The 115,343-nt window shown below is 29.5% G+C and carries 99 protein-coding genes, 1 tRNA gene and 1 pseudogene (2 of these 101 cut by a window edge); 37 read left to right on the top strand and 64 right to left on the bottom strand.

Annotation, left to right across the window (positions count from 1 at the left end; all coding sequences use genetic code 11):
* From L8V82_RS02655 to ileS, 9 genes are all read right to left on the bottom strand, one after another.
* Window positions 1–2,429, bottom strand: the 5' portion of a protein-coding gene (locus tag L8V82_RS02655; protein ID WP_263723910.1) for a restriction endonuclease subunit S. 1,438 nt of this gene lie to the left of the window's left edge; only the first 2,429 of its 3,867 coding nucleotides appear in the window; the start codon lies at window positions 2,427–2,429; the stop codon falls past the left edge of the window.
* 8 nt (window positions 2,430–2,437) lie between these two features.
* Window positions 2,438–4,636: an endonuclease MutS2 gene (locus L8V82_RS02650; RefSeq protein ID WP_263723909.1), complete on the bottom strand. Its 2,199-nt coding sequence runs from the start codon at window positions 4,634–4,636 to the stop codon at window positions 2,438–2,440.
* On the bottom strand, window positions 4,636–4,983 hold the full coding sequence (locus L8V82_RS02645) for a hypothetical protein (protein WP_214100544.1): 348 nt from the start codon (window positions 4,981–4,983) through the stop codon (window positions 4,636–4,638). Before L8V82_RS02645 ends, L8V82_RS02650 begins: the two co-directional genes overlap by 1 nt.
* Window positions 4,976–6,268, bottom strand: coding sequence for a UDP-N-acetylmuramate--L-alanine ligase (gene murC, locus L8V82_RS02640; protein WP_263723908.1), 1,293 nt, complete (start codon window positions 6,266–6,268; stop codon window positions 4,976–4,978). Before murC ends, L8V82_RS02645 begins: the two co-directional genes overlap by 8 nt.
* 709 nt (window positions 6,269–6,977) lie before the next feature.
* Window positions 6,978–7,766: a carbon-nitrogen hydrolase family protein gene (locus L8V82_RS02635; RefSeq protein WP_263723907.1), complete on the bottom strand. Its 789-nt coding sequence runs from the start codon at window positions 7,764–7,766 to the stop codon at window positions 6,978–6,980.
* Window positions 7,759–7,932: an exodeoxyribonuclease VII small subunit gene (gene xseB / locus L8V82_RS02630; protein WP_039628709.1), complete on the bottom strand. Its 174-nt coding sequence runs from the start codon at window positions 7,930–7,932 to the stop codon at window positions 7,759–7,761. The genes L8V82_RS02635 and xseB overlap by 8 nt, the downstream gene beginning before the upstream one ends.
* Entirely contained in the window at window positions 7,932–9,383 is a 1,452-nt protein-coding gene (guaB, locus tag L8V82_RS02625; RefSeq protein ID WP_263664221.1) for an IMP dehydrogenase, read from the bottom strand. Before guaB ends, xseB begins: the two co-directional genes overlap by 1 nt.
* A 10-nt stretch (window positions 9,384–9,393) precedes the next feature.
* Complete coding sequence (gatA, locus tag L8V82_RS02620) at window positions 9,394–10,758, bottom strand: Asp-tRNA(Asn)/Glu-tRNA(Gln) amidotransferase subunit GatA (RefSeq protein WP_263723906.1); 1,365 nt, start codon at window positions 10,756–10,758, stop codon at window positions 9,394–9,396.
* 99 nt (window positions 10,759–10,857) lie between these two features.
* Window positions 10,858–13,623: an isoleucine--tRNA ligase gene (ileS, locus tag L8V82_RS02615; RefSeq protein ID WP_263723905.1), complete on the bottom strand. Its 2,766-nt coding sequence runs from the start codon at window positions 13,621–13,623 to the stop codon at window positions 10,858–10,860.
* 100 nt (window positions 13,624–13,723) lie between these two features.
* On the opposite strand from ileS, the gene L8V82_RS02610 reads away from it, so the two are divergent.
* Window positions 13,724–14,815, top strand: coding sequence for a CinA family protein (locus tag L8V82_RS02610; protein ID WP_263723904.1), 1,092 nt, complete (start codon window positions 13,724–13,726; stop codon window positions 14,813–14,815).
* Window positions 14,816–14,831: 16 nt separating this feature from the next.
* Here L8V82_RS02610 and L8V82_RS02605 read toward each other — a convergent pair whose 3' ends face one another.
* From L8V82_RS02605 to L8V82_RS02555, 11 genes are all read right to left on the bottom strand, one after another.
* Entirely contained in the window at window positions 14,832–16,628 is a 1,797-nt protein-coding gene (locus L8V82_RS02605; protein WP_263723903.1) for a ShlB/FhaC/HecB family hemolysin secretion/activation protein, read from the bottom strand.
* Between the two features lie 150 nt (window positions 16,629–16,778).
* Window positions 16,779–19,862, bottom strand: coding sequence for a filamentous hemagglutinin N-terminal domain-containing protein (locus tag L8V82_RS02600; protein ID WP_263723902.1), 3,084 nt, complete (start codon window positions 19,860–19,862; stop codon window positions 16,779–16,781).
* 24 nt (window positions 19,863–19,886) lie between these two features.
* The gene (locus tag L8V82_RS02595; protein ID WP_263723901.1) at window positions 19,887–22,211 is read right to left on the bottom strand and encodes a hypothetical protein; all 2,325 of its coding nucleotides are present in this window, start codon (window positions 22,209–22,211) and stop codon (window positions 19,887–19,889) included.
* A gap of 490 nt (window positions 22,212–22,701) precedes the next feature.
* Window positions 22,702–23,199, bottom strand: coding sequence for a TlpA disulfide reductase family protein (locus tag L8V82_RS02590; protein ID WP_318529460.1), 498 nt, complete (start codon window positions 23,197–23,199; stop codon window positions 22,702–22,704).
* Window positions 23,160–23,651: a TlpA family protein disulfide reductase gene (locus L8V82_RS02585; RefSeq protein WP_263723899.1), complete on the bottom strand. Its 492-nt coding sequence runs from the start codon at window positions 23,649–23,651 to the stop codon at window positions 23,160–23,162. The genes L8V82_RS02590 and L8V82_RS02585 overlap by 40 nt, the downstream gene beginning before the upstream one ends.
* The gene (locus tag L8V82_RS02580; RefSeq protein ID WP_012661870.1) at window positions 23,641–24,297 is read right to left on the bottom strand and encodes an ABC transporter ATP-binding protein; all 657 of its coding nucleotides are present in this window, start codon (window positions 24,295–24,297) and stop codon (window positions 23,641–23,643) included. Before L8V82_RS02580 ends, L8V82_RS02585 begins: the two co-directional genes overlap by 11 nt.
* The gene (locus L8V82_RS02575; protein ID WP_263723898.1) at window positions 24,297–25,412 is read right to left on the bottom strand and encodes an ABC transporter permease; all 1,116 of its coding nucleotides are present in this window, start codon (window positions 25,410–25,412) and stop codon (window positions 24,297–24,299) included. The genes L8V82_RS02580 and L8V82_RS02575 overlap by 1 nt, the downstream gene beginning before the upstream one ends.
* A complete protein-coding gene (locus L8V82_RS02570; RefSeq protein WP_263723897.1) occupies window positions 25,402–26,694 on the bottom strand; it encodes an ABC transporter permease in 1,293 nt (430 codons plus the stop codon). The genes L8V82_RS02575 and L8V82_RS02570 overlap by 11 nt, the downstream gene beginning before the upstream one ends.
* Window positions 26,684–28,105, bottom strand: coding sequence for a Fe-S-containing protein (locus tag L8V82_RS02565; protein ID WP_263723896.1), 1,422 nt, complete (start codon window positions 28,103–28,105; stop codon window positions 26,684–26,686). The genes L8V82_RS02570 and L8V82_RS02565 overlap by 11 nt, the downstream gene beginning before the upstream one ends.
* Before the next feature lie 76 nt (window positions 28,106–28,181).
* Window positions 28,182–28,703: a ferrirhodotorulic acid transporter, periplasmic binding protein gene (locus L8V82_RS02560; protein ID WP_012661874.1), complete on the bottom strand. Its 522-nt coding sequence runs from the start codon at window positions 28,701–28,703 to the stop codon at window positions 28,182–28,184.
* A complete protein-coding gene (locus L8V82_RS02555; RefSeq protein ID WP_263723895.1) occupies window positions 28,700–30,751 on the bottom strand; it encodes an FTR1 family iron permease in 2,052 nt (683 codons plus the stop codon). Before L8V82_RS02555 ends, L8V82_RS02560 begins: the two co-directional genes overlap by 4 nt.
* Window positions 30,752–31,076: 325 nt before the next feature.
* On the opposite strand from L8V82_RS02555, the gene L8V82_RS02550 reads away from it, so the two are divergent.
* Window positions 31,077–32,411, top strand: a complete 1,335-nt coding sequence (locus L8V82_RS02550) for a cation:dicarboxylate symporter family transporter (RefSeq protein WP_263675259.1) — start codon at window positions 31,077–31,079, stop codon at window positions 32,409–32,411.
* Here L8V82_RS02550 and L8V82_RS02545 read toward each other — a convergent pair.
* Window positions 32,408–33,256: a D-amino acid aminotransferase gene (locus tag L8V82_RS02545; RefSeq protein WP_263723955.1), complete on the bottom strand. Its 849-nt coding sequence runs from the start codon at window positions 33,254–33,256 to the stop codon at window positions 32,408–32,410. The genes L8V82_RS02550 and L8V82_RS02545 overlap by 4 nt on opposite strands.
* 20 nt (window positions 33,257–33,276) lie before the next feature.
* Window positions 33,277–34,251 carry a glycosyl transferase family 90 gene (locus L8V82_RS02540; protein WP_263723894.1) on the bottom strand — a complete coding sequence of 325 codons (975 nt, stop codon included), beginning with the start codon at window positions 34,249–34,251 and terminating at the stop codon, window positions 33,277–33,279.
* A gap of 134 nt (window positions 34,252–34,385) precedes the next feature.
* Between L8V82_RS02540 and L8V82_RS02535 the strand changes: the two genes are divergently transcribed.
* Window positions 34,386–34,877, top strand: coding sequence for a hypothetical protein (locus L8V82_RS02535; RefSeq protein ID WP_263723893.1), 492 nt, complete (start codon window positions 34,386–34,388; stop codon window positions 34,875–34,877).
* Here L8V82_RS02535 and L8V82_RS02530 read toward each other — a convergent pair.
* Complete coding sequence (locus tag L8V82_RS02530) at window positions 34,874–35,794, bottom strand: hypothetical protein (protein WP_263723892.1); 921 nt, start codon at window positions 35,792–35,794, stop codon at window positions 34,874–34,876. The two genes, L8V82_RS02535 and L8V82_RS02530, sit on opposite strands and share 4 nt — an antisense overlap.
* 3 nt (window positions 35,795–35,797) lie before the next feature.
* Window positions 35,798–36,715 carry a 16S rRNA (cytosine(1402)-N(4))-methyltransferase RsmH gene (rsmH, locus tag L8V82_RS02525; protein ID WP_263723891.1) on the bottom strand — a complete coding sequence of 306 codons (918 nt, stop codon included), beginning with the start codon at window positions 36,713–36,715 and terminating at the stop codon, window positions 35,798–35,800.
* Window positions 36,716–36,774: 59 nt separating this feature from the next.
* Here rsmH and L8V82_RS02520 point away from each other — a divergent pair, with 59 nt between their 5' ends.
* The 5 genes from L8V82_RS02520 to L8V82_RS02500 all read left to right on the top strand — a co-directional run bounded on the left by L8V82_RS02520 (window position 36,775) and on the right by L8V82_RS02500 (window position 42,794).
* The gene (locus L8V82_RS02520; RefSeq protein ID WP_263723890.1) at window positions 36,775–37,353 is read left to right on the top strand and encodes a class II aldolase and adducin N-terminal domain-containing protein; all 579 of its coding nucleotides are present in this window, start codon (window positions 36,775–36,777) and stop codon (window positions 37,351–37,353) included.
* A gap of 82 nt (window positions 37,354–37,435) precedes the next feature.
* Window positions 37,436–38,914, top strand: a complete 1,479-nt coding sequence (locus L8V82_RS02515; protein WP_263723889.1) for a peptidylprolyl isomerase — start codon at window positions 37,436–37,438, stop codon at window positions 38,912–38,914.
* A complete protein-coding gene (gene ftsA, locus L8V82_RS02510) occupies window positions 38,911–40,290 on the top strand; it encodes a cell division protein FtsA (RefSeq protein WP_263675245.1) in 1,380 nt (459 codons plus the stop codon). The genes L8V82_RS02515 and ftsA overlap by 4 nt, the downstream gene beginning before the upstream one ends.
* 11 nt (window positions 40,291–40,301) lie before the next feature.
* Complete coding sequence (gene ftsZ / locus L8V82_RS02505) at window positions 40,302–41,408, top strand: cell division protein FtsZ (protein ID WP_039626779.1); 1,107 nt, start codon at window positions 40,302–40,304, stop codon at window positions 41,406–41,408.
* 21 nt (window positions 41,409–41,429) lie between these two features.
* Window positions 41,430–42,794 carry a nicotinate phosphoribosyltransferase gene (locus L8V82_RS02500; protein ID WP_263723888.1) on the top strand — a complete coding sequence of 455 codons (1,365 nt, stop codon included), beginning with the start codon at window positions 41,430–41,432 and terminating at the stop codon, window positions 42,792–42,794.
* Here L8V82_RS02500 and ispG read toward each other — a convergent pair.
* The 6 genes from ispG to L8V82_RS02470 all read right to left on the bottom strand — a co-directional run bounded on the left by ispG (window position 42,791) and on the right by L8V82_RS02470 (window position 48,296).
* On the bottom strand, window positions 42,791–43,855 hold the full coding sequence (gene ispG, locus L8V82_RS02495) for a flavodoxin-dependent (E)-4-hydroxy-3-methylbut-2-enyl-diphosphate synthase (RefSeq protein ID WP_412175307.1): 1,065 nt from the start codon (window positions 43,853–43,855) through the stop codon (window positions 42,791–42,793). The two genes, L8V82_RS02500 and ispG, sit on opposite strands and share 4 nt — an antisense overlap.
* Window positions 43,856–43,910: 55 nt before the next feature.
* Window positions 43,911–45,404 carry a C69 family dipeptidase gene (locus tag L8V82_RS02490; RefSeq protein ID WP_263723887.1) on the bottom strand — a complete coding sequence of 498 codons (1,494 nt, stop codon included), beginning with the start codon at window positions 45,402–45,404 and terminating at the stop codon, window positions 43,911–43,913.
* Window positions 45,405–45,524: 120 nt separating this feature from the next.
* Window positions 45,525–47,369: a primosomal protein N' gene (locus tag L8V82_RS02485; protein WP_263723886.1), complete on the bottom strand. Its 1,845-nt coding sequence runs from the start codon at window positions 47,367–47,369 to the stop codon at window positions 45,525–45,527.
* On the bottom strand, window positions 47,366–47,836 hold the full coding sequence (locus L8V82_RS02480) for a type II secretion system protein (protein WP_263723885.1): 471 nt from the start codon (window positions 47,834–47,836) through the stop codon (window positions 47,366–47,368). The genes L8V82_RS02485 and L8V82_RS02480 overlap by 4 nt, the downstream gene beginning before the upstream one ends.
* Window positions 47,837–48,076, bottom strand: coding sequence for a hypothetical protein (locus L8V82_RS02475; protein WP_012661889.1), 240 nt, complete (start codon window positions 48,074–48,076; stop codon window positions 47,837–47,839).
* Window positions 48,063–48,296: a hypothetical protein gene (locus L8V82_RS02470; protein WP_012661890.1), complete on the bottom strand. Its 234-nt coding sequence runs from the start codon at window positions 48,294–48,296 to the stop codon at window positions 48,063–48,065. The genes L8V82_RS02475 and L8V82_RS02470 overlap by 14 nt, the downstream gene beginning before the upstream one ends.
* Window positions 48,297–48,450: 154 nt before the next feature.
* On the opposite strand from L8V82_RS02470, the gene uvrB reads away from it, so the two are divergent.
* A complete protein-coding gene (gene uvrB / locus L8V82_RS02465; RefSeq protein WP_263723884.1) occupies window positions 48,451–50,424 on the top strand; it encodes an excinuclease ABC subunit UvrB in 1,974 nt (657 codons plus the stop codon).
* A 17-nt stretch (window positions 50,425–50,441) separates the two neighbouring features.
* Here uvrB and efp read toward each other — a convergent pair whose 3' ends face one another.
* Genes efp through pheS form a run of 8 tightly spaced genes read right to left on the bottom strand, consistent with a single transcriptional unit; the run spans window position 50,442 to window position 60,286 of the window.
* Window positions 50,442–51,011, bottom strand: coding sequence for an elongation factor P (gene efp / locus L8V82_RS02460; RefSeq protein WP_039618934.1), 570 nt, complete (start codon window positions 51,009–51,011; stop codon window positions 50,442–50,444).
* Between the two features lie 60 nt (window positions 51,012–51,071).
* Window positions 51,072–52,652 (bottom strand): alpha-ketoglutarate reductase / D-3-phosphoglycerate dehydrogenase, encoded by a 1,581-nt coding sequence (locus L8V82_RS02455; RefSeq protein WP_039618935.1) that lies wholly within the window; start codon window positions 52,650–52,652, stop codon window positions 51,072–51,074.
* On the bottom strand, window positions 52,649–53,128 hold the full coding sequence (locus L8V82_RS02450; RefSeq protein ID WP_263675239.1) for a hypothetical protein: 480 nt from the start codon (window positions 53,126–53,128) through the stop codon (window positions 52,649–52,651). The genes L8V82_RS02455 and L8V82_RS02450 overlap by 4 nt, the downstream gene beginning before the upstream one ends.
* A gap of 6 nt (window positions 53,129–53,134) precedes the next feature.
* Window positions 53,135–54,802, bottom strand: a complete 1,668-nt coding sequence (locus L8V82_RS02445) for a 30S ribosomal protein S1 (protein WP_039618939.1) — start codon at window positions 54,800–54,802, stop codon at window positions 53,135–53,137.
* Between the two features lie 55 nt (window positions 54,803–54,857).
* The gene (locus L8V82_RS02440; protein ID WP_039628758.1) at window positions 54,858–55,694 is read right to left on the bottom strand and encodes a 4-hydroxy-3-methylbut-2-enyl diphosphate reductase; all 837 of its coding nucleotides are present in this window, start codon (window positions 55,692–55,694) and stop codon (window positions 54,858–54,860) included.
* The gene (gene aroA / locus L8V82_RS02435; protein WP_263723883.1) at window positions 55,684–56,970 is read right to left on the bottom strand and encodes a 3-phosphoshikimate 1-carboxyvinyltransferase; all 1,287 of its coding nucleotides are present in this window, start codon (window positions 56,968–56,970) and stop codon (window positions 55,684–55,686) included. Before aroA ends, L8V82_RS02440 begins: the two co-directional genes overlap by 11 nt.
* Window positions 56,967–59,297: a phenylalanine--tRNA ligase subunit beta gene (gene pheT, locus L8V82_RS02430; protein WP_263723882.1), complete on the bottom strand. Its 2,331-nt coding sequence runs from the start codon at window positions 59,295–59,297 to the stop codon at window positions 56,967–56,969. Before pheT ends, aroA begins: the two co-directional genes overlap by 4 nt.
* Window positions 59,294–60,286 carry a phenylalanine--tRNA ligase subunit alpha gene (pheS, locus tag L8V82_RS02425; protein WP_214115285.1) on the bottom strand — a complete coding sequence of 331 codons (993 nt, stop codon included), beginning with the start codon at window positions 60,284–60,286 and terminating at the stop codon, window positions 59,294–59,296. The genes pheT and pheS overlap by 4 nt, the downstream gene beginning before the upstream one ends.
* A gap of 84 nt (window positions 60,287–60,370) precedes the next feature.
* On the opposite strand from pheS, the gene L8V82_RS02420 reads away from it, so the two are divergent.
* Window positions 60,371–60,736: a histidine triad nucleotide-binding protein gene (locus tag L8V82_RS02420; RefSeq protein WP_263723881.1), complete on the top strand. Its 366-nt coding sequence runs from the start codon at window positions 60,371–60,373 to the stop codon at window positions 60,734–60,736.
* 17 nt (window positions 60,737–60,753) lie between these two features.
* On the opposite strand, the gene pckA is transcribed toward L8V82_RS02420, so the two are convergent.
* Genes pckA through L8V82_RS02395 form a run of 5 tightly spaced genes read right to left on the bottom strand, consistent with a single transcriptional unit; the run spans window position 60,754 to window position 68,219 of the window.
* Window positions 60,754–62,328 carry a phosphoenolpyruvate carboxykinase (ATP) gene (gene pckA, locus L8V82_RS02415; protein WP_263723880.1) on the bottom strand — a complete coding sequence of 525 codons (1,575 nt, stop codon included), beginning with the start codon at window positions 62,326–62,328 and terminating at the stop codon, window positions 60,754–60,756.
* Window positions 62,329–62,338: 10 nt separating this feature from the next.
* Entirely contained in the window at window positions 62,339–64,117 is a 1,779-nt protein-coding gene (locus tag L8V82_RS02410; RefSeq protein ID WP_263723879.1) for a biotin/lipoyl-containing protein, read from the bottom strand.
* 58 nt (window positions 64,118–64,175) lie between these two features.
* Window positions 64,176–65,510: a sodium-dependent transporter gene (locus tag L8V82_RS02405; RefSeq protein WP_263723878.1), complete on the bottom strand. Its 1,335-nt coding sequence runs from the start codon at window positions 65,508–65,510 to the stop codon at window positions 64,176–64,178.
* 9 nt (window positions 65,511–65,519) lie between these two features.
* Window positions 65,520–66,857 carry a sodium-dependent transporter gene (locus L8V82_RS02400; RefSeq protein ID WP_263723877.1) on the bottom strand — a complete coding sequence of 446 codons (1,338 nt, stop codon included), beginning with the start codon at window positions 66,855–66,857 and terminating at the stop codon, window positions 65,520–65,522.
* Window positions 66,858–66,866: 9 nt separating this feature from the next.
* The gene (locus L8V82_RS02395; RefSeq protein ID WP_263723876.1) at window positions 66,867–68,219 is read right to left on the bottom strand and encodes a sodium-dependent transporter; all 1,353 of its coding nucleotides are present in this window, start codon (window positions 68,217–68,219) and stop codon (window positions 66,867–66,869) included.
* A 194-nt stretch (window positions 68,220–68,413) separates the two neighbouring features.
* Between L8V82_RS02395 and L8V82_RS02390 the strand changes: the two genes are divergently transcribed.
* From L8V82_RS02390 to L8V82_RS07765, 5 genes and pseudogenes are all read left to right on the top strand, one after another.
* Window positions 68,414–68,737 carry a F0F1 ATP synthase subunit C gene (locus L8V82_RS02390; RefSeq protein WP_012661906.1) on the top strand — a complete coding sequence of 108 codons (324 nt, stop codon included), beginning with the start codon at window positions 68,414–68,416 and terminating at the stop codon, window positions 68,735–68,737.
* 25 nt (window positions 68,738–68,762) lie between these two features.
* A tRNA-Leu gene (locus L8V82_RS02385) sits at window positions 68,763–68,848 on the top strand.
* Window positions 68,849–68,866: 18 nt separating this feature from the next.
* On the top strand, window positions 68,867–69,301 hold the full coding sequence (locus tag L8V82_RS02380; protein WP_263723875.1) for a hypothetical protein: 435 nt from the start codon (window positions 68,867–68,869) through the stop codon (window positions 69,299–69,301).
* 64 nt (window positions 69,302–69,365) lie between these two features.
* Window positions 69,366–70,133 (top strand): annotated as a pseudogene (locus L8V82_RS07770) (PAS domain-containing protein); the annotation flags it as partial.
* Window positions 70,113–70,661, top strand: a complete 549-nt coding sequence (locus L8V82_RS07765) for a methyl-accepting chemotaxis protein (RefSeq protein WP_391527395.1) — start codon at window positions 70,113–70,115, stop codon at window positions 70,659–70,661. The pseudogene L8V82_RS07770 and the gene L8V82_RS07765, both read left to right, overlap by 21 nt.
* An 11-nt stretch (window positions 70,662–70,672) precedes the next feature.
* Here the strand turns inward: L8V82_RS07765 and L8V82_RS02370 are convergent, their stop codons facing one another.
* The 8 genes from L8V82_RS02370 to L8V82_RS02335 all read right to left on the bottom strand — a co-directional run bounded on the left by L8V82_RS02370 (window position 70,673) and on the right by L8V82_RS02335 (window position 79,278).
* Window positions 70,673–71,836 carry a metal-dependent hydrolase gene (locus L8V82_RS02370; protein WP_263723873.1) on the bottom strand — a complete coding sequence of 388 codons (1,164 nt, stop codon included), beginning with the start codon at window positions 71,834–71,836 and terminating at the stop codon, window positions 70,673–70,675.
* Window positions 71,833–72,735, bottom strand: coding sequence for an NAD(P)H-dependent glycerol-3-phosphate dehydrogenase (locus L8V82_RS02365; RefSeq protein WP_263723872.1), 903 nt, complete (start codon window positions 72,733–72,735; stop codon window positions 71,833–71,835). The genes L8V82_RS02370 and L8V82_RS02365 overlap by 4 nt, the downstream gene beginning before the upstream one ends.
* Before the next feature lie 2 nt (window positions 72,736–72,737).
* Window positions 72,738–74,156 carry an Asp-tRNA(Asn)/Glu-tRNA(Gln) amidotransferase subunit GatB gene (gene gatB, locus L8V82_RS02360; protein WP_263723871.1) on the bottom strand — a complete coding sequence of 473 codons (1,419 nt, stop codon included), beginning with the start codon at window positions 74,154–74,156 and terminating at the stop codon, window positions 72,738–72,740.
* 123 nt (window positions 74,157–74,279) lie between these two features.
* Window positions 74,280–74,960: a F0F1 ATP synthase subunit A gene (locus L8V82_RS02355; RefSeq protein WP_039668715.1), complete on the bottom strand. Its 681-nt coding sequence runs from the start codon at window positions 74,958–74,960 to the stop codon at window positions 74,280–74,282.
* A 63-nt stretch (window positions 74,961–75,023) separates the two neighbouring features.
* Window positions 75,024–76,532, bottom strand: a complete 1,509-nt coding sequence (locus L8V82_RS02350) for a phytoene desaturase family protein (protein ID WP_263723870.1) — start codon at window positions 76,530–76,532, stop codon at window positions 75,024–75,026.
* The gene (radA, locus tag L8V82_RS02345) at window positions 76,523–77,863 is read right to left on the bottom strand and encodes a DNA repair protein RadA (RefSeq protein ID WP_257938838.1); all 1,341 of its coding nucleotides are present in this window, start codon (window positions 77,861–77,863) and stop codon (window positions 76,523–76,525) included. Before radA ends, L8V82_RS02350 begins: the two co-directional genes overlap by 10 nt.
* 3 nt (window positions 77,864–77,866) lie before the next feature.
* Window positions 77,867–78,733, bottom strand: coding sequence for a signal recognition particle-docking protein FtsY (gene ftsY / locus L8V82_RS02340; protein ID WP_263723869.1), 867 nt, complete (start codon window positions 78,731–78,733; stop codon window positions 77,867–77,869).
* Window positions 78,733–79,278, bottom strand: a complete 546-nt coding sequence (locus tag L8V82_RS02335) for a TlpA family protein disulfide reductase (RefSeq protein ID WP_263723868.1) — start codon at window positions 79,276–79,278, stop codon at window positions 78,733–78,735. The genes ftsY and L8V82_RS02335 overlap by 1 nt, the downstream gene beginning before the upstream one ends.
* Window positions 79,279–79,345: 67 nt before the next feature.
* Between L8V82_RS02335 and L8V82_RS02330 the strand changes: the two genes are divergently transcribed.
* Genes L8V82_RS02330 through L8V82_RS02315 form a run of 4 tightly spaced genes read left to right on the top strand, consistent with a single transcriptional unit; the run spans window position 79,346 to window position 83,277 of the window.
* Window positions 79,346–79,975 carry a 5-formyltetrahydrofolate cyclo-ligase gene (locus tag L8V82_RS02330; protein ID WP_214124961.1) on the top strand — a complete coding sequence of 210 codons (630 nt, stop codon included), beginning with the start codon at window positions 79,346–79,348 and terminating at the stop codon, window positions 79,973–79,975.
* The gene (gene rny, locus L8V82_RS02325; RefSeq protein ID WP_263723867.1) at window positions 79,899–81,452 is read left to right on the top strand and encodes a ribonuclease Y; all 1,554 of its coding nucleotides are present in this window, start codon (window positions 79,899–79,901) and stop codon (window positions 81,450–81,452) included. The genes L8V82_RS02330 and rny overlap by 77 nt, the downstream gene beginning before the upstream one ends.
* 8 nt (window positions 81,453–81,460) lie before the next feature.
* The gene (locus L8V82_RS02320) at window positions 81,461–82,024 is read left to right on the top strand and encodes a DedA family protein (RefSeq protein WP_263723866.1); all 564 of its coding nucleotides are present in this window, start codon (window positions 81,461–81,463) and stop codon (window positions 82,022–82,024) included.
* Window positions 82,021–83,277, top strand: a complete 1,257-nt coding sequence (locus L8V82_RS02315) for a ComEC/Rec2 family competence protein (protein ID WP_263723865.1) — start codon at window positions 82,021–82,023, stop codon at window positions 83,275–83,277. Before L8V82_RS02320 ends, L8V82_RS02315 begins: the two co-directional genes overlap by 4 nt.
* On the opposite strand, the gene L8V82_RS02310 is transcribed toward L8V82_RS02315, so the two are convergent.
* Genes L8V82_RS02310 through L8V82_RS02300 form a run of 3 tightly spaced genes read right to left on the bottom strand, consistent with a single transcriptional unit; the run spans window position 83,224 to window position 86,128 of the window.
* The gene (locus L8V82_RS02310) at window positions 83,224–84,036 is read right to left on the bottom strand and encodes a YihY/virulence factor BrkB family protein (protein ID WP_087685400.1); all 813 of its coding nucleotides are present in this window, start codon (window positions 84,034–84,036) and stop codon (window positions 83,224–83,226) included. The genes L8V82_RS02315 and L8V82_RS02310 overlap by 54 nt on opposite strands.
* Window positions 84,036–85,418, bottom strand: coding sequence for an FAD-linked oxidase C-terminal domain-containing protein (locus L8V82_RS02305; protein ID WP_263723864.1), 1,383 nt, complete (start codon window positions 85,416–85,418; stop codon window positions 84,036–84,038). Before L8V82_RS02305 ends, L8V82_RS02310 begins: the two co-directional genes overlap by 1 nt.
* Complete coding sequence (locus tag L8V82_RS02300) at window positions 85,418–86,128, bottom strand: plasminogen-binding N-terminal domain-containing protein (RefSeq protein ID WP_412175310.1); 711 nt, start codon at window positions 86,126–86,128, stop codon at window positions 85,418–85,420. Before L8V82_RS02300 ends, L8V82_RS02305 begins: the two co-directional genes overlap by 1 nt.
* Window positions 86,129–86,254: 126 nt before the next feature.
* On the opposite strand from L8V82_RS02300, the gene L8V82_RS02295 reads away from it, so the two are divergent.
* From L8V82_RS02295 to tpx, 3 genes are read left to right on the top strand one after another with little or no spacing between them, the layout of a single operon-like run.
* A complete protein-coding gene (locus L8V82_RS02295) occupies window positions 86,255–87,412 on the top strand; it encodes a peptidoglycan DD-metalloendopeptidase family protein (RefSeq protein WP_263723862.1) in 1,158 nt (385 codons plus the stop codon).
* Between the two features lies 1 nt (window position 87,413).
* Window positions 87,414–88,757 carry a magnesium transporter gene (gene mgtE / locus L8V82_RS02290; protein ID WP_263723861.1) on the top strand — a complete coding sequence of 448 codons (1,344 nt, stop codon included), beginning with the start codon at window positions 87,414–87,416 and terminating at the stop codon, window positions 88,755–88,757.
* A gap of 12 nt (window positions 88,758–88,769) precedes the next feature.
* Window positions 88,770–89,288, top strand: coding sequence for a thiol peroxidase (tpx, locus tag L8V82_RS02285; protein WP_263723860.1), 519 nt, complete (start codon window positions 88,770–88,772; stop codon window positions 89,286–89,288).
* On the opposite strand, the gene L8V82_RS02280 is transcribed toward tpx, so the two are convergent.
* From L8V82_RS02280 to waaF, 4 genes are all read right to left on the bottom strand, one after another.
* Window positions 89,285–90,670, bottom strand: a complete 1,386-nt coding sequence (locus L8V82_RS02280; protein ID WP_087699265.1) for a replicative DNA helicase — start codon at window positions 90,668–90,670, stop codon at window positions 89,285–89,287. The two genes, tpx and L8V82_RS02280, sit on opposite strands and share 4 nt — an antisense overlap.
* Window positions 90,671–90,682: 12 nt before the next feature.
* Window positions 90,683–91,585 carry a cysteine synthase A gene (cysK, locus tag L8V82_RS02275; RefSeq protein ID WP_263723859.1) on the bottom strand — a complete coding sequence of 301 codons (903 nt, stop codon included), beginning with the start codon at window positions 91,583–91,585 and terminating at the stop codon, window positions 90,683–90,685.
* 95 nt (window positions 91,586–91,680) lie between these two features.
* On the bottom strand, window positions 91,681–91,983 hold the full coding sequence (locus tag L8V82_RS02270) for an HU family DNA-binding protein (RefSeq protein WP_039619003.1): 303 nt from the start codon (window positions 91,981–91,983) through the stop codon (window positions 91,681–91,683).
* Between the two features lie 92 nt (window positions 91,984–92,075).
* Window positions 92,076–92,990, bottom strand: a complete 915-nt coding sequence (gene waaF / locus L8V82_RS02265) for a lipopolysaccharide heptosyltransferase II (protein WP_263723858.1) — start codon at window positions 92,988–92,990, stop codon at window positions 92,076–92,078.
* 52 nt (window positions 92,991–93,042) lie between these two features.
* Between waaF and L8V82_RS02260 the strand changes: the two genes are divergently transcribed.
* Together L8V82_RS02260 and L8V82_RS02255 are read left to right on the top strand one after the other, a co-directional pair.
* Window positions 93,043–93,858, top strand: a complete 816-nt coding sequence (locus L8V82_RS02260) for a glycosyltransferase family 2 protein (RefSeq protein WP_263723857.1) — start codon at window positions 93,043–93,045, stop codon at window positions 93,856–93,858.
* Window positions 93,846–94,574, top strand: coding sequence for a glycosyltransferase family 25 protein (locus L8V82_RS02255; protein ID WP_263689680.1), 729 nt, complete (start codon window positions 93,846–93,848; stop codon window positions 94,572–94,574). Before L8V82_RS02260 ends, L8V82_RS02255 begins: the two co-directional genes overlap by 13 nt.
* 2 nt (window positions 94,575–94,576) lie before the next feature.
* Here the strand turns inward: L8V82_RS02255 and L8V82_RS02250 are convergent, their stop codons facing one another.
* Together L8V82_RS02250 and L8V82_RS02245 are read right to left on the bottom strand one after the other, a co-directional pair.
* On the bottom strand, window positions 94,577–95,650 hold the full coding sequence (locus tag L8V82_RS02250) for a hypothetical protein (protein ID WP_412175309.1): 1,074 nt from the start codon (window positions 95,648–95,650) through the stop codon (window positions 94,577–94,579).
* Complete coding sequence (locus tag L8V82_RS02245) at window positions 95,644–97,029, bottom strand: hypothetical protein (RefSeq protein WP_263689682.1); 1,386 nt, start codon at window positions 97,027–97,029, stop codon at window positions 95,644–95,646. Before L8V82_RS02245 ends, L8V82_RS02250 begins: the two co-directional genes overlap by 7 nt.
* 66 nt (window positions 97,030–97,095) lie before the next feature.
* Here L8V82_RS02245 and L8V82_RS02240 point away from each other — a divergent pair, with 66 nt between their 5' ends.
* Together L8V82_RS02240 and L8V82_RS02235 are read left to right on the top strand one after the other, a co-directional pair.
* Complete coding sequence (locus L8V82_RS02240) at window positions 97,096–98,055, top strand: glycosyltransferase family 2 protein (RefSeq protein ID WP_263723855.1); 960 nt, start codon at window positions 97,096–97,098, stop codon at window positions 98,053–98,055.
* Window positions 98,036–99,241, top strand: coding sequence for a glycosyltransferase family 8 protein (locus tag L8V82_RS02235; RefSeq protein ID WP_263723854.1), 1,206 nt, complete (start codon window positions 98,036–98,038; stop codon window positions 99,239–99,241). The genes L8V82_RS02240 and L8V82_RS02235 overlap by 20 nt, the downstream gene beginning before the upstream one ends.
* On the opposite strand, the gene L8V82_RS02230 is transcribed toward L8V82_RS02235, so the two are convergent.
* From L8V82_RS02230 to waaC, 4 genes are read right to left on the bottom strand one after another with little or no spacing between them, the layout of a single operon-like run.
* Window positions 99,230–100,285 (bottom strand): glycosyltransferase family 4 protein, encoded by a 1,056-nt coding sequence (locus L8V82_RS02230; protein WP_263723853.1) that lies wholly within the window; start codon window positions 100,283–100,285, stop codon window positions 99,230–99,232. The two genes, L8V82_RS02235 and L8V82_RS02230, sit on opposite strands and share 12 nt — an antisense overlap.
* Entirely contained in the window at window positions 100,282–101,829 is a 1,548-nt protein-coding gene (locus tag L8V82_RS02225; RefSeq protein ID WP_263723852.1) for a glycosyltransferase family 2 protein, read from the bottom strand. The genes L8V82_RS02230 and L8V82_RS02225 overlap by 4 nt, the downstream gene beginning before the upstream one ends.
* A gap of 8 nt (window positions 101,830–101,837) precedes the next feature.
* Complete coding sequence (locus L8V82_RS02220; RefSeq protein ID WP_263723851.1) at window positions 101,838–102,710, bottom strand: lipid A biosynthesis lauroyl acyltransferase; 873 nt, start codon at window positions 102,708–102,710, stop codon at window positions 101,838–101,840.
* Window positions 102,707–103,726: a lipopolysaccharide heptosyltransferase I gene (gene waaC / locus L8V82_RS02215; RefSeq protein ID WP_263723850.1), complete on the bottom strand. Its 1,020-nt coding sequence runs from the start codon at window positions 103,724–103,726 to the stop codon at window positions 102,707–102,709. Before waaC ends, L8V82_RS02220 begins: the two co-directional genes overlap by 4 nt.
* Before the next feature lie 66 nt (window positions 103,727–103,792).
* On the opposite strand from waaC, the gene L8V82_RS02210 reads away from it, so the two are divergent.
* The 11 genes in view from L8V82_RS02210 to pglF are tightly spaced (at most 58 nt apart) and all read left to right on the top strand, a layout consistent with a single transcriptional unit that may run on beyond the window.
* Complete coding sequence (locus L8V82_RS02210) at window positions 103,793–104,572, top strand: 3'-5' exonuclease (protein WP_214118359.1); 780 nt, start codon at window positions 103,793–103,795, stop codon at window positions 104,570–104,572.
* Between the two features lie 58 nt (window positions 104,573–104,630).
* Entirely contained in the window at window positions 104,631–105,617 is a 987-nt protein-coding gene (gene galE / locus L8V82_RS02205; protein WP_263723849.1) for a UDP-glucose 4-epimerase GalE, read from the top strand.
* Window positions 105,611–107,305, top strand: coding sequence for an ABC transporter ATP-binding protein (locus L8V82_RS02200; protein ID WP_263723848.1), 1,695 nt, complete (start codon window positions 105,611–105,613; stop codon window positions 107,303–107,305). Before galE ends, L8V82_RS02200 begins: the two co-directional genes overlap by 7 nt.
* Entirely contained in the window at window positions 107,302–108,366 is a 1,065-nt protein-coding gene (locus L8V82_RS02195) for a glycosyltransferase (protein WP_263723847.1), read from the top strand. Before L8V82_RS02200 ends, L8V82_RS02195 begins: the two co-directional genes overlap by 4 nt.
* Before the next feature lies 1 nt (window position 108,367).
* Window positions 108,368–109,468 (top strand): glycosyltransferase, encoded by a 1,101-nt coding sequence (locus tag L8V82_RS02190; RefSeq protein WP_263723846.1) that lies wholly within the window; start codon window positions 108,368–108,370, stop codon window positions 109,466–109,468.
* A 1-nt stretch (window position 109,469) separates the two neighbouring features.
* Window positions 109,470–111,608 (top strand): STT3 domain-containing protein, encoded by a 2,139-nt coding sequence (locus L8V82_RS02185; RefSeq protein ID WP_263723845.1) that lies wholly within the window; start codon window positions 109,470–109,472, stop codon window positions 111,606–111,608.
* The gene (gene pglA / locus L8V82_RS02180; RefSeq protein ID WP_263723844.1) at window positions 111,605–112,732 is read left to right on the top strand and encodes a N,N'-diacetylbacillosaminyl-diphospho-undecaprenol alpha-1,3-N-acetylgalactosaminyltransferase; all 1,128 of its coding nucleotides are present in this window, start codon (window positions 111,605–111,607) and stop codon (window positions 112,730–112,732) included. The genes L8V82_RS02185 and pglA overlap by 4 nt, the downstream gene beginning before the upstream one ends.
* Window positions 112,725–113,327, top strand: a complete 603-nt coding sequence (gene pglC, locus L8V82_RS02175) for an undecaprenyl phosphate N,N'-diacetylbacillosamine 1-phosphate transferase (RefSeq protein WP_263723843.1) — start codon at window positions 112,725–112,727, stop codon at window positions 113,325–113,327. Before pglA ends, pglC begins: the two co-directional genes overlap by 8 nt.
* Window positions 113,314–113,910 (top strand): UDP-N-acetylbacillosamine N-acetyltransferase, encoded by a 597-nt coding sequence (pglD, locus tag L8V82_RS02170; RefSeq protein WP_263723842.1) that lies wholly within the window; start codon window positions 113,314–113,316, stop codon window positions 113,908–113,910. The genes pglC and pglD overlap by 14 nt, the downstream gene beginning before the upstream one ends.
* The gene (pglE, locus tag L8V82_RS02165; RefSeq protein WP_263723841.1) at window positions 113,907–115,067 is read left to right on the top strand and encodes a UDP-N-acetylbacillosamine transaminase; all 1,161 of its coding nucleotides are present in this window, start codon (window positions 113,907–113,909) and stop codon (window positions 115,065–115,067) included. Before pglD ends, pglE begins: the two co-directional genes overlap by 4 nt.
* 1 nt (window position 115,068) lies before the next feature.
* Window positions 115,069–115,343, top strand: partial view of a UDP-N-acetylglucosamine 4,6-dehydratase (configuration-retaining) gene (gene pglF / locus L8V82_RS02160; protein WP_263675116.1) — the beginning only. It continues 1,489 nt past the right edge of the window; 275 of the gene's 1,764 nt are visible here — the first part of the coding sequence; its start codon is at window positions 115,069–115,071; the stop codon falls past the right edge of the window.

Genomic DNA, 115,343 nt, shown 5'->3' with positions numbered 1-115,343 from the left:
AATTCTTTTAAACCTTCATCGCCTTTTCTATTGCTCCACTCATAGCCTAAAAATTTCTTTTGTTCTTTTATATCACCTGGGGATTTTATGATTAAAACTTCTTGATTAAGACTTAAACAAAAATAAAGCAATTTATCCTTTTCTATTGCTTGAGTATAAGCTAAAAATGTTTTATCTTCTAAATCTTGCTTATTTTTACTCTCTTTATAAATTTTAGATTCTTTAAGTTTTTTATAATCGCTTGTTTGCTCAAATGCATTGCGATAATCTTTAAAGGCTTCTAGCTCTGCAAGTTTAGAATCTAAGCTGCCATTTAAAAAATTTTCATAAAGCTCTTTATCAAATTTTCTAAAGTCACAATACACATTTAGATAATTTTGATAAAAATTTTCATTGTCTTTTAAATTTTCAGCTTCTATGCGTTCTTTAATCAAACTATAATCTTGAGAAATAAGATGATTTTCTTGTTTAAAAGTTTCTTTTTTGCGTAAAAATAAAATAATCGTATTTGTCCCTGTTGCACCAAATGTTTGATTACCAAGCTCCACAATGGCAATAAAATCAAAATTTTGAAATAATATTTCTCTTGTGTTTTTATAAATAGAACCCTTATTTAAAATAGGACTTGGCAAGATAATAGCAGCTTTTGCATTATCTTTTAAAATTTGATTTGCTCGCTCTATAAAAAAGCATTCGATAGCATTATTTGTTTCTATATTTATATCACCATTAAAAAGTTTATAGGTATTTTTAGATTTATTACTTAAAGTTTCTAAAAATCCTTTTACAGCATAAGGCGGATTTGCTATGAGCAAATCAAAACTATTTGATTCTATTTGTGGTTTTGCCTTTTCACCTTCTAGATTGCTTATATTTGCTAGCTCAAAAGAAGCAAGTGCATCTGCATATAAAATATTAATTTCATTTTGCCCATACATTGCACTTGATACCTTAGAAACCTTACTTAAGCGATACTCTTTTTCAATACCATAAATATTTTTATAATGTTCTTTAAGCTCATCTTCTGTTAGATAACGCTTAAGCTCGTTAGCATAGGTGTTTAAAAAATGTCCAGCACCACAAGCATAATCAATCACCCTTAAAGCTTTAGAGTTTTTGCTTAACATTTCTTGAAGCGGTAAAGAATACATAATAAATTCGCAAATTTGAATAGGAGTGAAAAACTGCCCTTCATCTTGCTTCATACCTTTTTGCAAAAAAAGTTCAAAAAGATTGCCTAAAAATTGATTGGTAGAATTTTGAGTAAGTTTATAATTTGCAAAAAGCTCTACTATTTCTTTTAATACAAGTGCATTTTTTAAGAATAATTCTTTATTATGCACTTCTAAAAATGCAAAATCATTATTTGAATAAAATTTTAATTCTTTAATGTAATTTTGCATTACTTCTTTTAATGTTTTTATCTTTAATTGTTTAAAGTCTTTTTCTATATCTTCATTAGATACAAAGGTAATTTTTTCTCCTAAAAATTCCCTCATAGCTTCTTTATAAAGCCACATTAATCTATCTTGCATATTTGCATAAGTATCCGCCATTACGCCAAAATATCCAAATTTGAGATTGTCTTTATTAAAAGTTTCATCATAAATTTTACAAAGAAAAATATTTACAAGCTTATCAAAGGCGTTTTCCTTGCCTGATATATTATGCTTGCGTAAAATTTTTGCAAATTCATGATATTTACCTTCTTCTTTAAGTTCTTTAAGATTATCAAAAGTTGGAGTTATTTCTAAGATTTTATAAGCATTAACATTTACTTCAAAAATGCCTTGCTCAAAATATTGCAATTCATAACTTTCTTTCCAAGTTTTAAAAAGTTCTATATTGTTATTAGCTTTTTTATAAGAATTTTGCAATTCTTTTTCTTTTAGATATTCTTCGTTGTCAAAAGCTTGTATGATGTAGTTTTTGTATTCTAGTTTATCAATAAAATCACTTGTATAAAGACAAAGGTATTTTACGCCTTTTTCTTGCTGAAGATAAGAAAAAAGTTGCCCTCCATCTTCTTGCATTTTATTCCATTCTTTTGCAAACTCACCATTTTTAAAATCCGTCGTTTTACATTCAATCATCAAATAAGGATTGTCTTCATTATCCTTTACTAAAATATCAGCTTTGCCGCTTTTTGCTTCTCTGCCTAATTTCCATTTTGGTTCTAATTCTAAATGTTCAGCCTTATAACCTTTTTCCAAAAGTCTATGTACGCATTCAAAAACTACAAAATTTTCAGGGCGTGAAAAATTAGAAGTAGATGTATCATGAATTTTGATTTCTTTTGGATAATTAATACTTTGATTTTTATAGTCTACTATAAGTGTATAATTATTGATTGTTTTTATATAATTTTCATTTTCATTTTTAAAACCTAAACTTTCTAAAACTTTTTTTAAATTATCTTTTGTAATCATTTATATCCTTATAGCTTAACCACCTTAGCACCAAAACCACCTTGATTAATCGGAGCGTCATTAAAGCTTTTTACACTCTTGTGAGCTTTTAAAAACTCTTTTACCGCAAAAGCTAATTTTCCTGTGCCTATACCATGATAAACTATCACCTCATCAAAACCTACTATCAAGGCATCAGAGATAAATTTATCTAATCTTTCAAGTGCCTCATCACTTCTTAAGCCGTGTAAATCTAAAGTCATATTTAAAGCACTTGGGCGGGTTATATTGACACTTGATTTTACCTTTTGTGTAGGAGTTTGATTGCTTTTTTTAAGAAGCTTTAAAGGCACACGCAAACTTAAACCATCGCTTTGAATCATCGCATCATTTTTTGAAATTGCAGTGATTTTGCCTTTGATTTTTTCATATTTTACAAAATCCCCCACCCTAAGCTCTTCATTTTGTTCCATACTTGGTAAAACAATGCTTTTTTTAAGCTCATTAGCTTTGTTTAAACTTCTTTGTTTTTCTTTAATATCTTTTAGATTTATTGTTTTTTTAGCTTCTTCTATGGCTTTGTGATATTTAAACTCTAAACTAGAAACAAGCTTTTTAAATTCTTGCTCGTTTTTTTCTTTTTGATCTTTGAGTGAAAGTAAAATTTCATCCACTTTGGCTTCTTTTTTCTCAAGTTCTTCATTTTTCTTACGCAAAGAAAGTTCAAGATTGATATTTTTACTTACCATTTCTTCTAAATTTTCTTTATCTTCGCCATATAGCTTTTTAGCATTTTGCACTAAATTTGCACTTATACCATATCTTAAAGCCGTTTCAAATGCATAAGATTTACCTATGGTGCCTTTTAAAAACTCATATTTTGGGCGTGATAGTTCCTCATCATACAAAGCAGCGATGAGTTCTACTTGTGAATTTTTCGCCAAAAGCATAGCAAGGCGTTTGTGGTGGGTTGTAATGATGATTTTATTATCTTGCTCTAAAAGCTTAGAAATAAGCTCAGTATATAAACACGCAGCTTCTTCAAAATCTGTCCCAAGCTCTATCTCATCAACTCCTAATAAAACATTTTTCTTACCTAAAAGCTTAGAAAAATGCAACATTCTTCCTGCAAAAGTAGAAATATCATTTTTTACATTTTGCGGATCTTCTAAAATCGCATCAAATTCTTTGAAATTTCCTATTTGGCTTTTTTGTGCGTTAATTTTCATAGGAAGCAAATGCTTTGCAAGTAAAGCTGCACTTAAAATTCCTTTTAAAAGCATAGATTTACCACCTGCATTTACACCTGTGATGATTAAAACTTTTTTATTAAACTCTATATTAACGCTTTTTGCATTTTTTAAAGCCGGATGTGCGAAGTTATATAAGCTTAAATTATTAGAACTATCAGCTAAAACAAACTCATAATCATGTTTTTTAGCCATCAAAACTCTAGCACTATAATGATCAAATAAATCAAAAGCATTATTAATAAATTTCAAAAACATCAAATTTTTATAAAAAACCAAGCTGATTTTTTTAGCATACTCATAAAAAATTTCTTCTTTGGCATCTTTGATTTCATCTATTTGACTTTGGATTTTTTCTACACTCAAAGGCACCGCATAAAATCCACCACCACTACTTCTACCTATGATTTTTGCTTTTAAGACATGATTAAACCCACCACGTAAAAGCAAAGCTTCCATACCATTGATAAGATGAATTTGCGTATCAATTAAATAAGCACTAAGATTTTTAGTATAAGTGAGTTTTTTAAACTCAGCTACCAAGCTTTCTTTTTTTATTTTTAAAGCTAAATTTAAATTAATAAGTCTTTCATCGACACTTTCTTTAATCTCACCCTTTTCATCAAAATATTCAAAAAGCTCTAAAATAGCCTGTGGAATTTCTATTTTTAAAAGCCACTCTTTTAAACTTTCTTCAAATTTTAAGCCCTTTAAGTATCTAAAATACATACAGATTTTAATAAATTCAAAGCTTTGACTTAAATGTAAAATTCCTTGCTTGCTAAGATGAGTTAAAGCACTATTTAGCCCTTCTATCATAGGTGGAGGATTAAAATCAATCAGCGAAAGCTCATTGATCCTTTTATAATGAAGCTTGCTATCACCTTGTAAAAAAATTTCTTTATCTCTTGCAAAAAGTCCTCTAAAGTCTTCTATATAGCCATCTAAATCTAGCTTTTTAAAAAATTGCCCTTGCATTATTTATCTACCTTGCAATCTTTTATATCAAAAACATAGGCTTTAAATTGTTTATTTTTGCCATTTGAAATAAAACTTTGTGTTCCATGCTCGAAGTTAAAATACTCTTTGGTGACATTAATATCTTTACAAATTAGACTTTGTCCTTGTAAAAACGCATTGAGTGTTTCTTTTTTTAAAACACCACTTCTTGTAGCACTTAGCTCAAATTTAATCGCAAAAGCAATCATTAAAATCAACACTAAAATCAAAAGATAATTACTAATCTTGCCTATTTTTTTACGCAAAAAAATGAAAAAAAGCAAAATCGCAAAAAAAGCTAAGATATATAAAAAAATCTTAAACATACTTTCCCCTGAGCTTTGTGCTGATATCTCCCGCACCAAAGCCAATTACCAAACCATTTTCAATCAACTCATCATCAAGATAAATAGCATTTTCTTCTCTTTTAATTTCTTTTATAAATTTAGCTTTTGGAAAGTATTTTTGCATATTAATTTCTATTTTAGCTTCCCCTGCTGCATACACAGGTAAAATATAAAGCTCATCAACATTTGCTAAAACCTCGCTAAAATACTCTATATTTGCACTTAAACGTGTATAACGATGAGGCTCAAAAATAGCTATGATTTTTTCATATCCAGCTAGCCTTGCATACTCACTTGCTGCTTTAAGTGTTGTTTTGATTTCTGTTGGATGGTGTCCATAATCATCAATCAAAGCCATATTTTCATTTGCAAACAAAATATCAAATCTTTTTTTAATCCCTTGATATTTTAAAAGCTTAGTTTTTAGCTCTTCTATATTTATAAATTCACTCGTAGCCAAAATAGCCAAAGCAGCGTCCATCGCCACATGCTCACCCATACCAAAAACGCTAAATTCGCCTAAATCTTTAAGTGTAAAATAGGTTTTTGGCTTGAAATTTTCTACTTTCATATAAATATTTGTGATATCTTTGCTTGGGTAAAGCTTTTTTGCATTATTTAAATTTAAGCTTGACAAAAATTCATCTTCAGCATTAATCACTTGAATTTTAGACAAATGCAAAAAGTCTTCATAAGCTTTGTGTAATCTTGCAAGATCGTTTCCATAATGATCTAAATGTTCTGCTTCAACATTAGTCACTATAGCTAAATAAGGATTTGAGTTTAAAAAAGAACTATCACTCTCATCAGCTTCAAAGATGAGATTTTCGCTTTCTTTATAAAGCATATTAGTGCCACTTTCTTTTAACACTGCACCAATAATCACAGAAGCTTCTATCAAGCTTGCTAAAATGCTTGAAGTTGTGCTTTTGCCATGAGCTCCCGCAACTGCAAAAACTCTCTTGTCTTTTAAAATCATAGGCAAGGCTTCTTTTCTTGAAAGTGTTGTGATGTTTTGTTTTTTTGCGCTAATTAATTCTTCATTGTCTTCTTTGATAGCAGCTGAATACACCACTAAATCCACATCTTTGACATTGTCTTTGTGATGAGGAATTTTTATATCTATACCTTCTTTTTCTAATTCTTTTGTGATTTTACTTTCTTTGATATCAGAACCACTAATCTTAAAGCCTTGTTCTTTTAAAAATCTCGCCAAAGCTGAAATTCCAATACCACCTATACCTATAAAATGAATTTTTTGCATTCTTGCCTCAAATTTTTTTAAAATTTAAGGCAAAATTCTATCATTTATTTACTAAAAATAAAATATAAACTTTTTAATGAGTATTTGTTTTATCCTGATATAAATCACATAGCACATCAAAATATTTACATAATCTTATATAAATTATTAATACTAAAATTCCTATATATTTAATTTAGTATCAATGCAACAATATTAAAATAAAAATATTAAGTTGAAATTAATTTAAAAAAAAAATAAAATTGCAAAACATTTTATAAATAAACAAGGAGTAAATTTTGATCAATCCACTAAAAGTTTTTAGCACTATAAATCTAGTATGGCTTATAAGACATTATGCGTTTGCAGCATGTATTTTTTTGTTTTTTTATTTAACCACTCCACCGTCTAGCGACATCTCTTTTTTCATTATGTTAGGAATTAATTTTTTATTATTTCCTTTTGCATGTTTTGTATGGGAAGAGCTAAAAAACATACTGCTTGGAGATAATGTATTTTTTATTAATGCTCTTTTTTTAATCATTACAAAAATCGTTATAAAATTTTTATTATTTATGCTTGCCTTGCCAATTGGAATAATAGGATTTTTAATTCTTTGGTTTATAGTTAATAAACAAAAATAATTAAATCCAAATTTACTATATTAAATTGTTAATTCTAGCAAATTATACTTTATATTAAAAGTATAATTTGTGTTTTAAAATATAAATTATTCTTCATAATTTTTCACAAGCTTATCAAAGCCCCATAAATTTCTAGCTTCATTTGCCTTACTAACTTCTACTACAAGCATTTCTTCTTGATCGCCAAGTTGCTCTTGCACTTCGCCAAAAGCATTAATAAAAAAGCTATCTCCATAAAATTTCCACTCATTTTCTTGCTTTAAATTACCTATGCGATTAACCCTTAAAATGCTTGTTGAGTTTAAAAAGGCTCTTGTTTTTAAAAGTTCTAGCCATCTTTGATTGCTTTCAAAAGTACTAGCTGTGGGAATGATGACTAAATCTATCTTTTTTTTCATGATCATTTGCCAAAAGATATCAAAATGTGCCTCAAAGCCAAAAAGCAAAGCACATTTTAAGCCCTCATGTGTGAAAGTAAAAAGTTTAAGCTTATCAGTTTTTTTATTGTTAAAAAATTTTTCTTCATTCCAGTGTGCATAAGGCATTAAAATTTGTTGTTCGTATACTTTTACATTTTGTGGGCCTACTTTTAAGCATAGTTTTTTTAAGCCATCATTTTCAACACTTATGAAAGGTGCAATAATGTTTAATTCATACTTTTTAGTAAGTTTTATCAAGCTTGCTTTTTTGCTTTGACTTTGCTCTTTGATCATACTTTTTGGCATAGTTTTTAGCTCACTAAAAAAGCTATTTAAAACATACTCACCTAAAACCACCAAATTCGCACCACTTTCCTTAGCAGCTTTTAGATAATAATCAAGTCTTGATTCACTCAAAGCCAAAGTGGGAAATTGCAAAGCTACAACACTACTCATCTACTTGCTCGATTTCTAATTTAGCATTCTCAAGCATAGTTCTTGCTTGTTTGATACTTTTTAAACCTTCTTTATAAATTTCCACACAAGTTTTAAGATCTAAATCTTTATCGTTAAGTTTTTCCAAAGAAAGTTCGGCTTGTTTGATATGATCTTCAAATTCCATTAATTACTTACCTTATAATTTGGTGCTTCAGCAGTGATAGTTACATCATGCACATGGCTTTCTTTTAATCCTGCTGCGGTGATTTCTACAAATTCAGCTCTTTCTTGGAAAGCTTTGATATCTACTGCACCTACATAACCCATAGAAGATCTAAGTCCACCTAAAAGTTGATGAACTACACTTTTTATACTTCCTACATAAGGTACCCTACCTTCAATTCCCTCAGGTACAAGTTTATCTTGAGCTGTACCTTCTTGGAAATATCTATCTGAACTTCCTTTTTGCATAGCACCTAAGCTTCCCATACCACGATAACTCTTATATTGTCTTCCTTGGTAAGTAAATAACTCACCTGGACTCTCATCAGTTCCTGCTAAAAGTGAACCTATCATCACACTACTTGCACCTGCTGCAATAGCTTTTGCAATATCACCTGAGTATTTTATACCCCCATCAGCGATTACTGGCACGCCGTATTTACTTGCTTCTATCGCACATTCATCTATGGCTGAAATTTGAGGCACACCCACACCCGAAACAATGCGTGTAGTACAAATACTTCCAGGCCCTATACCTATCTTAACAGCGTCCGCGCCTGCTTCACATAAATCTTTAACCGCTTTAGCACTTGCAACATTTCCTACTATCACATCTACATTAAACTCAGCCTTAATTGCTTTTAATGTATCAATAATACCTTTAGAATGTCCATGCGCACTATCCATTACTATAACATCAACTTCAGCTTCCACTAAAGCCTTTACGCGATCAAGCTGACCTACACCCACGGCTGCAGCTACTCTTAATCTTCCATAGGCATCTTTATTTGAATTTGGATATTCTTTACGTTTTTTTAAATCTTTTATAGTAATCAAACCTTCTAAACGATTATTTTCATCTACGATTGGAAGTTTTTCTACTTTATTAGTAGAGAAAATCCTTTCTGCATCATCTAAAGTAGAGCCTTTTTTAGCAGTGATTAAAGGCATTTTTGTCATTACATTTTCTACTAAATTATCAAAATTAGTTTCAAATCTCAAATCACGATTAGTTAAAATTCCTATTAGGGTTTTATTTTCATCTACCACAGGAACTCCTGAAATTCTATATTCAGCCATGAGTTCTAGCGCTTCTTTAACGCTTGCTTTAGCCCCTATGTAAATAGGATCCATAATCACGCCACTTTCGCTTTTTTTAACTCTTTTTATCTCTCTAACTTGTGAAGCTATATCCATATTTTTATGGATCACCCCTATACCACCAAGTCTTGCCATCATAATAGCTGCTCTATGCTCAGTAACCGTATCCATAGCAGCTGAAATTAAAGGCATATTTAAGGTAATATTTTTTGTAAGTTTTGTTTTGATATCTACTTCTTTAGGCAAAACCTCAGAATATTGAGGAACTAGTAAAACATCTTCAAAAGTCAAAGCGCGTTTGATGATTTTCATAATTTTTCCTTTATTTATTTTTAATAATTTCTTCTAAGCTTAAAGCGCCATCTAGTAAAGTTTGTTCATCGTAAGCTTTACAGATAAGCTGCGCAGAGATATTAAGTCCATTTTCATTTTTTCCTACTGGCACGCTAATGCCACCAAGTCCTGCTAAATTCACTGAAATAGTAAATACATCTTCTAAATACATTTGAATAGGGGTTTTAACATCATTAAAGCCAAAAGCAACGCTTGGAGCAACTGGCATAAAAATCAAATCACAATCATTTAAAATTTCTTCATATTTTTGCTTGATAAATCTTCTAGCCTTTTGTGCTTTGATATAGTATGCATCATAATACCCACTACTTAAAACAAAGGTTCCTAGTAAAATTCTTCTTTTTACTTCCTCGCCAAAGCCTTCACTTCTGCTATTTACATACATTTGGCTAAGATTATCACATTTTTCGCTTCTTCTACCATATCTTACACCATCATAACGACTCAAATTTGCACTTGCTTCAGCTGCTGCTATGATATAATAAGCTGCAACATCAAATGTAGAATCCATTAAGTCTTTATAAACAATCTCATGTCCATTTGCTTTTAACATATCTATGGTTTTTAATAAGGCTTGTTTTACATCATCATTGGTTTGTTCTACATAGTTTTTAATCACAGCTATTTTTAGCTTTTTATTTGCATTTAGTTTTGGCGCAGTTGGTTCAAAAGCTATGTTTGCACTTGTGCTATCTTTTTCATCATAACCTGCAATAGCATCATATAAAATCGCAGCATCTTCAACATTTTGCGTTAAAACTCCGATTTGATCAAGGCTTGAAGAATACGCTGCTAAACCATACCTGCTAACTCTTCCATAACTTGGCTTAAACCCAACACAACCACAAAAAGCAGCAGGCTGTCTTACTGAACCACCCGTATCTGAGCCCAAACTTGCCAAAGCTATCCCCGCAGCAACTGCAGCAGCACTCCCTCCACTACTTCCACCTGGGACTTTGGTATTATCAAGTGGGTTTAAAGTCTTACCATAAAAAGAAGTCGCACTCGTACTTCCCATAGCAAACTCATCCATATTGCATCTTCCAAATGGAGCAAAATTATTTTTACGTAAATTCACAATAGCACTTGCATCATAAGGAGCCACATAGCCTTGTAAAATTTTAGAACCGCAAGTTAACTCCCAATCTTTTACACTAATATTATCTTTTATAGCTACTGGCACACCAGCACCTGAAGTGCTTAAGTCTTTATTTAAAAACTGCTCTACATAAGCACCTAAATGCTTTTGCTGATGTGCTTTTTCATTTAATTCTTTTTTTAGATTTTCTAATTCTTCATTTGAAAATTTCAAAGCTTCTTTTAAAGTTACCATTATTTATCCTTAAATTTTTTAACCAAATAAAATAAAAAAAGCGTGATCAATAAAAAGCTCAATAAAGTAATCACTACCACGCTAAAAGGTAAAGCTTGCTCAAACATTTTTTGCTTTTTCCACGCTATTACATCTTGGACATAAGCATTCTTCTTCTTTTGCTAAAAATTTCCAACATCTTGGACACTTGTGCAATGAAGAACGCACTATTTTAAAACTATGATCATCTATTTTAAACTCACTCAAAGCTTCTTTATCATCTAAGCTTTCTACCGAGCTTACCATAAACCAATCAGCTACTTCTTCAATATCTTCACTTAAAAGCTCATTTGCACTTGTTTGCAAGCTTAACTCTAGAGTTGATTTGATGATTTTATCTTTTTTTAACATATCAACAAGCTCAAAGAATTTTTCTCTTGATTTTATAAATAATTCATCTTCGATTTTATACTCATAATCAAAGCCATTTTTTAATACCAAATCAAACACATCTTTAGCATTTTCTTTAATAGCCACATTTGCATGCTCTAAAGCTTCATCTATGGTGTAAGTTAAACTTGGAGCTAAAAGCGCAAAAAGTTTTCTAGCTATTAACACCATGGCACTTTGTGCACTTACTCTCTTTGTATTATCTTTTGCATTACAATATAATCTATCTTTACACACATCTAAATATATTCCACTTAAATCCGCACTTAAGAAATTTAAAAGCACACTAAAGCCTTTTGCAAATTCATATTTTTCAAAAGCAGCTTCACATGCTTCAAAAGCAACTTTTGCACGCATTAAAATCCATTTATCTAAAAGTGTGAAATTTTTTGTTTCTAAAAATTCCATATCATTAGTATTTGCAAGTAAAAATCTTATAGTATTTCTTATCTTTCTATACTGCTCGCTTACTTGTTTTAAGATATTGTCTGAAATTTTTAAGTCCGTTGAATAATCACTAAGCATTATCCAAAGTCTTAAAATTTCTACCCCATAATTTTTAGCTACATTTTGAGGTAAAATCACATTACCCTTAGATTTACTCATTTTTTGACCCTTTTCATCTACGGTAAAGCCATGAGTAAGTATGTTTTTATATGGGGTTTTGTGATTGATAGCAGTGGAAATTAAAAGTGAGCTTTGAAACCACCCACGGTGCTGGTCACTTCCTTCAAGATACATTGAAGCTTGATATTCTCCTGCGTCGTATCTAGCTGAGTTTAACACTGCTTCCCAAGTACTACCGCTATCAAACCAAACATCTAAAATATCATAAACTTTTTCTAAATTATTTGGATCATATTTGCTATTTGGCGGTAATAAATCTTTTATTTCTAAATCCCACCACGCATCAGCTCCATTTGCTTCAAAAATTCCCACTAAATGATCTAAAATATCATCATCAAAAATTACTTCTTTGGTGTTTTTATCTCTAAAAAACGCTATAGGCACGCCCCAATCTCTTTGTCTTGATATACACCAATCAGGGCGATTTTCTATCATAGAACTAAGTCTTTTTACCCCGCTTTCTGGGTAAAATTTCACATTATTTAATTGCTCTAGTGCTAGTTCTCTTAAAGATTTTCCATCTAGTTTTTTCTCATCCATTAAGATAAACCATTGTTTTGTAGCTCTATAAATAACCGGTTTATGCGTTCTCCAGCAAAATGGATAAGAATGTGTAAATTTAGAACTTTCAAGCAAAGCTTCGCCAAGCAATTCTAAAATACGCTCATTTGCTTTAAAAATATGAAGTCCTATAAACTCATTTAGCAAATGTTCTGGTAAAAGTCCTTTAGCTCTTAGTGTTTCATCATAACACCCACCATCATCTACTGGCATAATCACTTCAATGCCATATTTTAAGCACACATAGTAATCATCCTCACCATGTCCTGGTGCAGTATGCACAAGCCCTGTTCCACCTTCCATTAAAACATGATCGCCTAAAATAAGAGTGGATTTTCTTTGATTGAGTGGATTCATAGCACTTAAATTTTCAAATTCAGAACCCAAAAGTTCTTTTTGAATTTTTCCTTGAGTGAAGTTTTTATTGATCATATTTTCAAGTAAGGCTTTAGCAAAAATATAACCTTCTTCAGTAATAACATATTTTTCATTTGGATTTAAAGATATAGCTTGATTTGCTGGTAAGGTCCAAGGTGTGGTAGTCCAAATTACCGCTTTTGCTTTTTCTACTCCTAATTTTTCAACCGAAGTTTTATCAAGCTCAAATGCTACAAAAATAGAATAATCTTCTTTATCTTCATACTCTACTTCAGCTTCTGCTAGCGCACTCTTAGCAGCCCAGCTCCAAAAAACAGGCTTGCTTCTTTCTAACAAAAGTCCTTTTTTAGCGATTTTACATAAAGCTTTGTAAATATCTGCTTCAAAAGCATTTTTCATAGTCAAGTATGGCTCATCCCAATCAGCAATCACACCCAAAGACTTAAATTCATCTCTTTGGATATTTACAAATTCTCTCGCATGCTCTCTACAAAACTCACGAATTTCTTTTTTGCTTAAACTTTGCTTTTTATCTTTAAGTTTAACTTCAACTTGCTGTTCTATCGGCAAACCATGACAATCCCAACCCGGAGTAAAACGCACTTTTTTACCTTGAAAATAATGCATTTTGATGATGATATCTTTTAAAATTTTATTTAAAGCATGGCCAATATGCAAATGTCCATTAGCATAAGGAGGTCCATCATGCAGAGTAAAACTCTCACTTACCCCTTGTCTTTTTTGTTTCATTTTTTCATAAGCATAGTTGTTTTCAAACCACTTGCTAAAACGCTTAGGCTCAAGCTCTGCTAAATTTGCACGCATTGCAAAAGTCGTGTTTGGAAGCAATAGCGTATCTTTATAATCCATATAATCCACCTTGAAAAATTTAAAAATAGTAAATTCTACTTAAAATACTTTTAATTTGCACTTATTTTTTTGTTATAATCGCAAGAAAAAAAGGAAAATCATGAAACATCTTATCATCATTATAGGTAGTGAAATTATTATTAATGAAAATTATATGCATTATATACAAGAAGAATACAAAAAGCAGTTTTTAGAGCTTCATGAGTTAAAATTTATAAACAAACCTGATAAAGAACTTCCTTTTTTACTTGAAAAACTTTCTAAAGAATATAGCTATATAACCATTTTTAGCATTAGTGAATACTATGCAACCATAGCTAAAATCATAGCAACCTTAAATGATGATGTTTTAATCTTAGAAAATGATACTTTAGTACCTTCAAAAGCTTTACGTGAAAAAAATTCCTTTTTAAGTTCTTTTGAAAAATGCTATATTAATTTATTAAACATAAATATAGAGCAAAAATTGCCTATGATTTTACAAAATCCTGAACTTGATTATGCGTATTTTTGTCTTTTAGATATAGATGAAATGAGTGCAAATATCTTACTTAGCACACTTACTACTTCTTTTGAAATTCAAACTAGCTCAAGTGCATTGTTAGATAATCTCATTTGTATTAGAGCAAGCGCTAGTCAGTATGGAAAACTAGAAGGCTTTTTAAAGGGAGTTTTTAAACTTTTTACGGGCAAAGTATTTTTAGGGAATGATCCTATTAAATTTATAGCTAAAAAACTTTTAGAAAAAAACTTAAAAATTTCCTTTGCAGAAAGTTGCACCGCAGGACTTTGTGCTTCAAAATTTGCTGAAAATTCAGGAATTTCTAGTGTATTTGAAGGTTCTTTGGTGACTTATTCTAACCGTTTGAAAAATTCTTGGCTTGGGGTGAGCAATGATACCTTAGAAAATGTTGGAGAATACTCTGATCGTTGTATTTATTTTATGCTAAAAGGGGTTTTTAAAACTACAAATTGTGATTTTGCTTTAGCGCTTAGTGGGGTAGCTGGAGAAGAAAATGATAAAAATACCAAAGCAGGCACCATCTACATAGGAGCTATGTATAAAGATGGAACCTTTTTACAAGAATGCATTCACATACAAGGCAATAGAAACTACACAAGAGAGCAAGCTAGTTTGGCTGCATATTGTTTAATGCTTAGATTAAAACCTGAAATTTTCTTTGGTGTTTAAACAAAAATGGTGTATTTCAAAAATACACCCCACCACTTAAATACAATTTCATTCTATGATCATCATCGTATTTATACTGATGAACTGCTCTTGCTGCATCAAGCTTTATATAATACTCATTAGTTTTATTATAAAGTACTTGTAAGCCTACTGCATCTAAAAAATGCTCATCTGCTAATCTACTTCCTGAATCTTTTTCATACCAAGCATAACCTATATCATAAAAAGGAGTAAAATAAAAATTAGTATTTGGTATATTTATTCTTATACCAAAGTTAGCTATTATGGTATTATCTCCATCACCTTCTCCATTATCATAAGCTCTTACTCCATAAGCTCCACCTAAAGAGGAACTCTCAGAAGAATCTAATTCAAAATTCCCTAATACCTTTTGATAGTTTATATTTAAAGTATGAGTAATGTATTCATTAATACTATAATAATTATTCACACTAGCATTGAGTTTTCTAAACCAACCAAAAGTTTTGCTACCAAATTTAAAATCACTATCATCATATACCTTACCTACACTTACCTTAGCACTATAACTTAAAGTATTATTTTCAAATCCTCTAAACAAACCTTCTAAACCCATACTACCTACATTAGAATGTTTATCGGTAGTAAAAACACCAAACAAACTAGTATCACTAAGTATCTTATGATAAATACTTGAAGTAAGATATAAAGAGGAATTAGTATTAATCCATACAGGATAAGAAAAATCTATACCAAAATTTCTAGAAGTACCATAAAATCCTGCATCTTCATATTCCTCACCTAAAGAATAAGATCCTTGAGATATGCTTGGAGTGATTTTTAAATTTCCCAAAAAGAAAGTATAACTAGCTCCATAGTTAATTTGATTTTCATTACTTGATTGTAAGTAAAAATTATAATAATCTCCCATATTAAGTATGGAATTAAATCCCATACTAATACCAGCTCTAATATCCCCTGCACTTTCAATACCATAATTATCAGCATATAATAATACATTAGCCTTAGTATCAGGAACTACTTCTATAACTACATCAGTTTCACCTACATTCTCTCCTGCTTGTAAACCTGCTAGGGTTTGTACTCCATACATTTCATTGACTTTATATACACTATCTTCTATTAACTTAGTAGAGATGATTTTACCTTTGATTCTTTCATTAAGCTTACTTTCTATAAAATAATCTTTTATAGTAGTTTTATTCTTTACTATATACTTACCTAATGTTCCTAAGGCTATGTTTATTTGTACACTATCTTCAAATTCTTGTTGGGGTACATAAGCTGTTGCTGCAGGATAACCATTGACTTGAAAATAATAAGCAATGATATTAGATATATCTTGTAAATCTTGCAAGCTAAATTTTCTAGCACTAAACTCACTAATAAGTAATTGTAAATCTTCTTCTTTAATACCTAGTTTTTCAAAGCTAGTGTTTTCATTAGTGATAACAAATTTATATTTGGTTATTACTTTTTTAGTGGTAGTGTTAGTTTGATCACTTGAGTTAGTAGAGTTAGTGTTAGAATTATTATTGGTTTGATTGTTAGTTTCCCCATTAGCTTCCTCTTCTTGATTTAGTTTTTCTTTTAATTCTTTCTTTTTTTCTTCAAAGTCTTTTTTAGCTTCTTGGCTTTTTTTATAATCATCTTTGGTTTTTAGATTTTCTTTAATGGCTTTGTTTTGAGGGAGGTTTCTATCAGGGGATAATTCTATAACCTTTTCTATATCATTTTTAGCTATGGTAATACTTCCATTATTAGCATAGACTAAAGAGCTAAGTGCTATGGTGCTAAATAAGAGTTGTTTCATGGTTGTTTGTTCCTTTTGATTTGTTTTTTTAAAATTAAGAGTTTTTATTTTTTAATATTTATTATTGATTTATCAAAATATTATTTAATACGAGTATTCATTAATATACTCATTATTATTGCTAGGATATAGCTATCCTAGCAAAGTATTTTATAATCCTCCAACCACGCATGGATTCATAGTTTTATAATTATCACTAACTATGCAGGTTTTACTTTTTTGAAGTAAAGAGGTTTCATCTACTTCTTCAGTTTCTTCTTCTTCATTTAAAGTTTCATCACCTATTAGATTAAGAGAAGCAGTTTGTTCAAAGTCAGGTAAATCTCCACCTTGAGAATTATCTATATCAGGAAATTCAGGTTTATCTACATCAGGATTTAAACTTAGCAAAAAAGGATTAAAATTAAAATTGTCATATCCTAATGTTTCGTTAATATATTTAGTATAAGTGGATTTTATATTATCATTGATATTCTTAGCATCAACATATGCATTGGAATAACTATTATAAGCATTAAGCCAATTATTAAAAGCTTGAGTGAATTTAGGATCGTTGTAGCTTAGCTTACCTTTATTGACTAAATCTAATAATCTATTAAATTCAGCTTGGGCTTTAAAATAGTCTTGCTCTCTGTCTTTAAAGATTTGCTCTAGCTCTTTGTATTTGTTATATTCAGTTATTAATTTATCCTTATTATTATTTAAATAGCTAAATAAAGCTTTATTGTTAGCTAGAGTTGTTTCACTTTGATTTTGTAAAGATATAAATAAATCTTTTGCTTCATTTGATATTCTATTTTTATCAAATGTTTCATTCTTAGTATAATAAGTCAGAAAATCTAAACTTTGCAAAATACCTCTAGCTTCATTTTCATCTTTTATATTAAAATATGTTTGAATAAAAGCTATTTTTTCACTTTCTGTGGTATTTAGATTAAATTTGCTATAAACTTCTAATAATTTTTCTAACATAGCAATATCTACCACATATCCTTTTTGAGTGATATCTTCTATGATTTGACCAATAACTTCTTTATTGAGGTCGTCTTCTTCTAAAGATACGTCAGAATGATTAGGTTTTTCTATAATATTAGCTTTAGATAAAAAATCCTTATAAACACTTTCTTGATTATTATCATTATAAGTGTGGATTTGAATTTTATCGTTAGTATTACCCCAATAGCTTTGATCAGCCGTAGCATTAGCTAAATCGTTTTTGTGATGATAGATGTGGATGTTGTTAAAAGATGCATATCTATCATCTGTCAAGTTGCCGAAAAATTTACCTATTTCATTGTCACTATTTATCATTATATCTTTATTAAAATATATGTAAATATTTTCAAATTTTGCATTAAATCGATTATCACCCTCAATAAGCCCAACAAAACCTCCAGAATAAGCTTTATGATTTGCATAATTAGTATTTACAGCGCTAATTGTTCCTATATTTTCTAAATAAATATTGGAAAATATACCTCCACCGATGTTATATGAGCTATGAATACCTATAAAGCCACCTGCAGATATATGTCCATCGGAAGGAATATATAAAGATCCATCATTTACAACTTTAATACTCTCTATATTTTTTAAAGATATATTAAAAATATGACTTGGCCCATCTACACTAGAAGCAAAACCTCCTGCTGATATTTTACCTTCAATATTTCCAATGTCATTTATTGAAACATTACTTATTAAAATTCCTGAATGCATATAATTTTCAGTTAAAATAGAACCGGCAAATCCACCAACCGAACCTTCAGATTTAATACTTCCAATATCATTTAACGAGACATCATAAACTATGGAATCACGTAATATGCCAGCAAATCCACCAGATGTTGCGGAAAAATGTCCAGTATTTGAATTGTTTATCTCATTTATTTTTTTTATGGAAATATTATAAAAATTTCCCCATCGAGAAGACCCAATAAAACCACCAACTTCGCCATTTTCTGTTGTAGCTATAATACTTCCATCCATATAATCTACATTGATATTTTTAAAAGTAGCATTTTCCGCTGAACCAAAAATGCCTACATACATTGGCTTATTATCTAATCTTGTGGTATCTATATTAATATTTTTAAGTGTAAATCCTTGCCCATCGAAAGTCTTTGTAAAAGAATTATTGTGGCCTACTATCATATTAGTAAATTCGTTAGCATCTTTTTTACCATCACCGTTTAAGTCTACCCAATAATTTGCATAGTTTTGACCACTACATACTCCATTTTTACAATTAGCCCCAAAATCTATATCATCTACCAATCTAAACTCATCAATTTCTCTAATATTATCTAAACCTTCATTCCAACCTTTAGCAAAGTGCCACCACTCTATAGCATTATCTTTTTCATTTCCCATATTACCTATAGTTAAAGCTTTTTTGAAATTAGAGTTTCCTTTATGATTTTGATAGTTTGTTATATTTATTTTATCTTTTATCTCACTGCCAAATTTATAGCCATCATTTGCAAAATTTATCATTTGTCTTTGAGTATAAATAGCATTGGCTGTTACATCTACTTTACCACTTGTAGAGTTAAATTTTGCCATATCCTTGTCTATATAAACTTCATTCCCTACTAAATGAATTTTTTCAGCTGTATTACCACTTGGATTTTTTAAAGCATCACCACTAACATTATCATTATGTTTGCCATTGATATGGCCACCATCTATACTTACCTTATTCCCTATAAGTAATACATTATTAGCATTAATATTACCCATATTTACTACATTGCCTGCTTTTTGTGGTTTAAATACCGGAGAAAAAGAAGCACCTTGTTCTTTAGTTAACTTTGCAAATTTCCACATATCATCATTACTCATCGACGAAGTCGAAGCCACAAAGCGATTAGCATTGATATTTCCTGTTTTAGTAATGATTACTCCATTAGGATTAATTAAAAAGACATTATTACCACCTGCATTTAATATACCTTCTATCATAGATTTACTAGTACCATGAGCAATGTTTAGGTAGTTTTTATCTTTACCTCCAAAGTTTACACTTTCACCTTGACCTATACTAAAACCACCACCCCATTGTATGACTGAGTTTGTTCCATTACCATTAATTTGCATATGACCATTGCCAGAAGTTATAGTCCCACTAGTCCCATGAGTAAATTTACCTCCACTAGGTAAAGCCATTAGTGGAGAAAATAACATTGATACCGTTACACCTGAAAGTATGATGTGATTTGCTAGCTTTTTCATAATTAATCCTTTTGGTATATTACTTTAGTTTAAATTCACTACTATGCTTTTTGCATCTTTACTTACACTTAGAGTGTATTTAGCTTTTTGAACTTTTGCTTTGATGTTTTTATGTAAGCTTTGATTATTTTTAGTAATAGTTTCTAATAAGCTTTGTAAGTCTTTTTGATTTAAGTGTTTATTGTTTGCATCTACAAAGCCTTTTTCACTTTGCATTAAAATAAAGCTTTTATTTTTTACATTATTGTTAGTATATACATTAATAGAACTATCTTTAGAAAGATTAATAGCTTCTTTAGCACTTAAATAAGCCTTAGTATCATCTTTTAAGATAAAGCTATAATGATCAAAGTTATTAATAGTATTTGCTTTGATACTTGTATTTAATACTAAATGATTATTAGTACCATTTTTATGCATTAGTGCTTTTGAGCTAAAATCATTTTCCATTCTAGTTTGTAAAAAGCTACCTGCTAATACTTTTATATTAGTATTATTAAAAATATTAGTATTACCACTTAAATATAAGGTATTATTATAGCTTTTATCATTTTCACTATATACACCAGAAGCACTTATAAATATAGCTTTGTTGTTTTTATACTCATCTATATTTAAATTATTTATATGAGTATAATTATCATGAGTATTCTTAGCTATACCTGCACTAATAATAGCTATACCTTCTCTTTTATCAGAAGCTGTACCTAGAGCAAATTCATCAAAGATAAAAGTATTATTAGCACTTTCAGTTTTAGCATTAATAACATAAACATTAGAACTAGCTGCACTTGAATAATCTTTAATGTTTAAAGTATTATTATTAGCATTTTCATTGGCTCTTAAAATGATTTTAGAACCTTTATCTATATTAGAAGCATTCGATAAAGATTGTACAAGATTATATTTTATAGTGTTTTTTTCTAAATTATCAGCTTCTATAATAGTAGTGAGGTTTCTACCTGATTTTACATTATCTAAAACTATACTATTAGCATTAGCACTACTTGCATAATAATCTTTATTATCCAAACTAACCTTACTTACTCCATATAAGTATAAAGGTATAGCTATGTTTGAGTTTTTAATAACAATGCTATTATTATTTGCTTTAGAGCTTAGAGTTTGTGCTGCTGTGATTTGAATTTTATCTTGATGGTTTTCAACAGTAAGTCCTTGGGTTAAATCCCCATTGATATTAATACTATTATTATTAGCTCCTTTAGTAGCTACCCCACCATAAAGATTAAACTCATTTTTACCTGTAAAATTAGAATTAATCTCAAATGGTTTTTTAAGATTAATATTAATGCTATTATCATTAGCTATACCATTATTAGTCATACCTGCATAAAAGTCTAAGAGTGCTTTTACTTCTACATTAGTATTTAATGCTAATAAGGTTTGTAAGTCTTTTATATCTATGGTGTTTTTATAAGCATTACCTTGTATGATTTTACCCCCATAGATTTCTCCTACTAAGACAGCATTATAAGCTAATGGGGTATTTTTAGTATCTACTCTTAAATCTAGTTTTAAATCATTGATTAATACACTATTATTACTTACTTCATAGCTTTGATTATTATTAACATCCACAAAAGCTCCTCCTAAGTGAGTAGCAGCTGATGTTGAATATGCTCCACTTGGACCATGTACTAATAAAGAAGCTCCATCTATAATAACCTTATTATTTTTAGCATTGCCATTATAAGTAATAGCTCCTGTTACATGAGTCATTCTCTCATCAAAGATATTATCTCCTAGCATGCTTTGTCTATAAGGGGTAGTATGAAAGTCTATCTTTACGCCTTTATTTAATATAACTGTATTATTATTAGCATTAGCATCTACACCAAAAGCACCTAAGATATAAGGAGCACCATTTAAAGGTAAGGTATAGGTGTTTTCAACACCCATATTTACATAGGCATCTTTTAAGAAGTTTAAAGTATTATTACTTACTTCACCTTTTCTAGCTATGGCTGGAGTGATTAGAAAATTATATTTATTATCTAAACCCGTAGCTTTAGGATTAATTACTTCTTTATCAGTAGGTTTTAAATAATATACTGAAGATAATTCTCCTGCTTTTAATACTAAGGTATTATTATTAGCTTTTGCATTAAAGGTATAAGCAGAAACTAAAAAAGGTATATAGCTGATTTGATTTAGGGTAGTATTAGCTGAGTTAGAACTATGAAAGCCATTAACTACAAAAATATCTTCTTTAATACTTGGAGTGAGTATGTCTTGTTTAAAATATAAATCATTCATTTTAGAATGAGTTTTATCTTTAGGATTATCATAGATTAAAGTGACATTTGAAAGGTTTTTATTAGTAGCCATTTGGCCATAGAAGTTTTTACCACTTAAGAGTTTATAGGTATCAAGATTATAATCATATACATCATTATTATTAAATTTGTGCTCTTTAATAACATAAGCATTAGAAGCTTTATCATAATTTGCTTGGGTGGCTGCCTCTAAAGAACTTAGGGAAAAAATAGTAAATAAAGAAAGTTTTAAAAGATTAGAGTTTTTATAGTTTTTTAAAGAGTTTAAAGTGTTTGAGTTAAAACGAAAATTATCGTTCCCCCCCCCCCGTGAGGTGTTTTTTGGATAAATTTATATTCATTGAGAAGTCCTTTCAAAAAATAGTTAATGTGTTATTTAATTATTATCTATTTTGTATATATTTGTAACATTTGTTACTAATATTTTAATAATATAGTCGGAATATTAATATTTTATTTATAAATTTTTCCTTAAAAATAATTTAAGATAAAAGTTATCTTAAATACTCTAAACATAACAATATTAATACTTTCAATAAAAATTATTGCAAAAATTTAATCTTATTTTCTAAAACACTTTTTGGGGTAAGTCCGATGAATTTTTCATTTATTTTACCTTTTTCATCATAAAAAACTATCACAGGCACACCATAAATTCCACCCACAGCTTTAGATAAAAATGAGCTTGCTTTGGCTTCATATAAAAGTGGCAAATCTAGCTTTTTTTCCAAAAGAATTTTTTGAGCTTCTTCTTTTGAATTAACTCCATTTAGCACCGCTAAAATAGGAAAATTTCTTTCTTTATAAAGCTCGTTTAACATAGGAATTTGTGCATTACATGCGCCACAATCTTGCGTGAAAAAAAATAAAGCATACGCTTGATTTGTATTTTGTGTTTTTAAGGTTTTTTCAAAACCATCATATTTAAAAGTATAGTTTTGATTTGAATTTAGGGTTTGAAATTCATTGTTTGAGCATGCACTAAAGAAAAAAATGCTTATTAAAGCCAAGAAGCAATAGAAGCTTTTAGTTGCGACCATGGTTTTTCTCCTATAATTTTATCTTGCACAACTCCATCTTTAATGACAAAAGTAGTTGGTACTGCAAAAACACTAAATCTTTGCCATGAGATATCTAAATCATCTTGTAAAAATATGATATTTTTATAATCATATTTTGTAGCAAATTCTTCAAAATCCTTACCCTTATCTATAGAATCAAGCGCTAGAATAGTCATTTTTTTAGGGTATTCGTTAGCTAGTTTTTCCAAAAGTGGTAAATCTTTTAAACAAGATGCACAACCTTGCTCCACAAAAGTTAAAACGATAAGATTATCAAAATCAGCTAGTTTGATTTTCTCACCTTCTAAATTTTTTGCTGCGATTTCTGGTGCTTTTAAGCCTATTTTACCACCATTTTTATTGTTGTTTTCAAAACACGCACTTAAAAAAACTAAACATAAACAAGCTAAAATTATACTTTTAATTTTCACTTTTCATCACTCCATGACTTAAAATGATAGTTCTATCAGCAAAGGTAGCTAAGTCTGGATTATGAGTGATTAAAACTATGGTTTTGCCATCTTGTTTTAATTTACAAAAAAGTTCTAGAATATTTTTTTCATTTGCCTCATCTAAATTTCCAGTTGGCTCATCTGCTAATAAAATTTCAGGATCATTTACTAAAGCTCTTGCTATGCATAGTCTTTGTTGTTCCCCGCCACTTAGTTGGCTTGGTAAATGCGTAAGTCTATGTGAAAGCCCTACTTTTTCTAGCGCCATTATAGCGTCTTTTTGCTCTATACTTGAGTGATAAAACTGAGCTAGCATAACATTTTCTAAAGCATTTAAATAAGGTATTAAATGAAATTGTTGAAAGATTAAGCCTATTTTTTCTCTTCTGATTACGCTTTTTTCTTCTTCACTTAAATTTCCAACTTCTTTATCATCTAAAAAATACTCCCCGCTACTTTGAGTATCCATCAAAGAAAGTATATTTAAAAGCGTTGATTTACCTGAACCTGATGGACCCATGATAGCTAGCCATTCACCTTGCTTTACTTCTAGGTTGATATTTTGCAAAGCTTTAACTTCATTAAAATTACGATTTAAATTTGAAATTTTTATAATATTTTTCATCACTCACCCTTTAAATTTTCACAAACATTGATTTTTAAAGCTTTTTTTAGCGGCAAAATACTTGCAAAAAATGCAAATACCAAAGAAACAAGCACCGCAAAAAATACCGAAAGCAACCTAAAATCTATACTTGCATTAAAAATCAAATACCCAAAAATATTTGCCAAAAAATATCCACAAAAAGCACCAAGCAAACTCGCACTTAAACTTAAAATAAATACTTCAGCTCCAAAGAGCTTGATGATTTCTTTATGCTTAGCTCCTAGTGCAAGGTGCAAGGCTATTTCTTTTTTTCTTGAAAAAATCACCGCACTAAGAGTGGTATTTACACTCAAAGAACTAATGAGTAAAATCGTTAAGCTAATCAAAGCCATTAAAGCTTTGATCTTTTCTAAAATCACTCCTTCGCTAATGGACACTGAAGCTATGACTTTAGCTTCTACATTGCCCTTGCTAAGCTCTTTTGCTTTTTGATCTAAACTTTCATAATCACCTAGCAAAATAGCTTGAGCATAATTTATCACTTCTTTAGCTGCTAACTCTTGAGCTTTTTTTAAAGAAATGATTAAAACCCCATCTTGCTCATCGTTACTTCTTAAAATAGCTTTGATTTTTACTTTGACTATTTTAGATATATTTGGATTATAAATTTGTAATTCTTGTCCTATTTTAAGCTCAAGTTGTTTAGCTAAATCAGCTCCCACAAAGGCACTATCTTCGCTAAAATCGCTCAAAGAAAAACTTCCTTTTAAAACCTCCATAAAAGGCTTGGTAAGCTTTAAATTTGCAAAATCAACCCCAACAACTACCGCACTTGAGCTTTCAAGATTATAAAAACCATATAAAAATGGGGTTAAAGCTTTTGCCTTCAAGCTTTCTTTGGCTTGATTAAATTCATCCATACTTAAAAACTCATCATCTTTTGGCGTGATGATAAAATTAGCTCCATAAGCTTTTAATTCTTTAGATAATTTTGTGTCAATATCAAAATAAATATTAAAAAATGAAGCACTAACCATAGCACCCATAAACACAGCTATAAAAATAATACAAACTCTTTTATAAGAAAAAATAAGAGATTTAAAAACCTCTTGTATAAAAAAATTATTTGCCATATAAAACCTCTGAAGTAGAAAGTTTAGAAATTCCTTTGATAGAAAACAAACATCCTAAAAATACTATAAGCACTGCAAAAAATAAACAAATTGGTAGGATAATCCAAGAAATTTCAATGGTATGTTCAAATATACTCAAGGCGATAATCTCTGACATACCTATACCAAAAGCAAAGCCCAAAACAGCCCCAACTAAAGCTACCACAACCCCTTCTAACGCAAAAATCATATAAATTTGCAAAGTGCTAGCGCCTAAAGCTTTTAAAAGCCCTATTTCACTTTTTCTTCTAAAAATATCCGCACTCATTAAAGATGATATAGCTATGGAAGCTACGATTAAACATATAATACTAACTACTGCCATTAAAGATTGAATTTTAGACACTATCAAACTTTCTGCATCTGAAATCGCACTCACTACTTTTGTGCTAGCACCTTTAAAATCTTCTGCGATTTGATAAGCAATAGAACTTACATAAGCAGTACAATACCACTGATCATACTCAAGCTGATCAAGACTATCTACATCGCGTCTTGCTTTTTGTGCTAAATCATTTTCAGGTATAGTCAAAGCCGAAACTTCTGCTTTAGCAAATAAACCTTCTTTTTTAGAAAGTTTTTGTGCTAAAAGTAAAGAAGTAATGATTTTATTTGAAAAGGCTTGAGTTAAGTCTATAATACCAACAATTTTTACTTTAAAAATTTGATCATTTTGCACAAGGATGATTTCATCATCTATTTTTAAATCATATTTTTGTGCTAAGTCTTTTCCTAGCATTATTTCATCTAAACTATCATCTTTTGGATAATTTCCTTTAATTTGACTATATTTGTATAATTCTTTAATACCTGCATAAAAATCATCATCATCTTGAACCTTTATAGCCTTATCAAAATAAGTTCCCACTAAAGAGATATTTTCATAATTTGCATTTGGAGTTTGAATTTTTACCTGGGTATCTAAAAATGGCGCAAAGGCATTGATATTATTTCTCCAAAAAATTTCTTTTATAGTATGAAGCTTATTTTCTTCTAAAAAATTTTGATTTTTCAAAGGCTCATAGATTTTATTACCCACTTCTACACTTAAACTTGTACCTTTAGGTAAAACTAAAATGTTTGACCCATAACTTCTTAATTCTTTTGTAATTTCATTACCTATACCCAAAGTAAGATTTAACATAGTAGCCATAAGTAAAGTAGCTAAAAAAATGGTTAGTAAAGCTAGAGATTTTTGAATTTTATTTTGAAAAATGGAATTTTTTACAATCTTAACTTGCATAGTCATTTCCTAATAAATTATGAATTCTATATTTTGAAGTCTTATTCATATCGATGTATTCTAAAGGATCGTTTTTAAACTCTTCATAATTTTTTTCATTAGCAAAAAAATATGTTCTACCTTTATAAACGTAAGATCTTGGCGCTTTTAAATTAATAAGCTCAGTATTATCAATAGGATCATAAACTTTCTTTTCTACTACTTGAGTGAAAAAATTCACCCCATCTAAAATTTCTGAAAAAGGTATAATAACCTTACCATTTTCAAATTTATACTTCATAGGGATAGGATTACACCCACCTGCCTTACCTACACTTGGTAAGAAAATTCTAACATTACATGAGATACAAATTAATTCTCCACCTTTTTTAACATACCCCATATCCCCACATATACTACAAGCATCAAAAACAGCTACTGGCGAGTCTTTATCTTCTCTTTTGTTAATTAAAAAAAATCTCACCACTTTACCCTCATCACTAATATAAGCAAAGCGATGTAAGTTATTATCTCTTAAAATCGCTACATCAAAGACAAATTCATCATTTTCATTTGGCTCTACATAGGTTGGCTCGTCTATGGTTACCGGTCTTGAAGCATGCAAGTCATAAAAAAGAAAAATACAAAGACTTAAAATCATAGCACTAAAAATACTTGCACTAAAACTAGTTATAGTTGAATTTTTTGCTTGATTTTTTCTAAATTCTATATCAAAATCTTTTTTCTTGCTGTTTTCACTCACTCTTTGCTTTAGAGCTAAAACTATACAAATTCCTAGCAATAAAAACCATACATAAGTATAAAATTTAGCATAATACACACTTTTTGCCACATAGCTTAAATACAAGCTTTCTGTTTCTACCACGCCTTCTCTCATAAGGTGTAATAAAATTTGCGCTAAAGCTTCATTTAGATAAAAAATCACGATAATAAATAAAAATAAATTTAAAAACTTAAATTTAAATTTCCTTAACCATCTTGTAAAAAGATAAACCCCAAAACACATAATAAAAGCAAGTAAAATAAACCCAAAAGAGCTAATCGCTAAAGAATCTAAAAAATTAGTGCTTAATATAGGAAAATCAATAGAAATATGTAAGTATTTTATACCAAAAGCAAAAGATAATAAAAAAAGCAATATTGCTTGAATTTTTTCTTTTAAAAAATTATTTTTCATAAAAGAAAAAATGATAACATCCAAAAACAATAAAACAAATAAAATATCATTAGAAAAATACAACAAATCATAATTTAGTGTTTTAGCGCTAATAAAAAAAGCAAAATAAGAAAAAACAAAACCCACAAAAGCAAGTTTAAACACTAAAGAATTTTTTAGATTATAAAAAAATAAAGCACTCAAAAGCGCATAAGAAAAAAATGCTCCAAAAAAATGTACAAAATAAATCGACATAGGCTCTTCTTTAATAGAATTTATTTATAAAATCAATAATTTCATAAATAAACCCTAGCAAAAGCTAGGGAAAAAATCACTTAGGTTTTCCTGTGTATTTGAAGTTATATTTAACTGAAAATGGCTCAAACCACTTACCAACACCTGTTTCTTTATCAACATGGCGTCCAAAACCTTGTTTTTCTGGACTTTCTATTAAAAATACTAACTCGTAATTTCCAATGCCTGTATCCATTTTTAAATTTGCACCATAGTGAGGGCCATCATCTGCTACCATAGGCATAAGAGTTCCTGTTTTTACTTTACCATTATCAAGATTAGTTAGCTTATAAGCTATAGTTAAATAAGGGATCCAAAAGCCTTCTGGAAAGCCGTTTTTATTGCCCTTTAATGCATGAATATCTGCTTCAAGGTGAATATCTGCTAAACTAGCTGCAAGATCAATCCCTCTTGGCTCCATTTCGATTGGCTGTAAATAAACCGCTGCTATTTCCATACCATTTAATTCATAAGGATCGCCAATTGGCACCTCTGCTGCAAAAACTGAACTAGCTAAAATACTAGCTGCTGCGCCTAAACTTAATAAAGTTTTTTTCATATTTTTTCCCTTTTATTTGAAATTTGCTTTGTTATAAAAATACCCATAATGAGTAAGATTAAAACCATAAACTGAGGTATGATGCTCTCATAGTAAGGATAAATTCCAAGCCATAAAATTCCTTCAAAATCAAAAGGAAGTAAGCTTGGGGTGATAACCTTAGCTTCTATGAGCTCACCAATGCCTTTGCCTGTAAAGACAAAGACCATGTAAAAAATAATGTATGAAGTTATATAGAAAAATTGTTTTACTGGTATTTTTAAAGCACCAGCTTTTAATAAATAATAAAGTATGATAAGTATAATTAATCCACTAGCTAATCCTATAAATATAAAACTATAATCTGTGCTTGTTTTTGCATCAAATAATAAAGCCTGATAAAAAAGAATAGTTTCAGCACCTTCTCTATATACAGCTAAAAACACACTAAACCATAAGGTTTTTGCTGAATTATTTGATATAGCTTCAACTGCTTGGGTTTTTATGTGATTTGCCCATTTTTTATTTTGTGCATTTGATAAAAGCCAAAAACCTACATAAAATAATAATGCAACAGCCACAAGCATAGTAATGCCTTCTAGCAACTCTCTGCTTTGCCCTGCTTGTTCTTTAAAAATCCATGAAATAAAAAATGCTGTTACAAAACTTAAAAATACCCCACTCCAAAGTGCTGAATATACTATATTTAAACGCTTTTTATTGCCACTTTGAACTAGGTATGAAACTATAGCTACAATGATAATTAAAGCTTCCAAACCCTCTCTTAAAATAATACCTAAAGCCCATATAAATAAAGACATAGGTGAGGATTCTTGAATTTTATCCAAAGAGCCTTCCACTAAGGCACTAAGCTCGTCAAAATTTTGTTTTAATTCTTCTTTAGAAGCACTTGCTTTAATAAGCGCAACACCTTTTGAAAAATAACTTTCTATTTTTAATTTTAAAGCACTATCAATAGCGCCAATTTTACTTTCCATACCACTTGCTTCAAAAATATCCAAATACACATTTTGTAAAGCATCTATACTATTTAAACTAAATCCCTCATAATTTTGCAAAATATCATTAAGAGCAATTTTCATATCATCATATACTTTAGTATAGTTTTTAGTACTCATAGTACTTTCATCAAAACCTTTAACCTGAAGTAAAGCCAATTCTTCTTTAGGCAAAGCTAAAAACGCTTCATATAATAAATCTGATATGTTTGAAATTTCATCTCTAATAGTTTTTTCATCTAAAGTATTAGCATTGATTTTTCTTATAATAGTTCTAAGTTTAGTTTGAATTTTTTTATCCACCCCTGCTTTAGTATATCTTGCTACTAAAACTTCTACTTTTGAGTTTCTATAATCTTCAAACAATGCTGATTGAATCAAATCTTTAGCTTTTTGATAGTCTTTATTTACAAAAGCTAATGCAGCTTGATCAAGCTTTGAAATCATAGAATCCATTAAAAATTGCAACCTTGCATCCAAAGCTGAAGCTTCTTGCAAAGCTAACAATGTTTCATCTTTTTGAGTGTCTTGCTCTTGAGTAATCAAACTTTGAGTTGAATTTTGTGAAGTTTGCTCTTTAACATTCTCTCCAAGCAAAGCCGCAAACATCGCTTCAGCTTGTGCTTGGCGTTCTTTTTCTGCTTTTAAAGATGAGTTTTCAGCTGCTTTTTTATCATAATTTACATCACTAGCTTCAGCTTTAAGCTGGAAGCCTTTTTCTAAAATAGGAACTATTTCATCTAAATCAAAATACAAACTACTAATCAAAGCTTCTATTTTAGAAAAATCTTCTTTATCTTTATATAACTTTCTTAAATTAACAAATTTACGCTCCATAACAATGGCTTTTCTACCAACATTACGCCCAATAGATCCTTCCATGGTTTCAAAATGCTGAAAATATGCATCTTCTGCTTTTTTCTTTGCTTCTAAATTTTTATTTTCTTTATATAAGAGCATACTTTCATTTAAAATTTGTTTGATTGCTTGGGCTTCTTTTTGATAATCAATCTCTCTAGCATAAACAATAGAACAAAATAAAAAAATCATTAACAAACTTATTTTTTTAAACACTATTTTACTCCGAAATGATATTCATTTTTAAAATCATAGTCGCAAGTATAGTACTAGCTTTCTTAAATTTAGATAAACATTATCATTATTTATTTCATAATAAATAATACAAAAATACTACAAAATGCTACTTTTAGCTACAAAATAAGCTAAAAAATTCTTATTTTTAAGAATATTGTTTATTTTTTATTTATTTTAATCATAAAAATAAGTTTTTATTTGCTAATATGTGTTGTTTTTAAAATTACAAGGAGTTTTTGTGCTAGTAATCACTCATGAAAAACCAAGCAAGCTCAAAAAAATGTTAAAAAATTTAGGTTTTTGGGTGATTATAGGAATTATAGCTGGCATTAGCCTTGGTTTATTAGACAAAGAACTTGCACTAGCTAGTAAAATCGGGGTAGATTATTTTATACAAGCTTTAAAAATTCTCATAGGACCTATTATATTTTTAACTATTGTTTTAGGGGTTGTTAGTCTTGAAAGCTTAAAACAAGTTGGAAGTATAGGCGCTAAAGCCTTACTATACTTTGAAGTAGTGAGTACTTTTGCTTTAGCTATTGGTATTTTTATGGCAAATATTATGGGACCTGGAAAAGGAATGAACCTTGATCCAAGTACCTTAGATAAAGATAGTGTAGCTCAATTTGTCAATAACAATATAGAAATAAGCGCGCAAAATGAGATTTTGCATATTTTAAAAGACGCTATACCTACTGACATCATCGCTGCTTTTAGCGAGGGAAAAACTTTGCAAATCTTAGTTATAGCCCTAGCTTGTGCTTTTATTATTTCGCTTATGAGAATTGATGAGAGAAAAGCTATACAAAAAACCTTAGAAATAATGCAAAGTTTTGTTTTTAAAATTCTAGAAATCATTATGTATTTTTCTCCTATTGCCGCTTTTTCTGCGATGGCTTTTTTAGTGGCAAAATATGGGCTTGATTCTTTATTAAATTTAGGATATTTGCTTATTGTTATGTTACTTGCTTCTTTGCTCTTTATCTTTGGGGTTTTAGGAATTATTTGTTTTATTGCTAAAGTTAATATTTTTAAATTTATGCGTTTTATTTCAAGAGAAGTTTTGATAGTTTTTGCTACAAGTTCTAGCGAATCAGCATTAGCTCCACTTATGAGAAAGCTTGAAAAAGCAGGAATTTCAAAAGCTACTGTGGGTTTGGTATTGCCAACTGGATATAGTTTTAATCTTGATTGTACTAATATTTATTTGGCTATGAGTTTGATTTTCCTTGCACAAGCTTTTAATGTAGAGCTTTCTTTAACACATGAAATTAGCATTTTAATCGTACTAATGATAGCCTCAAAAGGTGCTGTTGGTGTAACTGGTTCAGGTTTTATCATACTAGGAAGCACACTTGCAGCTTTATCTAATATGCATATAGCAGAAGCTAATAATGGCTTAGGTGCAAGCTTAGGAGAGGTTTTACCTGTGGCTGCTATTTCTATACTTTTGGGTGTAGATAAGTTTATGTCTGAAATTCGTGCAGTAGGAAATTTATGTGGAAATAGCGTAGCAGCTTTAATCGTAGCTATTTGGGATAAACAAATAGACTGGGAAAAATTCCGCTACGCTCTTGATAATCCTAAAGAATTTACAAACGCAGGTTTTGATTAAAAAACCTCTTTTTGTATTTTTTCTACATATTTTTCTCTTAGCTTTTGGGTATAAAAGCCTACTTTACCATCATTAATCACCTTGCTATCTGCTTTTATAACACCCAAAATCAAAAAAGTAGCTGCGGAAATAAACACCTCATCAGCTTCATACACTTCTTTCATACTAAAAGCTCTTTGATCTACTTTAAGATCAAGTTCTTTGGCAAATTTCAAGATATTTTTACGGCGAATTCCTGGTAAGATTTCATTAGAAAATGGCTTAGTGATTAAAGTTTTATCTTTTATAATAAAAGCTGAACTACTAGAAGCTTCCGTTACTAAAGCATTTTCTACCATAAAAGCTTCAAAAACCTTAGCTTTTACAGCTTCTTCTTTTGCAAGACATTGAGCTAATAAAGAAATTGATTTTATATCCCTTCTTTTCCACCTTAAATCAGCTGTTGAAATAACACTCACCCCATTTTTAGCACACTCATGCTCAATCACCTTGCATTCAAAAGCAAAAGCCATAATAGTAGGTTTTAATCCCTTTAAAAGAGCAAAATTTCTACTAGCAACCCCTCTAGTAACTTGCATATAAAGCCCGCCTTCTTTAAGAGAGTTTTTAATGATTAATTGCTCTAAAATATTTTCAAATTCTTCTTTTGTATAAGGAATTTTTAATTCAATTTGAGCCAAACTGCGCTCAAAACGCTCCCAAAATTCTTCTTTGTCAGCTATTTTTGCATTTACCACAGGAACTACTTCATAAATTCCATCTCCAAAGATAAAACCTCTATCAAAAACACTCACTTTAGCTTCACTAGCTTTTACAAACTCATCATTTAAAAACACCATTTCCATTTCTTGCACAAATCCTCCTTTTAATCAAATAAATCAACAATATCTTTTGGTAAATCAAGCTGATTAGAATAATAAAAATACTTAGCTAAAACTAAAATTCCTATATAAAATTCTATCTTTTCATCTAAAAATTGCTCTATGTAAGCATGGGCATTTTGAATAATTTCTTTTGCTCTATGCGGATTAGCTAAATAATAATCAAGCAAAGCTTCTACATTTTCATAATCATCATCAATCAAAGCAAAATGTTCATTTGGAACTAACTTTCCTTCCATAAACCAAGTTTCATAACGCATTTTGGGGGCTAAAACTAAGGAATTAGAACTTAACGACCAAATCAAATTACTAGCAAAAGTGTTGCCTTCAAGTGATATTAAAAATTTATACTGTAGTTGATCTTGCTTGTTTAAAAATGTTTTTTTCCACTCATTATAACCTTTTCCTGTATGACCAATATCACATTTTTTGTTTGAAATATTTTTTTCAAAAAATTTCACTCTATTATTTTGGTAGACAGCACCTCTAAAAACAGCAATGTTTTTTTTATCTTCAAAAACATACTTATCCTTTAAAAAAACAAAATGTCTATTTTTATCTAACCTCATAATTACATTATTATAATTATCATTGCAAATAGGTCTATCTTTGCAAATTGAAGCTTCTTTTAAAATATAAGAAATATCACCAAAAGCTTTAATCCATAAAAAATCATCATTAAAATATTTACTAATCGCATAAGCATCATAAGCCAATGAAGTTTTTTTAAAAGGGGGTTTTCCTATTTTTTCAGCAGTTTGTGATAATGCAATATGCTTTGCTCTATCAAAATTCAGTTTATTGTAATAATTTATTCTCTTTTTTATATATTCCTTTTTTTCTGTGTTCAATAATAAGATATCAGAAAAAATATCTTTTAACTTACTCTGAAATAAAACTCTTGGGATAAAAGCCCCACATATGCCTTTTACATTCATCATAAATCTAGAATCTGCCATTTTTTTTCTTTCTTTTGATATTAAAATAATATAAATTTTAACACAAGATTTCATTTACAAGACTTAAAATTTAGTTTATTTAAAAACAAAAATGTTAAAATCACAAAAATCACATACTAATTTTGGGTAAAACAATGAAAATACAAGAATTTATTTTAAACTTTATTTTTAAAGTTTCAAACCAACCTGTTAATTTAAAAGATTTACTAGAAGCAAACGCCTTGCTTAATGAAGGTATGATGGTAGATCCTGCGAAATTAAATTTTAAATTTAAGGTGTTTAATTCTTATCTTATTTATGCATTTTTTTGTGCTTTAATTATCATTCCTCTAATTTTAATTACACATTATTTTTTGACAATTATTGATTTTCATATTAGTATTTTAAGTGCTATTTTTGTCACCGCTTGTGTTTTTATTGGCTATGATATTTTTAAAATTTACACTAGAAAAGTAATAAGCAAAAGATTATTAAAAAAAGCTTGGGCTTTGCATTTTCCATATTTTGCTTATGAAAAATACTCAAAAATAGCAGAAAATATTTACAACCAAGCCATTAAAGAAGAAATTCCAAAAAATCAACTCGAGCAATATGTTTTAGAAAAAATCATTCAAACACAAGGTTAATCTAAAAAGTCTAAAACTTGATTTTGAAAATACAGTGCTTCAAGCTGTCTTTGAAGCTCTTTGTTTTCTTCATCTAAAACAAGTTCTTGCGATCTTAAATCCGCTATATCTCTACTAACATAATAAATTTGATTTCTAATATAAATTTGTGGGAAAAATATCAACAAAGCAAATGCTATCATTAAACCTGCATATAATAAATTTTTAGGACTTAAATTTTTATTCTCCTCATTTACTATACTATCTAAAAGCTCATATTTATCTTCTTGATTATACTCTTGATTTTCTTCAAGTCTTACTTTTTCTTCTAAAATTTTTTGTTCTTGTTTGGCTAATTTTTCTTTTTCTTTTAATGCTTCTTGAGCTTTTTTTATTTTTTCTTGTTCGATTTTTTTTTGCTCTTTTAATTCTTGTTTGAGTTTAGCTTTTTCTTTTCTTTTTTCTTTTAAATCTTGAAATTTTGAAGTGACGAAAACATTACTTTGAGTAAGAATTTTAGATATCTGAATAGGATCTTTATTTTCTTGCTTTTTTTCTGTTTTTTTTACTTCTTGTGGCAATTTGCCACTTTTAAGCGTTTTAGAATTTGCAATATTTTTTTTATCGAATTTTTCTTTTTGTTTTTTGAAAAAATTAAGTTGAAGTTTAAAAGGTTTTTTTTCTTCTAATTTAACATTAATCAAATCTTCTTTTAAATAAATAGCAGATTGTTTTTTAGGTTTTTCTTCATATTCTTCATCAAAATCTGTAAATTTGGGTCTTTTTTTACGTTGTATTCTATTTTTTAATATACGATCACTTTCATTAAAATTTTGCTCATATTCTTCATAAGGCCTACCTTCTTTAATAGCCCTAGAATATTTCAACATTTTTTCACGTATATTTTGTTTTTCTTTTAAAAAATCATCTTCAACCATTATTTACCTAAAATAAAAAATTCTCATTTTTGCACAACTTGATCTGCTATTATAGCTTATTTCTTCTTTGGAGGCACTTATAGCTTTTTTACTTAAAATTTTCCCAAGACTATGATTTTTACCACATTCACATTTTATGGCTCTTTCATCACAAATACAGTCTTTTTCCCATCTTTTAAAAGTATTTTTTACTATTCTATCTTCTAAAGAATGAAAGCTAATAATAGCTAATTTACAATCTCTTAATTTTGCTTTTTCTATATTTTCAAGTAAGGATTTTAACTCACCAAGTTCATTATTTACTTCTATACGTAAAGCTTGAAATACAAGCAAAGCTAGAGATACATTGCGTCCTTTTAACTTAGCATTTCCTATAATTTGACTTAATTCTTTTGCACTTGTAATCTCTTTTTGACTTCTTGCATTGATAATTTTTTGAGCAAGCATTGAAGCAACCGGCGCTAGATCTCCATAGTCTTTAAAAATTCGTTCCAAAGCTTCTTTGCTATAAGAATTAACTATTTCTTTAGCACTTAAAGGATTGTTTTGATCCATTCTCATATCTAAAAAATCAGAATTTAGCGAAAAACCCCTATCATTTTTATCAAGCTGCAAAGAAGATACACCAATATCAGCTAAAATTCCTCTTATGTTTTGCGTTGAAATTTGAGTTAAAATATCTTTAAAACCTATATGATTAAAACTTATTCTATCTTGAAAATTTTTTAAAAACTCTTTGGAAAAATTTAAAGCCTCTAAATCTTTATCGCAAGCAATTAATCTTAATTTTTCATGAGCTTGCAATAATGCTTTAGAATGCCCTCCATAACCCAAAGTACAATCTAAAAAATCTCCACTATCAAAATCATCAAAAGCATTTAAAACTTCTTGTAATAAAACAGGAATATGTGGACTTTGCAAAATAAACCTTTTAATTTTTTTAGTATAATATCTTAGCAAAGTTTAAAACAAGGTTTTTAATGAATAAAGAAAATATTATTTCTCAAATTAAAATGCTTTCTACTTCAATGTTTAAAAAAAATTTTTTTGGGATTTGCCATGGTTCGGTTTCAGCAAAACTATCTCAAAGCTCTTTTATTATAAATAAAAATGACACTTTTTTAAATCAGCTAGATGAAAAAAATCTAAGCATTTTAAAATTTGCAAAAGATTATAGTTGGAGTGAAGCTAGCAATGACTCTGAAATCCATAAAAGTATATATGAGAATATACCTGAAGCCAAATTTGTATGTTTTGCTTGCCCAGCTTATACCTTATCCATGAGTTTAAATCATGATTTTATAGCACCTCAGGATTATTTTGGTGAAATTTTTCTAGAAGAAATTCGAGTTTATAATCCTAAAAGTTATGAGGATTGGGAGGATAGATCACAAACTGAAATTTATCGTTATATGCTAGAACAAAAGCAAAATTTTGTCGTTGTAAAAGGTTATGGCATATTTGCTTATGGTAGAACAAGTTATGAATTGGGTAAAATTATAGATTTAATTGAAAATTCTTGCAAAATTATCCATTTAGCTGAAACAAATTTATCATAATCTATGTAAAATTAATTTTGTATTAATCACAAATTATCTATAATGTATAGTTTAATTTATTTAATTATGGATTGGGGTAAAAATGCTCACTTGGATGCAGCATCATAAAAAATATTTAGTTGTTACTATTTGGATTAGTGTTATTGCTTTTGTTGGAGCAGGTTTTGTTGGCTGGGGAAGTTATGATTTTAACACCGATAGATCTAATTCTGTTGCAAAAGTAGGCGATGAAAAAATAAGCTATGATGAGTTTAATCTCAAATATTCTCAATTATTTAGCTATTACTCTCAACTAAACAATGGCAATTACACACAAGAACAAGCACAAAAAGATGGCTTAGATACTCAAGCTATCAATGAACTTATACAAGAAAAATTACTACTTTCTTATGCTAAAACTTTGGGTTTAAATGTGAGCGAGGAAGAAATTGCTTATGATTTAGCACATCAAAAAATCTTTCATAATGCTTCAGGTGTTTTTGATAAAAATTTATATTATAATCTTCTTGCAAGAAATAACTATACACCAAAAACTTATGAAAAAATCATTCATGATGAGTTGTTACTTAAAAAAATCAATGCTATTTTAAATTTACAAATCAAACCAAATGAGCTTGATATGTTTGGTGCAAGTTTTTTAATGCAAGATAGTTTAAAAGTCCAAGCTATAAAACTTGATAATAAAAATATAACAATTGATGAAAAAGAGTTAAAACAAACTTGGGAAAAAAATAAAGAACTCTATAAAACACAAAAAAGCTACGAACTTGCAACTTATTTTTTAAACCCTGATATAATCAAAGTTGATGATAAAGAGATCCAAGCTTACTATGAAGAAAATAAAAATGATTATAAAGATTTTGCAGGGAAAATTCTAAGTCTAGAACAAAGCAAAGATAAAGCGATAAAAGATTTAAAACTTCCTAAACTTAAACTTAAAGCCAATGAAAGCTATGTAGCTTTAAGAAAAAATGAGCTTAGTTTTGATAAAAATATCACAATCGGCGATGCTGATATTTATTATCCTTTGGAAAATATACAAAAAGCTAAAGAAAATGATTTTATTAAGCCTTTTAAATTTGAAAATGGTTATATGGTTGCAAAAGTTATAAAAATAAATCCTATACAAACTATGACTTTTGAGCAAGCTAAAAACGAAGTAAGTAAACTTTACATTAAAGAAAAAACTAAAGCCTTATTAGAAGAAAAAGCAAAACTTGCCCTAGATAATTTCCAAGGCATAGACATAGGAACTTATAGTCGCGACTCAGCTAAAAATGCAAAAGTAGGTGATATGATGAATGATACTGAATTTAGCGAGTTTTTAATGCATGTATTTGACTCAAACAAAGCTAAATCTTATGTATTGTTTGATGATAAAGCAATTGTTTATGAAATCACAAAACAAACTTTAGAAAATAAAAATAAAGAAGAAATTTATAAATTTATCATAGAGCAAAGTGCTAAACAAACTAAACAAGCTTTACTTAAGGAAGAATTATTAAAAAAACTTATAGAATTATATCCAATTCAACGCTATTATAAAGGAAATACAAATTGAATATTTTAGGAATTGATTTAGGCTCAATACAAACTTGCGCCATATTAGCACAAAAAAGCGAAGAAGGACTTAAAATCATTGGTTTTGGAAAGTCAAAATCAAATGGTATAAAAAAAGGAGCAATTACTAATATAGAACTTGCTTCAAAATCTATAGAAGAGGCAGTAGCTGATGCACAAATGATGTCAGGTGTGCATTATGATAAGGTAATTGTATCTATTTCAGGTGCTTATGCAAAAAGCGTAGATAGCATAGGTGTGGTTAATATACCAAATCATGAAATAGGTATTAAAGAAATTCACAGAGCAGTAAGCACAGCAAAACATACTGCAAATATACCTAGTGGATATGAAATCATTCACGTATTGCCTTATAATTTCAAAGTAAATGATCTTGAACATGTAGAAGATCCTTTAGGAATGAGCGGAAATCGCCTTGAAGTTTCTACACATATTGTAATCTCACAAGAAGTGCATATTAAAAATCTAAAAAAAGCCGTGGAGCTTGCTGATCTTAGAGTAGATAACATCGTTCTTTCAGGATATGCTTCTTCTATTGCATGTTTTGATGATAGTGAAAAAGAATTAGGTGCTATTTTAATCGATATGGGTGGAGCAGTTTGTGATATGGTCATTCATGCGGGTAATTCTATACGCTATAATGAATGCTTACAAATTGGTTCAGTAAATATCACTAATGATTTATCCATAGCTTTACATACCCCACCAAAAGAAGCGGAAAAACTAAAATTAAATTACGCATCTTTAGCACAAAATGAAAACTCGATCATACAAATTCCATACATGGGTGATGAAAAAAGAAAAAATGAAGTTTCAGTAGAAGTAATATCTAATGTAATTTATGCAAGAATTGAAGAAACTATTATTATTTTAGCTAAAATGCTAAGCGATAATGCTTGTGCAAATCAAGCAGGAGCAGGCATAGTATTAACAGGTGGAATGACAAAATTTGCAGGACTTGACAAACTTGCTTCAGCTTATTTTGATAATAAAGCTGTTAGAATAGCGACCGCAAAAAAAGATACTATGGATGGCTTTAAAGAAATTTTTGAAGATGCAGAAAATAGCTGCGCTATAGGTCTTTGTTTATATGGTGGTGGACATTTTACTCCTTATGAGTTAGACTCTAATGAGAAACTAAGATATAAAGGAGAACCTGAATTTATCAATAAACAGATTAAACAAAATCTCACCATAGAAGAGCATGAAGAAGAAAATAAAGATTTTGAAGAAATTTTTCAAGATCAAAAAGACTTTGAAGAGGAAAAAGCAGAATTAACAAAAGTTGAAACCAAAAAAGATAAAAAATCAGGTTTTATGCATAAATTTTGGAATAAACTAATAAACCAGTTCTAATAGGAGATACAATGAGCGAATATCTAGTAGAAGAAATGCAACACGCAAAAGGTGCAAAAATAAAAGTCATAGGCTGCGGTGGCGGTGGCGGTAATATGATAGATCATATGGTAAATATGGGCTTGCATGATCTTGATCTTATTTCAGCCAATACTGATGCACAAGCCATAGCTAAATCTTTAGCAAAAACTAGAATTCAACTAGGCGAGAAAAAAACTAAAGGTTTAGGTGCTGGAATGCAACCAGAAATTGGAGCAGAAAGCGCAAGAGAAAGTTTCGAAGAAGTAAAAGCTGCTTTAAGTCAAAGCGATATAGTGTTTATTTCAGCAGGACTTGGTGGTGGAACTGGTACAGGCGCAGCTCCTGTTGTAGCACAAGCTGCTAAAGAAGTAGGTGCATTAACCGTTTCAGTTGTAACTATGCCTTTTGCATTTGAAGGAAAACAAAGAAAAAAATTAGCAGAAGCTGGTTTAGCTGAATTAAAAAAAGAAAGTGATTCTATCATTGTAATCCAAAATGAAAAACTTCTTAGCATACTCCCAAAAAAAGCAGGTATAAAAGAAGCATTTAAACTAGTTGATGATATTTTAGCTAGAGCTGTTAGGGGTATGGTGTCTATCCTTTTAGAAGATGGCGATATTAATGTTGACTTTGCTGATGTTAGAACTGTTATGAGCCACAGAGGTTTAGCACTAATGGGCGTGGGTCATGGAGAAGGTGAAAATGCTATCATGGACGCATTATCAAGTGCTATAGAATCTCCATTATTAGATGGTATGACTATGAAAGGCGTTAAAGGTGTAATTATCCATTATAAAATTGGTCCTGAATGCTCATTGATAGAAATTTCACAAGCTACTCAAAGCATTAGCGATATAGCAGATGAAAATGCAAAAGTAATCTTTGGTGCAACTACTGATGAGAGTATGGGTGATCGTGTTGAAGTAACTATCATTGCTACAGGTTTTGAAGATAAAGCTGAAATAGAAAGTGCTAAAGAACAAGAAGAAAGTAAAAAAAATAGCTATATGAATTTGCGCAAAGCTAGCGGTGGATTTGATGAAGAAGTAATTTCTCAACTTGACGTTCCTGCTTTCTTGCGTCGCCAAATGGATTAATTTTTTAGTAAAAATCCTTATATGAATTCTTCATTATTATGTGATTTTTACGAACTAAGTATGGCTTATGCTTATTTTAAACAAAATATGCATAAGCAGATTGTTTATTTTGAAGTTTTTTTTAGAAAAGCTCCTGATAGTGCTTCTTATGCCGTTTTTTGCGGATTAGAACAAATCATAAATCATATTAATCATTTTTCTTTCTCTCAAAGCGATATAGAATTTTTAAAAAATACTCACAAATTTGATGATGATTTTTTAAACTATCTTTTAACCTTAAATTTTAGCGGGGATATACTAAGTGTTAAAGAAGGTGAATGTGTTTTTGCTAATACACCTTTAATGATCATCAAAGCGCCTATAATAGAGGCTTTATTATTAGAAACTTTCATACTTTTAACCCTAAATCATCAATGTCTAATTGCCACTAAAGCTAGCAGAATTGCTCAAATTGCAAAGGAAAAATTGCTTTTAGAATTTGGCTCTCGCAGAGCCCATGGAGAAAGTGCGGCTTTAAATGGAGCTAGAGCTGCTTTTATAGGTGGTTTTCATGCAAGTGCTTGTACTTTAGCTGGGAAAAAATTTAACATTCCTATTAGCGGAACCATGTCTCATGCTTGGGTGCAAATGTTTGATGATGAGCTAAGCGCTTTTAGAGCATATTGTCAAATTTATAAAGATAATATAAGTCTTTTGATTGACACTTATGATTATAAAAAAGGTATTGAAAATGCTATTTTAATTTTTAATGAGTTAAATGCGCAAAATTCTATGCAAAATTATTCTATCCGTATTGACTCAGGAAATTTGCTTAAAATCTCTAAATACATTAGAAAAAAATTAGATCTTGCTAGCTTAACAAAATGCAAAATCATAGCTAGTAATGCCTTAGATGAGTTTACCATAGAAAAATTGCTAAAAAACAAAGCTCCAATCGATGCTTTTGGCATCGGTGAAAAACTTATTACTTCGGCAAGTTCGCCTATTTTTGGAGCTGTTTATAAGCTTGTTGCATTAGAAAAAAACAATCAAATCATCCCTAAAATAAAAATCAGTGCAAGCTCAAGCAAAACAACCTTGCCACATTTTAAAAAACTTATAAGGTATTATAAAAACAATAAAGCAAAATTTGATATTTTATATACACATGATGAGAGTATCAAAAATTATCAAGGTTATACATATAAAAATTTACATGAGCTTATTTTTAAAGATGGAAAATTAATCTATGAGCTTCCTAACTTAAAAAATATTCAAGAGTACCATAAAAAAAGTGTTGATGGTTTGGATTTTAAACTAAAAAAACTTCAAAATCCAAGTATTTATAAAGTAAAAATTTCTAAAAAATTACAAAATATGCAAAAAACTTACTTAGAAAAAAATTAATCTTTTTCTCTAAGTTTTACCTCATCTTCTACTTCAAGTAAAAATCTATCCACAAGCTCATCTTCTTTTAATTTTGCCACCACTTCACCATGTCTTATAACTAAGCCTTGATTTTTTCCAAAAGCAATAGCCACATCAGCACCCTTAGCCTCACCCAAGGCATTTACAACACAACCCATAACACTTATATTTAATGGTTCTTTTATATGTTTAGTTTTTTCTTCTACTATTTTAATCGCTTTAATCAAATCACTTTGAATTCTTCCACAAGTTGGGCATGAGATGATATTTACTCCACTCTTTTGCACTCCACTATCTTGCAAAATCGCTCTTGCTACTTTGATCTCTTCTTCAAGTTCCCCTGTCATAGAAACTCTCATTGTATCGCCTATACCTTTTAAAAGCAAATTTCCTAAGGCAATCGAGCTTTTAACCGTACTATGAAATTTAGTTCCTGCTTCAGTAACTCCTAAATGAAACGGATAATCACAAAGTGGTCTTAGAGCTTCATAAGCTTTTATGGTATTTTGCACATCTGAAGTTTTCATAGAAATTTTAATATCAAAAAAGTCTAAATCTTCTAGTAATTTTATATTATACAAAGCACTCTCGAGCATAGCTTCTATATTATAACCATATTTATCGCTAAATTGTTTTTCTATAGAACCATGATTTACCCCTATTCTAATAGGAATTTTTCTTTGCTTACAAGCTTGCACCACTTCTTTGATATTTTCTTTTGAGCCTATATTTCCTGGATTAATTCTCACCCCATCGATAAATTCAGCGCAAAAGACTGCTAGCTTGTGATTAAAATGTACATCCACTATTAAAGGCAAGGGGCTTTTTGCTTTAATTTCTTTTAAAGCTCTTGCATCTGCCATATCCAAACAGGCTAAACGCACTATATTCGCGCCAGCAAAATAAAGTCTGTTAAGTTGCTCTAAACAACCTTCAATATCTCTTGTTTTAGTAAAAAGCATAGATTGCACTGAAATAGGAGCATCACCACCTATTAAAACATCACCTACTTTTATTTGTCTTGTTTTATATCTTGTCATTAAAATCACTCTAAAATTATTTTAGAGTATTATAGCCCAAAAATGGGCTATATCATTAATCTTTTTTATTTTTATTAAGAGATTTGTATTTTATATCTGTATCTCTTGTTAAAAGAGTAAAAATTTGATTTGTTAAATCTTGAGTAAGTTTTTTAGCTTCCTTTTGATTTTGTAATGAAAAATCAACTAAAATTTGCTTTGCTTTATTCTTGTCTTTTTTATAAAGACTTAAATATTCTTTTTCCATAGCTTCTTGTTTTAAAGATGTATCTTTTTCAAATTTAGCATAAGCATTTTTTACAATAGGAGCATACTTATTATAATCACTCATTACAAGAGTTTGCAACTTTCGATAAATCCAATAAATTGATTCATCATCAGCTTCATTTGTTCCCTGTTGATATCCTGCAATAAACTCATCATTACCAAAATAATAAGGCAAATACACACTCAAATCAGCCATTCCTATTGCGACATAATTTAACCTGCCTATTTCTTTAGGAAGCCACGGCCTAACTTGCATAATGTGAGATTCATAAGTTCTAAACACACTCACAACACGGTAAATGTTTTCATTTTCATTGAAATTTGTATATGGATCATATTTTGTTCCATCATAGTGCGATCTTAAAGCTTTTTTTAAATCATCCACGCTAAGTTTTTGCTCAGGTTGTAAAAACACATTAAAATTAGCACCATTTTTTACATCTTGATTTAAAGATGGATTAAACATTTTTTGTATCCACCAAACTCTAGGATAATTATAAGTTAAATCTCTATCATCATTTCTTGTATAAACTTTAAAAAAATCAAAATCCTTATCTACTTTAGGATTATACGCTTTATGAACGACGGCAAAATTTATTAAATTTTTAGAATGCAAGGTATTTTCATCGTTAAATTTTAATTGCTTCAACCTACCCTGGTTTGCGCTAACAAAATACGAATTATTAGGAATTTTTACAGCCATCCACTGATGTGCTGTAGCACTTTCTAAATACCAAATTTCTTTAGAATCCACAAAAGCTACTCCAAAGCCCTCAGCAGCTCCTTGCTTTTCTATAATATCACCCAATAATAAAACACCTTCTTTTGCGCTTTTAATTCTTGGAAGCAAAACATCTAAAATATCATCTTCACTAATACCATTTTTCTCATTATAAGGATCAAATTTTAAAAGTTCATCTTTTGCATAAATTGATTCAGTAGCACTTATCCCAACACCCTTTTCATTAAAACCAGTGGCACCATGTAATTTACTTTGCCAATTAGCTATAGTGCTATATTGAAAAGATTTAGCAGGCAAAGGGTAGGTAAAATTATTCATTCCTTGATGTGCTTTAGTGCTATAAATACCTTTTTGATTTTCAACTCTTGGATGGATTAGAAAAACCTGTGCTTTATCTGCTTTACTATCAGCACTTCTTGCAACTAGCATAGAGCCATCTTTACTTGCTTCATTTGGCACTAAAATAGTAGTGCAAGCCAAAGCATTATTAAGCAAAGCTCCAAAAAGTACACAACTTGTAAGAAAACTAAACTTTTTCATTTTCTCTCCTTTAAATTTAAGAAATTAAAAAAGTATATTCTTATCAAAATAAATTTAAAATTAAAAATAAAATATTGTTTTTATTATAAAATAATAATTATTTATAAATAAATATATTTTTTAAGAAAAATCAACCGGATCTATATCACAAGTAATATTTTTAAAATTTAAAGCAAAATGCTCAAATTTTACAAATTCTTGATGAGTATTAGCACGCAACAATACATAAAAACGCCATTTCTTATTTAGCATTTCAATGCCACAAGCACCATGTCCTACTAATTGCACTTGTTTTAATTCTTGAACTTTATTAGCTATAAATTCACACAAATTTAAAGCTTTGTTTTTATCCTCATCTTCAATAATTAGCCTTAAAAGTCTTTTAAATGGAGGATAAAGCCCGCTCCTAGCATTTAATTCATCTTTTAAAAAACTATCATAATCTTGTATATATTTTTCAAAAAAAGATCTATTTTTAGTTTGTAAAAGCACCCTACCCTCACCCTTTCGACCTGCACGACCTGCTACTTGCATAGCAAGAGCCAAAGTCTCTTCCAAAGCTTTAAAATTAGGTCTAAATAAGTACTCATCAAGCCCCAAAATCACACTTAAATCCACGTTGTGATAATCATGTCCTTTAGCAAGCATGGAAGTGCCTACTAAAATATCAATTTTTTCTTGGTTAAAATCTTTTAAAATCATATCAAGCTTTTTTACACTGCTAATCTCATCACTATCAAATCTTTTTATGATAGGATTAAACTCAGCTAATTCTTTTTCTAAAAGCTCACAAAGCTCTGCTGTACCCATTTTTTTAGCTTCAAGCATAACTCCATTGCAAGTTGGGCAGGTTTGATCGATTTCTTTAGTGAAATTACAATAATGGCATTTTAATGCATTTTTATTTTTATGCAAACTCAAAGCAATAGAACAAAAAGGGCATTTAATAGTATTAGCACATTCTTTGCATAAAATTTGTCTAAAATTTGCCCTTGTAGGTAAAAATACCACGGCTTGCTTTTTATTTCTTAAGCTAATTTTTAATTCTAAAAGCAATTTTGATGAAACACTAAGCTCACTCTCATCGTATAAAAACTGCTTTTTACTTTCAAAGAAAGTTCCTTTAAGTCTAAAACAAGGATGTTTATAAAAACTTACAACACTTGGAGTAGCAGAACCTAAAAGAACTTTTATATGCATTTTTTTTGCTATAAATAAAGCCAAATCTCTTGCATTGATTTTTGGATTATTAGAAGCTTTATAAGAATTATCATGCTCCTCATCAATAATAATCAAACCTAAATTCTCAAAAGGCAAAAACAAAGCCGACCTAGCTCCCACCACTAAAAGAGCTTTTGAATTTGCCAAATCTTGCAAACATTCTTGCTTTTTTTTCTTAGTAATTTTAGAATGCCACAAGAAAAAATGCTCGCCAAAATACACTTTTAATCTTTTTTGCATTTGTGGAGTTAGAGCGATTTCTGGCATTAAAAGCAAAACCTGCTTTCCTTGCTCTAAATATTCTTTTATCAAGCTAATATAAATTTCAGTTTTACCACTTCCTGTATCACCAAATAGCAAACTAGTTTGTTTGGTTTTTATAAATTCCAAAGCCTCTTGTTGGTTTTTACTTAAACTAGGTACTTTTTCTATATGAATTTTTTCATTTTTATACTCTTCAATGCTTTCAAACATACCTAAAACAAAAGCTATTTTACTAGCATAATAATAAGCAATAAACTGAGCAAGTTCGTATTGGTATTGCGTTAGTTTAAAACCTGTTTTTTCTTTTATAGCTTGGGTTTTAAAATCAGGCTTTGAACATTTTTGTAAAATTATAGCTTTGAGATTTTTTTTCCTTGCAAGATCAACTACCACTTCATCTAAAATTTCAAATTCTTCCTCACTTTCATAAGTTAAGGTATCTAAATAATATCCTTTAATAGCAAGTTGATAAAAATTCAAAACCCATAATCCTTGCAGTTTAAACTTACACATTCTAAAAAAACCTTTTCGCTATTATAAGAAAAATCTATGTAACTTTTAGTATTGATGAAAAATCTATATTGAGTATTTGCTGTTTTCATCCACGATTTTTTAGATGAAATGATTGGTTTTTCTAAAACGCTGTAAGTGCATTGTTTTGTATTTTTATGATTTTGAGAATGAGAACATATAAATAATTTTTGATTTTCACTATTTATCAAAGCTTCATCTAAAATTGCTGGAAAATACTTACTTTCTTTAAATAAAAACTGATTTCTAAGTAAAGACAAAGAAGCATTGATAAGCTCTACCTCACTTTTTACTTGAATGAGTTTAGCATCGTTTTTTCCAAAAGAAAAATACGGATAAGCAATTACACTAAGAATAGCAATAATCATCATACAAAAAACAAGCTCTATCAAAGTAAAAGCTTTTTTTATTTGCATTTATTTTATTTCTTCATCGATAGTATTGATAAGTTTATTGAGTTCTTTTTTTAAGATATAGTTTTCGTAGCTAAGTTTTACAAAAGCATTAATGAAATTTGCAAGCTCTATCTTGCCTGTACCTCCAGAAATTAAAGCAATTTCATCTTCAAGATGATTTGCAAATTCATTGCTGCATGTTACAACAAAGTCTTTTGCATAGACATTAATTGTAACTTTTCTTTGGTTATTGTTTGCCAAGAACTGCCTCTATTTTTTTGATCACATCTTCACTTTCAATATTTTTATTTTTAAGCTCTTCTTCTAAACGCGCGATTTGATTATTTTTAGCTTCATTTTGTGCTTTTACACTTACTAATTCATTTCTTAAATTTTCATTTATTTCACATACTTCATTATATTTAGCCAAAAGCTCATTTACTTTATCTGTCATTGTGTTGATTATTCTTTCATCATACATATTTTCTTGCCTTTATTGATTTTATATTTAGAGTATTTTAAACACATAATTGTAACAAAAAAAAATTTAATTTTGCATAGCTTTTTGTTTTAAAATTTAAATTTTTACAAAAAATTTTGTGTAAAATTAGCAAAAATACAAGTTAGGAAAATTTATGTTTGAACTTACTAGTGATTTTAAGCCAAGTCCTGATCAAAAACAAGCCATTGATGGTATAGTAAAAAGCATTAAAGCGGGTAATAAATACCAAACCTTACTAGGTGTTACAGGTAGTGGAAAAACTTTCACTATGGCAAATATCATTAAAAACTTAAACATGCCTACTCTTATCATGAGTCACAATAAAAGTTTATGCGCGCAACTTTATAGTGAATTTAAAGGCTTTTTTGCAAATAATCATGTGGAGTATTTTATAAGCTATTATGATTATTATCAGCCAGAAGCTTATATACCAAGAACAGATGTTTTTATAGAAAAAGATAGTTCCACTAATGAAGACTTAGAAAGATTAAGACTAAGCGCAAGTGCTTCGCTTTTAAGTTATGATGATGTTATTTGTATAGCTAGTGTTTCGGCAAATTATGGTTTGGGAAATCCAAGTGAGTATGTAGGTATGGTTTTAATTTTAGAACTAAATATGCAAATTTCACAAAAAGAACTTTTAAAAAAACTTGTAGATATGGGCTATAAACGCAATGATAATTTCTTTGATAGGGCTGATTTTAGAGTTAATGGAGATATAGTAGATATATATCCAGCTTATTATGAAGATGAAGCTATTAGACTTGAGTTTTTTGGCGATGAGCTTGAGGCGATGTATCATTATAATGTCTTAGAAAATAAAAAAGGTAAAGATTTAAAAAAATTCATACTTTACCCAACTAGTCAATTTAGCGTAGGTGAAGTTAGGCTTAAAGAGGCTATAAAAGGTATAAAAGCTGAATTAAATGAACGCCTTGCTTATTTTGAAAATGAAAATAAACTCGTAGAAGCACAAAGGTTAAAACAAAGAGTAGAATTTGACCTTGAAATGCTTCAAAGCACTGGAATGTGCAAAGGAGTTGAAAATTATGCTTTGCATTTAACAGGGCTTAAAAGCGGTGATACACCTTATACGCTTTTTGATTATTTTGCTATTAAAAACCAAGACTTTTTAGTCATTGTAGATGAATCTCATGTATCTTTACCACAATTTCGTGGGATGTTTGCAGGGGATAGAAGTAGAAAGCAAACTTTGGTTGATTATGGTTTTCGCTTGCCAAGCGCCTTAGATAATAGACCTTTGATGTTTGATGAATTTATTAATAAAAATTGTAAATTTTTATTTGTTTCAGCCACACCTGCACCTTTAGAGTTAGAATTAAGCAAAGAAAATATTTTTTATCAAATCATGCGTCCAACAGGGCTTTTAGATCCTAAAATAGAAATCAAAGATAGTGAAAATCAAGTAGAAATTTTATACGATGAAGCTAAAAAAGTTATAGAGCGTAATGAAAGAGTTTTAATAACTGTTTTAACTAAAAAAATGGCCGAAGAGCTTAGTAAATACTACTTAGAACTTGGCTTAAAAGTAAAATACATGCATTCAGAAATTGACGCAATAGAGCGTAATGAAATCATCCGTGGTTTAAGAAGTGGTGCTTTTGATATTTTAATCGGGATTAATCTTTTAAGAGAAGGACTTGATTTGCCTGAAGTTTCTCTTATAGCGATTATGGATGCAGATAAAGAAGGCTTTTTAAGAAGTACCACTGCACTCATTCAAACGATGGGGCGTGCTGCTAGAAATGTCAATGGAAAAGTTTTACTTTTTGCCAAAAAAATCACAAAATCTATGCAAGAAGCTATCGATACTACTAATGAAAGAAGGGCTTTACAAGAAGCTTATAATAAAAAGCACAACATCACACCAACCTCAGTAAAAAGAAATATAGAAGAAAGTTTAAAACATGAACTTGAGCAAGGAGAAATTTATCGTAAAGGCAAAGAACTTGAAAAAATGCCTGCAAAAGAACGCGCCAAAATAGTAAAAGAATTAAGAAAACAAATGTTAGAAGCTGCTAAAAATCTTGAATTTGAAAAAGCGGCAATGCTTAGAGATGAGATTAATAAATTAAGAACTTTATAATCCCTTAAAACAAGGGATTATTTATTTGCTCTTTCTATATACTCTCCACGCACAGTATCAACACGGATTACTTCTCCTTCTAGCACATGGAAAGGAATTTGCACCACTGCACCTGTTTCTAAAGTAGCTGGTTTTTTGTTTGAACCTTGAGTATCACCTTTGAAATTTGGTGCTGTTTCGATAATTTTAAGCTCCATTACTTGAGGCACTTCCACACCAATTGCTTTTCCATTGTGGAATAAAACATCCACCATGGTTCCATCAAGCATCCATTTTTTAGCTTCACCCACATCTTCATCACTAATTGCAACTTGCTCATAAGTTTGAGTATCCATAAATTGACAATTTTCACCATCATCGTATAGATATTGCATTTGTTTTTCTTCTAAATTTGGAGATTCACATTTATCTCCTGCATGGAAAGTTTTTTCTAAAACCTTACCATCGATAAAAGATTTAATTTTAATACGTACAAAAGCAGGACCTTTTCCTGGTTTTACATGTTGATATTCTACGATTTTAAAAGGAATACCATCAATTTCTATTTTCAAACCTTTTTTTAAATCTCCCATTCCATAAGAAGCCATATATTTTCCTTAATTTTAAAATTAAAAAATAATTGTAACAATTAAGGCTTATAAAAAGCCTTAAATTTCTGCATATTCTGCAAAAATACAAGCATCAACTGCTCTTAATTCTTCAAGCAAAGCTTTTGAAATTTTTGCATCAAGCAAAATCACAGCTAAAGCTTTTCCAAAGCCATTTCTACCAAGTCTAAAATCAGCTATATTGACATTATTTTTAGCTAAAATTCCGCTAACATTAGCAATAACTCCTGGTATGTCATTGTTATTTAAAATTATCATTTTCCCTTTTGGTTTAAAGTCTACATCAAAACCATTTAACTCTACTATCCTTTGTTCATTTTCACCAAAAATAGTTCCTGAAATAGAAAGGTTAGAATTATCTGTGATTACCTTTATGGTGATTTTATTACTATAACCACTACTTGGTAAAATACAAGAAGAAAGTTCTACGCCTTTATCTTTAGCTACAAAATGTGCGTTAATATAATTAATATTCTCACCTAAAATTCCTCTTAAAACACTCACTGTTGCAAAAGTTAGCAAAGACTCATTATACTCGCTAATTTGTCCTTCACTTTCAAGCTTAATAGCCTTAATAGGAGTTTTATCAAGCTGAGCAGCCAAAAAGCCCATTTTTGAAATAAGCTCAATATAAGGTGCTACAAAACTTGGCAAATCTTCAGTTTTAATTGGTAAATTTAAAGCATTAGGATAAGAAATTCCTCTTGCGGCATTTAAAGCTTGCTCGCATGCTTGGATAGCTATATTTTCTTGACTTTCTAAGGTATTTGCACCAAGATGAGAAGTAACAGAAACATTTTCAAAGTCTAAGAATGGATGATTAGTTGCAGGTTCTTTATTAAACACATCGATACCAAGCCAAGCTATTTTACCACTTTTTAACCCCTCGCACAATGCATCTTCATTATAAAGACCACCTCTGGCACAATTTATCAATCTTACGCCATCTTTCATTTTAGAAATTTCTTCAAAAGAAATCATATCTGTTGTTTCTTTTGTTTTTGGTGTATGTATGGTAATAAAATCACTTTGAGTTAAAATTGTATCTAAAGAATTCACGCACTCAATACCCAAATCAGTCATTTTAGAAGCTACCACATAAGGATCATAAGCTATAACTTTCATACCAAAAGCTTTTGCGCGTACAGCTACTCTTGAACCTATATTGCCAAAACCTATAACCCCTAAAGTTTTGTTCATAAGTTCAACACCATACCACTTTTCTCTTTCCCATCTTCTTTGTATTTTTAAAAAATTATGAGCATTTACAAAAGATCTTGCAGAGCATAATAGATGATTCATAGTAAGTTCGACTGCTGCTATAGTATTAGCCGTTGGTACATTCATAACTATAATGCCTTTTTTAGAGCATTCATCTATATCAACATTATCAACCCCAACACCTGCTCTAACTAAAGCTTTTAAATTAGAACATGCATTGATAAATTTCAAATCCACATCTGTTGAACTTCTAGTAATAGCCACATCTACATCACTTAATTTTGTTAAAAGCTCATCTTTAGGTAAATGCGCTGCTTCAATAAGTTCTACATCATCAGCTTTTCTTAAAAGCTCCACACCTTTGTCTAATATTGCATCACATACAATAATTTTTTTCATAACCAAACCTCCTTTAATTTTGCATTTATGTTGTAAATTTTTAATTTGTCGATCAGTGCGTTTAAAACTTTTTCATTATTTGTATCTAAATAAATTGCCACTTCATCTTTGCTTTGTGTTAAAGTGTATTTGATAAAAAAAGAATGCAAAGTTTGCTTTAAACAAAACATAGAATAAACATCGTTTTTATTTACATCGAGCATATAAAATTTTTGTTTTGGTTTTACTACAGAATCATCCATATTAAAACTCATATAAAATTCATTCGCTGCTGGAGAAAAATCATTAATTTTAAGATTTGAAAGCTTATCTTGCCAAGTTTGTGGCAATTCTTTTTTTATCTCATCAAAAGAATATTTAACATTTTGTGAGATAGGTAAATTTCCAACATTTACATATCTCACCATAAAAACAAAAGCAACAATCAAAGCTAGGCTTAAAAAGCCTAAAATACCATAAAGGGTATATTTTTTCATTTGTTATTATGAAAGTTGATCTTTGATAATATCACCTAAAGTTACTTTATCATTATCATTGATTTCATTTAACGCTTCTCTTTCTTTCATTCTTGCAAGACTTTTTACGCTTAAACGAATTCTATTTTTCTTTTCATCAATGAAAACAATTAAAGCTTCTATTGTATCGCCTACTTTTAAACTTGAAAAATCAATATTACCTAAATCTTCTTTGTGGATTAGCGCATCAACACCCTCTTCAAGCTCTACAAAAACTCCAAAATCTTTAATATCTCTAATTTTTCCTGAGATAATATCATTCACTTGGTGTTTTTGTGCATAAACTTGCACAGGACTTTTTTGCAATTCTTTAGTGCTTAAAGAAATTTTTTGATTTTCTTTGTCAAGCTTGATGATTTTAACTTCTATAACATCACCAACTTTATACATATCTTTGCATTTATCGTTTCTATTCCATGAAGCGTCTTCATTATGTAATAAACCTTCTAAGTTTGCAATTTTTACAAAGGCGCCAAAATTAGTCACAGAAGTAACACTACCTTTTACCACATCACCTACTTTATGTGATTTTAAAAACTCATCAAAAGGTTTTGCTAATAAATTTTTTAAAGAAACTCTAAGTCTTCTTTCTTTAGCATTAATCTCAATTACTTCTACATCAAGCTCTTGACCTTCGCTAATATAATCTTTTGGATTTTTAGCATTTTTATCCCAAGAAATTTCACTTATATGTAAAAATCCTTCTATATCATTTCCCAAATCAACAAAAGCACCATATGGCTCTATATTTGAAACTGTAACCTTAATAGTGTCACCAACCTCTAAACCATCTTTAATTTCATCCCAAGGATCAGGCATAGCAAGTTTGATAGATAAAGAAAGATGTTTTTTATCTTTATCATATTTAATCACTTTTACAGGAACCTTATCACCTTCATTATATAATGAACTAGGATTTACTGGCCCCTTGTAAGAAATTTCACTATAGTGAACCAAACCATCAACACCGCCTACATCAACAAACATACCATAGGTAGTGATTTTTTTAACAATACCTTCTATAATTTCTTCTTGGTTTAACACATTTGAGATAATCTCTTTGCGTTTTTTTCTTTCTTCATCTACTATTTTTTTTCTAGAAACTACTATGCTTTGAGCTTCTTTATCTATTTTGATGATTTTAACTTTGAAAGTTTTATTGATGATGTTATTTGAATCTTTAAAGCTACTTTGTGATTTTGGCAAGAAAAATTCTACTCCATTTTCATCCACAGCCACAAAACCGCCTCTATTTTTACCAATGATTTTCACATCAAACATACTTTCATCATCTTTATAATTATCAATAAATTCTTTAACTTTTTGCTTTCTTAAAGCTTTTTTATGAGAAAGTAAAGATCTGCCACCGCGAGAACCCACTATAGCAACTTCTAATGTATCGCCTTCTTTGAAGATAAATTCGCCTTTGTCATTTTGAATTTCTTCTATTGCTAAAATACCTTCTGATTTTTGCCCTACATTTACAAATACTTCATCGCCTTTAATCGCGACAATTATACCCTGTGTAGTTGCCTCCTCATCAGACTTAAAAGATTCTTCAAGCATTTGCTCAAAATCTTCTTCTATGATAATATCCTCTAGTCTGTTTTGAACTTTTTTGTTCACCTCGCTCATCGTGGTCCTTTGTTTTAAATTTTAATTCTTGATTATAGTATTGTTTTCTTTAAACTTAGTTAATTTTGGTGTATTCTTTGATTTTTTCCAAAACCAAATCAATCACCCAATCCGGTGTAGAAGCACCTGCACTAATACCGCATTTTTCTTTTCCACTAAACCATTCTTTTTGAATCTCTTTTTCATTTTCGATTAAGTAGCTATCCTTGCAGTAGTTTTTTGCTATCAAAAAAAGCTGCTTAGTATTAGCTGAATTTTTTCCTCCAACTATTATCATTACATCACTTTTTTTAGCAAGCTCATTGATTGCTTCTTGGTTTTTAAAAGTCGCATCACATATGGTATTAAAAACACGCACTTCCTTAACTCTAAGCATTAAAAAATTCACAATCTCCATAAATTTTTCTATCTTTTTTGTAGTTTGTGATACCACTGCAATTTTAGAAGGCAATTTAATATCAAGCAATTCTTTTTCATCAAGCACTACATAAGCCTTAGTACTTACATAACTTCTTACCCCTTTTACTTCAGGATGATTTTCATCTCCAAAAATCACAACTTCATAGCCTTCATTGCTCATTTGCTCACAAATTTTTTGAGGTTTAGTCACAAAAGGACAAGTTGCATCAAAAATTTCTATATCTTTTTGTTTTAATTTTTCTAAATCTTGCTTTGTAATACCATGGGTTCTAATGATAGCTTTTTTTTCTGTGCTTAATTCATTGATATCATTTAATGTTTTAACATTATAATTTTTCCAAAGTCTTGTGATTTCTTCATTGTTATGAATTAAAGGACCTATGGTAGCTGCATCTTTAATCTGTTCAGCCTTTTTAATAGCTCTTTTTACCCCAAAACAAAATCCATAGCTTTTTGCTAGTTCAATCTCCAATTTTAGCTCCTATTTGCTTTAAAATCTCAATAAAATTCGGAAAAGAAGTTTTAATACATTCACTATCATCTACTTCCATTCCACATCTTAAACCTAAAATTAAAAAACTCATCGCAATTCTATGATCTCCAAAGCTTTCTATTTTAGCACTTTTAGCTTCGCCGCCTTCTACTTCGAAACCATCTTCAAATTCTTTTACCTTTATGCCACATTTTTGCAAATTTAATACAATTGATTTGATTCTATCGCTTTCTTTTACGCGCAATTCTTTAGCATTTTTTATAATGCTTTTTCCTTTTGCACAAGCAAAAGCTATAGCCAAAGCTGGAATTTCATCAATCAACCATGCGATATTTTCACTCACATTTACCGCCTTTAAAGGCGTACCTTCAACACAAATTTCTCCAATACTTTCAAAATCTTCATTGGTAACATTGTAAGTGATTTTTGCACCCATTTTTTCTAAAATTTTAAAGGCCTCAATGCGTGTTTTATTTAACAAAACATTTTTTAAAACTACTTTTGAATGAGGTAAAATACAAGCAGCTAAGGCAAAATAAAAGGCCGATGATGGATCATTTGGCACACATACTTCAAATGCTTTTAATTTTTCTTTTAAAGGATTTATTTTGATAAAAGTTTTTTCCTCATTTAAATATTCAATACAAGCTCCCATTTTATTAAGCATAATCTCACTATGATCTCTTGAAAGCTCAATTTCTTTAAAATAACTTTCTTTTTTGGCAAATAAAGCTGCTAAGATTAAAGCTGATTTTACCTGAGCTGAAGCAATATTACTACTAAAATCAAAACCATCCAACTTAGCTCCTTGTATACAAATAGGTGCTAAATTTGCATTAGCTCTTCCATAAATTTTAGTCCCTAAACTCATCAAAGGCTCACTTACACGTCTCATCGGCCTAGCATTTAAATAACAATCCCCACTAAGTACAAAAAATTCATCTTCAATAGCACTTAAAAGACCTATTAAAAGTCTCATAGCTGTACCTGAATTTCCACAATCTAAAACACAATTTGGAGATTTTATATATTTTGGAGCTTTAATATAAATTAATCCATCAATTTCTTCAACCTCAGCTCCTAAAGCTTGAATAATTGCTAAAGTATGTAAAGTATCTTGGGCTTTTAAATAATTTTTAATTTTGCAAGTTCCTTGAGTGAGTAAAGAAAAAATAGCAAAGCGATGAGATATAGACTTATCAGAAGCTATATCTTCAAGCTCTGCTCTAAAAGAGCCAATAGGACTGATTTTCATCGAAGTTTTAAACCATGCTCATCATCTAAAGCTTTGATGATTTTATCAATATATTCAAGGATAATATTATCTTCTAAGGTTTTTTCAAAATCTCTAAACACTAAATTAATAGTCAAGCTATAAAAATCGCCTAAATTCTCATCTGTATATAAATCTACCACTCTAAAACTTTCTAATCTTTCAATATCTAATTTAGTAATAGTGTGTTTGATTTTTTCATATTCAAAACCCTTAGGTATAACTATACTTAAATCCCTGCTCATAGATGGAAATTTAGAATAAGCTTTAGCGGTTTTAAAGTCTTGTTTTAAGCCCTCTAAATCAAGCTCGCAAATATAAGTTTTAGTCAAATCTCTTTTATTTTCTATACTTAAATGCACTCTACCTATAAACCCTATACGCTTACCATTTTTATATATATTTGCTTGCTCATATGGGCTTAAAAATGCATATTCTGATTTTTGCAAACTAAACTCACCTATAATGCTCTTTAATTCTGCTAAAAAAGTATAAAAATCTACCAAAATAGGCTTGGCCTTATTTGTGATTTTAGCTTCTTCTTTGTAGCCACTAAAGATCATCGCAAATTTAGCATGCTCATTTGAAAACTCATCAAAAACACTACCACATTCAAAAAGTTTGATTTTCTTTTTTGAATTTCTTAGATTAAAGCTTGCTGCATTTAAAAGGTGATTTATCAAAGTGCTTCTTAAAGTATTAAGTTCATTGGTGATAGGATTAATAAGCTTATTTTTAATGCATTTAAATCCTAATTGACTTAATTCTTCTTCATTACCTAAAACATAATGCACACTTTCAAAATATCCATTACTACTTGCTTTTAATCTTAAATTTTTAAGCTCTTGATAATCAAAATATACTTGATTTAGGCGATTTTTTTCTTTAAATTCTAAAGCTTTTGATGGGATATTATCAATGCCAACAATTCTTACTATCTCTTCACTAATATCAGCTATATTTGCTATATCACTGCGATGAAGTGGGATTTTGATATTAAATTGTTCATCATTTACTACACTTATTTCAAAGCCTAGTTTTTTAAGAATTTTTACTAAATTATTTTTATCTATAGGCATACCAATGATTTTATCAATCTCTGCACCAAAAATACCAATAATATTTGCTTCATTTTCTTTAAAAACTTGTTGGCTTCCTGAAAAAACGCTCATCGCACTAATTTTTAAACACTCATTAAATAAATACTCCATTCCCAAAGAAAGCTTAGGCTCACTACCTCTTAAAGAACGATATATAGTGTCATTTTTCTTTTTATAAAAGGCTATTGCATTTGCTATAGTTTGAGGATGAGTATAACTTGCTTCTATAATGATGATTTTACTTTCATCATTGATTTTAAATTTATCTTCTTGCTCTATACCTGCTAAAGCAATCAATTCATCTTTATAATAAACTCCATATTCTCCATGTTCTTGAGTTTTAATTTCTAAGATAATCTTTTCATCGATTTGACATTCTTTACAAAGCTTATGAAAATCATAAGCACAAAAAATCACCCCACTTGCATGAGTTGCATAAGTTAAAAGATTTTCTATGTTGTTGTTTTTATATAATTCAATCAAAGCAAGACGAATTTGTATCGTAATATTTAGCTTAAATTCTTCTTTAATCTCTAATGCTTTATAAGCAAAAAAGCCTTCAACATCGCTTTGATTTTTAACACTTAGTATTCTTCCTATACCTACGCTATTTTCACTTTCTTTTAAAGGGTTTAATTCTTTTAAATTTAAATCAAGTGCTGCACTTAAATCTCTAGCAACACCATATAAACTCAAGCAATCTCCGCGATTTGGGGTAAGTTCTATTTCAATTAATTCATCATTAAAAAGTTCATAATCATTTAAAGCTTTTCCTAGAACCAATTCCCCCATGCTTTCATCTAAAACCATAATACCTTCATTGCTTTTTCCAAAACCAAGCTCACTAGAAGAGCAAATCATACCCATAGATTCAACTCCTCTAAGTTTGGCAGGTTTTATCTCAAGTCCATTTGGAAGCACTGCACCCACTAAAGATACGGCTACAAATTGATCTTTATCAACATTTTTTGCCCCACAAACAATTTGTAAAATTTCATTCCCAACATCTACTCTACAAATATTCAATTTATCTGAATTTTCATGTTTAACTTTTTCTAAAACCTTACCTACTACAACTTTTTGGGGAGCTTTAACACTTTTGAAACTATCAACTTCTAATCCTATAGAATTTAAAGTATTTACTATAGTTTGTGTTGATATTTCACTTAAGTCAATCCATTCATTTAACCAATTTCTACTAATAATCATCTAAATTGCTCCAATAATCTTAAATCACCTTCAAACATAGAACGCAAATCAGGAATTTTATGTAAAAGCATAGCAAAACGCTCCACACCCAAACCAAAAGCATAGCCACTTACATTTTTATAACCAACAAATTTATAAACATTAGGATCAACAACACCACATCCTAAAACTTCAAGCCATCCTGTTTGCTTACAAACTCTACATCCACAACCTTTACAAAACACGCAAGAAATATCTACCTCAGCAGATGGCTCTGTAAAAGGAAAAAAGCTAGGTCTAAAACGCACTTTTACATCACCAAACATATGTTTTAAAAAATGTTCTAGCATATCTTTTAAATTTGCAAAATTTACCTTATCACCCTCTTCTACCACAAGTCCTTCTACTTGATGAAACATAGGCGTATGGGTAATATCAAAATCTCTTCTAAAAACTGCACCTGGTGCTATCATTCTAATAGGTGGTTTTTGAGATAGCATAGTTCTAATTTGCACTGGAGAAGTTTGAGATCTAAGCAAGGTTTTATCTTCAAAATAAAAAGTATCTTGCATATCTCTTGCGGGGTGATTTTGTGGTAAATTTAATGCTTCAAAATTATGAAAATCATCCTCGATCAAAGGCCCTTTTTCTATGCTGAAATTTAAAGCTGTAAAATATTCTATGATTTTATCCATAGTTTGCATGATTGGGTGCAAAGCACCTGCATTTGAAGTTTCATCAAAAAAGCTAAAATCTTGCACATCTTGCTTCATTTTTTCATTTAAAGCTTTTTCTTCTAATTCTTTTAATTTTATTTGATAAGCTTCATTAAATTCATCTCTTGCTTTATTTAAACCATTAGCAAATTCTTTTTTTTCTTCACCTTGCAAATCTTTTAACTTTGCAAATTCCAAAGTCAAAATACCTTTTTTTCCTAAAACACTTACTTTTATATTTTCAAGTTCTGCTAAAGTATTTGCAGAAGCAATTTTTTCTATCATATCTTGCAATTTTAGCTCCAACTAAATTTTTTTTAAACATTCTAATGTAAAATTATTTAAAATTAGCAAAAATAACAAAAAAAGGACTACTAAATGAGAGAAAAAACCGTATTTGAACTAATCGTAGAAGGAAAAATCCCTGCTAATAAAGTTTTAGAAAGTGAAAAATTTTTAGCTTTTCATGATATCAATCCTAAAGCACCTATTCATATTTTAATCATTCCAAAAGAGCATTTTGAAAACTTTCAAGAATTAAGACCTGAATTAATGGGAGAAATGACACAATTTATCCAAGAATTAGCTACTCTTTTAGGACTTGATAAAAGTGGGTATAGATTAATCACAAATTGTGGAAAAAATAGCGGACAAGAAGTTTTTCATTTGCATTTTCATATGTTAGGTGGATTTGAGCTTCCAAAAAATAAAGAAACCCAAATCAATCCTGAATCACTATTCTAAAAAGAGCTCAACTCTTTTTAGATAGCAGGACCAGCTAATTTAAATTCTGCTCCTTCTTTTACATCTTCATAGCGTTTGAAATTTTCTATAAACATTTTCGCAAGCTTTAATTTAGTTTCTTCATAAGCTTTTTTATCCTCCCAAGTATTAATAGGATTTAATAGCTTACTTTCTACACCTACTAATTCTTTTGGAACTGCAAGATTAAATAAATCATAGTTTTCAAACTCACAATTTTGTATGCTACCATCTAAAATCGCATTAATGCAAGCTCTAGTAGCTTTAATACTCATTCTTTTGCCTACACCATAAGCTCCACCGCTCCAACCGGTATTTACCAAATAAACATTCACATTATGCTTGCTGATTTTTTCGCCCAAAAGTTTTGCATAAACAGTTGGGTGTAATGGTAAAAATACTTCCCCAAAACAAGCCGAAAAAGTCGCAACAGGCTCAGTAATACCTCTTTCAGTTCCTGCTACTTTAGCAGTATAACCACTTAGAAAATAATACATTGCTTGTTCTTTACTAAGTTTACTAACCGGAGGTAAAACGCCAAAGGCATCCGCTGAAAGGAAAATGATATTACTAGGATGACCTGCGCTAAGACTTGGCTCGTGATTTAAAATATGTTCTATCGGATAAGAAACTCTAGTATTTTCAGTTTTAGAACCATCATTAAAATCAACACTTAAATCATCTTTTAAAACTACATTTTCTAAAAGTGCATTTTGCTTTATAGCTCCATAAATTTCTGGCTCACTTTGAGGGTCAAGGTTAATGCATTTTGCATAACAACCTCCTTCAAAATTAAATACACCCTCATCATCCCAACCATGCTCATCATCGCCTATTAATTTTCTTTTTGGATCGGTTGAAAGAGTGGTTTTACCTGTGCCACTAAGTCCAAAGAAAAGCGCCACATCACCTTTTTCTCCAACATTAGCACTACAATGCATAGAAAGTTTATTTTCTAGTGGAAGCCAGTAATTCATCATAGAGAAAATTCCTTTTTTCATCTCTCCACCATACCAAGTTCCACCAATTACTGCTATATTTTTTTCTATGTTAAAAATAACAAAAACCTCTGAATTTAAACCATCTTTTTTATAGTCTTCATTCACACATTTACAAGCATTATATACCACAAAATCAGGCTTAAACTCTTTAAGATCTTCTTCTTTTGGACGAATAAACATATTTTTTACAAAATGTGCTTGCCAAGCAATTTGTGTTACAAAACGCACAGCTTTACGACTTTTTAATGAAGCTCCACAATATGCATCTTGAATATAAATATCACTATTACTAAGTTGCTTTTTAGCTTTTGCTAAAAGTTTTTCAAATAATTCTTCACTAATAGGTTGATTAATCTTACCCCAAGCAATATATTTTTGCGAAGGATCTTGTTTTACAAAATATTTATCCTTAGGACTTCTTCCGGTAAAAATTCCCGTATCCACACTAAAGGTACCATTTTTAGTACATACACCTTCATTGTTGTTTTTTTCATGTTTTAAAAGCTCATCATAACTAAGATTATGAAAAACTTGTCCTATATTTTCTAAACCTAAATTTTCTAAACCTATCATTTTTGCCTCCTTATTTATAAGTCATTAAAGCTTGGCCTTCACTTACACTCTCACCAGCATTTACTAAAAGTTCTGCAATTTCTCCATCTTTACTTGCGCTAACTTCAATCTCCATTTTCATAGCTTCAAGTACAGCTACAACTTGTCCTGCTTTTACACTATCATTTTCTTTGACTAAAATTTTAAATACATTTGCATTCATACTTGCAACAATAGCATTATCGCCTGTTTGGGCTTTTTTAGCTTCTGCGTTGTTACTACTTACTTTTACAGCACTTTTAACATTAACATCTCTATCAAAACCTGCACTTACTTCCACATGGTATTTATTACCATTAACCGAAACAGTAAATTGATTTTCATTAACAAGACTTGGTTTTAATTTGCTATTTTTTCTAACATTAACCTTAGCTTCGCCTTTTAAGAAAGCTATGCCTTTTTCTTTACAAGCTGCAACGATAAAAATATTTTCTTCGCTTGTTTCTAAATTTTCTTTTTCTAATAAGTTTTTAATATAAGCTATACTTTTACTCTCATCTGCATCGGCAATATCTGTGGCTAATTTTGTAGTTGGCTCTAATTTTAATTGCTCGCTTGCAAGCTTAACTACTTCAGAATCTGGAGCAACGGGAGTTTTTCCAAAATATCCTAAAACCATCTTACCATATCCATCTGCGATTTTTTTCCAAGGACCAAACATTACATTATTAAAAGCTTGTTGGAAATAAAACTGTGATACAGGAGTAACCGAAGTACCATAGCCACCTTTTTCTACCACTTCTTGCATAGCTTTTATAACTTGAGGAAATTTATCTAAAATATTATTATCTCTCATCATTTGTGTATTAGCAGTTAATGCTCCACCTGGCATAGGCGAAAAAGGTATTAAAGGATTTACCGCTGTTGCTTCAGGTGGTAGAAAATAATCTTTTAAACAATCTTTTAATACTTCTTCATATTTTAAAATTTTCTCTTCATCTAAACCAAGATCAAAATTGCTTCCCTTTAGAGCATGAAGCATGGTTAAAATATCAGGTTGAGAAGTACCGCCACTAACAGGAGCAGCAGCTAAATCTATACCATCAACACCTGCCTCTAAAGCTGCTAAATAGCATGCTATACTCACCCCTGCAGTTTCATGCGTATGTAATCTTATATGCATATTTTCAGGCAAGTTTTTTCTAGCCATTTTAATAACTTCATAAATTTTATTTGGATTTGAAGTTCCACTTGCGTCTTTAAAACAAATACTATCAAAAGGAATTTGTGTTTGTAGGATTTCTTTTAAAATTCTTTCATAAAAAGGCACATCATGCGCACCTTTACATTTTGGAGGTAAATCCATTAAAGTAATAGTAATTTCATGTTTTAAGCCATGCTTAACTATACATTCTCCACTAAATTTTAAATTGTTTACATCATTTAATGCATCAAAATTTCTTATGGTGGTTGTGCCATGTTTTGCAAACATTTTTGCATGCAAGTTAATAATTTCTTTACTACCTGTATCAAGTGCTACGGTATTAACCCCTCTTGCTAGGGTTTGTAAATTTGCTTCTTTTCCAACAATGGCTCTAAATTTATCCATCATTTCAAAGGCATTTTCATTTAAATAAAAAAATAAGCTTTGAAACCTAGCTCCACCGCCAAATTCAAAATGTTTAATGTCTGCTTCTTTAGCTGCTTCTAGGGCAGGAAAAAAGTCACTCATTAAAACTCTAGCACCATAAACAGATTGAAAACCATCTCTAAATGTGGTATCCATTACATCAATTAACTTTTTAGCCATAATTTTTCCTTATTTTTACATCTTTGCAATTATAACTCTACTTTCTTAAAAAATAAATTTATAAAATTTGATTTAACATAATGATAATAATCGCAATAGGTGCAACAAATCTAAGTAAAAAATACCATACTTCAAAAACAGCTTTACTCATAAATTTAGAAAATAAATTATAGATTTTCAATTTATCTACAAAAAATCCCACAAAAATAGCACTTGCAATAGCTCCAAATGGGAGCATAAAATTAGAAGTTAATTTATCCAAAATATCAAAAAAACTTAAACCAAAAAAGCTAAAGCTAGCTCCATAACTAGCACTAAAAGATAAAATACAACTCATTCCTAAAAGAAAAACCACAAAGCCTATAAAAACCAAAGCTTTTTTTCTTGAAATTTTATATTCATTCACAAGATAAAAAGTAAAAGGTTCTATCATAGAAACTGCTGAAGTAATCCCTGCGAAAAATAAAGCCAAGAAAAAATAAAAGGCTAAAAAATGCCCAAAAATAGTGCCTAAATTAGAAAATAAAGTCGTTAAAGATATAAATACAAGTCCAGCACCTTCTGCAGGATTGGCATTAAATTTAAATATAAAAGTAAAAACAATAAGTCCCATCATTAAGCCTATGCTGATATTTAAAAGCACAATTACAATTGAACTTGTAATTAAATTTGTATCATCTTTTAATGAAGCTGCATAAGTAGTAATACAACCTATGCCCAAACATAAAGTAAAAAAAGCAAGACCTAAGGCTGTTAAAACCGAGTTTAAACTAAGCTTAGTAAAATCAGGATAAAACAAATAAACAAAAGCTTCCTTGAAACCATCTTGAAAAAAGCAATACACTAGCATTAAAACAAGCATGATAAACAAACTTGGCATAATCCAAACATTCAGTTTTTCTATACCACTTTTAACCCCTCTTGAGACAACAAATAAGGTAAGAAAAAAAGCAATTAAAAAATACAAACTACTTTCTAAAATACTATTTTGTATTAAATTTCCAAATAAAACTCCTGCTTCTTGGGTATTGCCAGGCAAATAATAAATCGAAGTTATCATGTATTTTAAAACCCAACCCATAATAACAAGATAAAAAGATAATACAAAAATTCCACCAAGCATAAAAAATCCAGCAAATTTCCATTTTTGAGCATATTTAGTTGCTAAGCTTTTATAAGCATTTACAGGATCACTTTGACTTAATCTTCCCATAGCAATTTCAGCCAAAAATACACAAAATCCCACACTAATAGTCAAAAGCAAATACAAAAGCACAAAAGCAAAACCACCATTTTGCCCTACTAAGGTTGGAAATTTCCAAGCATTTCCAAGTCCTATAGCCCCACCTGCAACGGCTAATACAAAACCTATTTTAGAAAATTTATCATTCATTTTAATGCCTTAGAAAAAAAGCTGTCTGGCCATGATTAAAATCACTGCCAATGGAGAAATATATCTTAAAAAGATATACCAAATTTCAAAATATATCCCACGCATAAATGGCTGAAATAAAATTTGCAAAGCTTCTTTTTTAAGCACAAAACCCACAAAAAATGCTGTAATTAAAGCAGAAATTGGCATTAATAAATTTTGTATGAAAAAGTCTAAAATATCAAAAAAACTTTTTCCAAAGAAATTTAAACTTGGTGCGCTTACATGATAAAAAGAAAGTATAGATAAACTTCCAAGAAAATAAACAATCATACCCACAAAAACCAAAGCTTTTTTTCTTGAAATTTGATAACGATTTATAAGATAAAAAGTAAAAGGTTCTATCATAGAAATAGCCGAAGTAATCCCTGCAAAAAATAAAGCTATAAAAAAAGCTATAGCTAAAACATTTCCCAAAAATCCTAATTTTGCAAAAAGTGTTGTTAATGATATAAATATAAGCCCTGGACCTTGTTGAGTAGGATCAGCTCCAAATTCAAATATGAAAGTAAATACAATAAGTCCCATCATTAAGCCAATGATAGTATTAATAATAATAATATTTAAAGCACTACTTATAAAATTTGTTTTATCAGGCAAGCTTGCTGCATAAGTTAAAATCACACAAACACCCAAAGACATACTAAAAAATGCAAGCCCTAGCGCATCTAATATAGAATTAACACTTAATTTTGAAAAATCAGGCACAAACAAAAACTCACTCGCTTTAGAAAAACCATCCATACTAAAAGAATATCCAAGCATTAAAATAAGTAGTATAAATAAACTTGGCATCATCCAAACATTGAGTTTTTCTATACCACTTTTAACACCTTTTGATACTACATAAAAAATCACTATAAATACAAAAGTAAAACATATAAATTGAGATAAAACATCATTAGAAAGTAAATTTCCAAAAATAGCACCTGCTTCATTTGTATCTTTAGGTAGTTCAAAAAACCCAAAATAAGCATATTTTGCTATCCAACCTATAACAACACTATAAAAAGACACTAAAATAATAGCACCAAGCATAAAAAATCCCGCAAGCGACCAAGCTTTTTTGTTCTTTGGTGCTAAAGTATAATAAGCATTTACAGGGTCTTTTTCACTAAGTTTTCCTATGCTAAGTTCGGCTAAAAATATCACAAAAGCCACACCTAAGGTTAAAAGCAAATACACCACTACAAAAGCTGAACCGCCATTATTACCCACTAAAGTTGGAAATTTCCAAGCATTTCCAAGCCCAACAGCTGAGCCTGCTACTGCTAATACAAAACCTATTTTAGAAAATTTTTCATTCATCTTTTAACCTTAAAAAAATAATTGTTTTACCATGATTAAAATCACCGCTAAAGGCGAGATATACCTTACAAAAAAATACCAGCACTCAAAGTATTTACCCCTCATATAAGGATAAAATAAAGTTTGCAAAGCTTCTTTTTTAAGCACAAAGCCTACGAAAATTGCACCAAATAATCCACCCAAAGGCATCATTAAATTTGAAGCTATAAAATCTAATATATCAAAAAAACTTTTTCCAAAAAATTCTAAAGAATCTTTACTCCACTCAATTCCTGATAAAATGCACAAACTTCCCAAAAAATATACAATGAAAGCTATAAAAATCAAAGCTTTTTTTCTTGTAAAATTATAAGAATTAATTAAGTAAAAAGTTAAAGGCTCTATCATGGAAACTGCTGAAGTAATCCCTGCAAAAAACAATGCAATAAAAAAAGCCACAGCTAAAATATTTCCTAAAGGTAAAAAACCGATTGGATCAATATTTGAGAACAAACTCATTAAAGATACAAAAATCAAACCTGGACCTTGCTGAGCTGGATCTCCATTAAATTCAAATATAAAAGTAAATACAATAAGTCCCATCATAATGCCAATAATAATATTAATAATAATAATATTAATAGTACTTGTAATAAAATTTGTTTTATCTGATAAACTCGCTGAATAAGTTATAATCGAGCCCACTCCAATAGATAAAGAAAAACAAGCAAGTCCTAAAGCACTCAAAAACGCTCCTACCCCAAGCTTGGAAAAGTCCGGAGAAAATAAAAACTCACTTGCTTTAGAAAAACCATCCATACTAAAAGAATATCCAAGCATTAAAATAAGCAATATAAATAAACTTGGCATCATCCAAACATTGAGTTTTTCTATACCACTTTTAACACCTTTTGATACTACATAAAAAATCACTATAAATACAAAAGTAAAACATACAAATTGAGATAAAACATCATTAGAAAGTAAATTTCCAAAAATAGCGCCACTTTCTTCTATGCTTTTTGGTAAAGGAAAAAACCCAAAATAAGCATACTTTACAATCCATCCTATAATCACACTATAAAAAGAAACAATTAAAATAGCACCTATTAAAGAAAAGCCAACTATAGACCAAGCTCTTTTGTGTTTTGGTGCTAAAGTATAATAAGCATTTACAGGATCTTTTTCACTAAGTTTTCCTATGCTAAGTTCGGCTAAAAATATCACAAAACCTACTCCCAAAGTCAAAAGTAAATACAAAAGCACAAAGGCTGAGCCTCCATTTTGTCCTACTAAGGTTGGGAATTTCCAAGCATTTCCAAGCCCAACAGCTGAACCTGCCACTGCTAATACAAAACCTATTTTAGAAAATTTTTCATTCATAAAAATAACCTTAAATTTATAAAACTATAAAAAACTTTTAATGTAGCTAAAAAAAACTTTAATTTGTTTTAAAATAGATATATTAATTTAAATTTCAATAATTTTAAAGCTATATTGATATATAATTTCGCTTTTATAAATCACGAGTAGGGATACGCAAGCCGAAAGGATTTAAATTTTTATAAGGAAAAACTATGAAAAAAATCGTATTTTTAATGCTAGCTTTAAGTGGTTTTGCATTTGCAGCTGAAGGTTCTATGAATCAATGGTTAGCTTCTTTTTCTATCTTAGCAGCAGGTTTAGGACTTGGTGTTGCAGCTTTAGGTGGAGCTATCGGTATGGGTAACACTGCAGCAGCAACTATAGCAGGTACTGCTAGAAACCCTGGTCTTGGTGGTAAATTAATGACTACTATGTTTATTGCTTTAGCGATGATTGAAGCTCAAGTTATTTACGCACTTGTTATTGCTCTTATCGCTCTTTATGCTAATCCATTCCAAGCATTAGTAGCAGCTTAATTTAAAGCCCTATTTAGGGCTTTATGCGGTTATGGTGGAATTGGTAGACACGCCATCTTGAGGGGGTGGTGCGCTCAGCGTGTGCGAGTTCAAATCTCGCTAACCGCACCATTTAAGGAAATTTAAAAAATGGCTTTTTATCTCTTAATTAGCGCGATAGCTTTTTTAATTCTTTTCTTTGCTATTAAAAAATATACATTAAAATTAGATGAGCAAGCTTTACTTGAGCCTATAAAAAATGATATTTATCCTGAGTTTTGTGATCTAATCAATGAAGAAATAAGAAATATCAAAAACAATCTTTTACAAAACACTTTTACGCTTCAAAATGAAAATCATAAAGATGAATTTTTAGAAAATTTAAGTAATATGAGTAGAAAACTTAATCATATTCAAACCATGAATTTAAGTAAAAAAAATAGTGCTTTATGGGAGGAAACTCTTTTTGAGTTTTTAAAAGAGTTTGAAAAACTTAACGAGCAATATCTAAATGATAGTGAAAAAATCAATGATTCAATAAGAACTTCTTTGCAAGAAAAATTTTCTAATTTAACAAAAAACTAATATAAACAAATTATTTATTTTAAAAAACACTATATAATTCCAAATTATTTTATAAAGGGGTTTTATGTTTATCAACAAGAAAAAAATTAATGAACAAATTACTCAATTAGAGCAATCTAATCAAGCCTTTCAAGATATACTTAATGCTATAAGTAAAACTATGGCAATGATAGAATTCCAAACAGACGGAACCATCATTAGCGCCAATGAAAATTTTCTAAAAACCATGAATTACTCCCTAGAAGAGATCAAAGGAAAGCACCATAGTATGTTTTGCCTACCTGAGGTAGTAAAATCACAGCGCTATGTTGATTTTTGGAGAGATTTAAAAAGTGGTAAATCAAGAAATGGTCTTTTTAGACGTATTGCAAAAGGCGGAAAAGACATCTATCTTGAAGCAAATTATCTCCCTATTTTAAACCAAAATAACGAAGTATATAAGGTTATTAAATTTGCTAATGATATCACTCAAAGACACTATGAAATGCTTGATCTAAAAAATACCATAGATGCAGCTAATCGTTCTATGGCTATTATTGAATTTAATCCTTATGGAGAGATTTTAAATGCTAATGAAAACTTCACTCAAACTATGGGTTATTCATTAAGTGAAATCAAAGGAAAACACCATAGTATGTTCTGTGAAGAAAAATTTAGAAATTCCAAAGAATATACAATTTTTTGGGAAGAACTAAGAAGTGGTAAATTTCAATCAGGAAAATTCATACGCTTTGGTAAAAATAACAAGCTAATCCATTTAGAAGCAAGTTATAATCCTATCAAAAATGATGATGGAGAAATTTACAAAGTTATTAAATTTGCAACAGATATTACCGAACAAGTTGTAAGAGATGAGGAAAAATTAAAACTTATCAGCGAATTAGCTGAGCAAAATGATAATTTAACCCAAGAAGGTGATAGCGTTATAGAAAATACAGTTCAAAATATTCAGGGCATTGCTGATATGATGAATAATAGTAGTAATTTGGTTTCATCATTAAATGAGCAATCTGAAGAAATCAAAAATATTATCCAAACTATTAGCGATATAGCTGATCAAACTAATCTTTTAGCACTAAATGCGGCTATTGAAGCAGCGCGTGCAGGTGAGCATGGTAGAGGTTTTGCTGTTGTTGCTGATGAGGTTAGAAATCTAGCTGAAAGAACCGGACATTCAGTAAATGAAATTACTACTACCATTAATTCTATTAGAAATGTAACAGCTGAAGTAGTACAAAGTATAAAAGATGGTTTAAGTGGCGTAAATCAAAGTGTGGACTTAGCTAAAGAGGCTAGAGAGTGTATGGAAAAAATTAGAAATAGCTCAGCTCAAGTAGCACAAGCTATGCAAAATAAATAAAAGTTTTTAGCTTAAATGCTAAAAACTTTTCCTGTTATAAAGCTTTTCTCTACCTTACCTTGCAAGATATCATTTACATATAAACCTTCTCCACTAAAAGAAAGTTTTTCATCAAATACAACTAAATCAGCATCAAAGCCAATTTCTATTTTACCTTTGTTTAATCCTAAAAATTGCGCTTGATTATAACTTGTAAAATCACATAATTCTTTCCAAGTTAAGATACCTTCTTTTACTAAATATGTAAAACATAAACTCATATACATAGCTATAGCATTAACTCCAAAATCTGCTTCATCAAAAGCTAAATCTTTTTTAGTGCTAGGAGTATGCAAAGAGCTTAAGAAAGTAATTTTTTTATTCTGAAGTAATTTTTTAAGGCTTATTAATTCATCTTTTGCTCTTAAAGGAGGTAAGATTTTTGCTTGAGTGTTGAAATTTTCACATATACTTTCATCTTTAATTAAATGATGGATTGAAATTTCACTATATTGATCATGCAATAACTCAAATGATCTTGCAATTGCTAAAGAGCTAAAACAAGCTTTGTTTTTATAAAATTCCACTAGTTCTTTCATTTTTGCCACTTCACTAGTTTCAGCTATATCGCTAATTCCTATTAGTCCTAATTCAAAGCTTGTTTGTCCATCATTCATCACTCCATGATCATCAAAACTCTCATCAAAACACTTTAAAAACACCGGAGTTGATTTCATATTAGCATATTGCATGCATTGTCTTAAATAATTTGCACCTAAAGTACTTGAAAGCTCTAAGCCTTTTGCGCCCATATCAATTAAGGTAGCAATATTTTTTAATTTTTCTGTTTTATCTAATACATTAATAGTAGGTAAAACATTAATATCTAAAGATTTTAATTTATCAAAATAAAGCGCATAGCCTTGAGTGTTAGCTTCTAAACTATCTTTTAAAACAATAGTCCCCACCCCACCTTTTAAGCATGCTTTTTCAAGATCATATAATTTATCTATACTAAATTCATTATCAAGCAAACTAACATTTAAATCAATAAACGAAGGAAGTAAAGTCTTACCTTCTATATCAACAATATGCTCATCATCATTTAAATCATTAGCAATTTGAGTGATTTTTCCATCTTCTATTTTAAGATCAAGCTTTTGCTCACCATAAATTTTTGCATTTTTGATAATCATGATATTTCCTCCTTTGATGACATCAAATCTTTCAAAGATTCCCAAGCATTCTTACCCTCTAGCATTAAGACTACTTCATTAACAATCGGGGTATAAATTTGAAATTGCTTCGATAAAGAATGTATAGCATAAGCAGTTTGTACTCCTTCGGCTACCTCTCCAAGCTCCATTAAAATATCTTTTATATTTTTGCCACTAGCCAAACTTAAACCTACTCTATAATTTCTTGATAGATTACTAGAAGCTGTTAAAAATAAATCTCCAGCCCCACTAAGTCCTAAAAATGTTTCTTCTTTAGCGTTAAAAAACTGCCCAAAACGGTGCATTTCCACCAAGCCTCTTGAAACCAAAGAAGCTCTTGCATTATTACCTAAATTTAAACCATCGCAAACCCCGCTTGCAATTGCTAAAACATTCTTATATGCACCACAAATTTCAGCACCTTTAACATCAGAACTTGTATAGGTTTTAATATAATTTGGAAAAAAACTTGCAAATTGATTACAAAGATCTTGATTTTTACCGCTAACAACCAAAGCACAAGGTTTTTTTTCTAAAACTTCACTTGCAAAAGAGGGACCACTTAAAAAACAAAGTCTATCGCTACTTATGAACTCACCAAAAACCTCATCCATAAATTTTAAACTTTTACAATCAATACCCTTAGAAGCTACAAGAATTTTTTGATTTAAATCTTTAAAATTATTTGCAAGCCACTCATGTATTCCTTGAGCATATAAAGCAAAAACTAAATATTCATATTCTAAAGCTTCTTTGGTGCTAACAAAATAAGAAAGATCTTTTTTGTGAAAAGAAGTTATTACGCATTCATTTTTAACACTCAATGCATCATATAAAGCGCTTCCCCATTTTCCTGCACCAACAACTGCTATTTTCATATTTAACCAAGTTTTGCTTTTAAAATTTCATTCACTTTAGCAGGATTAAATGCACCCTTGCCTGCTTTCATTGCCTGACCAACAAAGAAACCAAAAAGTTTGTCTTTACCGCTTTTATATTCAGCTACTTTATCTTCATTATTTGCTAAAATTTCATCAATAATCTTTTCAATAGCACCATCATCACTAACCTGTTTTAAACCAAGTTTTTCAATAGCATCATCAATTTCAACTTCTATATTTTCAAACACATAAGCTAAAATATCCTTACCTGCTTTAGCGCTAATAACACCTTCTTCTATACGTTTGATCAAAATAGCTAATTTTTCTTGTTTTATAGGTGAGTTTTCTATAGTTAACTCACCTTTTAAAAGTCCCATTAATTCTGTCGTAAGCCAAGTAACACAAAGTTTTGGGTTTAATTTTTGATCAATTAAATACTCAAAATACCTACAAAGATCTAATGAAGATACAATCACTTCACTATCACTTTCTTTAATACCTAATTCACTAACAAATCTAGCTTTTTTCTCATCAGGAAGTTCAGGTATATCTTGATTTAACATTTCATCATCTAAAATTACAGGTAAAAGATCAGGATCAGGAAAATATCTATATTCAGCAGAATCTTCCTTACCTCTCATGCTTCTAGTAACTAAATTAACTGTATCAAATAATCTTGTTTCTTGTACAACTTCTTGATCGTATTTTCCATCTTCCCAAGCTTCACTTTGGCGTTTTACTTCATACTCAATCGCCTTTTGGATAAAACGAAATGAATTTAAGTTTTTAATCTCTACTCTAGTATAAAGTTTATCATCACCTTTAGGACGAATACTAACATTAGCATCACATCTAAAACTACCTTCTTGCATATTTGCATCCGAAATATCTAAAAATCTTATAATAGAATGAAGCTTTTTCAAATAAGCCACTGCCTCATCAGAACTTCTAAGTTCAGGCTCGCTAACGATTTCAAGCAAAGGTGTACCTGCTCTATTTAAATCTACTTTTGAAAAATTACTCTCATGTATATTTTTCCCTGCATCTTCTTCTAAATGAGCTCTAGTGATACCTATGCGTTTATTTTCTCCATTTACATTGATAAACAACTCGCCATTTTCCACTATAGGAATGTCAAATTGCGAAATTTGATAAGCTTTTGGTAAATCAGGATAAAAATAATTTTTTCTATTAAAAATACTTTTTTTATTTATAGTTGCATTAACTGCTTTTCCAAATGCTATAGCTTTTTTCACTGCTTCTTGATTTAATACAGGCAAAGCACCTGGCAAAGCTAAACATGTTGGGCATACATTAGTATTTGATTTTTCTCCAAAAGAAGTTGCACACGAACAAAAGATTTTTGTTTTTGTATTTAATTGTGCATGAACTTCAAGTCCTATAACAACTTCAAACATTAAAATTTTCCTTAGAATTTTTTGTTTATTCTAGCGTTTTTTATTTCAAAAAGAGTTTAAAAAAGAATAAAAGAAGAAGATTAAAAAAGGAAAAAAGCAAAAAATATTTTTGCTTTTTAAAAATTAATGATGTTCATCAACTACAGTTGCACCTGCTAAATAAACATAAGTTAAAATCATAAAAATAAAAGATTGTAAAAATGCCATAAAAGTTAAAAGCATATAAGCAGGTAGTGGTGCAACCCAAGGCACAAGAGCTAAAATAACTGCTAAGAATAAATCATCTCCTTTAATATTACCAAACAAACGGAAAGATAAAGAAATAACTCTTGAAAAATGAGAAACCACTTCTATAGGAAACATTAAAGGCGCTAGAATTTTCACTGGTCCCATGAAATGTGCAAAATACTTAAAAAATCCTTGAGTTCTAATACCTTCAAAATGATAATACACAAATACTATAATAGCCAAAGAAGCACTAAAATTTAAACTAGCACTTGGAGCTTCAAAACCTGGGATGATTCCTATAATATTACTAAAAAACACCATAAAACCTATAGTTGCAACTAAAGGCAAGTATTTTCTAGCAGCTTCATCACTACCCATAGTATCCCTACCCATACTTAAAATGCCTTCCATATAAGCTTCAGCTAAATTCTGACTACCTCTTGGGACAATTTGCATAGATCTTGTAGCAAGTTTTGCTAAAATCAAAGAAATCACAACTACTATACCCAAATGAAAAAAGTATGCAAAAGTGTGACTAGAATCTATAAAAGAACTAAATAAAAATAAATCTTTCATTAAAAAATCCTTAGCAGAATAAATATTTCAAAGCTAATATTATAAAAAAAAATTGCTTATATTTTAATGAAAATTCATTTTATTAGCGCAAAAATATCCACCCAAAATCGTACCTGTAAAACCACCACCAGGAAATATAAAAGCATTAGCAAAATATAAATTTTCTATACTTTTACTTTTATAATGCAATCTATATTTAGCTCCTTCTTGATCTTGAGAAAATCCATAAATTGTACCCTCATAAGCTTTAGTGTATCTTTGTATAGTTTTTGGCGTAGCTAATTCTTGATGGATTAAACATGAACTTAAATTTGGAAAAATCTCATCAAGCCTTTGCACTATGGCTTTTAATACTTCTTCTTTTTTAGCTTTATAATCTTGCTTATTTAAATCCCATTCACTATAATTTGAACTAAAAGCTACAACACCTATGTATTTATCACTAGCTAAACCACTATCAATCTTAGAATAATTTACAAAAGCCATAGGTCTTTTTTTGATATCTAGTTTTAAAATATTAGTATTTTCATATGAGCTATTTAAAAAATCATCTTCGAATATAAAATTACAATAATCCATATTTTCATAAATTTTAGAAATATCTTTATCATAAATAAAATAAGCACTTACCAAAGAACAAGCACGCTTTTTAGATTCTATTGCTTTGATTTCTTGGGTTAAATTTAAATCTTTAAGCAAGTCTTTATATGCGATTAAAGGATCACAATTTGCGATGATATTTTGCGCATGGATGGTGTGTTTTTGATTATTTTGAATGTATTCTACTCCATAAGCTTTTTGATCTTTTGTGAGTATTTTAACAACTTCAGCCTTAGCTAAAACCTGTCCTTGATTTTCTTTGATAACCTCAGCCAAAGCATCACTTAAAGCTTGCGAGCCACCTTTAATATACACCCCACCATCATAATAATGCTTTTGAGCAATACCATGAAAACTAAAAATAAATTCTTTACTATCATGATGATAATAACTTAAATTTGCGTTTAAAATCTTTTTTAGCTTATCATTTTTAATATAAGCATTTAAAACATCATAAACTTTTTTATTAAACAATCTGTTTTTAATAAATATCCAAGAAGTGCTAAATGGAAATAACAATAATTCACTTAATTTTAAATCCCAAGGAAATCTTCGAATAGCATAAGCTTGCGTTTTTATAGCTTTAAAATACTTATCAATACCTTTACTTTCTTGTGGAAATTCTTTTTTCAAAACCTCTTTTACTTTTTCTATGCCATGGGGTAAAGTTAGATTATAATTTTTACTTTTAATACTCCATGCACTTGGTAAAGGTAAAATTTCAATTTTATTTTTTATACCAAGTTTTTCAAAAACCAAATGCTTCATATCAGTTTTTGCTTCACCTAAATCCATCTCATGAAGCCCCGCATCAATCAAAGCGCCTTTTCTTTTAAAACAAGTAGCACAACCACCGATTAAAGAATGCTGTTCTAAAACTAAAACTTTTTTTCCATTTCTAGCTAAAAAAGCACCCGCACTTAAGCCTCCAAGACCTGAACCTATAATAATTACATCAAATTTTACATCCATTCTAAAACCTCACGTAATTCTTTGGCTACAAAACATTTTAAACCAAGGTCTTCCATAGGTTTTACAGGCACTATGGCATTTTTAAATTTTTGCATTTTAGCTTCTTTTAAACGCACATCAAGCGAAAATACTTCTTTGATTTCACCATTTAAACTAAGCTCACCCACAAAAACACTATCTTTACTTAAAGGGCGGTTTTTAAAACTTGAAATAATGGCCGCAACCACCGCTAAATCTGCCGCAGTTTCACTAATTTTCACCCCACCACTTACATTAATAAACACATCATAATGCCCCAAAGGAATTTCAAGCTTTCTCTCAAGTAAAGCTATGAGCATATCTAAACGGTTTTTTTCATAACCTGTTGCGCTGCGTTTTGGGTAAGCACTCTCACAAACTAAGGCTTGAATTTCTAGCACTAAGGCTCTGCTTCCTTCCATTACCACGCTTAAAGCACTACCACTTACTGCCTTACCACGCGTAAAAAATCTATTAGCTATATCTTTAGCACTAATTAAACCCTTAGAAGTCATTTCAAAAATACCAACTTCAGAAATATTTCCAAAACGATTTTTAAAACCTCTTAAAATTCTTATTTCTTTATTAGCATCACCTTCAAAATAAAGCACTACATCTACCATATGCTCTAAAATTCTAGGTCCAGCTATAGCCCCATCTTTAGTGATATGACCTATGATAAAAGTGCTAATATTATTAGCCTTAGAATAGCGCATTAACTCAAAAGTAATTTCTCTAACTTGAGTGATACTACCTGCTGCTGAAGTAATTTTATTAGAATATAAAGTTTGAATAGAATCAATAATTAAAATTTCATAATCTTTTTTAGAAAGCTCGCTTAAAATATCTTCCAAGCAAAGTTCAGTAAGTAAAAATAAATTTTCACAATTTGCATTCAAACGATCTGCACGCAGTTTGATTTGAGATTTACTCTCCTCTCCACTTACATAAAGCACTTTTTTACCACTTTTAGCCAAATTCGAAGCAATTTTTAATAAAAGCGTGGATTTTCCAACTCCGGGTGAACCCCCAATTAACACCAAAGAACCCACAACAAGCCCACCACCTAAAACTAAATCAAGCTCATTATCATCAGTACTAATACGTGTGAAATTTTCTGCTATAACATCATTTATACATACTGCAGAACTTGGAGTATTTGAGAGTGAATTTAACTCTTTTAAAACCTTAATTTGTTCTTGCTTTAACTCAACAAAACTATCCCAAGAACCACACTCAGGACATTTTCCTAGCCATTTGCTTTGTTGATTTCCACAAGCTTGGCATTCAAATAAAATATGTTTTTTAGCCATAAATTATGCAAAAATCTCTTCAACTAAAGTTTTAACATATTCACTAGGATTAAACTCATGAATTTGTCCTAGTTGCTCTCCTACTCCTACATATAAAATAGGAAGTTCAAGCTCTCTTGCTATGCTAAATAAAGCTCCACCTTTAGCAGTTCCATCAAGTTTTGTAATAATCACTCCATCAAGTTTTACTAAATCATTAAAAGCTTTTGCTTGTAAAATTCCTGCCACACCTTGAGTGCCATCAAGCACAAGGATTTTTCTATGAGGAGCTCCTTGCATAGCTTTATCACTTATGCGAACGATTTTTTCAAGCTCATTAGCAAGATTTTTTTGATTTTGCAAGCGTCCTGCTGTATCTAAAATAACCCTATCATAGTTTTTTGCCAAAGCTTTAGAAATAGCATCATAAGCAACTGCTGAAGGATCATGTCCTTGTGAAGTAGCTATGATATCTATATCTAATTTTTGCGCCCATAACTTTAACTGCTCTATGGCTCCTGCTCTAAAAGTATCACAAGCTCCAAGTATAACTTTTTCGCCATTTTCTTTATGTAAATGCGCCATTTTAGCAATACTTGTAGTCTTACCTACCCCATTTACACCTAAAATCAAATCCACAAAAGGCTTGGCATTAGCAAGTTCTGGTTTATCATAAATAAAATAAGTCCCCATAACACGCTCTAAATCAGCCTTTTTAACCTCATCATTTGGAGGAAGATAGTAAATAATCTCTTCAACTATTTCATACGCTACATCAGCTTCTAAAAGCATTTCTTCAAGTAAATCTTTGGTAATGATTTTATTTGAAGCCTTAACTAAATGAATACTTTCTAAGGTTTTTTTCAAACCATTTTTTAAAAATCCAAACATTACATTATCGCTTTTTGTATATCTATATCTAACATTTCTTCAGGAATTATCCCTAAATACTCTTTAATCTTTTCGCCTTTTGCATTAAACAACACCATTGTTGGCACAGAACTGACATTTAAAACCTTGGAAAAAACAAAATTATTCCCCCCTATAGCCACTGGAAATTTCATTTTTTCATCTTCTATAAAAGTTAATATTTCTTGCTCTTTATTTTCTTCTAAAAAAAGTGCTATTACTTCAAATTTGTCTTGATATTTTTTATTTAGATTATTTAAATGTGGAATTTGAGCCTTACAAGGCGCACACCAACTTGTAAAAAAAACAAACAACTTAGCTTTAGCCGTATCATCAAAATTAAATGCTTGCTCATGATATTTCACATACATTTTTCTACCATCTAAAAATTTCAAAGTAAAATCAGTATTTTCACTTTGAGTCAAACTTGCATTGTCTGTATTTTCAGTACTAGAATTTTCTTTATCACTAGAGCATGAAGCAAAAAATACCGCGATAAAAATTACTAAAAAAATTTTAAATTTCAATTCTTATCCTTATGATTTTTTAAGCTTAAAAGTATAACATAAAAAGTTAAAAACTTTAAGGAAAGCCTTGATAAAAAACAATTTTAGAATAAAACAAAAATCCAAAATGCATTTAAAATTAAAGTATCAATACAAAAGGGATTTTTTAGTTTTTCAAGAAATAATGAAAATTCTAAATTTATACAAAAATTGTAAAAATATCCTTATATATATTCCTTTAAAATATGAAATTAATCTTTATAAATTCAGACATTTTCTAACAAAAAAATATCAAATTTTCGTCCCATTTATGCAAGATAAAAGTTTAAAGGTAGTAAAATTAAGATTAGCTCTTGAAAAAAAGAGCTTTGGGGTATATGAACCAAAAGATTCTTTTTTGCAAACTCGTATTGATGTTGCGATTATCCCTGTAATAGGTGTAGATGCAAAATTAGGAAGAATCGGTCATGGTCAAGGTTTTTACGATAGGTTTTTTGAAAGCATTTCTTATAAAAAACCTTTGGTTATTTTTACGCAAATGATAGATGCAAAATCTGATCAATTTTTTAGCCAAGATCATGATATAAAAGGAAATTTTTATATAAACCCTTATAAAAAATATTTTAGGAAAGTTAAAAACAATGATAGAAATATTAGTCGCATTAATAGCCGTTTTTATAGGCGGAGGGATTGGGTATATAGTCGCCAAAAAGATTAATGATGCAAATTTCAATATCTTTTTAGAGCAAGCAAAAGCAAAAGCAAAAGCCATTGAATATGAAGCTGAATTAACACTTAAAGATGCTAAAAATTCAGTTGCTGAAGCTGAATTTGCAGCAAAGAAAAAATTCGATGAAAAAATTCAAAAACTACAAAAAGAGCATTCTATTAAACTAGAAGAGCTTAACAAAAAAGAACAAAATCTTCATTATCAAGAAAAACTTCATGAAGAAAACAAAAATAAATTAGCAAAAGAGCAACAAGTTATAAAAGCTTTACATGAGGAAAATGAAAATTTAAAACAAAACTATGAAACAAAACTAAATGATGTTTTAAAAATCCTTGAACATTCAGCTGGTCTTACACAAGAAGAGGCAAAAAACATTGTCTTACAAAAAGTGGAAGAAAACTCAAGAGCTGAGATTGCTCATATTGTTAGAAAATACGAAGAAGAAGCTAGAAATGAAGCTAAAAGAAAGGCTAATTTTATCTTAGCACAAGCCACTTCAAGATTTGCAGGAGAATTTGCTGCTGAAAGATTAATCAATGTAGTAAATATCAAAAATGATGAACTAAAAGGTCGTATTATAGGTAAAGAAGGAAGAAATGTTAAAACCTTAGAAATGGTTTTGGGTGTTGATATTATCATCGATGATACACCTGGAGCGATTATAGTAAGTTGTTTTAATCTTTATAGACGCGCCATTGCTACAAAAGTGATTGAGCTTTTAGTTGAAGATGGCAGAATACAACCTGCAAAAATAGAAGAAATTCATGAAAAAGTTTGCAAAGAATTTGAAGATAATATCTTAGAAGAAGGTCAAACTATAGTAATGGATCTAGGACTTAATAATATACATCCTGAAATTGTTAAATTAATAGGAAAATTAAGATATAGAGCAAGTTATGGCCAAAATGCTCTAGCACATTCTTTAGAAGTGGCACATTTAGCTGGAATCATAGCAGCTGAGTGTGGTGGGGATGAAAAATTAGCAAGAAGAGCTGGAATTTTACACGATATAGGCAAGGCTTTAACACATGAATTTGAAGGTTCTCATGTAGATTTAGGAGCTGAACTTTGCAAAAGATATAAAGAACATCCTGTTGTGATTAATGCAATTTATGCTCACCATGGACATGAAGAAGCTATTAGCATAGAATCAGCTGCAGTTTGTACAGCAGATACACTAAGCGCTGCGCGTCCTGGTGCAAGACGTGAGGTTTTAGAAGCCTTCTTAAAAAGAGTGAGTGAGCTTGAAGATATAGCAAAAAGTAAAGAAGGGGTTAAAAAAGCTTATGCTATTAATGCTGGTAGGGAAATTAGAGTTATTGTTAATGCAAAATTAGTTAATGATGATGAATCTGTACTTTTAGCTAAAGAAATAGCTGAAGAAATTCAAGAAAAAGTTCAATACCCTGGTGAAATAAAAGTCAATGTCATCAGAGAGCTTAGAGCTGTTGATTTTGCAAGATAAGGTTTTTCATGCAAGAAATGATAGATAATCTAAGCACTTATGGCTATTTGATTTTATTTTTTTATTCTTTTGGTGGAGGTATGGTTGCTATACTTGCTGCCGGGGTACTTTGTGCAAGTTCTACCAAACTTGATTTGCATTTGTGTATATTTTTAGCCTTTTTAGCTAATACCATAGGCTCAACTTTATTATTTATCTTGGGAAAATACTATAAAAAAGACATAATGCCTTATTTTAAAAATCATAGAAGAAAAATCGCTCTTGCTATGATGAAAATCAAAAAATATGGTGATTTGCTTTTAGTAGTGCAAAAATTTATCTATGGAGTAAAGACTATCATTCCTATAGCAGCAGGTCTTTGTAAATTTAGCTTTGTAAGATTTTTTATCATCAATTCCTTAGCTAGTTTGATTTGGGCTGTTATTTTAGGTTATGCTGGTTTTATTTTTGGAAATACCCTAAAAGAAGCTTTTGAAGCATTTACCAACTATCCTTACATAGCTCCTGCTTTTATAATCACTTTAATTTTTATTATATGGTTATATTTATCACGTTTTTCTAAGAAAAAATGAATTTAAAATTCTCTATAAAAGAAACTTATAGAGAATTTTTTATTTTATTATTATGTTTTTTAGCAATTTTTAGTTTAAATCTCTTCTATGAGTATAAAAAATATCAAAATTTTAAACTTACTAAGCATTTATTACTTAAAGATAATATCGTTTTATCTTCTTATGAAAAAACTAATAAAAAAGGTAAAAAATATCAAGTTTTAAAACTCAAAAATTCTAATTTTATTTTTTACACCACTAGCTTTAAAGATCTAAATTTAAGTAAAAATGATGTGATAAATCTTAGAATTATCACTAAAAATATTAACTTTAAAGATTATCTTAGTAAAAGTTTTTATGCGCCAAGTTATGATTTTAACAAAACCAAAACACAAAAAGAAAATACACTAATAAGGTATTTTTTAAATCAACATCAAAATGAAAAAATCAAAGAATTTTACGGGGCTTTATTTTTTGCAAAAAATGTATCAAGTGAACTTAGAAGTGATGTAAATTTTTATAATATCGCGCATTTAATTGCTATTAGCGGATATCATTTGGGCTTATTATTTAGCTTTTGCTTTTTGATTTTTGCTCCTTTATACGCTTTTTTTCATAAACGATATTTTCCTTATAGAAGTTTAAAGCTTGATATTAGTATTTTTGCTTTCTTGCTTTTAATTTTTTATATATTTTTAATAGACTTTAGCCCTTCTTATGCAAGAGCTTTACTAATGAGTCTTTTTGCTTTTTATTTATTTAGTAAAAATATTAAAATACTCAGTTTTAAATTTTTATTTTTAAGTATAGCATTTTGCATTAGCATTTTTCCAAAACTTCTTTTTAGCGTTGGGTTTTTATTTTCTATTTTAGGAGTTTTTTATATTTATTTATATCTTCATCATTTTAAAGATCAATTTTCAAATTTTACTCATGCTTTTTTGCTAAATATCTGGACTTTTTTAGCAATGATTATCCCTGTATTATACTTTTTTCCTCTACTTAGCTTTCAGCAATTTTTAGCCATACCTTTAAGCTTAGCCTTTATAATATTTTATCCTTTGGTTTTAATCTTGCATATTTTTTCTTATGGAAATTTATTAGATTTATATTTAATACATTTTTTTGAGTTTAAAATGCATGCAATTAATCTATCAATACCTTTTGTGTTTTATTTTATTTATTTAATTTTATCTTTAATCGCTATATTTAATAAACACTTAGCTCTTTTTATAATTTCTCTTGGGCTTATTCCCTTTATTTTCTTGATTTAAAAGCAAATAAGCCTTTAAGCCCAAAAGATAAATAATCCAAGATATATAAATCCACAAAAAGAAAAATAATATTACAGAAAAAGAACCATATACATTTAAATAAGTTTTATTATATACAGCATAATACACAAAAATCATCTTAGAAATATACCAAATCACAGAAGCGCCAAAAGAACTAATAAGTAAGGTTTTTAAATCACCTTTTTTGCTTACTGAACTTGAATAAGATACAAAAAATAAAGCCCATATAATCACATAGGGTAAAATCTCAAAAAAATTTAAAGCAATATTAAAATCATCTAAGGTTTTTTGTATAAAACCTGAAATATAAAAACTCACTCCAAGCCCAAGTGGGGTTAAGGTTGCTAAAGTCCAATAAGAACTTATACTGTGCCAAAGACTTTTAGAATCTTCCTCTAAAAGCTTATTAATCACATAATCATAACCTGAAAAAAAAGCCAAAGAAGTCAAAGCCATAGCCAAAAGTCCTATAAGTCCTAAATTTACGCTGTTTTTTAAAAATGTATTGATGTATTGTATGATTAATTCTTGTTGAGTTGGGATTAAAAAAGTAAAAATTAAATTTTTAATTCTTTCTTGATACATTTCAAAACTTGGAATTTGGGTAAAAACCCAAAAACACAAAAACAAAAGCGGTATTAAAGACAAGATAGTATAAAAACTCAAAGCCGCAGCATAATTTAAAATTTCTTTATCTCTTAAAGCTAAAAGAATTTTAAATAAGTTTTTAAAACTCATCAAAGTCCCATTTTGAAAGGATTGAGTATATTATTTGGATCAAATGCCTTTTTGATATTTCTCATTAAGTCCATTTCAGCTTCACTAAAAGCAAGCTTCATAAAAGGAGCCTTTGAAATGCCTATACCATGCTCTCCACTTAAAGTCCCACCTAAAGAGACCGTAAGCTTAAACACCTCTTCCACGGCTTCATAACCTTTTTTAACTAATTCAGGATTGTTTTTATCACTTACCATTACATTAGTATGCACATTACCATCGCCAGTATGACCAAAACAAGGGATTTTAAAACCATATTTTTTAGAAATTTCAGCTATGCCTTTTAAAAGCTCAGGTAGTTTTGAACGCGGTACTGTAATATCTTCATTAAGCTTTAAATTTCCATACATTGCTATGCTTTGAGAGCAATTTCTTCTAGCAAACCAAATATTAGCTGCTTCTTGCTCATCTTTTGCTATTTTAAACTCTCTTACGCCAGATTCATAAAAACTCTCTTGCAAGATTTTTAAATCTGCTTCCAAAGCCTCTTCTATATTACCATCTACATCAGCGATTAAAATCGCACCCGCATCCATAGGCAAGCCTTTTTGGAATTTTTGCTCTAATGCTTGTATGCTTAGTTGATCTAAAAATTCCATAGATACAGGAGTTACACCTTTAGCTAAAGTTTTATAAACTGCATTCATCGCTTCATCAATGCTATTAAAAATCCCCATAGCTGTCTTTTTAAACTTTGGCAAAGCAACTAGTTTTAATGTAATCTCGCTAAGCACAGCCAAAGATCCCTCACTTGCTATTAAAATTCCAGCTAGATTATAACCCGCTACATCTTTTATGGTTCTTTTACCTGCTCTAATAATTTCTCCATTAGGTAAAACAGCTCTTAAAGCCATTACATAATCTTTAGTTATACCATACTTAGCAGCCCTCATACCCCCTGCATTTTCGCTTACATTTCCCCCTAAAGAAGAATACTCCATACTAGCAGGATCAGGTGGATAAAATAAACCATATTCTTTTACTTTTTCTTGCAAAGCCATATTTATCACACCAGGCTGTACCACTGCGACTAAATTTTCAAGATCAATTTCTAAAATTTTATTCATATGTTTTTCAAAGCTTAACACCACTCCACCGTTAACAGCTAAGCTTCCACCGGTAAATCCACTGCCTGAGCCCCTAGGAATAACGATGATTTTATTTTCATCACAATATTTTAGAATTTGACTAATATCATTTTCATCTCTTGGAAAAAGCACCCCATCAGGCAAATAATGCTTTTTAGTAGCATCATAACTATACGCTCTTTTATGGATAGGATCAAAATGCGCATTTTCAACCCCTAAAAGATCTTGAAAGAATTTTTGATGAATTTCTTGCATTATTTTTCTCTAGTTAAACTAATTAATTTTTCATAATATACATAATAATTTCCAATAGCCTCATCATTTAAGCTAAAAATATCACTTTTATAACCTGTAATTCTTGAATAAAATGGAATTTGCAAACTTTGAGCTTGCGGTATGGCAAATTCTTCAATCTTGCCAAAGTCTTGACAATCAACTATCTCAGCTTTATTTTCTAAAGCTACCACTAAAAGCCCAACAGCATTTTTTGAACAAAAAGATCTAAAATCTGATCTTCTTGGGGTTTGGCGGTATTCTTGTATCATATGAGCACCAAATAAATCAGGGTGTAAAAAATAAATTCCATTTAATTTTTGCGCTATAAAATCATACACACTTTTATCAGGAGCTACAATCAAAGCTCTATCGTATAAATAATTTAAAACTATTTTATCGCCTACTTGTGGCAATACATTTGGCAAAGGCATAGCATCTTGAGCTAACATATCAAAAACTTTAAATTGTAATTTAACTAAGCCATTTTCACGCCCTATCACACTAGCTCTTGCAATGATAGATTTTTGCGTATCAATTTCATGTACAACTATACCACTTGAGTGCAATAAAATTCTAGGATCATCTTTTATATAACCATAAATATCATCTACTTTTTCAAGTTTTGTTTGTATTAAATCAAAATTTTTAGCTTGCAAAAATGCTAAAAAACAGCAAAGCACTAAGATAATTCTTGACAATTTATACTCCTTAAAAAGTGTAAAAAATAAATTATATTGTTTTTTCCTTACAAAATTGTAAGAAAAATTAAGTAAAATACAAATTTATGTTTAAATTTTAGAAGGCTTTAGATTATCATGAAAAAAATTTTCATATCTTTACTTATATCCATAAAACTTTTTGCTATTTCAAGTATTGAAGAACTTTCTTGGGAAAATGGCAAAACCTTGCTTGATTTTTTACAAGATCATTCTATACCACTTAATTTATATTATAATCTTGACACCGAAGATAAAGAACTAAGCGCAGAAATCACAAGTGGTGTTAAATACCAAATGCTAAAAGATGAGCAAGGTGAGCTTGAACAAGTTTTAATCCCAATTAGTGATGATTTACAAATTCATATTTACAAAAATAATGAAAACAAATTCGTATTGAGTTTTACCCCTATTTCTTACACTAAAGAAAAAAGAACTATTCGCGTAGCTATTAATAACTCAGCTTATCAAGATGTTTATGATGAAAGTGGCAGTGTAACCTTAGCAAGAGCTATGGTGAGAGCTTTTAAAAATAGTGTTAATTTTAAAAATGTCAGAAAAGGCGATAGCGTAGTATTAATTTATGAGCAAAAAAGAAGATTAGGAAGACTTTTTGGCGACATTAACATCCAAGCAGCTTTAGCTAACATTAGAGGTAAAGAATATTCTGTGTTTTTATATAAAGATTCTTATTATAATGCTCAAGGAAAAGAGCTTGAAAATTTCTTTTTAACCAAACCTGTTAAATACACAAGAATTTCAGATCGCTTTACTAGGGCAAGATATCATCCTATCTTAAAACGCTATAGAGCGCATTTAGGTATTGACTATGCTGCTCCAACGGGTACTCCGGTTAAAAGCGCAGGAGATGGGACGATTAGTTTTGTTGGAACAAAAGGTGGTTATGGTAAGGTTGTACAAGTAAAGCATGTATCAGGTTATATGACTTTATATGCTCATCTTAGCCGTTTTGCAAAAATCAAACGCGGTCAAAAAGTTAAACAAGGCCAAGTGATTGCTTATGTAGGCTCTACTGGTATGAGCACTGGGCCACATTTGCATTTTGGACTTTATCTAAATAACAAAGCAATTAATCCTGAAACCATAGTAAAAATTCCAAAATCAAGCCTAAGCGGTAAAAACAAAGAAGAATTTTTAAAAATGGCAAAAGAGTATGAAAACCGCCTGCAAAGCATTGATGAAAACTATAAAAATCCACCAAAAGAACAAAATATAGAAAATTCTATGGAGCTTTGAGATGATGAATGATTTTTTAGAAGCACAAGAACTTTTAAAAAATATTTCCAAAGATCAAAGCACCTATGAAACCAATGAAGCCCTAAAGACTATCAAAAGATATAACGAAGAGCTTTATTTGCAAACTCTTAAATCTTTTGATACTTACACACTTGCAAATGTAGCTACTATAACGCCTGAACATATCTTAGAAGATATTTTAGAACACTTAAGTATTATAAAGATTGCAAAAGCGGTAGAAGAGCTTGAAAGTGATGATGCAACAGATTTGATTAAGCGTTTTGAAGAGTTAAATCCACAAAAAACTTTAGCCATTTTAAACCGCTTAAGTTCCGAAGATAAAGAAGAAATTTTACGCCTTAAAAATTATGATGAAAATACCGCTGGTGCTTATATGCAAACAGAAATTTTCACAGCTTCTATTGATGAGAGTATAGAAAAGGCTATTAAAAGATATAGAATTTTAAAACACTCAGGACAAGTGGATCAAATTTTTCAAGTTTATATCATAGATAATCAAGGAAAGCTTTGTAATGCTATCAACTTAAGTGATCTTTTGATTTGGGATTTTAAACTAAGTTTTGCAGATATTATTAAAAATAATAGCGAAAAATATAAATGTTATAGCATTAAAGATCATGAAGATATACAAAAGGCTATTGATATAGTAGAAGATTATGATTTGAGTGTTTTAGCGGTTGTAAGTGATGATGGAGTGCTTTTAGGTAGAATTACCTATGATGATATCCATGATTTAATCCAAGAAAATGCAACAGAGCAAATTTATAACTTAGCCGGAGTTGATGAAGACGCCGAAGAAGAAAGTGCTTTTAAAGCAGCTAAAGCTAGAGCTTTTTGGCTTATGATCAATCTTACCACCTCATTAATCTCAGCTAATATAATTAGCCTTTTTTCAGGCGAAATAGAACAACTTGTAGCCCTAGCAGTTCTTATGCCTATCGTAGCTTCTATGGGAGGCAATACAGGCTCACAAGCTTTAGCAGTAACAGTTAGAAAACTTTCACTCAATGAAGTAGAATTTAAAGACGCTAAAAAAGTTATATTAAGAGAGAGTGGAATTTCTTTATTAAATGGGCTTATATTTGCTAGTATTATGAGCATTATAGCCTTTATATGGTTTAAAACAGCTCTTTTAGGACTTGTTATAGCCCTATCAATGCTAATTAATCTAGCATTAGCAGGCTTTGTGGGTTCTTTTGTACCTTTAACTTTAAAAAAATTTAAAATCGATCCTGCGGTAGGATCGAGTGTAGTGATTACTGCAATTACTGATGGTTTGGGATTTTTTAGTTTTTTACTTTTAGCAAAAATGATTTTATTATAAAAAAGGGAAATTATGTCAAGCATTATATATAAAGATCAAGAAATAGAACTTATAGGAGATGAGCTAGAAGTTGGCGATAATGCTCCAAAAATAACTCTAAGAACCAAAAACCTCGCCCCAGTAGAAATAGCACCACCAGGAAAAACTCAAATTTTATTAACCTTTCCTAGTTTAGACACTCAAGTATGCTCTAAGCAAGCAAAAGAAACTAACAAAAGATTAGCTTCTATGAAAAATATCGAAGTTATTATTATTAGTATGGATTTACCTTTTGCTATGGATCGTTTTTGTGCTACTGAAGGGGTTGATGATATTATTGTAGCAAGTGATTTTGCTTTTAAAGATTTTGGCACTAATTATGGAGTTTTAATAGGCGATAGTGTGTTTGCAGGATTACTAGCAAGAGCAGCCTTTGTAGTCAAAGATGGAAAAATAGTGTATAAGCAACTCGTAGAAGAACTAATGGGAAAAATTGATTTTAAGGATTTAGAACTTTTTATGCATAAAAATTATGGTTACCCTTTGAATTAACCTTCAAAGTTTGTAACCACAAAATCTTCTTTTGGAGCTTCAATAAAGCATGATTTTTCTTTTAAAAAAAGCAAATCCACATGCCCTACAGGACCATTTCTATTTTTACCTATAATGAGCTCAGCCTTTTCTTGCACAGGATTTGGCATAAATTTTCTCTCATAAGTTTTGCCTTCATTTTTGGCTTTATTTTCTCTTTCTTTTTCTTCTTGCTCTCTATAAACCTCATCTCTATACACAAATAAAATCGTATCTGCATCTTGTTCTATAGCGCCACTTTCTCTTAAATCACTAAGCATAGGACGCTTATTTGCTCTACTTTCTAATGAACGATTAAGCTGTGAGAGTGCCACTACTGGCATATTTAATTCTCTTGCTAAAAGCTTTAAGCCTCTTGAAATTTCACTCACTTGCAAATGCCTATCATTAAAAGCTGAGTTACTCATCATAAGACCGATATAATCTACCACGCAAAGCTCAATACTCTCATCTTGAGCTTTAATTTTGCGTAAAATCGAACGAATATCAGCTATACTAGCATAACCACTATCGTAAATATAAAGATTTTTTTGTGCATATTCATTACAAGCATCACCCACCCTACTCCACTCATCATCATTTAAATCTGCAATTAGAATTTTCTGCAAAGGAATGGAAGTTTTTGCACTGATTAATCTTTGCATGATTTGTGTAGCAGGCATTTCTAGTGAAAACATCACAACGCCTTTATTTTGTCTTAGTGTTTTTTCTATAAAATTTAAACAAATTGTAGTTTTTCCCATACCTGGGCGTGCAGCAATGATTACAAGATCGCCAGGTTTAAAGCCTTTTGTCATTTTATTAAGCTCACTAAAGCCTGTATCAAGTCCTAAAATGTCTTTATTTTCTGCTTCTTTTTGCTTTTTAAACTCATCCATAAGCTCAGACATAACCATAGTCATATCTTTAATACTATTACTATTTACACGGTTAGTAAGATTAAAAATCTCTTTGCCTATTTCATCTGAAATTTGAGAAATGCTTTTATCTTCATTTACCCTTGTAGGTATAGTATAAGCAAAATTTAAAAGTTGGCGTCTAATGGATTTTTCTCTTAGCTCATATGCGTATTTACTCACATCTGCTATAGAAGTAGTGGCTAAAACTTCAGCTAAAATTTGCTCATCTACTTTTTTATGTTTTCTTATAAAACTTGCACTTATAGGCTCGCCTGCATTCACACAAGCTAAAATCGCTTTATAAATATCTTGATGAGCTTTGAGTGAAAAATCATTAATCTCAATATCTGAAGAAATACTAAAAAAAGAATCCTCACTATATATACAAGAACTTAAAATCGCCCTTTCAAGATCTAAATCAAAATGCTCATTATTTTGACTCATACACACCCCTAATTATAAATTTGCAAATAAATCAGTTGACAAATATCGCTCGGCTGTATCATTTAGCATAGTCAAGACTTTTTTATTTGGATTTTCTAAAGCAATTTTTCTAGCCATATATACATTTGCACCACTTGAAATTCCTGCCATTATGCCATTTTTACCAAGCTCTAAGGCTGTATTTATAGCATCTTCATTACTTACACAAACTATCTCATCTATAATTTTTTGATTTAAAATTTTAGGGATAAAATTTGCACCTATACCTTGAATTTTATGGCTTGCAGCGATATTTTGACTCAAAAGTGGCGAAGATGCAGGTTCTAAAGCTATGATTTTGATATTAGGATTGTGTTCTTTTAAAATTTCTCCTACCCCGCTAATAGTCCCACCTGTGCCAAAACCTGCTAAAAAAATATCAAGATCAGGTAAAGCTTTTAAAATTTCTAAAGCAGTATTTTTTCTATGTGCGTTTTTGTTGTTGATATTTTCAAATTGACTTACCATAAACGAATTTGGAATTTCACTCAAAAGCTCATTAGCTCTATCAAGCGCTCCTTGCATACCTTTGCTTGCCTGAGTAAGCTCTAGCTTTGCACCAAAAAAACTCATCATTTTTCTACGCTCAATACTCATAGACTCAGGCATAGCTATGATAAGTTTAAGCTTTAAGCTTGCACAAATCATTGCTAAAGCTATGCCGGTATTTCCACTTGTAGCTTCTATAATGGTTGTTTCTTGATTGATTTTACCTTCATTTAAAGCTTGTTTTATCATCTCCACAGCTGCTCTATCTTTTATAGAATGGCTTGGATTAAAATACTCGCATTTAGCGTAAAGATTTGGAGCAAATTCTTTTAAAGAAATAATCGGGGTATTACCTATACAATCTAAAATATTATTATAAACTGACATTGTTTTCCTTCTAATTTTTTAAAAACAATATCAAAAGAAAATTAATACTTAATTATGGAGAAAAACGCAAAAGTTGGAAACTTTTGCGCAAAGAATTATTTTTTAGCTTTTTTAGCAGTTTTAGCAGCAGCAACTGCGTCTTTAAGGTTTTTACCTACTTTAAATTTAGCAACTTTAGTAGCAGGTACTTTGATAGTAGCACCAGTGCTTGGTACTCTAGCTTCTCTAGCAGCTCTTTCAGCCACAGAAAATGTACCAAAACCGATAAAGCTAATGCTATCACCTTTAGCTAATACATCAGTAATAGTAGCGATTACTGCATCAGTAGCTGCAGTTGCATCTTTTTTAGTTAGCCCAGCAGTTTGAGCAACTTGAGAAATAAAATCTGCTTTAGTCATAAAAAGCTCCTTGATTAAAAATGATTGTTAAGTTTAACACATTTATCAAGCTTTTGCAAGAGGTTTAAACCCAAATCACAAAGAAAAATATGTTAAAAAAATGTTTTTGCTAAATTTATTACCACTTCAGGCTTTAAGTCTTTCATACATTTGTGATGTTTTAAAGGGCAGACCTTTTGCATACAAGGCATACAAGCTAAATTTAAATGTGCTATTTTAGCATTTTCTTGCCAAGGTGAGGTTTGACTAAATTTAGTCGAGCCAAAAACAGCCACTGTTTTCACCCCATAAGCTGCACCTATATGCATAGGACCACTATCGTTTGTGATGAGTAAATCAAGCATAGAAATATTTTTACATAAAGTATAAATGCTAGTTTTACCACAAAGATTTTTTACTTTTATGCCTTCTTTTAAAAGAAAATGTTCAATTTCATTACAAATTTCTCTCTCACTTTCCACTCCAAAGATTAAAATTTGATGAGTGGAACTAAATTCTTTTGCTACCCTTGCAAAATAGCTTGCTTCCCATCTTTTCGCACTTCCAAAATGTGCGCCCGGATTTATACCTAAAAGTTTTTGAGTTGATTTTGCTTTTATAGGGAGTTTTAAAGAATTTGAAGTGGCTTTAAAATTTAAAGCTTTTTCTATGAAATTTAAGTATTTTAAGACTTGATGTTCTTCTTTTAGAATATTTTTATCAAAATAAAACCTTTTTTTTGCTTTGATTAGATTTAAAATGATCTTGCTTGAAAATGCCGAGCGAAATGAAAAAGCTAGATCAAATTTACCAAGGTTTTTTCTAGCTTTTAAAATTTGTTTATATCTTTGCTTTTTATTTTCTACTAAAATTTGAGTATTTTCAAAGCGTTTAAAAAGCTCTGTACTCACAAAAGAACCATAAAAAGTAAATTTAGCTTGGGGGTATTTTTCTTTTATAGCATAAATAGCTGCACTAGCCATTACTGCATCGCCAAGCCAAGTAGGAAGATTGATAAAAATATTCATGATTTTCCTTAAAAATAAAAGCTATAATTATACCAAAAAATAAAGAGCTAAAATGAGTCAAATTTCCATCATACTGCCAACTTATAATGTAGAAAAATATATAGCTAGAGCATTAGAAAGTTGTATTAACCAAACTTTTAAAGATATAGAAATCATTGTTGTAGATGATTGTGGAAGCAATAAAAGTATAGATATAGCTAAAGAATATGCTAGTAAAGATGATAGAATAAAAATCATACATAATGAAGAAAATTTAGGAACCTTTGCTAGTAGAAATATAGGTGTATTAAATTCAAGCTCACCTTATATAATGTTTTTAGATCCTGATGATTATTTAGAACTTAATACTTGTGAGCTTGGTTTTGAAAAAATTAAAAATGTAGATATGGTAGTGTTTGATGCATATGTGCATAGGGTGAAATTTAAGAAATTTTATAGATTTAAGCAAGATGAATACTATAATAAAGATGATTTTTTGGAATTTTTACTTAGGCAAAAACATTTTTGTTGGAGTGTTTGGGCAAAAGTATATAAGAAAAATTTGATTTTAAAAAGCTTTGAATATGTTGATTTTAAAGAAAAACTTTGTTATGGAGAAGATGTGCTTTTTAACTATATAAATTTTATGCTAAGCGAAAGTTTCTTTGTGTCAAAAGAATGTATATATCATTACGAGTTTAATGAAAATGGTAGATATGAAAACAAAAATAAAGAAATTTTATGGCAAAATTACCAACATAAAAATCAAAGTTTAAAATACATTAAAAAATTAACTAATATTTTTCCACATAAGCATTTTAGTGAAAAAATATTAGAAGTTTTAGAGAAAGAAATTTTAGGGTTAGAGAGTAGAGTTTGGAAAAAGTAAAAGTTTTTATCATCAATTTAGAACGCTCAGAAGATAGAAAAAATTTTATGAAAGAACAGATTCAAAAACTCTTCACATATAATCCGAATTTAAAAAATCAACTAGAATTTAAATTTTTTAAAGCTATCGATGGTTCTAAAAATGAGCATTTACAGTTTAAAAGCCACTTCCCATGGTGGTGTCAATTTGTACTTGGACGCGAACTTAGCGATAGTGAAAAATCATGCTTTGCATCTCATTATAGTTTATGGAAAAAATGTCTAGAACTTAATAGCCCTATCATCATTTTAGAAGATGATATCATCTTTAGTGATGAGCTTTTAAACAACCCGAACATCATTGAAAAACTACTAAATAGCAATTATGAATACATAAGATTTTATTATCTTTTTGATAAAAAAATACACCATTTAAATAACAATTTTTACATAAGTTATGAGAATATTGGTGGCACGCAAGGATACTTTATACACCCAAATGCTGCAAAAAAGTTTATTAAAAAAGCAAAATATTGGTTTAAGCCCGTAGATGATTATATGGATATGTATTATTACAATAAAACGCAAAACACCATCTATAAACCATTTTTACTTGACTTAAATCATGTAGAAACTACCATAACACAAAGAAAAAAGAAACTTAATATACCTTCCAAAATTATAAGAGAGATTATAAGATTTTATTTTTACATTTTGAAATCTCTATCTAAAAATTAGCTTCAAAAAATATAATCTTTTGTATCATATTGTTCTTTTTTATCAAATTTCGAATAATCAAATTGATTTTTGAAAGATAGAATTTTCTCTTTTTCTAACAATTTAACATCAATATAACTTTTATACTTAAAAAAATCATTTTTCATAAAATCATCTACTGAAATCAATTCCACGTCATCAATAGTGTTATGTTTTCTTATTTTCTCACATGGAAAATGGTAATTTAATAATTCTGTATGAAATATCTTATATCTCTTTATGTTCATTTTTTCTAAATAATATATTTTTTTTCCTATAATATCTCTATTTTCTTGCCAACGCAAATTAATATTCTTAATTAAAAACTGATCGTTTCCTACATTATTTAAACAACCAAATTTTGGAAATCTTCGTATATAAACATCATTGTTTTTATAAATAAAGTCCATTCTAGAATAAGCTACTAAGTCAAAATTATCTCTAGGAATATAAAAACTCTTATACAGTTTTTGTGCATCATAGATATGATCTACATCAATTTTCACTAACCATTCATTTTGAGGTATATATTTCATTAAAAAATTACAGTAATAATAAAATTTATTAATATCTTCCTTTGGATTATTAATATCGACATTGTAAGGGTATTTAATTGGTATGAAAGTCGGATACTGCTTGCAAAATTCCAAAATAATTTCTTCACTACCATCTGTACAATCATTATATCCTATCACTCCTCTTTGTATAGCCGGTAAAATACTCTCCAATGAAGCTCTTAAAGTAATAGCTTCATTTTTCACTCTTATATACGCCCAAGGATTTAATGATGATTTTGGATTTTTTGATTCCAAATCAAAACTAAAAAAACCTTCATGTTTACCACTACACAATTTATTAATACCTATAAAATGCTCATTATTAACACTCTGTATTTTTTTCAGAATTCCACTAGGAATTTTACTATCAATATCATCAAAATATAATTGCTTTGGTCCTATAAAAAAATTTCTTATTTTTTTTCTATATTTTTTACTAAAACAAAAAAGACAAATCATTCTACTTAAAAAGAATTTTATATAATATATATTCATTAAAATCTCTTTCTTAAATAAGTTTTTTTCAAAAGCTTTCCTAGTGTAATTTTATGGCGTTTTTTGTGAAAATATTTTGGAATACACTCAAGACTTTTGAGATAAATATCATAAATATGTTTATATTTTGGAGAATTATTTATGTGATAGTTGATAAGTAATTTCAAAAAAGAGCTTTCGCCTTTATTTGGCAAAAGTAAACTCATAAATTCTTTCTTTCTAGTTTTAAAAATTTCTTGGAGATACTCTTCAGCTGCTTTTATTTTTCCTTGTTTCATTAAACAATCTACAATATATATTCTATACTTATCATTTTCATTGTCAAATTCTAACGCCATCTTTAAGTAACTTTCAAGAATTTCAAATTTTTCATTATTCTTCAATCCGCTTAAATATAAATGAAACAATGAGAATGCTTTTTGATCTGGATGCAATTTTAACAAATTAAAATTTTTTTTCATTACATTATAAAATTCTTTTTTGCTAAATAATTCATAAGGATTAATATGTTGTCCATGTCCGGCAATTATAGACGATAATCTAGTTACAGCCGAATAAGTTCCATAAATTTTATCTGCTTTTGACATTAAAGTTATATCGTATATCAACATTTGAGTTGGTGTTAAAGAATCAAAATCTCTCAAATCATTGGCGAAGAAAATATTTTTGGATTTCACTATTCTCAATATTTCTTCTACAGAAGAAATATCATCTGTAAAGACAACTATTTTATTTCCCAAAGATAATTCTTTTTGTATTATCTCGATAGCTATTTCGTATGGAGTTGCATGATATGTTGTACTAAGATTATACTTCCTAAAATTAGCATATGAATAGACTGTATCACCATTTCTAATATGTAATGCTATATAGTTTTCTATTTTTTCAGCTTGTTTTTTTGCGCTAGTTATGATATCAAAAATTTTCGGAGTAAAAACAATCTCATTTTCCCATATATATTTTGCCTGTTTTAAATAATCCTCTTTATCAACATCTTTCCAATAATACATCATCCAAAAAGGAGCCTCATAAAAGGTTTTATCTCCTTTTTTAATACATTCTTCAAAATGCTTTAGTCCATTTACACTTTCTTTATATACAGAAAAAATATCATTAATTTTTGATTGTTCAATACAATAAGCATTTATAAAATTTTGAGCAAATATATCTTCTTTAAGGTCTATATTAGTAGATATTATTTTTTGATTTGAAAAACTTTTATCAACTTGCAAATTCATTTCTGTTGCTACTAGCTTTTCAATAGATTCACTCCAAGTAAAACAAGGCTTAATATTGTTCCTTTTAGCTACATAAAAAGCACTTATCAGTCCTAAAAATCTAGTTCCATTACTATCTTCTCTATTTGAAATAATAAATTTTTCCATTTTACTCCAAAAATTTTTTAATATAATTATTGCTATAATTATAACATACTTTATTAAAGAGCTAAAATGAGTCAAATTTCCATCATATTACCAACTTATAATGTAGAAAAATATATAGCTAGAGCATTAGAAACTTGTATAAATCAAACCTTTAAAGATATAGAAATCATTGTAGTAGATGATTGTGGAGATGATAAAAGTATAGATATAGCTAAAGAATATGCTAGTAAAGATGATAGAATAAAAATCATATACAATGAAGAAAATTTGGGAACTTTTGCTAGTAGAAATATAGGTGTATTAAATTCAAGTTCACCCTATATAATGTTTTTAGATCCTGATGATTATTTAGAGCTTAATGCTTGTGAGCTTGGGTTTGAAAAAATCAAAAATGTAGATGTGGTAGTGTTTAACTACAAAATAGAGCAAGAAAATAACACTTTTATAAATACCAATATTAAATTTAACAAACCATTAATAAAAATTGATATTTTTTTATTGCACTATTGTATACATAGCACAAAACACGAACTCATACATTCAATGTTTAATAAAATTTATAAGAAGAATCTTTATATTAATTCAATAAGCAATTATATATCAGCAAAAAAAAGAATACTCATGGGGGAAGATGTATTTACAAATTTCTTATATTTATTAAACTCTAAAAGCATTTATATAGAAAATCAAATTTTATATTGTTATTGCTATAATCCCAATTCAGCTACAAAGGAAAATACAAACAAAAATAAAATTTTAAACTTTATTGAAGATTTAACCTTTATAATATCTCAATTAAAAATCTTATTAAGAAGTTCAAAAAAAGAATTTAAAATTGCATTAAAAATTGCTATATATAATTTAAGTATACATAAAATAGATTTAACATATAAATACACAAATAAAAATTTTTTTGAAAAAATTTTCCTTAAAATACAAAGAAAAAAAATTAAAATTAAAAAAAATATCCAAATAAAAAATGCTAAAAATATCCTAAAGGAAGCAAATGTATCACATTGTTTTTAGTGCAGATGAAAATTATATTAAATACACAGCTGTTTTGATTACAAGCATTATTAAAAATACAGATAAAAATAAATTTTATCAAGAAAACGAAATATATTATTTTCATATTTTAAGTAATGCTATTAGTAATCATACTAAAAACAAACTTCAAAAATTAGAACAAGAACTTAATTTAACCTTCCCATGCAAAATACAAATTCATATTCAATATGATGATGATTTTAAACATTATCCTATCAGTGGAGCTGCTCATAGCTCAAAACTTCCTTATTATAGATTAAAATTAAATTCTATATTAGATGATGAAATAAACACTTGTTTATATTTAGATTCTGATATGTTATGTTTGTGTGATATAAGAGAAATTTTTACTATTAATTTAGAAGGAAAAATAGCCGGTGTTATAGGCGACCCTGGTTCCAAACGTGCAAAAATAAAATTTAAAGAAAATAATCAAAAACACACTTTGCATTTTGATGAAAATTATTTTAATTCAGGTTTTTTACTTATCAATCTAAAAGAGTGGAAAAAACATAATATAGAACAAAAATGCGAGGATTTAGCTAGTAAATGCTACTACATAAAAGCTGCTGATCAAGATTTACTTAACGCCACCATAAAACCACAATATCAACTAAAGCTTGATTTTTCATATAATTTCAATATTATCACTCTCTTTTATGCTATATGTAAAAACGAGCAAACAAATAGACTTAACTACACAAGAGATGAATTTACCAAAAGTGCAAAAACACCTAAAATTTTACATTATGGAGAAAAACCTTGGAAATTTTTAAAATCATACACAGATTTGCAAGGTAAAAATATAAATGATTATTGGTGGCAAATAGCAGAAAAAACACCTATTTTTAATGAAGAATTGCTCGAACAAAAAGCAAACATTAAAGATCATTTGCTTTATAGTGCTTTGGGATTTGAGCTTTTAAAAGCTATAAAAAGTTTTAATTTTGCAAAAATATCATCTTTGATTCATAATACTAAAAAAGATGAGTATTTTTTAAAAGAACCACAAAAGATTAATGATGATATTTTTGGACTTTGTTGCATGCTTGGAGAAAGTATTTTATATGCAAGAAAAAATCAAAAAAACACCTTCAGTGTTTTTTTAAAAGCTATCAAAATGCTCAAAAATTTTAAAAAATACGCAAACAAATCAAGAGTTTAATAACTCTTGCCATTTTTGCATAACTTTTTCTTTAGAGAAGTTATGAGAAATATTTTCTTTTGCTCTTTGTCCCATTTGTTTTCTTAAATTTTCATCATCCATAAACAAACAAAGCTTATTTGCAAATTCTTGCAAATTACCATCCTCGATTAAATATCCACTTTTATCATTTTCTATAATATCGCTAGGACCTGTATTGATATCAAAAGAAATCAAAGGAATTTTATAAGAACTAGCTTCAACTAAAACCATAGGAAATCCTTCCCATTTACTTGTCATTACATAAATACTAGCATTTAAATATTCTTTTTCTATGTCTTTAGTAAAAGGTTTTAAGATAATTGAATTTTCTAAATTATTTTCTTTTATTTTATTTTCTATAGTATTTTTAAACTCACCTTCTCCTACTATAATTAAAGTCCATTCTTTGTATTTTACATTTTTTTGCACAAGCTTCCAAATTTCAATAAGCCTTAAAAAACCCTTTTCATCATTTGCTGTCATACGGCCTATACTTAAAATATTTTTTTGACTTAAAGTAGAATTTATATTAGACAAACAAGGTAAAAAATTTGGTATAACCCAAACATTCTTATGATATTTTCTCCACTGATCAATTTGCTTGGCCGATAACACCACTAAAGTATCAAAATAATTATTTTTAAATCGATATTTTTTAAAATGATTATGAATAAAATTAATATATTTTGTATTCTTATTTTTAAAGAAAGGAAAATGAGGACAATTATTAAAAATCATCACATCAACATCTTTATATCTTTGTTTTAGCAAAAAACTCTCATAATGCTTATAATATAACTTATAAAATAATCTTTCTTTTTTTACATCAACTCTTGATTTGCTATGCAAGTAATCTATTTTAATATTGTTATTTAATTCATAAGCTACATCAACTCCTTGTTTATAAAAACTAAAAATTTTTACATCATATCCAAGCTCAAAAAGTGCATTTGCTAAATTTACGACAACCCTTTCAGCACCACCTCCTATAGTGATATCCCCAATAAGTAATAAAATTTTCATTTCCAAGTCACTTTTTTATTTTTGATAGTATCAAGATAAATTTGATGATTGATTTCGAGCATATTTTTGCTATTTTCTTCATGGTAAATATGATAAGCTAGGGCATTAAATTTTAATCTTTTAAATACTCCATTGTTAAACAAAAACCTAGCTACAAACTCGCTATCTTCCCTACCCCAGCCTATAAATTTTTCATTAAAACCTTCAATGGCTTCAAAATCACTTTTATAAAAGCTCATATTACAACCTCTTATGCCTTTAACAAGTTGTGATTTTTTAAAAAATTTCTTAGTTAATTTTGAAAATTTATATACACATTTAGCTAAAAAAATATTTCTTTGATTTTTAAAACCCTTTTTATCAAATGCCAAGCTAAAATCATTTTTATCTAAAAGCTTTTTACTTTCACTTTCATTTAAAATTACTCTAGAGCCTTGCAAAAATATTTTTTTTTGTGCAAATTTCAAATGATCAGCTACAAAACTTTTTTCTAAAATCATATCTCCATCTATAACGATTATATATTCACTTTTAGAAGCTTTAATAGCTTTGTTTCTAATCTCACTTAGTCTAAACCCCTCATCTTCTTGCCAAATATGCTCTAACTTGCAAGGAAAATCTTTTTGATAAGCTTGTATAAGTTTAGCTGTATCTTCCCTGCTTCCATCATCAGCTATTAAAACCTCATCTGGTAAAGGCTCTAAGTTTTTAACGCTATCAAGCACCAAAGCAAGTCTTTCTTTTTGATTATAGGTTGTGATAATCAAAGCACAAGTTTTTGGCTTTTGTTTTTTTAACTCATACAATTTCATATATTTAAAAAAAGCTCCAAGTCCATTGCAAGTACTTATGATAAAGCCTTTATAACCATAAAAAATTCCCTTTTTTAAAACATAATTTCTAAAAAAAGTCCAAATTCCTCTTAGCAATGCCTTGCAAACACTACTTTCTTTGTGTAAATTTTGCAAAGCCCAAAGTTTGGAGTATTTTTGAAGCTTATCTAATAAACTATCGATATCATCAAATGCAAAATGCCTCAAACCATTTTGCAACTTAATCTTTTTACTATCTTCATGTAAAATCAAACTCTCATGCACCAAATTTTCATTAAAACTAGTATGGGTTTTATTAAACACACGCATTACATAATCAGGCCACCACCCACAAGCTTTAATCCACTCTCCATTATATAAATTTTCTCTTGGCAAAGCTATGATATCTTCTTTATTAGGCTCAATTTGCGCTAATTCTTGTAAAAATTCTTTCTTAGCAAGCTCATCTGCGTCAACATTAAAAATCCAATCATTACTAGCATAACTTATGGCTAAATTTTTCAAAGATCCAAAACCTATAAATTTATGCTGATAAATCTTGATATTTTTATAACTTTTACTAAATTCATAAGCGATTTTCAAAGTATCATCATTACTATCATTTTCTATTAAAACTATCTCGCCAAATTCTTGCAAAGATTCCAAGCAAGCTTTTAAAGTTTTTTGAGCATTTTTAACAATCATTATCACACTAATTTGCTTTAAATCCATTTTATATCCTATAAATATAATTCATGATTGTATCTTTTAAATCTCTTATGAAAGAAAAAATACTCATCAGGTTTAAATTTAATCATCTCTTCACAACACTTTGCTTGATACTTAGTAAGCTCTTCTATACTTGCCTTACTTGCGTCTAAAGCCTTAAAAGTTTTTACAAAAAATTTCTCATCTTTTTGATACACAAAACAAGGTAAAACCATAGCATTTGTTTTTTTAGCAAGCACACTTGCACCTGCTATAAAATTTACTTCTTGATTAAAATATTGTATTTTTACACTTTCACTATCCACTGCATCTTGATCGGTTAAAATTCCAAGTGATCTACCTTCTTTTAAGGCTTTTAGCATTTTTTTAAGACCACCCTTTTTTTCTATAAGCTCTATGTTAAACTGCGTGCGATTTTTACTTAAAATTTTATCCATTATCACGCTATCAAGCGCTCTTCCAACTATGGAAATTCCTTGAAACTTAGCCCCAAAAGATAAAGCCAAAAGCTCCCAGTTACCATAATGGGCCGTAGTTACGATCAAGGGTCTTTTACTTTGCATTATATTTAAAATTTGCTCCTCATCATCAAAGCAAATTTTATTGATGATTTCTTCTTTACTTGCATTTTGATTTTTGATAAAATCAATCCCAAATTTAGCAAAATTTTTATAGATATTATGGCTAGTTTCATCACGCCATTTTTGATCTTTTTTAGGAAAGCAAATTTTTAAGTTTGTATCAATGATTTTGCGGTGTTTGTGATTAAGTCTATAAGTGATCAAAGCAACCAAATTTGCAAAAGAGCTTAAAAGTTTTGAAGGTAAAATCTTCACAAGAACTTTTAACATGTAAAAAAGGCTTAGATATACATAATTTATCATTTTTTTAAAAGCTCACAAGCAAGTTTAAAAATATCTTTTTCATCGATATTTTGTATGCAAAAATCACTCTTATCTATATGCTTTGAATGCAGTATTTTTTTACCTGCATTGATTGTTTTGTTGATATTTGTTTCATAAGCATTTCTTTGACTAGGAGTAGCACCAAAAATCGTTATAGAAGGCTTGTTTAATGCAAAGGCTAAATGAGTAGGCCCGCTATCATTTCCGATGATTAGATCGCTTGCCTTAGTTAAAGCACAAAGCTCACTTAAGCTTAATTTTGGCGCAAGTTCTATTTTCAAATGTTTTAAATTTAAAACTATATCTTTAGCAAAATTAAACTCATTAACATTGCCCCAACCAAGCATGATTTTTGCACTAGTAAAATACTCTAAAAGCATTCTACAAAGTAGTATCAAACGCTCTTTTGGATAAATTTTATTAGGCATAGATGAGCCTATATGTATGAGTATATTTGGCGCACTTTCACTTAAAGAAAGCCTTTGTTCTAAGCTTTCTTTTAACTCATCATCTACACTAAAACAACTTTGTTTTAACTCTATATCGCTATGATCAAAATGCTCATTTAGCACATAAGCTACCAAAGAAAGATTACGCACGATAATATTTTCTTCATAATTACACGCAAATTTATGCGTATAAAAATTGCTCGCAAAGCCCTCTTTTATGCTTTCTTGATCAAAACCAAAAGTATTAGCACATAAAAATTTACTCACTAAAGCAGATTTAATCAAACCTTGCAGATCAATCACAACATCATATTTGTTTTGTCTTGCTTCAAAAAGCATAGCAAAAACTTCTTTGAATTTTCTATCTTTTAAAGGCAGGGCATATACTTCATTGATCATTGGATGATCTTGCAATAATCCTGCAAATCTTGTATCCACAAACCAATCAATACTCGCCTTAGGATAATGCTTTTTAATAAATTGTAAAACAATTACCGCATGGATGATATCTCCAAGTGCGGATAACTTAACCAAACCTATTTTCATATACTACTTTATTTTTAAATTTTCTGTTATGATTTTAACAAAGATTTTTTTAAAAAAAGGTTTATCATGCAAGAATATATTTGCGTTTTTGATTGTGAGAGCATTCCTGATGTAGAATTGATAAAACATCTTTATGATTTCAATGGCGATGATTTAAGCATTAGCAAGCAAGCTTTAGAAAGACAAAAAGAAGAAAGCGGAAGTGAATTTTTACCCCTACCTTTTCATAAAGTTGTAAGCATTTGTGCAGTGATTGCAGATAAATTTGGAAATTTCATCAAAGTCAATAAAATCAAAGGCGACAATGAAAAGCAAATGCTAGAAGAGTTTTTTAATTTCATAGACAAACACCAACCCCGCCTTGTAAGTTTTAATGGTAAAAGCTATGACATGCCTTTGCTTGTTATAAGAGCATTAAAATACAATATCAACGCAAGTGCTTATTTAGACGCAAGCGATAAATGGAATAACTACAAAAGTAAATTTGTAGAAAATAAACATTGTGATTTATTAGAATCTTTAGGAAGTTTTGGTCAAAAAGGCTTAAGACTTGACACACTTTGTGCTATGGCAGGACTTCCTGGAAAATATGATGTGCATGGAAATGAAGTATTAGAACTTTTTTATCAAAACAAATTAGAAAAAATTCACGAATACTGCGAAAGTGATGTGTTAAACACCTATATGCTATTTTTAAAATACGAACTCATCAAAGCTAATTTAACCCAAGAAGATTATCTTAATATTTTAGAAAATTTCAAAGAAGAACTTTTGCAAAAACATAGCGATAAAAGCTATCAAAAGCCATTTTTAGAGGCCATAGAAAAAGAAAAGAGCAAGTTTTGAATTAATTAAGAAAAGTATATTAAAATAACTGTTATTAAATATCACAAAAAGGATAAAAATGAAAATTTTAATCACCGGTGGCGCAGGATACATAGGCTCTCATACCTTAAAACAATTTTTAGAAACAAATCATGAAATTTGTGTATTAGATAATCTTTCAAAAGGTAGCAAAAAAAGTTTGGATGAACTTTCTAAAATCAGACCTTTTAAGTTTTTTGAGCAAGATTTAAGCGATTATGCTGGGATTAAAAAACTTTTCAAAGAGGAAAAATTTGATGCGATTGTGCATTTTGCAGCTAGTATTGAAGTTCCTGAAAGCATGGAAAATCCTTTAAAATACTATATGAACAACACTGCAAACACAAGTAATCTAATCCAAACTTGCTTAGAAACAGGTGTGAAAAAATTCATTTTTTCTTCAACCGCAGCAACTTATGGAGAGCCACAAACTCCTATTGTAGATGAGCAAAGTCCATTAGCACCGATTAATCCTTATGGGCAAAGCAAGCTTATGAGTGAAAAAGTCTTACAAGATGCTAATATGGCTCATCCTGAATTTAAATACTGCATTTTAAGATACTTCAATGTAGCAGGTGCTTGCATGAGTTATCCTATAGGTCAACGCTATCCAAAAGCTACTTTACTTATCAAGGTTGCTGCTGAAGTAGCCACAGGAAAAAGAGAAAAACTTTATATTTTTGGCGATGATTATAATACTAAAGATGGTACTTGCATTAGAGATTTTATCCATGTTGATGATATTTCAAGTGCACATTTAGCTGCTTTAGAATACTTAGAAAACAATGAAAGTAATATTTTCAATGTAGGCTATGGACATGGCTTTAGCGTAAAAGAAGTTATTGAAACCATGAAAAAAGTAAGTGGAGTAGATTTCACAGTAGAACTTGCGCCAAAAAGAGCTGGGGATCCTTCTGTGCTTATTTCAAATGCGGATAAAATCAAAACTCTAACCAACTGGAAACCAAAATATGATGATTTAGAATTAATCTGCAAAAGTGCTTATGAGTGGGAAAAACAGTGTTAAAAAAACTTTTTTTCATACTCAATGCTCATGATAAGAAATTTTTATTTGCTTTGCTAATTTTTTCTATTTTTATAGGATTTATAGAAAGCTTTGCTATTTCTTTAATCATGCCTTTTGTATCAGTGGCGAGTAATTTTGAGCTTTTAGAAAAAAGTTCCTATTTTCAACCTATATATGAGTATTTAAATTTACCAAGTTATAAGATTATTGCTTATTTTGGCTGTATATTAATCGCCTTTTATATTTTTAGAGCCTTTTTAAATGCCTTTTATTTTCATTTGCTTGCGCGTTTTTCTAAAGGGCGTTACCACAGCCTTGCTTGTCGTATTTTTGATAAATACCTACACCTTGAATATGAGAATTTTACTAATAAAAATCAATCAGAACTTTTAAAAACCATCACGCAAGAAGTATTTCATTTAAGTACTTTAATTAGTGCATTTTTACTTATGCTAAGTGAAAGCTTTGTGGTGTTTTTGCTTTATACTTTATTGCTAATTATCAACTATAAAATCACCCTAGCTCTAAGTGCTTTTTTACTTTTAAATGCTTTTATTTTGATTAAAATCCTCTCACCCTTGGTAAAAAAGGCTTCCATAGCTAGAGAAGAGGCGATGAAAAATTATTTTGAAATTTTAAATGCAAATTTAAACAACCTTAAAATCATCAAACTCAAAACCAAAGAACAAAGCACACAAAAGCTTTATGAAATTCAAAGTGGGCTTTTTGCTAAAGCAAATATTAGCAATGAAAGCATGTCAAGCATTCCTAGAATTTACCTTGAAGGTATAGGTTTTTGTATGCTTTGTTTTATTGTAGTATATTTAGTTTTAAGATATGAAAGTGATATCTCATCTATCTTAGCAACCATTACCATTTTCGTGGTGGCTCTTTATAGACTTATGCCAAGTGCTAATCGTATCATCACAAGTTATAATGAAATCACATATTATAAAAACTCTTTAGATATTATTTATAATATGCTCAATGAAAAAGAAGAAAAACTAGGCGATGAAAGTATTGAATTTAAAGAAAAAATTGTTTTGAAAAATCTTTTCTTTGCTTATAAGGGTAAGAAAAATTTATTTAAAAATTTAAATTTTGAGCTTAAGAAAAATGAAAAAATCGCTTTTATAGGTAAAAGTGGAAGTGGTAAAAGTACTTTAGTTGATCTTATCATAGGGCTTTTAAAACCAAGCGATGGAGCTATTTTTGTAGATGGAATTAAGCTTGATGAGAGCAATATAAAAAGTTTTAGAAGTAAAATTGGCTACATACCTCAACAAATTTATCTTTTTAATGATTCTATTGCTAAAAATATTAGCTTTGGAGAAGAAATAGACGAAGCGCTTTTGCATAAGGTAATCAAACAAGCTAATCTTGAAAGCTTTGTAAATTCACTTGAAGATGGAGTGCATACTAAGGTGGGTGATTCGGGTTCGTTTTTAAGTGGGGGTCAAAGACAAAGAATAGCCATAGCAAGAGCGCTTTATCAACAACCTGAAATTTTAGTTTTAGATGAAGCAACTAGCGCCCTTGATCAAGAAAGTGAAGCAAAAATCATGGAAGAAATCTATAAAATTTCAAAAGATAAAACCCTCATCATTATAGCTCATAGGCTCTCAACTATACAAGGTTGTGATAGAGTATTTGAAGTAAATCATGGGCATTTAAAGGAACAAGTATGAAAATCACTTTCATCATAGCTACTTTAAATTCAGGCGGTGCTGAAAGAGTATTGGTCACTTTAGCTAATGAACTTTGTAAAAATCATGAAATAAATATTATTAAATTTCACAAAGAAGACTCTTTTTACAAGCTTGATCCAAGAGTCAAACTTTTTACCCTAGAGCAGTTTGACTTTTCCACTCTTTATAATAAAATAGCCTCACGCATTAAAAAATTCAAAGCCTTAAAACAAGCACTTAAAGACCATAAAAGTGATGTTTTTATCTCATTTTTAGATACCACTAACATTGCTTGCGTTTGGGCAAATAAAGGTTCTAATACACCTTTAATTATTAGCGAGCATAGCTCTTATACTTATTTAAAATCTAAAATTTGGAAATTTTTACGCCGTATAAGTTTTCCTCATGCAAATGCTCTAACCGTGCTAAGTAATGATGATAAAAATTATTATGAAAACTTTGTTAAAAAAGTTATCAATATGCCAAATCCTTGTCATTTTAGCCCCATTAAAGAAAATTTAGAAAAAGAAAATAATGTCATTTTCGTAGGCAGACTTGATCATAATAAAAATGCTTCTATGTTTTTAAAAGCCATAGCAAGGCTAGATACAAATTTACAAAAACAATACAATTTTTTCATAGCAGGCGATGGAGAATTAAGACAAGATTTAGAACAAGAAGCTAAGAATTTAAATATCAAGGTTAATTTTTTAGGCAAAGTTGAAAATATGCAAGAGCTTTATAAAAAAGCAAAAATAATCTGCCTTTGCTCTTTCATAGAAGGCTTGCCAACGGTTTTACTTGAAAGTTTATATTATCAAGTAGCACGCATTAGCACTAAATACACAAGTGGCCATAAAGATTTAATTGATGATGGAAAAGATGGATTTTTAGTAGATTTAGATGATGAAAAGGCTTTAAGCGAAAAACTCGCCCTTTTATTGCAAGATGAAAATTTAAGAAAAACACTAGCGCTTAATGCACAGCAGCGATGTAAAGATTATAAAGTGGCCAATGTAGCACAAAAATGGCTTGATTTAATCAAAGAAGTAAGGGTTTAACATGAAAAAACTAGCAATTTTTATTTATTCTTTAGGAAGCGGTGGTGCTGAAAGAGTTGTATCTACGCTATTACCTGTGTTAAATTTAAAATATGAAGTACATTTGATTTTAATGAATGATAAAATATCCTATGACATTCCTGAGGTTAATATCCACTACCTTGAAAAATCAAATCCAAGCGAAAGTAATTTAGCTAAATTTTTAAAACTACCCTTGCTAGCTATGAAATACAAAAAGCTTTGCGAAGATTTAAAAATCAATTTACAATTTGTATTATTAAATAGACCTAATTATATTGCTTTAATGGCAAAATCCCTAGGACTTAAATCAACCCTTATTATCAATGAATGTACTACTCCAAGTGTGATTTATAAACATAATAATCTAAATTCTTTTATTAATAAATTTCTTATTAAAAAACTTTATAATAAAGCAGATTTAATCTTAGCAAATTCTATAGGAAACAAAGAAGATTTAATACAAAATTTCAACATAGAAGCAAAAAAATGCGATATTTTATACAATGCCATAGATTTAGAAAGTATTATAGAAAAATCTAAAGAAGAAATAGACTTTAAAGATCCTTTTATACTAAGTGTTGGTAGACTTGATCATGGTAAAAATCATGCTATGCTTATAAGGGCTTATGCAAAAGTTAAAACTGATTTAAAATTAGTCATTTTAGGCGAGGGTATTTTAAAAGATGAGCTTTTAGCTTTAATAGAAACTTTAAATTTAAAAGACAAAGTCTTTTTACTAGGTTTTGATAAAAATCCTTATAAATACATGAGTAAATGCGACTTTTTTGCTTTTGCTTCAAGTTTTGAAGGTTTTTCTAATGTTTTAATCGAATGCCTAGCTTGCAATACTGCCGTGCTTTGTACTGATCATAAAAGCGGTGCAAGGGAATTATTTTTAAATGATGAGTTTGGACTTTTAGTAAAAGTAGATGATGAAAAAGCCATGCAAGAAGGCTTAGAAAAAATGTGCAATGATGAAGCATTAAAAGCTTCATATAGACAAAAGGCTTTTTTGCGTGCAAAAGAATTTGATAAAATTAGCATAGCAAAGCAATTATTTGAATTTTTCAACAAGGCATAAAATGAAACTGCAACAAAATTTCACGAATAATAATTCTATAAAATATACCTGTATTTTAATCCTTATAGCCTTTGCTTTTAGTGTTTTGTGTAGGTTATACTGGGTAGCTTGGGCGAGTGAGTTTTATGAGTTTTTCTTTAATGATCAACTTATGATTACTACTAATGATGGCTATGCTTTTGCAGAAGGTGCAAGAGATATGATAGCAGGTTTTCATCAACCTAACGACTTATCTTATTTTGGAAGCTCACTTTCTACTTTGACTTATTGGCTTTATAGTATTTTGCCTTTTAGCTTTGAAAGTATTATTTTATATATGAGTACTTTTTTTGCTTCTTTGATTGTTGTGCCTATTATATTAATCGCAAGAGAGTATAAACTCACTACCTATGGCTTTATAGCAGCCTTACTTGGAAGCATTGCAAATAGTTATTACAACCGTACTATGAGTGGGTATTATGATACTGATATGCTAGTGTTAGTTTTACCAATGCTTATTTTGCTTACCTTTATACGCTTAACTATTAATAAAGACATTTTCACCCTACTTTTAAGTCCAATTTTCATCATGATTTATTTATGGTGGTATCCATCAAGCTATTCTTTAAATTTTGCTATGATAGGACTTTTTGGACTTTATACTTTAGTATTTCATAGAAAAGAAAAGATTTTTTATCTAGCTATTGCTTTGATGATCATAGCTTTAAGTATGCTAGCATGGCAATATAAGCTTGCTTTGATTGTATTATTATTTGCTATTTTTGCTTTTAAAGAAGAAAAAATCAATTTTTATATGATTTGGGCTTTGATTTTTATTAGCATTTTGATATTACATTTAAGTGGTGGTTTAGATCCTGTTTTATATCAACTTAAATTTTATGTTTTCAAAGCTTCTGATGTGCAAAATTTAAAAGATGCTGCCTTTATGTATTTTAATGTTAATGAAACTATTATGGAAGTAAATACTATCGAACCTGAAGTATTTATGCAAAGAATTAGCTCTAGTGTTTTAGTATTTATCCTTTCTTTTATAGGTTTTATCTTACTTTGCAAAGATCACAAAAGTATGCTTTTAGCTCTACCTATGCTTGCACTAGGTTTTATGGCTTTAAGAGCTGGACTTAGATTTACCATTTATGCAGTTCCTGTGATGGCTTTGGGTTTTGGGTATTTTTTATATGCATTTTTTAATTTTTTAGAAAAAAAACAAATCAAACTTAGTCTAAGAAATAAAAATATCTTACTCATACTCATTGCATTTTTTAGTATAAGCCCTGCTTTGATGCATATTTATTATTATAAATCCTCTACTGTTTTTACTTCTTATGAAGCTAGTATTTTAAATGATTTAAAAAATAAAGCTCAAAGAGAAGATTATGTCGTTGCTTGGTGGGATTATGGTTATCCAATACGCTATTATAGCGATGTAAAAACCCTAATTGATGGTGGAAAACACCTAGGAAAAGATAATTTTTTCTCATCTTTTGTCTTAAGCAAAGAACAAATTCCAGCAGCTAACATGGCAAGACTTAGCGTAGAATACACTGAAAAATCTTTCGAAGAAAACTATCCTGATGTTTTAAAAGCTATGGTTAAAGATTATAACCAAACAAGTGCTAAAGATTTTTTAGAAAGTTTAAATGATAAAGATTTTAAATTTGATACCAATAAAACTAGAGATGTATATATTTACATGCCTTATAGAATGTTGCGTATTATGCCTGTGGTGGCACAATTTGCAAATACAAATCCTGACAATGGAGAGCAAGAAAAAAGTTTATTTTTCTCCCAAGCTAATGCCATAGCTCAAGATAAAACCACAGGTTCTGTTATGCTTGATAATGGAGTAGAAATTATTAATGATTTTAGAGCCTTAAAAGTAGAAGGTGCAAGCATACCTTTAAAAGCTTTTGTGGATATAGAATCCATCACTAATGGCAAATTCTATTACAATGAAATTGATTCAAAAGCTCAAATTTACTTGCTCTTTTTAAGAGAATATAAAAGTTTTGTGATTTTAGATGAAAGTCTTTATAATAGTGCTTATATACAAATGTTTTTATTAAATCAATACGATCAAGATTTATTTGAGCAAGTCACTAATGATGCAAGAGCAAAAATTTATAGGCTAAAAAGATGAAAATAGGAATTTTAACCCATAGTGCAATGAGTGTGTATTATTTTCGTCTTGCGCTCATTAGGGCTTTAGAAAAAAATAATCATGAAGTTATAATCATCACTCCAAAAGATGATTTTGCTATTAAATTACAAGAACTAGGCTATAAGGTTTGCTTTTATGATTTAGCCAGATCAAGTGTCAATCCTTTAGTCGTTTTTAAAAATCTACTTAGTTTAAAAAATACACTCAAAAGTTTAAATTTAGATCTTTTACAAACAAGCGCTCACAAAAGCAATACAACAGGTATCATAGCAGCTAAAATGGCGGGCATTAAATACACTTTTGGTTTGGTTGAAGGCTTAGGAAGTTTTTATATAGATGATGATTTTAAAAGCAAATTAGTAAGAATGAGCATTAATTTGCTTTATAAAATTTCTTTTAAACTTGCTAATGGTTTTATTTTTGTCAATGAAAGCAATGCTTTATTTATGAAAAATTTAGGCTTAAAAGAAGAAAAAATCAAAATCATCAAATCCGTAGGGCTAAATTTAAAACAATTTTTACCTTTAAAAATTAGCACAGAAGAAAAACAAGCTTTTTTAAAAGAACATAACATGCCTGATAAACCTATCATTTTAATGATCTCAAGAGCGCTTTGGCATAAAGGAATTAAAGAATTTTATGAGGCAAGTCAAATTTTAAAAGATAAGGCAAATTTTGTTTTGGTAGGTGGAAGGGATGATAATAAATCTTGCGCACCATTAGAATTTTTAAACTCAAATGATGTTTTTTATCTTGGCGCAAGAAGTGATATTGCACATTTATTAAATTTATGCGATATTTTTGTTTTACCAAGTTATAAAGAAGGTTATCCAAGAACGGTTTTAGAAGCACAAGCTTGTAAAAAAGCATGCGTGGTAAGTGATGCTGAGGGTTGCATTGAAGCAGTGGATAATGCCATAGATGGTTTAATTTGCAAATGCAAAGATAGTAAAGATTTAGCTGAAAAAATTGCAGTTTTATTAGAAGATGAAAAACTAAAAAATACTTTAGCACAAAATGCTTTTCTTAGAGCACAAAATTATGATGAAAATATCATAGCTTTGAAATATCTTGACTTTTATAGGGGTTTTATAAATGTATAAAAATGGTTTAAAGCGTGTTTTTGACTTTTTTTTGGCTTTGATTTTGTTGATTATTTTTTTACCCTTTATAGTGCTTATAGGTATTGTTTTAAAAATCGTTCAAGGAAGTGTACTTTTTAAACAAGCAAGACCAGGATTAAATGAAAAAATTTTTTATATTTATAAATTTAAGACTATGAGTGATGAAACCGATGAAAATGGAGAATTACTTCCTGATGAATTACGCTTAAAGCCTTTTGGTAAGCTAGTTAGAAGCTTGAGCTTAGATGAATTACCACAGCTTTTTAATGTATTAAAAGGCGATATGAGTTTCATAGGCCCAAGACCTTTACTTGTAGAATACTTACCCTTATACAATCAAGAGCAAAAAAAACGCCACGATGTAAGACCAGGCATTACAGGTTGGGCGCAAATCAATGGACGCAATGCTATTTCTTGGGAGCAAAAATTTAAATATGATGTAGAATATGTGCAAAATTGCTCTTTTTTATTTGACCTTAAAATCTTTTTTATGACCATTATTAAAGTTTTAAAAAGAAGTGGTGTTAATAAAGAAGGAGTAGTTACAACGGATAAATTCAATGGACACAACTAAAAGTATTTATATATATGGTTCTAGTGGGCATGGTTTAGTCTGTGCTGATGTAGCTAGAAATTTAGGATATGAAAAAATCATCTTTTTGGATGACAATAAAGGCTTAAAATATCACTCCAACTTAGAAAAACACGATATGTTTATTGCTATTGGTGCAAACTCTATTAGAGAAAAACTTTTCAAAAAAGCAAAAGAAGATGGATTTAGATTAGTAAATTTGATACACAAAAGTGCTATTATTAGCCCAAGTGCTTTTTTAGATAATGAGGGTATTTTAATCATGCCAAATGTCGTAGTTAATGCTAAAGCTAGTATTGCAAAAGGTGTGATTTTAAATACTGCTTGTGTGATTGAGCATGAGTGTTTTGTAGATGAGTTTAGCCATATTAGCGTTGGAGCTAAACTAACAGGAAATGTAAAAATAGGAAAGCGTTGTTTTTTGGGAGTTAATTCAAGCGTTATTCCTTGTATAAGTTTAAATGATGATATAACTTTAGGTGCGGGAGCGGTTGTGGTTAAAAACTTAACTTCTAAAGGCATTTATGCCGGAGTTCCTGCTAAGAAAATAAAGGAGGTAAAATGAGATTTTTTCTATCAGCACCACATATGAGTGGAAAAGAATTAGAATACATACACAAAGCTTTTGAAAGTAATTATATAGCACCTTTGGGCGAGTTTGTTAATGCCTTAGAACAAAGTATTAAAGATTATACAAAAAGTTCTAACGCACTTGCTCTAAATGCAGCAACTGCAGCTATTCATCTAGCTTTAAGAGTTTTGGGTATTAAAGAAGGCGATGTGGTTTTAGCTTCAAGTTTTACTTTTATTGCTTCAGTAGCGCCTATTTCTTACATGAATGCTACGCCTGTGTTTATTGATTGTGATGAAACTTATAATTTAGATGTAAATTTATTAAAAAAAGCTATCAAAGAAAGTCCTAAAAAGCCAAAAGCTCTCATTTTAACACATCTTTATGGTAATGCTTCTAAAATGGATGAGATTGTCCAAATTTGTAAAGAAAATGAGATTTTTTTAATCGAAGATGCTGCTGAAGCTTTGGGAAGTTTTTATAAAAATAAAGCTTTAGGTACTTTTGGGGATTTTGGAGTATATTCTTTTAATGGTAATAAAATCATCACAACAGGTGGTGGTGGTATGCTTGTGAGTGAAAATCATGCTAATCTTGAAAAAGCAAGATTTTATAGCACTCAAGCTAGAGAAAATTGTCTTCATTATGAGCATAAAGAATATGGCTATAATTATAGAATGAGCAATATCTTAGGTGCAATCGGTACTGCTCAAATGGAAGTTTTAGAAGAAAGAGTGAATAAAAAGCGTGAAATTTATAGCTGGTATAAAGAATTTTTAAGTGGCACCTTTACTTTTTTAGATGAGCTTGAAAATACCAAGTCAAATCGCTGGCTAAGTACTGCCTTGCTTGATTTTGATTTAAATAAACTTAATACTTATGAAAAACATTGTATATGTGAAAATAAAAATGTTCAAATTCAAGATAAAATTTTAAAAATCATACAAGTTTTAAAAGATAATAAAATCGAAAGTCGTCCACTTTGGAAACCGATGCATTTACAAGAACTTTACAAAGGTTGCGATGCTTACTTAAATGGCAATAGTGAGTTTTTCTTTAGCAATGGAATTTGTCTTCCAAGCGCAACTACTATGAGTAAAGCTGATGTAGAGGAAGTTTCTACTTTAATCTTAAACACCTTAAAGGACTAAGATGGATTATAAAAGCAAACGCTTAGGTTTTTTCCTAGGCGCTGATATTTTACTTTTTGTTATAAGTATTTATTTGTCTTTTTCTTTACGCTTTAGTGCAGACATTCCAAGTGAATTTTATGAAGGCATGTTTAAAAGTGCTGTGATTTTGATTTTACTTAAAATCATTTTTCTAGCTTTTTTTAAAATTTATCAAGTTGCTTGGAGATTTTTCTCACTTAATGAGGCACGTAAATTAGTTATCGCTTTAGCTTTAGCTGAACTTGTATTTTTAGC

Origin of the sequence: Campylobacter sp. IFREMER_LSEM_CL2151 (genome assembly GCF_025771725.1) — a bacterium.
GTDB lineage: Bacteria > Campylobacterota > Campylobacteria > Campylobacterales > Campylobacteraceae > Campylobacter_D > Campylobacter_D lari_C.
The sequence above is the reverse complement of the archived record's forward strand: the minus strand, read 5'-3'. Positions and strand labels throughout refer to the sequence as shown.

Excerpts from the sequence above, each read along its gene's own strand:
- uvrB (WP_263723884.1), top strand. The coding sequence starts at position 48,451 with ATGTTTGAACTTACTAGTGATTTTAAGCCAAGTCCTGATCAAAAACAA.
- L8V82_RS02635 (WP_263723907.1), bottom strand. The coding sequence starts at position 7,766 with ATGAGTAGTGTTGTAGCTTTGCAATTTCCCACTTTGGCTTTGAGTGAA.
- L8V82_RS02240 (WP_263723855.1), top strand. The coding sequence starts at position 97,096 with ATGAGTCAAATTTCCATCATATTACCAACTTATAATGTAGAAAAATAT.
- L8V82_RS02530 (WP_263723892.1), bottom strand. The coding sequence starts at position 35,794 with ATGGTTGAAGATGATTTTTTAAAAGAAAAACAAAATATACGTGAAAAA.
- L8V82_RS02470 (WP_012661890.1), bottom strand. The coding sequence starts at position 48,296 with ATGTATGATGAAAGAATAATCAACACAATGACAGATAAAGTAAATGAG.
- radA (WP_257938838.1), bottom strand. The coding sequence starts at position 77,863 with ATGGCTAAAAAACATATTTTATTTGAATGCCAAGCTTGTGGAAATCAA.
- gatB (WP_263723871.1), bottom strand. The coding sequence starts at position 74,156 with ATGTTTGAAGTTGTTATAGGACTTGAAGTTCATGCACAATTAAATACA.
- cysK (WP_263723859.1), bottom strand. The coding sequence starts at position 91,585 with ATGTCAGTTTATAATAATATTTTAGATTGTATAGGTAATACCCCGATT.
- efp (WP_039618934.1), bottom strand. The coding sequence starts at position 51,011 with ATGGCTTCTTATGGAATGGGAGATTTAAAAAAAGGTTTGAAAATAGAA.
- L8V82_RS02305 (WP_263723864.1), bottom strand. The coding sequence starts at position 85,418 with ATGCAAGAAATTCATCAAAAATTCTTTCAAGATCTTTTAGGGGTTGAA.
- L8V82_RS02520 (WP_263723890.1), top strand. The coding sequence starts at position 36,775 with ATGAATAAAGAAAATATTATTTCTCAAATTAAAATGCTTTCTACTTCA.
- L8V82_RS02310 (WP_087685400.1), bottom strand. The coding sequence starts at position 84,036 with ATGAGTTTTAAAAACTTATTTAAAATTCTTTTAGCTTTAAGAGATAAA.
- L8V82_RS02540 (WP_263723894.1), bottom strand. The coding sequence starts at position 34,251 with ATGGCAGATTCTAGATTTATGATGAATGTAAAAGGCATATGTGGGGCT.
- L8V82_RS02395 (WP_263723876.1), bottom strand. The coding sequence starts at position 68,219 with ATGAATGAAAAATTTTCTAAAATAGGTTTTGTATTAGCAGTGGCAGGT.
- L8V82_RS02555 (WP_263723895.1), bottom strand. The coding sequence starts at position 30,751 with ATGATTTTTTTATTTTGTTCTATTGTTTATGCTAGAGAGATTGATTAT.
- L8V82_RS02410 (WP_263723879.1), bottom strand. The coding sequence starts at position 64,117 with ATGGCTAAAAAGTTAATTGATGTAATGGATACCACATTTAGAGATGGT.
- L8V82_RS02600 (WP_263723902.1), bottom strand. The coding sequence starts at position 19,862 with ATGAAAAAGCTAGCAAATCACATCATACTTTCAGGTGTAACGGTATCA.
- L8V82_RS02355 (WP_039668715.1), bottom strand. The coding sequence starts at position 74,960 with ATGAAAGATTTATTTTTATTTAGTTCTTTTATAGATTCTAGTCACACT.
- ftsZ (WP_039626779.1), top strand. The coding sequence starts at position 40,302 with ATGAGCGAATATCTAGTAGAAGAAATGCAACACGCAAAAGGTGCAAAA.
- L8V82_RS02365 (WP_263723872.1), bottom strand. The coding sequence starts at position 72,735 with ATGAAAATAGCAGTTGTTGGTGCAGGAAAATGGGGAAGCGCTTTATAT.
- mgtE (WP_263723861.1), top strand. The coding sequence starts at position 87,414 with ATGATGAATGATTTTTTAGAAGCACAAGAACTTTTAAAAAATATTTCC.
- L8V82_RS02605 (WP_263723903.1), bottom strand. The coding sequence starts at position 16,628 with ATGAAACAACTCTTATTTAGCACCATAGCACTTAGCTCTTTAGTCTAT.
- L8V82_RS02280 (WP_087699265.1), bottom strand. The coding sequence starts at position 90,670 with ATGAGTCAAAATAATGAGCATTTTGATTTAGATCTTGAAAGGGCGATT.
- L8V82_RS02550 (WP_263675259.1), top strand. The coding sequence starts at position 31,077 with ATGTTAAAAAATTTAGGTTTTTGGGTGATTATAGGAATTATAGCTGGC.
- L8V82_RS02185 (WP_263723845.1), top strand. The coding sequence starts at position 109,470 with ATGAAACTGCAACAAAATTTCACGAATAATAATTCTATAAAATATACC.
- pglA (WP_263723844.1), top strand. The coding sequence starts at position 111,605 with ATGAAAATAGGAATTTTAACCCATAGTGCAATGAGTGTGTATTATTTT.
- L8V82_RS02405 (WP_263723878.1), bottom strand. The coding sequence starts at position 65,510 with ATGAATGATAAATTTTCTAAAATAGGTTTTGTATTAGCCGTTGCAGGT.
- L8V82_RS02545 (WP_263723955.1), bottom strand. The coding sequence starts at position 33,256 with ATGGAAATGGTGTTTTTAAATGATGAGTTTGTAAAAGCTAGTGAAGCT.
- L8V82_RS02515 (WP_263723889.1), top strand. The coding sequence starts at position 37,436 with ATGCTCACTTGGATGCAGCATCATAAAAAATATTTAGTTGTTACTATT.
- L8V82_RS02490 (WP_263723887.1), bottom strand. The coding sequence starts at position 45,404 with ATGAAAAAGTTTAGTTTTCTTACAAGTTGTGTACTTTTTGGAGCTTTG.
- L8V82_RS02565 (WP_263723896.1), bottom strand. The coding sequence starts at position 28,105 with ATGTCGATTTATTTTGTACATTTTTTTGGAGCATTTTTTTCTTATGCG.
- L8V82_RS02210 (WP_214118359.1), top strand. The coding sequence starts at position 103,793 with ATGCAAGAATATATTTGCGTTTTTGATTGTGAGAGCATTCCTGATGTA.
- tpx (WP_263723860.1), top strand. The coding sequence starts at position 88,770 with ATGTCAAGCATTATATATAAAGATCAAGAAATAGAACTTATAGGAGAT.
- L8V82_RS02350 (WP_263723870.1), bottom strand. The coding sequence starts at position 76,532 with ATGGATGTAAAATTTGATGTAATTATTATAGGTTCAGGTCTTGGAGGC.
- L8V82_RS02235 (WP_263723854.1), top strand. The coding sequence starts at position 98,036 with ATGTATCACATTGTTTTTAGTGCAGATGAAAATTATATTAAATACACA.
- pglE (WP_263723841.1), top strand. The coding sequence starts at position 113,907 with ATGAGATTTTTTCTATCAGCACCACATATGAGTGGAAAAGAATTAGAA.
- L8V82_RS02570 (WP_263723897.1), bottom strand. The coding sequence starts at position 26,694 with ATGCAAGTTAAGATTGTAAAAAATTCCATTTTTCAAAATAAAATTCAA.
- L8V82_RS02270 (WP_039619003.1), bottom strand. The coding sequence starts at position 91,983 with ATGACTAAAGCAGATTTTATTTCTCAAGTTGCTCAAACTGCTGGGCTA.
- gatA (WP_263723906.1), bottom strand. The coding sequence starts at position 10,758 with ATGGTAACTTTAAAAGAAGCTTTGAAATTTTCAAATGAAGAATTAGAA.
- L8V82_RS02560 (WP_012661874.1), bottom strand. The coding sequence starts at position 28,703 with ATGAAAAAAACTTTATTAAGTTTAGGCGCAGCAGCTAGTATTTTAGCT.
- L8V82_RS02450 (WP_263675239.1), bottom strand. The coding sequence starts at position 53,128 with ATGAAAAAATATACCCTTTATGGTATTTTAGGCTTTTTAAGCCTAGCT.
- ileS (WP_263723905.1), bottom strand. The coding sequence starts at position 13,623 with ATGGATTATAAAGATACGCTATTGCTTCCAAACACGACTTTTGCAATG.
- L8V82_RS02190 (WP_263723846.1), top strand. The coding sequence starts at position 108,368 with ATGAAAAAACTAGCAATTTTTATTTATTCTTTAGGAAGCGGTGGTGCT.
- L8V82_RS02535 (WP_263723893.1), top strand. The coding sequence starts at position 34,386 with ATGAAAATACAAGAATTTATTTTAAACTTTATTTTTAAAGTTTCAAAC.
- L8V82_RS02400 (WP_263723877.1), bottom strand. The coding sequence starts at position 66,857 with ATGAATGAAAAATTTTCTAAAATAGGTTTTGTATTAGCAGTAGCAGGC.
- L8V82_RS02590 (WP_318529460.1), bottom strand. The coding sequence starts at position 23,199 with ATGGTCGCAACTAAAAGCTTCTATTGCTTCTTGGCTTTAATAAGCATT.
- pckA (WP_263723880.1), bottom strand. The coding sequence starts at position 62,328 with ATGATAGGTTTAGAAAATTTAGGTTTAGAAAATATAGGACAAGTTTTT.
- L8V82_RS02220 (WP_263723851.1), bottom strand. The coding sequence starts at position 102,710 with ATGATAAATTATGTATATCTAAGCCTTTTTTACATGTTAAAAGTTCTT.
- L8V82_RS02260 (WP_263723857.1), top strand. The coding sequence starts at position 93,043 with ATGAGTCAAATTTCCATCATACTGCCAACTTATAATGTAGAAAAATAT.
- pglD (WP_263723842.1), top strand. The coding sequence starts at position 113,314 with ATGGACACAACTAAAAGTATTTATATATATGGTTCTAGTGGGCATGGT.
- L8V82_RS02480 (WP_263723885.1), bottom strand. The coding sequence starts at position 47,836 with ATGCAAATAAAAAAAGCTTTTACTTTGATAGAGCTTGTTTTTTGTATG.
- L8V82_RS02610 (WP_263723904.1), top strand. The coding sequence starts at position 13,724 with ATGAAACATCTTATCATCATTATAGGTAGTGAAATTATTATTAATGAA.
- L8V82_RS02455 (WP_039618935.1), bottom strand. The coding sequence starts at position 52,652 with ATGAAAAAAATTATTGTATGTGATGCAATATTAGACAAAGGTGTGGAG.
- L8V82_RS02580 (WP_012661870.1), bottom strand. The coding sequence starts at position 24,297 with ATGAAAAATATTATAAAAATTTCAAATTTAAATCGTAATTTTAATGAA.
- L8V82_RS02575 (WP_263723898.1), bottom strand. The coding sequence starts at position 25,412 with ATGGCAAATAATTTTTTTATACAAGAGGTTTTTAAATCTCTTATTTTT.
- ftsY (WP_263723869.1), bottom strand. The coding sequence starts at position 78,733 with ATGTTTGGATTTTTAAAAAATGGTTTGAAAAAAACCTTAGAAAGTATT.
- galE (WP_263723849.1), top strand. The coding sequence starts at position 104,631 with ATGAAAATTTTAATCACCGGTGGCGCAGGATACATAGGCTCTCATACC.
- L8V82_RS02315 (WP_263723865.1), top strand. The coding sequence starts at position 82,021 with ATGAATTTAAAATTCTCTATAAAAGAAACTTATAGAGAATTTTTTATT.
- ispG (WP_412175307.1), bottom strand. The coding sequence starts at position 43,855 with ATGACAAGATATAAAACAAGACAAATAAAAGTAGGTGATGTTTTAATA.
- L8V82_RS02595 (WP_263723901.1), bottom strand. The coding sequence starts at position 22,211 with ATGGCTACTAATAAAAACCTTTCAAATGTCACTTTAATCTATGATAAT.
- L8V82_RS02650 (WP_263723909.1), bottom strand. The coding sequence starts at position 4,636 with ATGCAAGGGCAATTTTTTAAAAAGCTAGATTTAGATGGCTATATAGAA.
- waaF (WP_263723858.1), bottom strand. The coding sequence starts at position 92,990 with ATGAATATTTTTATCAATCTTCCTACTTGGCTTGGCGATGCAGTAATG.
- L8V82_RS02445 (WP_039618939.1), bottom strand. The coding sequence starts at position 54,802 with ATGAGCGAGGTGAACAAAAAAGTTCAAAACAGACTAGAGGATATTATC.
- aroA (WP_263723883.1), bottom strand. The coding sequence starts at position 56,970 with ATGAAAATCAGTCCTATTGGCTCTTTTAGAGCAGAGCTTGAAGATATA.
- L8V82_RS02500 (WP_263723888.1), top strand. The coding sequence starts at position 41,430 with ATGAATTCTTCATTATTATGTGATTTTTACGAACTAAGTATGGCTTAT.
- xseB (WP_039628709.1), bottom strand. The coding sequence starts at position 7,932 with ATGGAATTTGAAGATCATATCAAACAAGCCGAACTTTCTTTGGAAAAA.
- L8V82_RS02295 (WP_263723862.1), top strand. The coding sequence starts at position 86,255 with ATGAAAAAAATTTTCATATCTTTACTTATATCCATAAAACTTTTTGCT.
- L8V82_RS02370 (WP_263723873.1), bottom strand. The coding sequence starts at position 71,836 with ATGATTATCAAAAATGCAAAAATTTATGGTGAGCAAAAGCTTGATCTT.
- pheT (WP_263723882.1), bottom strand. The coding sequence starts at position 59,297 with ATGATTATTAGTAGAAATTGGTTAAATGAATGGATTGACTTAAGTGAA.
- guaB (WP_263664221.1), bottom strand. The coding sequence starts at position 9,383 with ATGAAAATCATCAAACGCGCTTTGACTTTTGAAGATGTTTTACTAGTT.
- L8V82_RS02320 (WP_263723866.1), top strand. The coding sequence starts at position 81,461 with ATGCAAGAAATGATAGATAATCTAAGCACTTATGGCTATTTGATTTTA.
- L8V82_RS02195 (WP_263723847.1), top strand. The coding sequence starts at position 107,302 with ATGAAAATCACTTTCATCATAGCTACTTTAAATTCAGGCGGTGCTGAA.
- L8V82_RS02245 (WP_263689682.1), bottom strand. The coding sequence starts at position 97,029 with ATGGAAAAATTTATTATTTCAAATAGAGAAGATAGTAATGGAACTAGA.
- L8V82_RS02380 (WP_263723875.1), top strand. The coding sequence starts at position 68,867 with ATGGCTTTTTATCTCTTAATTAGCGCGATAGCTTTTTTAATTCTTTTC.
- L8V82_RS02645 (WP_214100544.1), bottom strand. The coding sequence starts at position 4,983 with ATGTTTAAGATTTTTTTATATATCTTAGCTTTTTTTGCGATTTTGCTT.
- L8V82_RS02225 (WP_263723852.1), bottom strand. The coding sequence starts at position 101,829 with ATGGATTTAAAGCAAATTAGTGTGATAATGATTGTTAAAAATGCTCAA.
- waaC (WP_263723850.1), bottom strand. The coding sequence starts at position 103,726 with ATGAAAATAGGTTTGGTTAAGTTATCCGCACTTGGAGATATCATCCAT.
- L8V82_RS02390 (WP_012661906.1), top strand. The coding sequence starts at position 68,414 with ATGAAAAAAATCGTATTTTTAATGCTAGCTTTAAGTGGTTTTGCATTT.
- murC (WP_263723908.1), bottom strand. The coding sequence starts at position 6,268 with ATGCAAAAAATTCATTTTATAGGTATAGGTGGTATTGGAATTTCAGCT.
- rny (WP_263723867.1), top strand. The coding sequence starts at position 79,899 with ATGATAGAAATATTAGTCGCATTAATAGCCGTTTTTATAGGCGGAGGG.
- L8V82_RS02420 (WP_263723881.1), top strand. The coding sequence starts at position 60,371 with ATGAGAGAAAAAACCGTATTTGAACTAATCGTAGAAGGAAAAATCCCT.
- pglC (WP_263723843.1), top strand. The coding sequence starts at position 112,725 with ATGTATAAAAATGGTTTAAAGCGTGTTTTTGACTTTTTTTTGGCTTTG.
- L8V82_RS02230 (WP_263723853.1), bottom strand. The coding sequence starts at position 100,285 with ATGAAAATTTTATTACTTATTGGGGATATCACTATAGGAGGTGGTGCT.